The 115,343-nt window shown below is 64.5% G+C and carries 98 protein-coding genes (1 of these 98 running past the window's edge); 44 read left to right on the forward strand and 54 right to left on the reverse strand.

The window, feature by feature from the left end; genetic code table 11:
• The 14 genes from AC5P66_RS08385 to AC5P66_RS08450 all read right to left on the reverse strand — a co-directional run.
• A partial coding sequence (locus tag AC5P66_RS08385) for a flagellin N-terminal helical domain-containing protein (protein ID WP_495202977.1) occupies nt 1-354 on the reverse strand: 354 nt, incomplete at its 3' end.
• Between the two features lie 72 nt (nt 355-426).
• Complete coding sequence (locus AC5P66_RS08390) at nt 427-1,644, reverse strand: flagellin (protein ID WP_005416451.1); 1,218 nt, start codon at nt 1,642-1,644, stop codon at nt 427-429.
• A 419-nt stretch (nt 1,645-2,063) separates the two neighbouring features.
• Nucleotides 2,064-3,266: a flagellar hook-associated protein FlgL gene (flgL, locus tag AC5P66_RS08395; RefSeq protein WP_495216189.1), complete on the reverse strand. Its 1,203-nt coding sequence runs from the start codon at nt 3,264-3,266 to the stop codon at nt 2,064-2,066.
• Nucleotides 3,263-5,143, reverse strand: a complete 1,881-nt coding sequence (gene flgK, locus AC5P66_RS08400) for a flagellar hook-associated protein FlgK (protein ID WP_049412411.1) — start codon at nt 5,141-5,143, stop codon at nt 3,263-3,265. Before flgK ends, flgL begins: the two co-directional genes overlap by 4 nt.
• A gap of 8 nt (nt 5,144-5,151) precedes the next feature.
• Nucleotides 5,152-6,351, reverse strand: coding sequence for a flagellar assembly peptidoglycan hydrolase FlgJ (gene flgJ / locus AC5P66_RS08405; protein ID WP_100478063.1), 1,200 nt, complete (start codon nt 6,349-6,351; stop codon nt 5,152-5,154).
• A 1-nt stretch (nt 6,352) separates the two neighbouring features.
• A complete protein-coding gene (locus AC5P66_RS08410; RefSeq protein ID WP_049439677.1) occupies nt 6,353-7,483 on the reverse strand; it encodes a flagellar basal body P-ring protein FlgI in 1,131 nt (376 codons plus the stop codon).
• 8 nt (nt 7,484-7,491) lie between these two features.
• Entirely contained in the window at nt 7,492-8,184 is a 693-nt protein-coding gene (flgH, locus tag AC5P66_RS08415) for a flagellar basal body L-ring protein FlgH (protein WP_005416456.1), read from the reverse strand.
• Between the two features lie 22 nt (nt 8,185-8,206).
• On the reverse strand, nt 8,207-8,992 hold the full coding sequence (gene flgG, locus AC5P66_RS08420) for a flagellar basal-body rod protein FlgG (RefSeq protein ID WP_005416457.1): 786 nt from the start codon (nt 8,990-8,992) through the stop codon (nt 8,207-8,209).
• Between the two features lie 103 nt (nt 8,993-9,095).
• Nucleotides 9,096-9,845, reverse strand: coding sequence for a flagellar basal body rod protein FlgF (locus AC5P66_RS08425; RefSeq protein ID WP_049412405.1), 750 nt, complete (start codon nt 9,843-9,845; stop codon nt 9,096-9,098).
• 32 nt (nt 9,846-9,877) lie between these two features.
• Nucleotides 9,878-11,101, reverse strand: a complete 1,224-nt coding sequence (flgE, locus tag AC5P66_RS08430; protein WP_005416459.1) for a flagellar hook protein FlgE — start codon at nt 11,099-11,101, stop codon at nt 9,878-9,880.
• 32 nt (nt 11,102-11,133) lie between these two features.
• The gene (locus AC5P66_RS08435; RefSeq protein ID WP_005416460.1) at nt 11,134-11,817 is read right to left on the reverse strand and encodes a flagellar hook assembly protein FlgD; all 684 of its coding nucleotides are present in this window, start codon (nt 11,815-11,817) and stop codon (nt 11,134-11,136) included.
• Nucleotides 11,818-11,840: 23 nt separating this feature from the next.
• Nucleotides 11,841-12,248 carry a flagellar basal body rod protein FlgC gene (flgC, locus tag AC5P66_RS08440; RefSeq protein ID WP_005416461.1) on the reverse strand — a complete coding sequence of 136 codons (408 nt, stop codon included), beginning with the start codon at nt 12,246-12,248 and terminating at the stop codon, nt 11,841-11,843.
• Nucleotides 12,249-12,251: 3 nt separating this feature from the next.
• Nucleotides 12,252-12,647, reverse strand: a complete 396-nt coding sequence (gene flgB / locus AC5P66_RS08445) for a flagellar basal body rod protein FlgB (protein ID WP_005409576.1) — start codon at nt 12,645-12,647, stop codon at nt 12,252-12,254.
• 138 nt (nt 12,648-12,785) lie between these two features.
• The gene (locus tag AC5P66_RS08450) at nt 12,786-13,730 is read right to left on the reverse strand and encodes a chemotaxis protein (protein ID WP_019659622.1); all 945 of its coding nucleotides are present in this window, start codon (nt 13,728-13,730) and stop codon (nt 12,786-12,788) included.
• Between the two features lie 262 nt (nt 13,731-13,992).
• Between AC5P66_RS08450 and flgA the strand changes: the two genes are divergently transcribed.
• The 4 genes from flgA to AC5P66_RS08470 all read left to right on the forward strand — a co-directional run bounded on the left by flgA (nt 13,993) and on the right by AC5P66_RS08470 (nt 16,677).
• Complete coding sequence (gene flgA, locus AC5P66_RS08455) at nt 13,993-14,649, forward strand: flagellar basal body P-ring formation chaperone FlgA (RefSeq protein ID WP_049412400.1); 657 nt, start codon at nt 13,993-13,995, stop codon at nt 14,647-14,649.
• 75 nt (nt 14,650-14,724) lie between these two features.
• On the forward strand, nt 14,725-15,030 hold the full coding sequence (gene flgM / locus AC5P66_RS08460; RefSeq protein ID WP_005409579.1) for a flagellar biosynthesis anti-sigma factor FlgM: 306 nt from the start codon (nt 14,725-14,727) through the stop codon (nt 15,028-15,030).
• Nucleotides 15,027-15,365: a FlgN family protein gene (locus AC5P66_RS08465; protein WP_014037132.1), complete on the forward strand. Its 339-nt coding sequence runs from the start codon at nt 15,027-15,029 to the stop codon at nt 15,363-15,365. The genes flgM and AC5P66_RS08465 overlap by 4 nt, the downstream gene beginning before the upstream one ends.
• Before the next feature lie 91 nt (nt 15,366-15,456).
• Nucleotides 15,457-16,677: an ATP-binding protein gene (locus tag AC5P66_RS08470; protein WP_049412396.1), complete on the forward strand. Its 1,221-nt coding sequence runs from the start codon at nt 15,457-15,459 to the stop codon at nt 16,675-16,677.
• Nucleotides 16,678-16,839: 162 nt separating this feature from the next.
• Here the strand turns inward: AC5P66_RS08470 and AC5P66_RS08475 are convergent, their stop codons facing one another.
• Together AC5P66_RS08475 and AC5P66_RS08480 are read right to left on the reverse strand one after the other, a co-directional pair.
• Complete coding sequence (locus AC5P66_RS08475) at nt 16,840-18,612, reverse strand: EAL domain-containing protein (RefSeq protein ID WP_099495666.1); 1,773 nt, start codon at nt 18,610-18,612, stop codon at nt 16,840-16,842.
• 3 nt (nt 18,613-18,615) lie between these two features.
• Nucleotides 18,616-20,718 carry a sensor histidine kinase gene (locus tag AC5P66_RS08480; RefSeq protein WP_049412391.1) on the reverse strand — a complete coding sequence of 701 codons (2,103 nt, stop codon included), beginning with the start codon at nt 20,716-20,718 and terminating at the stop codon, nt 18,616-18,618.
• A 130-nt stretch (nt 20,719-20,848) separates the two neighbouring features.
• Here AC5P66_RS08480 and AC5P66_RS08485 point away from each other — a divergent pair, with 130 nt between their 5' ends.
• Nucleotides 20,849-23,608 (forward strand): bifunctional diguanylate cyclase/phosphodiesterase, encoded by a 2,760-nt coding sequence (locus tag AC5P66_RS08485; RefSeq protein ID WP_099495665.1) that lies wholly within the window; start codon nt 20,849-20,851, stop codon nt 23,606-23,608.
• 144 nt (nt 23,609-23,752) lie between these two features.
• Here AC5P66_RS08485 and AC5P66_RS08490 read toward each other — a convergent pair whose 3' ends face one another.
• The 7 genes from AC5P66_RS08490 to AC5P66_RS08520 all read right to left on the reverse strand — a co-directional run bounded on the left by AC5P66_RS08490 (nt 23,753) and on the right by AC5P66_RS08520 (nt 28,737).
• Nucleotides 23,753-24,259: a hypothetical protein gene (locus AC5P66_RS08490; protein ID WP_263467648.1), complete on the reverse strand. Its 507-nt coding sequence runs from the start codon at nt 24,257-24,259 to the stop codon at nt 23,753-23,755.
• Between the two features lie 67 nt (nt 24,260-24,326).
• Nucleotides 24,327-24,542, reverse strand: coding sequence for a hypothetical protein (locus tag AC5P66_RS08495; RefSeq protein WP_049412380.1), 216 nt, complete (start codon nt 24,540-24,542; stop codon nt 24,327-24,329).
• A 98-nt stretch (nt 24,543-24,640) separates the two neighbouring features.
• A complete protein-coding gene (locus AC5P66_RS08500; protein ID WP_014647075.1) occupies nt 24,641-25,831 on the reverse strand; it encodes a methyl-accepting chemotaxis protein in 1,191 nt (396 codons plus the stop codon).
• Nucleotides 25,832-26,050: 219 nt separating this feature from the next.
• A complete protein-coding gene (gene hflD, locus AC5P66_RS08505) occupies nt 26,051-26,665 on the reverse strand; it encodes a high frequency lysogenization protein HflD (RefSeq protein ID WP_099495663.1) in 615 nt (204 codons plus the stop codon).
• On the reverse strand, nt 26,662-27,804 hold the full coding sequence (mnmA, locus tag AC5P66_RS08510) for a tRNA 2-thiouridine(34) synthase MnmA (RefSeq protein WP_049412374.1): 1,143 nt from the start codon (nt 27,802-27,804) through the stop codon (nt 26,662-26,664). The genes hflD and mnmA overlap by 4 nt, the downstream gene beginning before the upstream one ends.
• Nucleotides 27,801-28,262, reverse strand: coding sequence for an NUDIX hydrolase (locus AC5P66_RS08515; RefSeq protein WP_099495662.1), 462 nt, complete (start codon nt 28,260-28,262; stop codon nt 27,801-27,803). The genes mnmA and AC5P66_RS08515 overlap by 4 nt, the downstream gene beginning before the upstream one ends.
• Nucleotide 28,263: 1 nt before the next feature.
• On the reverse strand, nt 28,264-28,737 hold the full coding sequence (locus AC5P66_RS08520; RefSeq protein WP_005416476.1) for a hypothetical protein: 474 nt from the start codon (nt 28,735-28,737) through the stop codon (nt 28,264-28,266).
• A 112-nt stretch (nt 28,738-28,849) separates the two neighbouring features.
• Here AC5P66_RS08520 and clpS point away from each other — a divergent pair, with 112 nt between their 5' ends.
• A complete protein-coding gene (gene clpS / locus AC5P66_RS08525; RefSeq protein ID WP_005416477.1) occupies nt 28,850-29,176 on the forward strand; it encodes an ATP-dependent Clp protease adapter ClpS in 327 nt (108 codons plus the stop codon).
• A 100-nt stretch (nt 29,177-29,276) separates the two neighbouring features.
• Here the strand turns inward: clpS and AC5P66_RS08530 are convergent, their stop codons facing one another.
• Nucleotides 29,277-30,089, reverse strand: coding sequence for an APH(6) family putative aminoglycoside O-phosphotransferase (locus AC5P66_RS08530; protein ID WP_099495661.1), 813 nt, complete (start codon nt 30,087-30,089; stop codon nt 29,277-29,279).
• A gap of 138 nt (nt 30,090-30,227) precedes the next feature.
• Here AC5P66_RS08530 and clpA point away from each other — a divergent pair, with 138 nt between their 5' ends.
• From clpA to AC5P66_RS08545, 3 genes are all read left to right on the forward strand, one after another.
• On the forward strand, nt 30,228-32,513 hold the full coding sequence (gene clpA, locus AC5P66_RS08535) for an ATP-dependent Clp protease ATP-binding subunit ClpA (protein WP_049439660.1): 2,286 nt from the start codon (nt 30,228-30,230) through the stop codon (nt 32,511-32,513).
• Between the two features lie 176 nt (nt 32,514-32,689).
• Nucleotides 32,690-32,968, forward strand: coding sequence for a type II toxin-antitoxin system RelE/ParE family toxin (locus tag AC5P66_RS08540; protein ID WP_099485393.1), 279 nt, complete (start codon nt 32,690-32,692; stop codon nt 32,966-32,968).
• 8 nt (nt 32,969-32,976) lie between these two features.
• Nucleotides 32,977-33,264 carry a HigA family addiction module antitoxin gene (locus AC5P66_RS08545; protein ID WP_049412360.1) on the forward strand — a complete coding sequence of 96 codons (288 nt, stop codon included), beginning with the start codon at nt 32,977-32,979 and terminating at the stop codon, nt 33,262-33,264.
• A 48-nt stretch (nt 33,265-33,312) separates the two neighbouring features.
• On the opposite strand, the gene AC5P66_RS08550 is transcribed toward AC5P66_RS08545, so the two are convergent.
• The 3 genes from AC5P66_RS08550 to aat form a co-directional block, all read right to left on the reverse strand.
• Entirely contained in the window at nt 33,313-33,699 is a 387-nt protein-coding gene (locus AC5P66_RS08550) for a hypothetical protein (RefSeq protein WP_099485394.1), read from the reverse strand.
• A gap of 202 nt (nt 33,700-33,901) precedes the next feature.
• Complete coding sequence (gene infA, locus AC5P66_RS08555) at nt 33,902-34,120, reverse strand: translation initiation factor IF-1 (protein ID WP_005409596.1); 219 nt, start codon at nt 34,118-34,120, stop codon at nt 33,902-33,904.
• An 86-nt stretch (nt 34,121-34,206) separates the two neighbouring features.
• Nucleotides 34,207-34,947: a leucyl/phenylalanyl-tRNA--protein transferase gene (aat, locus tag AC5P66_RS08560; RefSeq protein ID WP_049439656.1), complete on the reverse strand. Its 741-nt coding sequence runs from the start codon at nt 34,945-34,947 to the stop codon at nt 34,207-34,209.
• A 180-nt stretch (nt 34,948-35,127) separates the two neighbouring features.
• Between aat and AC5P66_RS08565 the strand changes: the two genes are divergently transcribed.
• The gene (locus AC5P66_RS08565; protein ID WP_241896242.1) at nt 35,128-36,405 is read left to right on the forward strand and encodes a hypothetical protein; all 1,278 of its coding nucleotides are present in this window, start codon (nt 35,128-35,130) and stop codon (nt 36,403-36,405) included.
• A gap of 21 nt (nt 36,406-36,426) precedes the next feature.
• On the opposite strand, the gene AC5P66_RS08570 is transcribed toward AC5P66_RS08565, so the two are convergent.
• Nucleotides 36,427-37,551 (reverse strand): GNAT family N-acetyltransferase, encoded by a 1,125-nt coding sequence (locus tag AC5P66_RS08570; protein WP_099495657.1) that lies wholly within the window; start codon nt 37,549-37,551, stop codon nt 36,427-36,429.
• A gap of 193 nt (nt 37,552-37,744) precedes the next feature.
• On the opposite strand from AC5P66_RS08570, the gene AC5P66_RS08575 reads away from it, so the two are divergent.
• Entirely contained in the window at nt 37,745-39,277 is a 1,533-nt protein-coding gene (locus tag AC5P66_RS08575) for an N-acetylmuramoyl-L-alanine amidase family protein (protein WP_080354746.1), read from the forward strand.
• 78 nt (nt 39,278-39,355) lie between these two features.
• Here AC5P66_RS08575 and trxB read toward each other — a convergent pair whose 3' ends face one another.
• Nucleotides 39,356-40,327 (reverse strand): thioredoxin-disulfide reductase, encoded by a 972-nt coding sequence (gene trxB / locus AC5P66_RS08580; protein ID WP_005416486.1) that lies wholly within the window; start codon nt 40,325-40,327, stop codon nt 39,356-39,358.
• Between the two features lie 233 nt (nt 40,328-40,560).
• Between trxB and AC5P66_RS08585 the strand changes: the two genes are divergently transcribed.
• The 3 genes from AC5P66_RS08585 to lolA all read left to right on the forward strand — a co-directional run bounded on the left by AC5P66_RS08585 (nt 40,561) and on the right by lolA (nt 45,654).
• Complete coding sequence (locus tag AC5P66_RS08585; protein ID WP_049412804.1) at nt 40,561-42,921, forward strand: DNA translocase FtsK; 2,361 nt, start codon at nt 40,561-40,563, stop codon at nt 42,919-42,921.
• A 39-nt stretch (nt 42,922-42,960) separates the two neighbouring features.
• Nucleotides 42,961-44,904, forward strand: a complete 1,944-nt coding sequence (locus tag AC5P66_RS08590) for a DUF3857 domain-containing protein (RefSeq protein ID WP_099495656.1) — start codon at nt 42,961-42,963, stop codon at nt 44,902-44,904.
• A gap of 111 nt (nt 44,905-45,015) precedes the next feature.
• Nucleotides 45,016-45,654 (forward strand): outer membrane lipoprotein periplasmic chaperone LolA, encoded by a 639-nt coding sequence (gene lolA, locus AC5P66_RS08595; protein WP_099495655.1) that lies wholly within the window; start codon nt 45,016-45,018, stop codon nt 45,652-45,654.
• Nucleotides 45,655-45,752: 98 nt separating this feature from the next.
• Here the strand turns inward: lolA and AC5P66_RS08600 are convergent, their stop codons facing one another.
• Entirely contained in the window at nt 45,753-46,922 is a 1,170-nt protein-coding gene (locus tag AC5P66_RS08600; RefSeq protein ID WP_099495654.1) for a hypothetical protein, read from the reverse strand.
• Nucleotides 46,923-47,240: 318 nt separating this feature from the next.
• Here AC5P66_RS08600 and AC5P66_RS08605 point away from each other — a divergent pair, with 318 nt between their 5' ends.
• Nucleotides 47,241-48,518, forward strand: a complete 1,278-nt coding sequence (locus tag AC5P66_RS08605; RefSeq protein ID WP_495216191.1) for a replication-associated recombination protein A — start codon at nt 47,241-47,243, stop codon at nt 48,516-48,518.
• Nucleotides 48,519-48,633: 115 nt separating this feature from the next.
• Nucleotides 48,634-49,005, forward strand: a complete 372-nt coding sequence (locus tag AC5P66_RS08610; RefSeq protein ID WP_099495653.1) for a DUF805 domain-containing protein — start codon at nt 48,634-48,636, stop codon at nt 49,003-49,005.
• Between the two features lie 73 nt (nt 49,006-49,078).
• Here AC5P66_RS08610 and AC5P66_RS08615 read toward each other — a convergent pair whose 3' ends face one another.
• Nucleotides 49,079-49,453 carry a hypothetical protein gene (locus AC5P66_RS08615; RefSeq protein ID WP_099495673.1) on the reverse strand — a complete coding sequence of 125 codons (375 nt, stop codon included), beginning with the start codon at nt 49,451-49,453 and terminating at the stop codon, nt 49,079-49,081.
• Nucleotides 49,454-49,774: 321 nt separating this feature from the next.
• Here AC5P66_RS08615 and AC5P66_RS08620 point away from each other — a divergent pair, with 321 nt between their 5' ends.
• The 9 genes from AC5P66_RS08620 to AC5P66_RS08660 all read left to right on the forward strand — a co-directional run bounded on the left by AC5P66_RS08620 (nt 49,775) and on the right by AC5P66_RS08660 (nt 59,807).
• The gene (locus AC5P66_RS08620; RefSeq protein ID WP_099495652.1) at nt 49,775-50,803 is read left to right on the forward strand and encodes an alpha/beta hydrolase; all 1,029 of its coding nucleotides are present in this window, start codon (nt 49,775-49,777) and stop codon (nt 50,801-50,803) included.
• A gap of 122 nt (nt 50,804-50,925) precedes the next feature.
• Nucleotides 50,926-52,302: a YncE family protein gene (locus AC5P66_RS08625; RefSeq protein WP_099495651.1), complete on the forward strand. Its 1,377-nt coding sequence runs from the start codon at nt 50,926-50,928 to the stop codon at nt 52,300-52,302.
• Nucleotides 52,303-52,353: 51 nt separating this feature from the next.
• On the forward strand, nt 52,354-53,400 hold the full coding sequence (locus tag AC5P66_RS08630) for a heme/hemin ABC transporter substrate-binding protein (protein ID WP_495216192.1): 1,047 nt from the start codon (nt 52,354-52,356) through the stop codon (nt 53,398-53,400).
• Nucleotides 53,397-54,440 carry a FecCD family ABC transporter permease gene (locus AC5P66_RS08635; protein ID WP_495216193.1) on the forward strand — a complete coding sequence of 348 codons (1,044 nt, stop codon included), beginning with the start codon at nt 53,397-53,399 and terminating at the stop codon, nt 54,438-54,440. Before AC5P66_RS08630 ends, AC5P66_RS08635 begins: the two co-directional genes overlap by 4 nt.
• Entirely contained in the window at nt 54,437-55,198 is a 762-nt protein-coding gene (locus AC5P66_RS08640; RefSeq protein ID WP_495216194.1) for a heme ABC transporter ATP-binding protein, read from the forward strand. Before AC5P66_RS08635 ends, AC5P66_RS08640 begins: the two co-directional genes overlap by 4 nt.
• Before the next feature lie 64 nt (nt 55,199-55,262).
• Entirely contained in the window at nt 55,263-56,012 is a 750-nt protein-coding gene (locus AC5P66_RS08645) for a hypothetical protein (protein ID WP_134709135.1), read from the forward strand.
• Nucleotides 56,013-56,428: 416 nt separating this feature from the next.
• Nucleotides 56,429-58,465, forward strand: coding sequence for an elongation factor G (gene fusA, locus AC5P66_RS08650; protein WP_495216195.1), 2,037 nt, complete (start codon nt 56,429-56,431; stop codon nt 58,463-58,465).
• Between the two features lie 203 nt (nt 58,466-58,668).
• Nucleotides 58,669-58,941, forward strand: a complete 273-nt coding sequence (locus AC5P66_RS08655; RefSeq protein WP_005409616.1) for a hypothetical protein — start codon at nt 58,669-58,671, stop codon at nt 58,939-58,941.
• Nucleotides 58,942-59,051: 110 nt separating this feature from the next.
• A complete protein-coding gene (locus tag AC5P66_RS08660; RefSeq protein ID WP_099495647.1) occupies nt 59,052-59,807 on the forward strand; it encodes a SapC family protein in 756 nt (251 codons plus the stop codon).
• Here AC5P66_RS08660 and AC5P66_RS08665 read toward each other — a convergent pair.
• From AC5P66_RS08665 to AC5P66_RS08715, 11 genes are all read right to left on the reverse strand, one after another.
• Nucleotides 59,764-61,968 carry an ATP-binding protein gene (locus AC5P66_RS08665; RefSeq protein ID WP_241896241.1) on the reverse strand — a complete coding sequence of 735 codons (2,205 nt, stop codon included), beginning with the start codon at nt 61,966-61,968 and terminating at the stop codon, nt 59,764-59,766. The genes AC5P66_RS08660 and AC5P66_RS08665 overlap by 44 nt on opposite strands.
• 161 nt (nt 61,969-62,129) lie before the next feature.
• The gene (locus tag AC5P66_RS08670; RefSeq protein ID WP_049439633.1) at nt 62,130-62,756 is read right to left on the reverse strand and encodes a response regulator transcription factor; all 627 of its coding nucleotides are present in this window, start codon (nt 62,754-62,756) and stop codon (nt 62,130-62,132) included.
• Between the two features lie 313 nt (nt 62,757-63,069).
• Nucleotides 63,070-63,603 (reverse strand): lipocalin family protein, encoded by a 534-nt coding sequence (locus AC5P66_RS08675; protein WP_049439632.1) that lies wholly within the window; start codon nt 63,601-63,603, stop codon nt 63,070-63,072.
• A gap of 8 nt (nt 63,604-63,611) precedes the next feature.
• Entirely contained in the window at nt 63,612-64,685 is a 1,074-nt protein-coding gene (locus AC5P66_RS08680) for an SAM-dependent methyltransferase (RefSeq protein WP_099485403.1), read from the reverse strand.
• Entirely contained in the window at nt 64,682-65,467 is a 786-nt protein-coding gene (locus tag AC5P66_RS08685; protein ID WP_049439628.1) for a DUF1295 domain-containing protein, read from the reverse strand. The genes AC5P66_RS08680 and AC5P66_RS08685 overlap by 4 nt, the downstream gene beginning before the upstream one ends.
• Nucleotides 65,464-66,009: a DUF2878 domain-containing protein gene (locus AC5P66_RS08690; RefSeq protein WP_049435456.1), complete on the reverse strand. Its 546-nt coding sequence runs from the start codon at nt 66,007-66,009 to the stop codon at nt 65,464-65,466. Before AC5P66_RS08690 ends, AC5P66_RS08685 begins: the two co-directional genes overlap by 4 nt.
• 1 nt (nt 66,010) lies before the next feature.
• Complete coding sequence (locus AC5P66_RS08695) at nt 66,011-67,270, reverse strand: SAM-dependent methyltransferase (protein ID WP_049439626.1); 1,260 nt, start codon at nt 67,268-67,270, stop codon at nt 66,011-66,013.
• The gene (locus AC5P66_RS08700; RefSeq protein ID WP_495216196.1) at nt 67,267-68,034 is read right to left on the reverse strand and encodes a DUF1365 domain-containing protein; all 768 of its coding nucleotides are present in this window, start codon (nt 68,032-68,034) and stop codon (nt 67,267-67,269) included. Before AC5P66_RS08700 ends, AC5P66_RS08695 begins: the two co-directional genes overlap by 4 nt.
• The gene (locus AC5P66_RS08705; RefSeq protein WP_495216197.1) at nt 68,031-69,308 is read right to left on the reverse strand and encodes an NAD(P)/FAD-dependent oxidoreductase; all 1,278 of its coding nucleotides are present in this window, start codon (nt 69,306-69,308) and stop codon (nt 68,031-68,033) included. The genes AC5P66_RS08700 and AC5P66_RS08705 overlap by 4 nt, the downstream gene beginning before the upstream one ends.
• Nucleotide 69,309: 1 nt before the next feature.
• The gene (locus AC5P66_RS08710) at nt 69,310-70,260 is read right to left on the reverse strand and encodes an acyl-CoA desaturase (protein WP_495216198.1); all 951 of its coding nucleotides are present in this window, start codon (nt 70,258-70,260) and stop codon (nt 69,310-69,312) included.
• 81 nt (nt 70,261-70,341) lie between these two features.
• Nucleotides 70,342-71,109, reverse strand: coding sequence for a hypothetical protein (locus AC5P66_RS08715; protein WP_069138702.1), 768 nt, complete (start codon nt 71,107-71,109; stop codon nt 70,342-70,344).
• A 131-nt stretch (nt 71,110-71,240) separates the two neighbouring features.
• On the opposite strand from AC5P66_RS08715, the gene AC5P66_RS08720 reads away from it, so the two are divergent.
• Genes AC5P66_RS08720 through AC5P66_RS08730 form a run of 3 tightly spaced genes read left to right on the forward strand, consistent with a single transcriptional unit; the run spans nt 71,241 to nt 73,241 of the window.
• Complete coding sequence (locus AC5P66_RS08720; protein WP_069138570.1) at nt 71,241-71,864, forward strand: sigma-70 family RNA polymerase sigma factor; 624 nt, start codon at nt 71,241-71,243, stop codon at nt 71,862-71,864.
• A complete protein-coding gene (locus AC5P66_RS08725) occupies nt 71,861-72,535 on the forward strand; it encodes a ChrR family anti-sigma-E factor (protein ID WP_005416514.1) in 675 nt (224 codons plus the stop codon). The genes AC5P66_RS08720 and AC5P66_RS08725 overlap by 4 nt, the downstream gene beginning before the upstream one ends.
• A gap of 13 nt (nt 72,536-72,548) precedes the next feature.
• A complete protein-coding gene (locus tag AC5P66_RS08730; RefSeq protein WP_069138701.1) occupies nt 72,549-73,241 on the forward strand; it encodes an NAD-dependent epimerase/dehydratase family protein in 693 nt (230 codons plus the stop codon).
• 2 nt (nt 73,242-73,243) lie between these two features.
• On the opposite strand, the gene AC5P66_RS08735 is transcribed toward AC5P66_RS08730, so the two are convergent.
• From AC5P66_RS08735 to AC5P66_RS08750, 4 genes are all read right to left on the reverse strand, one after another.
• Nucleotides 73,244-75,643 carry a hybrid sensor histidine kinase/response regulator gene (locus tag AC5P66_RS08735; RefSeq protein WP_005416516.1) on the reverse strand — a complete coding sequence of 800 codons (2,400 nt, stop codon included), beginning with the start codon at nt 75,641-75,643 and terminating at the stop codon, nt 73,244-73,246.
• On the reverse strand, nt 75,636-76,103 hold the full coding sequence (locus AC5P66_RS08740) for a response regulator (RefSeq protein WP_005416517.1): 468 nt from the start codon (nt 76,101-76,103) through the stop codon (nt 75,636-75,638). The genes AC5P66_RS08735 and AC5P66_RS08740 overlap by 8 nt, the downstream gene beginning before the upstream one ends.
• Nucleotides 76,100-78,337, reverse strand: a complete 2,238-nt coding sequence (locus tag AC5P66_RS08745) for an ATP-binding protein (RefSeq protein ID WP_495216199.1) — start codon at nt 78,335-78,337, stop codon at nt 76,100-76,102. Before AC5P66_RS08745 ends, AC5P66_RS08740 begins: the two co-directional genes overlap by 4 nt.
• A 118-nt stretch (nt 78,338-78,455) precedes the next feature.
• Nucleotides 78,456-79,043, reverse strand: coding sequence for a biliverdin-producing heme oxygenase (locus tag AC5P66_RS08750; protein WP_495216200.1), 588 nt, complete (start codon nt 79,041-79,043; stop codon nt 78,456-78,458).
• Nucleotides 79,044-79,170: 127 nt separating this feature from the next.
• Between AC5P66_RS08750 and AC5P66_RS08755 the strand changes: the two genes are divergently transcribed.
• Entirely contained in the window at nt 79,171-79,464 is a 294-nt protein-coding gene (locus AC5P66_RS08755; protein ID WP_053496649.1) for a hypothetical protein, read from the forward strand.
• A gap of 16 nt (nt 79,465-79,480) precedes the next feature.
• Here AC5P66_RS08755 and AC5P66_RS08760 read toward each other — a convergent pair whose 3' ends face one another.
• Both AC5P66_RS08760 and AC5P66_RS08765 read right to left on the reverse strand, forming a co-directional pair.
• A complete protein-coding gene (locus AC5P66_RS08760) occupies nt 79,481-79,966 on the reverse strand; it encodes a TspO/MBR family protein (RefSeq protein ID WP_005416521.1) in 486 nt (161 codons plus the stop codon).
• Between the two features lie 73 nt (nt 79,967-80,039).
• Nucleotides 80,040-82,235, reverse strand: a complete 2,196-nt coding sequence (locus tag AC5P66_RS08765) for an AsmA family protein (RefSeq protein WP_495216201.1) — start codon at nt 82,233-82,235, stop codon at nt 80,040-80,042.
• A 133-nt stretch (nt 82,236-82,368) separates the two neighbouring features.
• Between AC5P66_RS08765 and AC5P66_RS08770 the strand changes: the two genes are divergently transcribed.
• The 5 genes from AC5P66_RS08770 (at nt 82,369) to AC5P66_RS08790 (ending at nt 88,739) form a co-directional block, all read left to right on the forward strand.
• Nucleotides 82,369-82,848 (forward strand): GNAT family N-acetyltransferase, encoded by a 480-nt coding sequence (locus AC5P66_RS08770; protein WP_495216202.1) that lies wholly within the window; start codon nt 82,369-82,371, stop codon nt 82,846-82,848.
• Between the two features lie 71 nt (nt 82,849-82,919).
• Nucleotides 82,920-83,240 (forward strand): hypothetical protein, encoded by a 321-nt coding sequence (locus AC5P66_RS08775; protein ID WP_495216203.1) that lies wholly within the window; start codon nt 82,920-82,922, stop codon nt 83,238-83,240.
• 1,114 nt (nt 83,241-84,354) lie between these two features.
• Nucleotides 84,355-85,842: a TnsB C-terminal domain-containing protein gene (locus AC5P66_RS08780; protein ID WP_495216204.1), complete on the forward strand. Its 1,488-nt coding sequence runs from the start codon at nt 84,355-84,357 to the stop codon at nt 85,840-85,842.
• On the forward strand, nt 85,839-86,705 hold the full coding sequence (locus AC5P66_RS08785; protein WP_495216205.1) for a TniB family NTP-binding protein: 867 nt from the start codon (nt 85,839-85,841) through the stop codon (nt 86,703-86,705). Before AC5P66_RS08780 ends, AC5P66_RS08785 begins: the two co-directional genes overlap by 4 nt.
• Before the next feature lie 1,767 nt (nt 86,706-88,472).
• A complete protein-coding gene (locus AC5P66_RS08790; protein WP_197601257.1) occupies nt 88,473-88,739 on the forward strand; it encodes a helix-turn-helix domain-containing protein in 267 nt (88 codons plus the stop codon).
• Between the two features lie 143 nt (nt 88,740-88,882).
• Here AC5P66_RS08790 and AC5P66_RS08795 read toward each other — a convergent pair whose 3' ends face one another.
• A complete protein-coding gene (locus tag AC5P66_RS08795) occupies nt 88,883-89,092 on the reverse strand; it encodes an antitoxin PaaA2 family protein (protein WP_495216206.1) in 210 nt (69 codons plus the stop codon).
• 320 nt (nt 89,093-89,412) lie between these two features.
• On the opposite strand from AC5P66_RS08795, the gene AC5P66_RS08800 reads away from it, so the two are divergent.
• The 8 genes from AC5P66_RS08800 to AC5P66_RS08835 all read left to right on the forward strand — a co-directional run bounded on the left by AC5P66_RS08800 (nt 89,413) and on the right by AC5P66_RS08835 (nt 100,833).
• On the forward strand, nt 89,413-89,604 hold the full coding sequence (locus AC5P66_RS08800; protein ID WP_495216207.1) for a hypothetical protein: 192 nt from the start codon (nt 89,413-89,415) through the stop codon (nt 89,602-89,604).
• Between the two features lie 380 nt (nt 89,605-89,984).
• A complete protein-coding gene (locus AC5P66_RS08805; RefSeq protein WP_495216208.1) occupies nt 89,985-90,599 on the forward strand; it encodes a hypothetical protein in 615 nt (204 codons plus the stop codon).
• Nucleotides 90,600-91,067: 468 nt separating this feature from the next.
• The gene (locus tag AC5P66_RS08810; RefSeq protein WP_495216209.1) at nt 91,068-92,258 is read left to right on the forward strand and encodes a DUF6361 family protein; all 1,191 of its coding nucleotides are present in this window, start codon (nt 91,068-91,070) and stop codon (nt 92,256-92,258) included.
• Nucleotides 92,255-94,099, forward strand: a complete 1,845-nt coding sequence (locus AC5P66_RS08815) for a phospholipase D family protein (protein WP_495216210.1) — start codon at nt 92,255-92,257, stop codon at nt 94,097-94,099. The genes AC5P66_RS08810 and AC5P66_RS08815 overlap by 4 nt, the downstream gene beginning before the upstream one ends.
• 14 nt (nt 94,100-94,113) lie before the next feature.
• Entirely contained in the window at nt 94,114-97,305 is a 3,192-nt protein-coding gene (locus AC5P66_RS08820; protein ID WP_495216212.1) for a helicase-related protein, read from the forward strand.
• 422 nt (nt 97,306-97,727) lie between these two features.
• Nucleotides 97,728-98,015, forward strand: coding sequence for a hypothetical protein (locus AC5P66_RS08825; protein WP_138984343.1), 288 nt, complete (start codon nt 97,728-97,730; stop codon nt 98,013-98,015).
• Nucleotides 98,012-99,499, forward strand: a complete 1,488-nt coding sequence (locus AC5P66_RS08830; protein WP_495216213.1) for a hypothetical protein — start codon at nt 98,012-98,014, stop codon at nt 99,497-99,499. The genes AC5P66_RS08825 and AC5P66_RS08830 overlap by 4 nt, the downstream gene beginning before the upstream one ends.
• Nucleotides 99,500-99,831: 332 nt before the next feature.
• Entirely contained in the window at nt 99,832-100,833 is a 1,002-nt protein-coding gene (locus AC5P66_RS08835; protein ID WP_495216214.1) for a hypothetical protein, read from the forward strand.
• Between the two features lie 215 nt (nt 100,834-101,048).
• Here AC5P66_RS08835 and AC5P66_RS08840 read toward each other — a convergent pair whose 3' ends face one another.
• From AC5P66_RS08840 to AC5P66_RS08855, 4 genes are all read right to left on the reverse strand, one after another.
• Entirely contained in the window at nt 101,049-103,691 is a 2,643-nt protein-coding gene (locus AC5P66_RS08840) for an AAA family ATPase (protein WP_495216215.1), read from the reverse strand.
• Nucleotides 103,688-104,815 carry a metallophosphoesterase family protein gene (locus tag AC5P66_RS08845; protein ID WP_019337486.1) on the reverse strand — a complete coding sequence of 376 codons (1,128 nt, stop codon included), beginning with the start codon at nt 104,813-104,815 and terminating at the stop codon, nt 103,688-103,690. The genes AC5P66_RS08840 and AC5P66_RS08845 overlap by 4 nt, the downstream gene beginning before the upstream one ends.
• Nucleotides 104,816-104,942: 127 nt before the next feature.
• Nucleotides 104,943-109,811: a PDDEXK-like endonuclease domain-containing protein gene (locus AC5P66_RS08850; protein WP_495216216.1), complete on the reverse strand. Its 4,869-nt coding sequence runs from the start codon at nt 109,809-109,811 to the stop codon at nt 104,943-104,945.
• A 135-nt stretch (nt 109,812-109,946) separates the two neighbouring features.
• Nucleotides 109,947-111,026, reverse strand: coding sequence for a site-specific integrase (locus AC5P66_RS08855; protein WP_050815681.1), 1,080 nt, complete (start codon nt 111,024-111,026; stop codon nt 109,947-109,949).
• Between the two features lie 103 nt (nt 111,027-111,129).
• Between AC5P66_RS08855 and AC5P66_RS08860 the strand changes: the two genes are divergently transcribed.
• Nucleotides 111,130-112,047 (forward strand): DNA-binding protein, encoded by a 918-nt coding sequence (locus tag AC5P66_RS08860; RefSeq protein WP_495216217.1) that lies wholly within the window; start codon nt 111,130-111,132, stop codon nt 112,045-112,047.
• A gap of 750 nt (nt 112,048-112,797) precedes the next feature.
• Here AC5P66_RS08860 and AC5P66_RS08865 read toward each other — a convergent pair.
• Complete coding sequence (locus tag AC5P66_RS08865) at nt 112,798-113,391, reverse strand: hypothetical protein (protein WP_495216218.1); 594 nt, start codon at nt 113,389-113,391, stop codon at nt 112,798-112,800.
• 911 nt (nt 113,392-114,302) lie between these two features.
• Here AC5P66_RS08865 and AC5P66_RS08870 point away from each other — a divergent pair.
• A protein-coding gene (locus AC5P66_RS08870) for an ATP-dependent nuclease (protein WP_495216219.1) crosses the window boundary here: on the forward strand, nt 114,303-115,343 show its 5' portion. It continues 708 nt past the right edge of the window; the window shows 1,041 of its 1,749 coding nt (coding positions 1-1,041); the start codon lies at nt 114,303-114,305; the stop codon falls past the right edge of the window.

The raw sequence follows: 115,343 nt of genomic DNA on the forward strand, positions 1-115,343 counted from the left end.
CTGGGTCACTTCGGCCTGCAGGGCCTTGCGGTCGCTGGCCGAGTTGGTGGCGTTGGAGGCCTGCACCGACAGCTCGCGGACGCGCTGCAGGTTGTTGCCGATTTCGGTCAGCGAACCTTCGGCGACCTGGGCCAGCGAGATGCCGTCGTTGGCGTTGCGGATGGCGACGTCGGTACCGCGGATCTGCGTGCCGAAGCGCTCGGAGATCGCCAGGCCGGCGGCGTCGTCCTTGGCGCTGTTGATGCGCGAACCGGAGGACAGGCGCTGGATGGTGGTGGCCAGCGAGCTGCCGCTGGTGCTCAGGTTACGCTGAGCATTCAACGACATCGTATTGGTGTTGATGACTTGTGCCATGAGGAGAGGTCCTTGAGCGGTTGCACGTGAGTTGGGTCAGACGCCCCCGACGTGCCCCGGGGGCGGCTCATGTCAGCGCTGCAACAGGCTGAGCACGTTCTGCGGTACCTGGTTGGCCTGGGCCAGCATGGCCGTACCGGCCTGCTGCAGGATCTGGGTGCGGGTCAGTTCGGCGGTTTCCTTGGCGAAGTCGGTATCGCGGATGCGGCTGCGCGATGCGGACAGGTTCTCCGAGGAGGTCTGCAGGTTGGCGACCACCGAGGTGAAGCGGTTCTGGATCGCGCCGAGGTCGGCGCGGACGCTGTTGACCGATTCCAGGGCCTTGTCGACGATCGACATCGCCTTCTGTGCGCCTTCGGCGGTGGTGACGTTGAGGTCCTTGACGAAGCTGGCCGCCGCACCGGTCAGGGTGCCGCCGTTGGTGCTGGTCTCGGTCAGGCCCAGGCCGGCAATGGTCGCGGCGGTGACGCCGGCCGGCGGGGTTGCCGCGCTGACGCCCAGGGCGAAGGTCTGGCCATCCTTGACCGAAGCCAGGCTGATGACGCCGGCATTGACCGAGGCCACCACGCCGGTTTCACCCAGCTTGTTGTTGATCGCCGCAGCGGTGGCCGAGGTGATCGACTCGCCGGCCTTCACGGTGAAGTCGCTGATGGTGACCGTGGTGGCGGTGCCGCCCGGCGGGGTGACCGAGACCTGCAGGCCGGAGTAGGTGGTGTCGGCCGTGGCCTTGTCCACCGCCAGCGCAGTGCCGGTGTAGCCGTTGGCAAAGGTGGCCGCCCCCAGCGAATCGGCCTTGGCGTTGACCACGCTGTTGATGGCGATGGCCTGGCCGGCGTTGGCACCGACCTGGAACAGCTGGCTGGTGAAGCTGCCGTCCAGCAGCTTGGTGCCGTTGAAGTCGGCCTGCTTGGCCACACGATCGATTTCCGAGACCAGCTGGGTCACTTCGGCCTGCAGGGCCTTGCGGTCGCTGGCCGAGTTGGTGGCATTGGAGGCCTGCACGCCCAGTTCACGGATGCGCTGCAGATTGTTGCCGACTTCATTCAGCGAACCCTCGGCGACCTGGGCCAGCGAGATGCCGTCGTTGGCGTTGCGGATGGCCACGTCCAGACCACGGATCTGGGTGGTGAAGCGCTCGCTGATGGCCAGGCCGGCCGCGTCGTCCTTCGCGCTGTTGATGCGCAGGCCGGACGAGAGGCGCTGGATGGTGGTGGCGAGCGAGCTGCCGCTGGTGCTCAGGTTGCGCTGAGCGTTGAGCGACATCGTATTGGTGTTGATTACCTGTGCCATGGGGTCGTCTCCTCTTATATGGAACCCGTTGGTGAATGAAACGAAGCGCCGCCTGTTTTTTTGTGTGGCTGTGTGCTTCGCCGTTGCCAAATGAATAACGGCGCTTTGTCAACAACCTTTAGCCGTGAATTCCGCTGAAGCCAGAATTCGTTGCCTGAAGCTGTTTTCCCGGGGTTTTCAGCCCTGTTGCCAGGGTGGAAGCGACCCCGGGAGGGGCGGTCGGGCAGGGCCTGACCAGCGCTGATGAAGGTATCGGCGGGGCGGGGTCGGGCTTGATGGAAAATCACGGAAAATTGGCTGGAACCTGCGCCAGGCAGCACCAGGCCATGTCCGTCGAGGGCAACAACACGGGAGCGCGCAAAAGAAAAAGGCCGCGATGCAGGGCATCGCGGCCTTTCAGGGGTGACGCAGGAGAGGCGTCAGCGCAGCTTGTTGAACAGCGACATCGACTGCATCTGCGAGAAGATTGTCTGCGCCGCCTGCAGTGCGGTGCTCTGCAGCTGGTACTGGCTCAGTGCATCGGCGTAATCCAGGTCGCGCATCTGCGACAGCGTGGTCTTCAGGGTCACGCCATTGGCCTCGCGCATCTCCGCCGCGTTGTCCAGCGCCTTCAACTGCGCACCACCGGCAGCGCGCGAATCGATCATCCGCTCCGAGGCGCGCGCCACGTCGCGCAGTGCGCTCTGCAGATGATTCTGCTGCGCAGTCATCTGCGCGGTGGTACCGGTGTCGGCACCCAGCGCGGCGACCAGGTTGTCCATGGTGGAGAAGATGTCGCGGCTGCTGGCGGCCTGTACGCTGAAGCTGTCGCCCGCTGCCGGTGCGCCGGTGATGCGCAGGCGCACACCGTTCACTTCCAGGTCGTCGCCAGCCTTGTAGGTGCCGGTGCCGGTCACGTTGCCCGCACCATCCACCACCTCGTACTGGGTGCCGGTGGTGAAGCGCACGCTGAAGCCCTGGCCGTTCCAGCTGTCGCTGCCGTCGCGGGTGATGTTGGTCAGCACGCCGTTGCCGGTGTTGCCGGCCGCGGCGCTGCCGTCAACGAAGCCATCGCCGGTGGGGATGCGCATGAAGATCTCGCTGCCGGGCAGGGCGTCGCGCACATAGGTATCGGGGCCGACTTCAACCTGGCGCTGGGTCTGGTCGCCGCGATAGACCACCTTGCCGTTGATCTTGGCAAACGGCGGGTCACCGTCGTTGGTGCCACCGAACACGTAGCGGCCGGTACCATCGTCGGCGTTGGCCAGCGACAGCAGGCCATCGCGGATCTGGTTGACCTCGGTGATCAGCGTCTTCTTGTCCGCCGCGCTCAGCGCCGGATTGCTGGCCTGGATGGTCAGATCGTTGACGCGCGCCATCAGGTCGTTGACCTGCGCCAGGGTGTTTTCCTGCACACCCAGGCGGTTCTGCACATTGCCGGCGTTGAGCTTCATGCGGTCCAGTGCGGCCAGGCTGCGATCAAGGCCGACTGCAGTGCCGGCGGCAACCGGATCGTCCTTGGCGCTGACGATCTTGCTGCCGGTGGCAATCTGCTGCTCCAGGTGGCTGAGCTTGGCCTGCTTGGCCATCATCAGCGACACCGACTGGTTGAACATCATGCTGGTGGAGATGCGGCTGCTCATCGGCGGACGGCTCCCAGGATGGTCTGGAACATGCTGTCGGCGGTGGAGATCAGCTGCGAGGCGGCCTGGTAGGCCTGCTGCAGGCGCAGCATGTCGGCGGCCTCTTCGTCCAGGTTCACCCCGGAGACCTCGTCGCGGGCTTCCTGTGCCTTGTCATTGATCACCAGCTGCGCATCGAGCGAGTACTCGGCTGAGCGGGCGGCTGCGCCGACCTGGGTGGTCAGGCCACCCAGTGCACCGTTCAGTGTCACCGTTCCGGCGTTGAAGGCCTTCGTGCTTTCCACCTTGGCCAGCCTGGAGGCGTTGCTGTTGTCCGACGAACCGGCCGGGGTCGGGGTGATATTGAAGGTATCGCCCACCTTGGGCGCGCCATCGAGCACGAAACTCCAGCCGTTGGCACTGATGGTCTGGCCAGGCGTATAGGTCTGCGGCGGGCCACCGTCGATGGTGTAGGTGGTCGCCGACGTGAACACGATCGCCGACGGGTTGCGCAGGTTCGCGTTGGCCGAATCGGTGACGGTGACGCCGCTCAGCTTGCCGGTACCGGTGTTGGCGGTGGCGGCTGCGCCCTTGACTGCGGCGGCCGCGGCAATGCGCGACGGATCGGTGATGGCCATCTCCAGGCTGCCGGCCACGCCGGCGGTGGGCTGCAGCAGGAAGCGGTCATTGGCCGCCGGGGTGCCGCCGACGACCAGGTTCACGCCGTTGATCACCAGCGGATCGGCGGCGGTGCCGGTGCCGGTCAGGGGAATGCTGGCGCCGGTGTCGGCGCGGCTGGCCTTCCAGGTGGTGCCATCGAACTGCAGCACCACGTTCTGTGCGTCCAGTTTGCCCAGGTCGCCATAGGTGGCGCTGAGGCTGGCGGTTCCGGTATTGCTGTTGTTGCCGGTCACGCGCGGGCTGCCGACGTTGAAGAAGTCCCCGCCCATCTGGCCATACAGATCCACACCCTGGTGGTGGACCTGGTTGAAGCTCTCGGCCAGGCCCACCGCCAGCTTGCCCAGTTCGGCCTGCGCAGGGGTCAGCACGGTGTCGCGGAATTCCAGCAGGCCACCGATCTGGCCACCGACCGCTTTCGGGTCGAGGCGGATGGTGTTGCCCTGGGTCTCCAGTGCCAGCTGCAGGCGCTCGGGCTGGTACGGATCGGCCACGGTGGTGACCTTGGTCGCCGTGGTGCCCACCACCAGCGCGTTGCCGCCGGCAGTGTAGACATTCATGATGCCGCCGTCCTGGATCACCGCGGTGCCACCGGTGTAGCCGATCAGCTGGGTGATCAGCTGGTCGCGGCGGTCGAGCAGGTCCGGTGCTGCCGAGGCAATGTTGGTGCCGATGGCACCGTTGATCTGCGCGATCTCCTGCGCAAGGCGGTTGACCTCGGTCGCACCGGCCAGCAGGCCGTTGTTGACCTCGCTGTTGAGATTGTTCAGGTGCGTGTTGAGCTGCACGAAGCGGTTGGCCAGCGCCTTGCCACCGTCGAGCATGTTCTGGCGGTCGGCGGTGCCGGCCGCGTTGGACGACAGGCCACTGACCGAGTCGAAGAAGTTCGACCAGACGCCGGCCACGTTGGTGGCGGCATCGGAGAACAGGGCGTTGACCCGGTCGGCCATGCCCGAAAGCTGCTTCAGGCGCGCCAGCTCACCGCTGCTGTCGAGCAGGCGCGAAATCGCCAGCTGGTCGGCCGTGCGACGGATGTCGGTGATGCGGGTGCCGTTGCCGACCGTGCCATAGCCATAGTTCTGTGGATCGGCGGTGGCGAAGTTCACCTTCTGCCGGCTGTAGCCGGGTGTATTGAGGTTGGCCACGTTGTGGCTGGTGGTCGCCAACGCACGCTGGAAGGCGAGCAGGGCACCGGTACCGGTGGAAAGTACGCTGGACATGGTGTTCCTCAACGACGAGTGATACCCAGCGCCGCGGTCGCGGTGCTGGCGAAGGTCTGGCCAAGGCGCGAGCCGGCGTCGGCCACGGCGGCTACGGCGCGCTCGATGGTCGGGCCGCCGGCGATCGCAGCGATCTTGGCGGCGTAGCGCGGATCGGTGGCGTAACCGGCGCGCTGGAGGCCACGGGCGAAGCCCTGCACGTCGGTGCCGGCCTGCAGGGCCTGCTGGTAGCGCGGGCTGGTCTTCAGCAGGCGCACGTAGTCGGCAAAGCTCTCGGCCGGTGAACTGTAGGCGCGGAAGCTGGCGGTTTCGTTGCGGCGCACGCCATCGACATATTCATGGGTGCCTGCCGTGGCGCGCTGGCCGTTCCAGCCAGTGGCCTTGATGCCGAACAGGTTGTGCGAGGTGCTGCCGTCGGCGTGCTTGATGTGGCGCTTGCCCCAGCCGGTCTCCAGCGCGGCCTGGGCGACCAGGGCGCGGGCATCCACGCCCAGTTCCCTGGCCGCGCTCTGTGCGTGCTGCCAGATACTGGCGACGAACCCCTCCGGGGTGTGCTCGCCGAGCTGGGCGACGGCGGTGCGCGTGGCCAGGGCATCGGCCGGGCTCACGGCCGTGCCGCGATTGCTGGCCGTCGCCGTCCACTGGTCGCTGTTGGCGGCCCAGTCCTCGCCCTGCAGGCTGCCGATGTACGGATCCTCGGTGCCCAGCGAGCGGTGCAGGCCGCTGCTCTCACGGCCGGCGATCAGGTCCAGTGCCTGCTCCATCGGTGCCAGCGCCGCCTGCGCACCGTGCTGTGCGCCTGCGGCCATCTGCTGCAGCATGCGCACGGCCTGGCTGCCATCTTCCAGGGGCAGCGACGGTGCCGGCCTGGCCGGCGCGTTGAGCTGGTAAGCGCGGCTGGCCTTGGCCGGATCCACGCGGGTATCCAGTGCCGGGCCTTCGGCGGCCTGGCCGGACAGCTGGCGGGTGATCATGCCGGACAGGCCCAGGCCCTTGCCGCGGGTCATCGCCTCGGCAATCTTCTGGTCGTACATGTCGCGGAACATCTTGTTCTCGCCGGGAAACAGCGAGTCGCCGAAGCTGGCATCGCGCATGCTCTTGACCAGCATCTGTGCGAACTGGCCTTCCAGCTGGCGTGCGACCTTGTCGATCTTCGCCGGATCGTTCTGCTGCGCCGGGTGCAGGTCGAATGCGGGATTGATGCGCATGTCAGATCACCTCGAGCTCGGCACTCAGTGCGCCGGCCTGCTTCAGGGCTTCCAGGATCGCGATCAGGTCGCCCGGTGCCGCACCCACGGCGTTCACCGCATGCACGATCTCGTCCAGGGTGGTGCCGCCGCTGAACTTGAACATGCGGCTGCCGTCGTTGGTGGCGGTGATGGTGGATTGAGGGCTGGCCACGGTACGGCCGCCCGACAGCGCATTGGGCTGGCTGACGTTGGTGTTCTCCTGGATCGTCACCGTCAGCGAACCATGCGAAATCGCCGCAGGGCCGACCCGCACCTGCTGGCCGATGACCACGGTGCCGGTGCGCGAATTGACCACCACCTTGGCCGGGGCGCTGCCCGGGGTCAGTTCCAGGTTCTCGATGCGCGCCAGCAGGCCGATGCGTGCGCCCGGATCGGTCGGTGCGGTGACGGCGACGGTCACGCCATCGATCGCGCGTGCCGCACCTTCGCCGAACGCGTTGTTGAGCGCGGCGACCATGCGCGAGACCGTGGTGAAATCATTGTTGTGCAGGTTCAGGGTGATGTCGCCGCCGTTGGCCAGCGGATCGGGCAGGGCACGCTCCACGGTGGCGCCGTTGGGAATACGGCCGACGCTGGGCACGTTCACCGAGACACGGGAACCGTCCTTGCCCTGCGCGCCAAAGCCACCCACGATCAGATTGCCCTGGGCGATGGCATAGATCTGGCCATCGGCGCCGCGCAGCGGGGCCATCAGCAGCGAGCCGCCGCGCAGCGACACCGCGTTGCCGATCGAAGACACCGTGATGTCGATCGGCTGGCCTGGCTTGGCGAACGGCGGCAGTTCGGCGTGGATCGCCACGGCGGCCACGTTCTTCAGCTGCGGGTTGACGTTCGGCGGCACGTTCACGCCCAGCTCGCCGAGCAGGTTCTTCAGGCTCTGCACGGTAAAGGGCGCCTGGCTGGTACGGTCGCCGCTGCCATCCAGGCCGACCACCAGGCCATAGCCCACCAGCGCATTGCCGCGCACGCCGCCGACCTGGGCGAGGTCCTTGATGCGCTCGGCGCTGGCCGGGGCGGCCACGATCAGCAGCATCAGCGACGCAATCAACGCCACGCGTCGCTGCCAGGAAGTAGAGAAGGAGAAGTTCATGGCCATACTCAGAACGGCGTCAGGCCGGAATTGAAGAAGCGGCTCAGCCAGCCCATTGCGTTGGACTGCGCGACCGGGCCGCGGCCGCCGTAGACGATGCGGGCCTCAGCCACGCGGCTGGAAGGAATGGTGTTGTCCTGGCTGATGTCGCCCGGGCGCACGATGCCCTGCACCTGCACCAGTTCATCGCCCTGGTTCAGCCGCAGGTTCTTCTGCCCCTGTACCACCAGGTTGCCGTTGGGCAGGCGCTGGATCACCGTGACCGTGACGCTGCCCTGCAGGCGGTTGCTCTGCGCGCTGTTGCCCTTGCCGGTGAAGTCACGCGCGCCCTTGGCGGTGGCACTGAGGATGTCCTTGCCGCCCAGGGTGACCGGCGCACCGAGGATGGACGGCGTGCCCAGGCTCAGGTTGGATTCCTTGTTGGTGGCCGTGTTGGCGCTGGTCTGCGCGGTGGTGTTTTCCAGCAGGGTGATCGTCAGCAGGTCGCCGACATCGCGCGCGCGGCGGTCCGAATACAGCTGCAGGGTAGGGCCAGCGGCGTAGATCGCACCGGCGGTGGGCGCGGCCTGCGGCGGCATGATCGGCTGGATCGGTGCCATCGCCGGATAGGGGCGCACGTCGCCCGCGATCACACAGCCACCGAGCAGGGCGACCACGGTGCAGGCGAGGGCAGTACGGGCGAGGTTGGAAATGGGCGACATGGCGGTTTCCCGGTTGGGCCGGTCAGATCTTGTTGTTGAGATAGCCGAGCATCGAGTCGGTGGTGGAGATCGCCTTGGCATTCATTTCGTAGGCGCGCTGGGTTTCGATCATCGACACCAGCTCTTCCACCACATTGACGTTGCTGCCTTCGAGCGCACCCTGCACCACGGTGCCGAGACCGTTCAGGCCGGGATTGCCGTTCTGGGCCGGGCCCGAGGCCGTGGTTTCCAGGAACAGGTTCTCGCCGCGCGCCTGCAGGCCGGCCGGATTGACGAAGTCGGTCAGGGTCAGCGCACCGACTTCCACCGACGCGGCGTTGTCGGCCATCTTTACGCTGATGGTGCCGTCGCTGCCGATGGTGACCGACTGCGCGCCCTCGGGAATCTGGATGCCCGGCTGCACCGGGTAGCCGCTGTTGGTGACCAGCTCGCTGTCCTGGTTTATCTTGAACGAGCCATCGCGGGTGTAGGCCGAGCTGCCGTCGGGCATCTGCACTTCGAAGAAGCCGCGGCCGTTGACCATCACGTCCAATGCGCGGCCGGTCTGCTGCTGGCCACCCTGCTCGAAGTTCTTGGCGGTGGCGACCACGCGCACGCCGGTACCCAGCTGCAGGCCGGTCGGCAGCTGCGTCTGCGCCGACGAAGAGCCGCCCGGCTGCCGCACCTGCTGGTACAGCAGGTCCTCGAAGCTGGCGCGGTCCTGCTTGAAGCCGGTGGTGTTGGTGTTGGCGAGGTTGTTGGAAACCACCGACATGCGCATCTGCTGCGCATCCAGTCCGGTTTTCGCGATCCACAATGCCTGGTTCATCTTCGGAGTCCTGTCTGGGTGAAGCCGGCCGCGCAATGCGGCCCTTGGTAGCGGGTGTGCAAGCGGTGTGCCAGCGCCGCGCCCGGGCGGCGCCGGAAATCCGTCAGCTGCCCAGGCGGAGCAGGCTGTTGGCGCTGCGCGCGTTGTCGTCGCCGTGCTTGATCACCTGCACCTGCATTTCGTACTGGCGCTGCAGCTGGATCATCTGCACCAGCGCACCGGCAGCATCGACGTTGCTGCCCTCCAGTTGCCCGCTGTGCACGGCGGTGCCCTGTGCCGGTGCGAACGGCTGGCGCGGGTCGGTGTTGCGGAACAGGCCATCCAGCCCGCGCTCGAGGCGCTCGTCCGGCGCCTGCACCACCTTGATCCGGCCGATCTGCGCCATCGTCTGCGGGCCTTCGCCCTGCGGGATGATCGAGATCGTGCCGTCGGCGCCGATCTCCATCGCCTGGTAGGGCGGAATGGCGATCGGGTTGTTGTTGTCATCCAGCACCGTGCGCCCGCCAGAGGTCACCAGCTGGCCGTTCGGCGTCACCGACAGGGCTGCGCCACGCGTATACGCTTCGCTGCCATCGCTCGCCTGCACCGCCAGCCACGTGCCGCTCTGCAGTGCAAGGTCCAGCGGTTTGCCGGTGATGTGCTGCGCGCCGGGCCGGCGGTTGAAGCCGGCGTCGACGTGCAGCGCATCCACCCGCGAGGCAAAGCCCGGACCCTTGATCGGGAAGGCTTCGGTGTTGGCCAGCGCTTCCTTGAAGCCAGGAGTGTCCGAGTTGGCGAGGTTGTGGCTGAGCGTTCCCTGCGCCTGCAGGGAGGCGCGGGCACCGGTCATCGCCACGTAAAGGGCTTTATCCATGCGGGGAGTTCCGTGACAGGGTCAGCAGCTCATCAACGGATGTTGATGACGGTCTGGGTGATCTGGTCCTGCGTGGTGATCATCTGCGCGTTGGCCTGGAAGTTGCGCTGCGCGGTGATCATGTTGACCAGCTGCTCGGTGAGGTCGACGGTGGACGCTTCCAGCGAACCGGCCTGGATCTTGCCGAGGTTGGAGGTGTCCGGCATGCCGGTGCGCGGCGTGCCCGACTCGAAGGTCTCCACCCACAGGTTGTTGCCCTTCGATTCCAGTCCCTGGGTGTTGTTGAATGTGGTCAGCGCGACCTGGCCCAGCGGCTTGTCGTCGCCGTTGGAGTAGCGCGCATACACCACGCCCGACTCGGACACAGTGATTTCGTTGAGCTTGCCGGCCGCGTAGCCGTCCTGCTGGGTGTTGCGCAGGGCGAACTTCTCGCCGTACTGGGTCGAACCGCTGATGTCCAGCGTCATGTTCAGCTGGCCAGCGCCCGTGGTCGGGGTGAAGGTGCCGAGGCCAACCTTGCCGTTGGCCGGGGCGGTCAGCTTGCCGCTGTTGTCGAAGGTGACCGCGGTCGGGGTGCCAGCGGGCTGGCCATCGACATAGTTGTGCACGGTCCATTCGTTGGGGTTGGCGCCCTTCACGAAGTACGAGACCTGGATATGGCTCACGCCCAGCGAGTCGTACACGGTGATGCCGCCGCTGGAGTGGTTGTAGCTGTTGGAGTCGGTCGGGTCGAACGTGGCCACGGTGGGCTGCTTGGCGTTGGCCGGCAGGGTGAAGCCCACCTTCACTTCGCTGGTCTGCTTCGGCGGGCTGTCGGTGGTCAACAGCTGCAGGTCGACCAGGCGGCCGGCATCGAAGTTGGTGCCATCGGCATTCGGCGCGAACACCTGCAGGCGCGCGCCCTGCGGATTGACCACGTAGCCGGCCGAATCGGTCTGGAAGTTGCCGGCACGCGAGTACACGCGCGAACCGTTCATGTTCATGGTGAAGAAGCCCTCACCGGAAATGGCCATGTCCAGGCTGCGCCCGGTCTGCTCGTTGTGGCCCTGGATGAACTGCTGGGCGACGTTGGAGACGCGCACGCCCGAGCCGGTCTGGTTCTTCGACAGGCCATAGCTGGTGGAGGCGAACAGATCGGCGAACTCGGCGCGCGACTGCTTGAAGCCGGTGGTGTTGACGTTGGCGACGTTGTTGGCGGTGACGCTCAGGTCGGTGTTGGCGGCATTGATGCCGGACAGCGAGACATTGAAGCCCATGGGATGCTCCTGGTTGATGCGGGATGTGCGGCTCAGCTGACGCGGAGCACGTAGTCGATCGGGGCCGTGCCCAGGCCCTTCAGGTTCAGGTACAGGCCGTCGGACCCGACGGTCACGCTTTCCACCGGCGCCTGCACATAGGTGGACAGCTTGGTGCTTTTGCCGGCGGTATCGACATGGTTGGCAACGATGGAATACTTGCCAGGTTCCATGCGCTTGCCGTTGGCGTCCTTGCCGTCCCACTGGAAGGCGGTTTCGCCTGCCGCCTTGGCTTCCACGCTCAGCGAGGTGACCTTGGCGCCGGTGGCATCGGTGATATCCACGGTGATGATGCCGGCCGACGGCGCGGCCACCGTGCCCTCGACGCTGCCTTCCTTCTCCAGCACCAGCTTTTCCGACGGCACCAGCACCTGGTGGCCGACCAGCGCCGCGCCACGCAGCACCTGGTCGCTGGCCATCGACTCCTGGAAGCCCTTCACCGTCTTGTTCAGATCGGTGATGCCCTGCACGGTGGACATCTGCGCCATCTGCGCGACCATCTGCGTGTTGTCCATCGGCTTCAGCGGATCCTGGTGCTGCAGCTGCTCGGTCATCAGGCGCAGGAAGTCGGCCTGATCGAGCGTGTTCTTCTTTTTCGTGGCGTTGCTGTTGGGGGCGTTCAGGCCCAGCGCGGAATAGACGTCCTGGCTGGTCTGGTTGTTGACGGCGGTGGTCATGGCGGTATCCGGTGCTGCGGGCCTCAGCGGCCCATGGTCAAGGTGGCCAGGGCCAGTTCCTTGGCGGTGGTCAACATCTCCACGCCGGCCTGGTAATTGCGCGAGGTCGAGATCAGGTTGACCATCTGCGCCACCGGATCGACGTCGGGCTGGTAGATGTAGCCATCGGCGTCTGCCAGCGGGTGGCCCGGCTCGTAGCGCTTGATCGGCGCCGCCTCGCTCTGGGTGATCTCCTTCACCTTCACCGAGGTGATGTTGGGATCGTTCTTGCTGGTGACGGCCTGGAAGATCGGCTCCAGCGGCTTGTACACGGCGTCGGCAGACCCGGCCACGGTGTCGGCGTTGGAGAGATTGGAGGCGATGGTGCTCATGCGCACCGACTGCGCCTGCAGCGCGGAGCCGGCGATATCGAAGATCGGCAGGTTGCTCATGGCTTATTGCCCCGTGATCGCGGTCAGCATGGAACGCACCTTGCTCTCGACGAAGCTGAGCGAGGCGCGGTACTCGAGCGCGGCACGGCCATAGGCGGCACGCTCGGCATCGGGATCGACGGTGTTGCCGTCCAGGCTGGGCTGCACGCCCTCGCGCGCGATCTGGAACGGGTTCAGGCCACTACTGATTTCGTAGTGCTGCTCATGGGTGGTGGCCATCAGGCCGTTGGCATCCTGCCCCTGGGCATGGCGCAGGGCGGCATCGAAGTCCAGGTCCTGGGCCTTGTAGCCGGGGGTGTCGGCATTGCCGAGGTTGCTGGCGATCAGCTTCATCCGCTGTTCGCGCAACGGCATGGCCTGGGCGTGGACGCCCAGGTAGTCGGTAATCAGGTTGCGCACGGTGCACTCCCACGGGAACGTTGCCCGGGAAGCTGCAAGGGGTGTGCCAAATTCGAGAGGGTAGTGCCGGCCGCTGGCCGGCTCCCCGATGGATCTGCGGTTGCCGGCCAGCGGCCGGCACTACCGGATCAGTGGCCGTCAGGCCGCCATCGCCACCTTGCGCAGGCGGTCCAGCACGAAATCGGCCAGCTCGTGCGGCGAGTACTTGGCGACGAACGCGTTGGCGCCGACGCGCTCGACCATGGCGTTGTTGAAGACGCCCGACAGCGAGGTGTGCAGCAGCACGTAGAGGCCGGCCAGGCCCGGGTGGCGCCGGATTTCCGTCGTCAGCGTGTACCCATCCATGGCCGGCATCTCGATGTCGGAGATGACCATGGCATAGCGTTCGGCCGGGTTTTCGCCCGAGGCGTGGATCTGCAACAGGTGGTCGAGAGCCTGCTTGCCGTCGGAAAGCAGGGTGGCACCCACGCCCAGCTGATCCAGCACGCTGCGGATCTGCTGGCGGGCCACGCGCGAGTCGTCCACCACCAGCACCTGCAGCTGGGGGCCATCGGCGGGCATTGCCATCGCCGGATCGAGTACGGCGTCACCGCGGACCTGGGCGATATCGGCCAGCACGCTTTCAACGTCGATCACCTGGATCAGCTCACCCTGGAAGCGGGTTACCGCGGTCAGGTAGCTCGACTCGGCGCCAAGCTCCGGCGGCGGGTGGATGTCTTCCACCGCGATGTTGACGATGCGTTCGACGCCGCTGACCAGGAACCCCTGGATCGAGCGGTTGAATTCGGTGACGACCAGGTAACCCGGCGAGGTATCGGCATCGGGCTCACGTTCGGGGTGGCCGATCGCCAGGCCCAGGTCCAGCACCGGCACCGAGCGGCCGCGCACGTCGGCCACGCCGGCGAACTGGCTGGGCAGGCCGGGTACCTGGAACAGCTCCGGGCGCCGCAGGACTTCCTGCACCTTGAAGACATTGACGCCAAAAAGCTGACGTCCGCCGAGACGGAACAGCAGCAGCGCCAGGCGGTTGTGGCCGGCCAGACGGGTCCGCTGGTCGATCCGGTTGAGCAGGTCATGGGACATGGCTGCTGTATCGGCGTGTTGGGCGCCAAACTTGAGGGCGCTCTGCCACCTGTGCCCTCCACACTGCGTTTGTAGAGTCGACTGTCAGTCGACTGATCTTCGATCCGATCACGGGAAACCCCGCGCTTCGCGCAAAAGTCGACTGGCAGTCGACTCTACCCATCCGGTCGCATCCCCATCCCGGATCCGATCAACGGGCCCGGCGCTCTGGCACACCCCTTGCACGCACCTGGGCCAGGTCTTGCCGATTGAAGGAGGCGCCATGCGCCGGGTCACATCTCTATTCGCCATCGCGCTGGCCCTGGCCTCGCCGTGGGCGGCTGCCGCCGACTGGCAGCCGGTGGCGAGCATCCGCGCGGCGGCCTTGTCGACGCTGCCGGCGGGCAGCGAGGGCGAAGCCCAGGTGGCCGATGCGCTGCGCCTGCCGAAGTGCGGAGGGGCGTTGCAGGTGCAGCCCACCGCCAACACCACGGTGGAAGTCAGCTGTCCAGATGCGGGCGGCTGGCGCCTGTTCGTGCCGGTGAAGGTGCGCCGCAACCAGACCGTACTGGTGCTCAACCGTGGAATCGGCACTGGAGAAACCCTCACCGCCGCCGATATCACCACTGCCCAGCGTGATGCCGCCCGGATCGCCGGCGCGGTGCTGGCCGATCCCAATGCGGCGATCGGCCGCATCGCCCGTCGTCCGTTGCAGGCCGGGGCCCTGCTGTCGAGCAACGATCTGGTGGTGCAGCGTCTCATCAAGCGAGGAGACAATGTGGCCCTGGTGTCGCGTCGCGGCTCGGTCGAGGTCCGCATTGCCGGCCGTGCGATGGGTGATGCCGGTGAGAACGAACGGGTCTCGGTCGAGAACCTGTCCTCGCGGCGGATCGTGCAAGGCACGGTCGATGCCGCAGGTGACGTAATCGTGGCGCGTTGAATTACCGCAAAATATCCCTAAAGATCACGGCCCTGTGGCCGTTATCCCTTGTGAACGGCAACTCCAGGACACCCCATGAGCCAGAAAATCGACGGCAACCTGCAGGTCCCCCAGGCACTGCGCAGCGTGACGACCCCGGCCAACAAGCCCGGTGTCAGCACCGATGCGGCGGCGCGCCCGGTCGAGGCGGCCGACAGCCTGCGCCTGACCGGCGAGGCCACCAACCTGCAGGCGATCGAGCGCGAGCTGACCACCGCCCCGGCGATCGACGCCCAGCGCGTGGCCGCCGTGCGCGAGTCGCTGCAGAACGGCACCTACAAGATCAATCCGGACGCGATTGCATCGCGCATGCTCGATCTGGACCAGCAGCTGCACGGATGACTGCGGCGATGAGCGAGCCGCTGCAGCGTCTCGCCCAGGCCCTGGACGTTGAACGCCAGGCCCTGGTCGAGCACGACGTGCACGCCCTGATCCGGGCTACCGGCGCCAAGCTGGAAGCGTTGCGTGCGCTCGAAGGCGCGCCGCCGGTGGGCGAGGGCGAACAGCTGCAGGAACTGGCCGAGCGCAACCGGGCCAATGGCGTGCTGCTGTCGCGCCGCCGCCGCGAGGTGAACTGGGCGCTGCGCCAGCTCGGCCGCACCGAAGACGCCTCGGCCTACGATGCCAAGGGCCAGTCGCACACGGTCAGCATCGGCCGGCCCCTCGCCGTCGCCTGAGGCGACGGCGGTCGCATAACCCCTCCCGGCGGGCTGAAGCCTGCTGCATGACCGCGTATATTGGGCGCCTGTTCGAACGTCCCGAGTCGCCGTGTCCGCTGCCAACGCCCTGGTTACCGCCCCCCTTCCGCCACAGCCGGTGCTGCAGGCCCTGCTTGAGCGCTTGCGCGAAGGCCTGCTGCTGTTCACCGATGACGGGCAGGTGGCCCTGGCCAATCCGGCCGCACAGAACCTGCTGGCCAGTGGCGAGGACGGCGGGTTGCCGCCGCCGCAGCGCCTGCGCGAACTGCTGCCGCCCGATGCGCTGGAACAGGCTCGCCAGCATGGTCACTGGAATGGCAGCCTGCCGCTGGGCGAGGGCGTGGTCATCGCCCATCTGTACCACCATGGTCCGGTCGGCCAAGGGCATTTCCTCGCCCTGTTCCGCCACATCGAAGGGCAGGAAGACTACGAACGCGAACTGCAGCAGCGCCATGCCGAATTGCGCCAGGCCTACCTGCGCCTCAATGGCACCCAGGAAAAGCTGCTCCAGTCGGAGAAGATGGCGTCGATCGGCCAGCTGGCCGCCGGCGTCGCGCACGAGATCAACAACCCGATCGGTTACGTGCACTCCAACCTGGGCAGCCTGCAGGAATACCTGCGCAGCCTGTTCACCGTGATCGAAGCCTACGAGCGCGCCCTGCGCGCGCCGGACCCGAAAGCGCTGATCCCGGAAATCGATGATATCCGTGACCGCCTGGATATCGATTTCATCAGCCGCGACCTGCCGCAGCTGATGGCGGAATCGCGCGAAGGCATCGAGCGGGTCACCCGCATCGTGCGCGACCTGAAGGATTTCTCGTATTCCGGCCGCGACGAGTCGTGGAAGCTGGTCGACCTGCACGCGGGCCTGGAATCGACCATCAACATCATCTGGAACGAACTCAAGTACAAGGTCACCCTGGTGCGCGAGTTCGGCCAGTTGCCCCTGGTGGAGTGCCTGCCATCGGAGTTGAACCAGGTCTACATGAACCTGCTGCTCAACGCCGGCCATGCCATCGCCGAGCGCGGCACGATCACGGTGCGTACCGGCGTTGATGGCGATCACGTCTGGGTTGAGTTCGAAGACACCGGCGGTGGCATCTCGCCGGAACTGCGCCAGCGCATCTTCGATCCGTTCTTCACCACCAAGCCGGTGGGCAGTGGCACCGGCCTGGGCCTATCGATCTCCTACAGCATCATCAACAAGCACCACGGCCGCATCGACCTGGACAGCACACCCGGCGTGGGCTCGCGCTTCCGCGTGGTGCTGCCGGTCAAGCAGCCGCGCTGACCGCTTCCGGATTGGAACCGGACACCCAGAGCAGCCGGCCAGCGGCCGGCTCTACCGGGGTCAATCGGTAGTGCCGGCCGCTGGCCGGCAACCTCGTTGAACCGGACACCCGGAGCAGCCGGCCAGCAGCCGGCCAGCGGCCGGCTCTACCCGGCGGAATTGTCATCGCAACGGCCGATCCTCGCCGCCATCTCCGCTCTCCACCGGCGCCGGGCCGGCATTGCTGCGACGCTGTTCCTCGTACGTGCGGAACGCCTGGTGGATGTGCTTGCGCAGCTCGTCGTCGTTCCACGGCTTGGTCAGGAAGCGGTAGATCGCGCCGCGGTTGATCGCATCGGTCACCGTGTTCAGATCGGTGTAGCCCGACAGCACTAGGCGGATCGTATCCGGGTACAGCATCTTCACCCGGCCCAGGAACTCGGTGCCGCTCATGTCGCTCATGCGCTGGTCAGACAGGATCACCTGCACGTCATTGATCGCCAGCAGGTCGAACGCATCACGCACGTTGCCGGCAGCCAGGATGCGGTAGCCGTCGCGGCGGAACAGGCGCACCAGCGAGCGCAGCACGTTCTCCTCGTCATCCAGCAGCAGCAGCGTCCGGTCCGGGCGCGTCTCGGCGAAGGCTTCCGGACGCAGGTAGCGGCGGCGCAGGGTCATGCCGGCGGCATCGGCCGACATCGGTTCGCCGAACAGGTAGCCCTGGAACACGTCGCAGTCGTTGCGGCGCAGGAAGCCCAGCTGGGCCTGCGATTCCACGCCGTTGGCGATCACGGTCATGCCCAGCTGGTGGCCCATGGCGATGATCGCGCGGGCGATGGCCGCTTCACGATTGCCGGCCGGCGCGCTCTTGATGAAACTGCGGTCGATCTTCAGCTTGTCCACCGGGTAGCGCACCAGCGCGCTGAGGCTGGAGTCGCCGGTACCGAAGTTGTCCAGGCTCAGGCTGATGCCTTCGTTGCGCAGGTTGGCCAGCGTTTCGTGGACGAAATTGACGTTGTTGGTCAGCGCACTCTCGTTGATCTCCAGCGTCAGCATGTGCGCCGGTACGCCCGCCGCCTGCAGCAGTGACATCACTTCGGCGAAGAAGTTCGGCCGCAGCAGCTGCAGGGTGGACACGTTCACTGCGATGGTGAAGTCATCGAAGCCCTGGTCGCGCCACAGCCGCGCCTGCTTCAAGGCGCCTTCCAGCACCCAGGTGCCGATCTGCACGATGATGCCCAGGCGTTCGGCGGTGCGCATGAAGCGCTCCGGCACCAGCATGCCCAGGGTCGGCGACTGCCAACGCAGCAGCGCTTCCATGCCCACCACGTGGCCGTCGCGTGCGCTTACCAGCGGCTGGTAGCGCAGCTTCAGCTCGCCATTGGGAATGGCATCGACGATCTGGCGCGCGATGATGCTCTCGCTGTGCGCACTCGGCGGGGTGTCCACCGCATGGATGCGCACGGCATTGCCGCCTTCGCGGGCGGCCTGGTACAGCGCATCCTCGGCATGGTCGAGCAGGCGCGAGGTGCTGCTGGCATGTTCCGGGCACAGGCTCACGCCCAGCTTGCCGGTCATGAACAACGTGTACGGCAGCACCGACAGCGGCAGCTCCATCTGCTGGCGGATCTCCTCGGCGAAATCCTCCGGCAACGGCAGATCGGCGGTGCGCGGCACCGCGATCAGGAACTCGTCGCTGCCATGTCGCCACAGCTTGCCGCGCCCGCGCAGGTAAGACTGCAGGCGCTGTGCCACCAGCACCAGCGCCTGGTCGCCCACTTCGGCACTCATGTTTTCGTTGACCGATGCGAAATGGTCGATGTCCACGTGCATCAGCATCAGCGCGATGCCGCCTGAGGCTGCCTCGGCAACCATTGCCTGCAGTTCGGGGTTGCTGGCGCCAAGGCGGTCGGGAGCGTCATCAATGCTGACCGGGGGCAGGTTGGGATTCCACATGGCTCAGTATTCCGGTGAATCGACGGCAGCCCTGCTGGCCGCCTGGTAGGGGAGGTGGACATCGACCAGGGTGCCTTCGCCATGCGCGGATTCAATCCGCACGTGGCCACCGACGCTCTGTGCGCGCTCGCGCATCACGATCAGGCCCAGGCCGCGCGGGCCGTCCGGATCGAAGCCCTCGCCGTCATCGCGGATCTGCAGGTGCAGGCCGCGCTGGCCGACATCGCGCAGCTGCAGCAGGACCTGGCTGGCGCGCGCATGGCGCAGCGCATTGGTCAGGCTTTCCTGCGCGATGCGGAAGCAGGCCTGCTCGATACTGTTGTCGGGGCGATGGGGCAACGGCTCGATCTCGGCCAGCAGCTCCACCGGCGAGGAGCGGAACAGAACCCGCGCCTGCCAGCTGAGCGCTGCCTCCAGGCCCAGTGCATCCAGCTGCGGCGGGCGCAGCAGGGTAGAGATGTCGCGCAGTTTGGCCACGGTGGTGTCGGCCAGGCTGACGATCTGCGCCAGATCCTGCCCACGCCGCTGCGGATCGTCCTCTTCCAGCGCGGCGTGCGCCGACAGCTTGATCGCGGTGATGGCCTGGCCGATGTCATCGTGCAGGTCGCGCGAAATCGCACGACGCTCGTCCTCCTGCAGCGAGAACAGCCGCCCGGCCATCGCCTGCAGTTCGCGGTTGCTGGTTTCCAGCGCGCTGCGGATGCGTTCGGAATCACTGAGGTCGCGCACGATCAGCAGCTTGCAGTCGCGGCCACCGTAGCGCACGTCGCCCACCGCCAGGCCGGCATGGAAGCTGCGGCCGTCGCCGCGCTGCATGGCCACCACGCTGCTGTGGCCCGGTCCCAGGTGTGGCTGGCCGGCACGCAGCTGGCTGCGCACCCGCGGCAGGTCTGCGGCAGCGACCAGCGCCGACAAGGGCTCGCCCAGCAGGGTATGGCTGCCGTAGCCGAACAGGCCGGCGGCCCAGGCGTTGGCGTACAGCACATGTTCGTCGGAGAGGATCACCACGCCGTCGGGCAGTACCCGCACAAGCTCGCGGAACTGCTCCTCGCGCTCGCGCAGCAGGCGCCGCGACTGCTCGCGTTCGGTCACGTCCTGCAGCGTGCCCAGCACGCGGTTGCGGCCAGCTTCATCAAGACCACTGGCGGCGCGCAGGTGCACCATCAGCGCGCGCCCGTCCATCGACAGCAGCGGCAGCAGCACGTCCACCTGCACCGGCTCGCCGGAACACAGCTCGGCCAGCAGCTGCTCGGTCTGGGTGGCGGTGGCCGGGTCGGCCGGCACCAGCAGCTCGTCGAAGCGGTGCCAGCGGCGGGCTTCGGGCGGGCGGCGGCCGAGCAGGCGATAGACCTGGTTGGAATAGCGGCCCAGCCCGGTGGACGGGTCCAGCTCCCAGGCACCGATGCGGGCCAGTTCGTGGGCCTCTTCCACCCGTGCCAGCGCCTGGTCACGACGCAGCTGGGCCAGGTCCTCGGCAGTGCGATCGATGGCGATCAGCAGGCGCGCGTTGTGACCGTCGTAGCTGATCGCGTTGGAGCGCAGTTCCATCTGCCGCAGCGCGCCATCGCGCAGCTGCAGCTGTGCGCGCAGGATGCACAGCTCTTCGGGCGCCTCGCGGATCGCCTCCAGCTTGGTCTGCAGCGCCTGGCCCTGGCCGGGTGGCCACAAGGCGTCGATGGTCTGTTCCAGCAGCTCATCGCGCTCCCAGCCGAAAGCGGTGCAGGCGGCCGGGTTGGCATCGAGGATCGCCAATGTGTCCAGGTCATAGACGAGGATCGGGCCGGGATTGCCCTCGAACATCTGCCGCAGGCGCAGCTCAGAGGCCTGCTGGCGGGCGTGGGTATGCAGCACGTGCTCGGCCAGTGGACGCAGCAGCAGGTACAGCAGGCCCGCGCTGGCCAGGGCGAAGAACGAGCCCTTCAGGCCCTGCCACAGGGCCGCCTGCTGCGGATCGGGCACCAGCGCCTGCACCACGCTGTCGGTGGAGATCATCCAGGCCAGCGCCATCACCAGGTAGCTCAACACCACCCGCCGCCGGTCACGGCTCAGCGCCTGCGCCATCCGTGGGTCGGGAACTGGGGCGTTGCCGGTCGGTTCTGCGGGCATGGACGGGGCGGGTGAAAGGGGCGCCGGTCATCTTACCCCGCAGCGTGCCGTCACCACTCAATTATCCGCCGCAGGCGCCGTTAACCACTGCGTGCCCCGCTGACGGGCGTGTCATCCGGAGCAAGATCGCGTGGACCAAGGGATCATCGCCAGCCTGCTGCAGCACCCGCTTGCGTCGGCGCTGGTCATCGTCGACCGTACCGGGCGCCCGCTGGCGGCCAATCCGGCCGCGCGTGAGCATGGCCTGCCGGCCACCGTGGCGGCCTATGCGCCGATGCTGGAAGATCTGCGCCTGATGGCCGCCGATGGCGGCATCGTGCCCTGCACGCTGCCGGGCGGCCCGCGCGGCCACTACGACGGTCACCTGCGCGCCGTGCATGACGGTGCCGGCAACCTGCTGGCGTTCACCCTGAGCATTCCCGAGCCGGTGCCGGTCGACGGGGGCGGGCGCTGGGAACTGGCACTGGACAGCGCCGGCCATAGCCTGTGGGACTGGGACATCCCCAGTGACCGGGTGGCGCGCACGCCGGCGCTGGTCGACGAGACGGCCACTGAAATGCTGTCGCGCGTCCACAGCGAGGACATCGACCAGGTGCGCGCCGCGCTCGACGAGCACCTGCGCGGGCGCAGCGAGCAGTACAGTGCACAGTTCCGCTTCCGCCAGGCCGATGGCCAGTGGCGTTGGGTGCTGGATCGCGGCCGCGTGGTCGCGCGCACCGCCGATGGCCAGCCGCTGCGCATGGTCGGCACGCATACCGATATCGAACAGCAGAAGCAGCTCGAATCGCTGCTGCAGGAGCAGCAGCTGCACCTGAGCGAAGCCCAACGCATCGCCAGCATGGGCAGCTGGTCGTTCGACCCCAACAGCGGGCACTTCTGGTGGTCGCCGGAACTGCGCTCGCTGCTGGCACTGGAGCACGGCGCCGTGCCCGGCCAGCGGCGCTGGCTGAAGCAGCTGCACCCGCGCTCGCGTGGCGCGCTGCGTGCGGCATGGCGGCGGCTGTGGCGCGATGGTCGCGCCGCCAATCTCGAGCTGGAGCTGACCCGCGGCCATGAGCCATCACAGCACCTGCGGCTGTGGATGCAGCCGCTGCTGGACTTGGACGGGCAGCCCAAGCGCCTGCTCGGCCAGGTGCAGAACATCACCGAACAGCATCAGACCGACGCATTGATTCGTTGGCGCACCGAACTGCTGAACCGGGTTTCCGCGCTGGGCCGCATCGGCGGCTGCGAGATCGAGGTGCAGACACGGAGCATGCAATGGACCGAGGAGTGCTATCGCATCCACGGCCTGCGCAAGGAACCGATCACCCTCGACCAGGCGATGGCGCTGTACACCGAAGACTCGCGCGATGCGTTCGAGGCGGCGCTGGCCCGCATCGCCAACGGCGGCCTGCCCGAGCAGCTGGACCTGTGCTTCTACCGCCAGTCCGGCCTGCGTGTCTGGGTGCAGGTGCTGATCGAGCTGGATCGTCGTGACGGACTGCCGCCGCGCTTCGTGGTGCTGTTCCGTGACATCACCCGCGAGCGCGAGGCCAACGAGCGCATTGAACTGCTGGCCCACTACGATCTGCTGACCGGCCTGCCCAATCGCGTGCTGCTCGGCGAGCAGACCGCCGAGGCCATCGAAGAAGCACGCGATCGCGGTACCTCGCTGGCGATGCTGTTCATCGACCTGGACGGCTTCAAGACCATCAACGACAGCTTCGGCCACGCCACCGGCGACGCGCTGCTGAAGGCTGCCGCCACCCGCCTGCACCAGAACCTGCGCAACAACGATCTGTTCGGCCGCTTCAGTGGCGACGAGTTCATTGTGGTGCTGCGCGACCTGGCCGAGCCGGAAGACGCCGGCCACGTGGCGCGCAAGCTGATCGCCTCGCTGGCTGAGCCGCTGCGCCGTGGCGAGACCACGTTGAAGGTCGGCGCCAGCGTCGGCATCGCGATGCTGGGCGATGCGCAGACCGACTTCGATTCACTGCTGCGCGCTGCCGACGCCGCCATGTACGCGGCCAAGGAAGCCGGACGCAACACCTACCAGTACTACAGCCAGGATGCCCTGGCCCGGATCCAGCGCAGGCTGGAGCTTGAGCACGCGCTGCACGGTGCGATCGAGCGCGAGGAGTTCAGCCTGGCCTATCAGCCGCTGCTGCATGCCCACCAGGGCGAGCCGCCGGCCATCGAAGCACTGCTGCGCTGGCATCGACCCGGCATCGGCTATTGCAGCCCGGCCGAGTTCATTCCCATCGCCGAGAAGTGCGGCGAGATCGTGCGCATCGGCGACTGGGTACTGAACGAAGCCTGCCGCCAGGCAGCCGCCTGGGACCGGGCTGGACTGCATTTCGACCGCATCGCGGTCAACGTGTCGGCGGTGCAGCTGCGTGATCGTGGCTTCGCCGAGCGCGTGATCGACATCTGCCATGCCCACGGCTGGCCGCCGCAGCGGCTGGAGCTGGAGCTGACCGAATCGGCGCTGATCCGTGACACCGACATCCTGCGCCACTGCTTCGACGTGCTCGAACGGCACGGCGTGCCGCTGGCGGTGGACGACTTCGGTACCGGCTTCTCCAACCTCAACTACCTCAACCGCTTCCCGGTGGGGCGCCTGAAGATCGACCGCAGTTTCGTGCAGGGCATGCTGCACGACTCCGGCACGGCCGAAGTGACCCAGGCCATCGTGCACCTGGGCCATGCGCTGGGCATGAAGGTCGTGGCGGAGGGCGTGGAAACGCACCAGGAAGAAGACATGCTGCGCCGCCAGGGCTGCGACGAGATCCAGGGTTACCTGTACTCGCGCCCGCTCAGCCCGCGCGACCTGGCGCAGTGGCTGCGCCAGCAGCGCCCGTTGCCGATGCGCACCGACGCCAGCAGCGAAGCGGTGCTGGTGCGCTGACAGTCTGCGCTGGCAGGCACGTGCTCTGGTAGGTGCCGACCTTGGTCGGCACGAATGCTTGCGCTCGGCGTAACCCCGCCCTGATGGGTGCCGACCTTGATCGGCACCAATGCCTGCATGCGACCCTCCACGCGTGGCGTGGATCTACCTGGGAAACTCCGCCTTCAACTGCGTGCGCAGCGCCTCGACGATGGCCGCATAGCGGCGCTTCTGGACCAGATAGCTGGCCAGGAACAGCGGCAGTATCAGCAGCATCGGCGCCACCATCGGGCGCATCGCCACCAGTGGCAACAGCAGCACCGACAGGATCGCCACGAACCAGCTGCACAGGCCGATCACCCGCACCTCGTGCCGCCGTGCGTTGAGCACGATGCGTCCACGCATCACCGGGAAGTAGCGCAGGCCGAAGCTCGGCGCGAAGCTCTCGCGGAACGCCATGCTGCCATCGGGCAGCGCATGGAAGGCCAGTCGCAGCCACTTGTCCTGCGGCAGGTCACGCTCCAGGCTACCCAGCGAGAGCCGGGCCTGCATGGCCGGTGACGCCGCCATGCGTTCGTTGAACAGGGTGATGCCCCAACTGAAATAGCCAGCCACCCAGGCCATCAGGAGGACGGTCTCCAACAGCAGAAGTGCGATCAGGGCGATGGCCATCGGTCTTCCATGAAAGGGACCGGGGCATCATGCCATGCGGGATGCCTCACCCACGCAGGGCGTGGATCTACTTCAGGGCTTCGCCATCCAACCCCAGGTCCCACGCCAGTCCCAGCAGCGCCTCGTCCGTCGGCGACGGGGCAGGGCGCGCATCGGCCAGCTGCTGCAGCTCGCGGATTTCCTCGCGGGCGACCTCTTCCAGCTGTTGCAGCTGCTCACGCACGCTCGCGTTGCGCGGGCGCTCGGTGTGGAGGAGGGAGGGCAGGGCGCGGATCAGGGTCATGGTGCGCGTACAGGATGCATCCAGCGGTGGGTCACAGGCAAAGGCCCCGGACGAGCCGGGGCCTTGCGGGCTGCCGGCGAGGGCAGCGGACATCAGGATCAGAACAGCTCGACGGTGCCGGCGCCCATGCTCTGCTGGGCGACGGGCTTGTGCGGCGGGCGTTCCCATTCGCTGCGCAGCTCGCGCAGGCGATTGCCGGTGCGCTGCAGGGCGCTGGCGATCTCTTCGTCGAACACGCCGCCATTGCGGTGCAGCAGCTCCTGCAGGGCCACCGCTTCGCGGTTGATGGCGGTCAGGCGGTCCAGATGGGTGTGCACGCCGCCCAAGGCCTGGGTGGCGATGTCTTCGAACTGCAGGGCGCGCACGGCTTCGGCCACGCTGCCATCGATCGCACGGGCGCACTCGGACACTTCGCGCATGCCGTCGCCCAGCGAGGCATTGATCTGCGCGACGTTGTCGAGCATTGCCGCCGCTTCCTGGCGCGCTTCGCGGGAGCGGTCCATGTCACGCGAGGCCATGTGCGAGACCGTCTCGCGCACCTTGGCAATGGCGTCCTTGGAGCTGTGCGCCAGCTTGCGGATCTGCTCGTTGAAGGTGGTCGAGCGCTCGGACAGGTTGCGGACCTCGTCGGCGACCACGGCGAAGCCACGACCGGCTTCACCGGCACGCGCCGCTTCGATGGCGGCATTCAGCGCCAGCAGGTTGGTCTGGTCGGCGATCGACTTGACGTCTTCCAGCAGCGCGAAGATGCCATCCAGGTGCTGCGCCATCTGGTCGATGTGCTGCACGGTGGTGCTGCTCTGGCCGCTCACCTGTTCCAGCGCTTCCACCAGCTGTTCCATGCGGTGGCTGGCGTGCTGGGCGAAACGGGCAACGTCGAGGCCGGCATTGCCTTCATCGCCGGCGCGGTCGACGATGCGCGACAGCGCCTGGCTCTGCTGGCGCGACTTGCGGTTCATCGCATCGAAGCTGCCACCGAGGCTGGAGACCGCCTGGCGGATCAGGTCGCGGGCGCGTTCCACTTCACCACGCGAACCGTCGATTTCGTTGCCGACGAAGTTGCGCAGTTCGGTCAGCAGCTGGTCCTGCTCACGCAGGACACGGGCATGTTCCGGGGAACGATGCGCCTGGGCGCGGGTGGTCCACCACGCGAAGCCGAGCCAGCTCAGCGTCATCGTGGTCAGGATCGCCCAGCGCAGGGCGGCCGGCCATTCGAAACCGATGGCGAAGGGGAGCAGCAGGGTCAGAGCCAGGGGGGCGGCCAGACGGATGAAAATGCGTGAGTACATGGACGTTCTCGGGAGGTGCACGGAGGATGTATCGGCCGTACCCCCTTTCTCTTTAACGTCGATGTGCCTCGAAGTGCATTCTGAATGCGCCGGTTTTCCGGCGCCCTGGCGGCCTCGGGGTCAGAGCCCTTTCCGTGCCGGAAAGGGATCCGACCCCTTGGGCAGGCAGCAACGGGGTCGGATCCCTTTTCCATGGAAAAGGGCTCTGACCCCACACCCTCAGGCCAGCAGGCGGTCCACGGCCTCGATCATGGCCTTTCGCCCGAACAGGAAGTCCCAGTAGCTGCCGCCCAGCTGCCGCCATAGCACCGCCGCGCGCACCGCGGCCAGCAGCAGGGCTCGGATCTCCGCCACCACGCCGGCCTGGCCCAGGTAGTGCGGGTTGCCCTGCACCATCACCCGCGGCTTGAGGTGGCTGATGGTGTCCGCATACAGGCTGCCCAGGCTGGCCAGCACATCCGGGTGGCCGCTGTCGCCCAGTTCGGTGGCCTGGCGCCGGGCACGCTCGATGCCCGAAGCAACCTTGTTCACGGTGGCGCCATCCTGAACGAAGCGGCGCTCCAGCTGCAGCACCGACAGCGCCAGCTTCGGCAGGATCGGATCCTGGCCCTGGTTGCGGAAGTAGTTGTGCAACAGGCGCAGCCCGGCCTTCAGTGCATGGCGGTCACCGAACACCGCCTGCGGCGAGGACGCATCGACGCGGAACACGCTGTCCACGGCGGTGCGCACGGCGGCGGCGTCGGAATGGCCGGTATCGGCGATGCGGCGTACCTGCTGCAGGGCCTGGGCAATGCCGGCCAAGGCCAGGACGCGGTCGTCGACAGTGAAACTCATGCAGCGATTACCTCAAAAGGGGAGGGGGTGGTGCGCAGGCGCTGTTCCAGCGGCGCATCGGTGGCGGCGATCACCGCGCCACCCAGGCACACATCACCGTCATACAGCACCAGCGATTGACCGGGGGTAACGGCACGCTGCGGGCGCGCGAAGGTGACCAGCACGCTGCCATCGTCCAGCACGTCGACCGTACACGGCTCATCGGGCTGGCGGTAGCGGGTCTGGGCGGTGCATTCGAAGCGCCGCGCGGGTGGCGAGCCCGCGATCCAATGCGCCGCCTCCGATCGCAGGCGCTCGGACAGCATCCATGGGCTGTCGCGGTCCTGGTCGACGTACAGCACGTTGCTGGCCACATCCTTGCCGACCACGTACCACGGGGCGGCCGGGCGGCCGCGTACGCCGCCGATGTTCAGGCCCTCGCGCTGGCCCAGGGTGAAATAGAACACGCCCGGATGTTCGGCGATCACACTGCCGTCGGACGGGTCGAGGATCTGGCCGGGCCTGGCCGGCAGGTAGCGGCCGAGGAACTCGCGGAAGTCGCGCTCGCCGATGAAGCAGATGCCGGTGGAGTCCTTCTTGGCGTGGGTCGGCAGTCCGACGTCGCGCGCAATCCGTCGCAGGTCGGTCTTCTCGAGGTCGCCGATCGGGAACAGGGTGGCCCCCAGTTGCTCCTGGCCCAGCTGGTGCAGGAAGTAGCTCTGGTCCTTGGAGCGGTCGGCGCCGCGCAGCAGCAGCCACTGGTGGCCACGCTGGGTCACCCGCGCGTAGTGGCCGGTGGCGATGCGCTCGGCGCCCAGCTCGCGGGCGGCATCCAGGAAATGCTTGAACTTCACCTCGCGGTTGCACAGCACGTCCGGGTTCGGCGTGCGGCCAGCGGCGTATTCGGCCAGGAAGTGCTCGAACACGCCCTGCCAGTACTCGCTGGAAAAGTCCCGGAAGTGGAACGGGATACCGAGCAGGCCGCATACGGCGACCGCATCGCGGCGGTCATCCTCGGCGCGGCAGTCACCGCTGCCGTCGTCGGCCCAATTCTGCATGAACAGGCCGGCCACGGCCTCGCCCTGCTGGACCAGGCGCCACGCGGCGACCGAAGAGTCGACACCACCAGAGACGCCCACCATCACGCGCGGCGTGCTCATGTGACCTCCCGGACCAGCGAAAGCGGATGGCGCTGGCCACCCAGGTAATCCGCCACCACCTGCCAGACCAGCGGGCTGCGCTGGCGCTCGCCGGCGGCCTGCAGCTCGGCAGGGGTCAGCCACAACGCGCGGTCGATGCCGGCATCCAGCGGTTGGGCCGGGTCGTGCGAGAGCGGGCGCGCTGCGTAGCAGAAGCGCAGGAAGGCGGTGCCGTCGCCGGCAGTCCACTGGTAGCAGCCGATGAAATGGGTCAGCTGCACGGTCCAGCCGGTTTCCTCCCGGGTCTCGCGCAGGGCTGCCTCGGCCAGGCTTTCGCCTTGCTCGAGGTGGCCGGCCGGCTGGTTCAGCACCTGGCGGCCTTCAATGGTCTCTTCGACCAGCAGCACGCGGCCGCCATCGACCACCACCGTGGCGACGGTGGCGTGCGGTGCCCAGCGCGGGTCCGGCGTGGCGTTCAACTCAGAACTCGTCCTTCTTGGTCAGCTCCAGCTCCATCGCGTCGGCGGTGCGGATGGCCGCATCGATGGCGTCGCTGAGCTGGTCCGGGGTGGCATCGGCGTCGATCTTGACCACGAACATGGCGGTGGTGTCCTGCTTTACCCAGCCCCCCATCTTGGCGTCCTGCGAATCCTCCAGCAGCCGGTTGGCCACGGCCACCGGGAACTGCTTGGTCTTGGCGTTGTAGGCCGGCGACCAGATCTCGCGGATGTTGTGGCTGCCGAAATCCTCCACCGCCGAGCGCACGTAGACCATCTGGGTGCGGTCACCCTCGACGTCGAAGACCATGCGGTAGTCGCCATCCTCGTCGACCTCGTAGGTATAGCCCAGCTTGTCCAGGTGGCGGGCCACGGACTTGTCGGCGCTGGTTGCGGCAGTGGCAGAGCCGGCAGCGGCAAGCGCGATCAGCAGGGCGGGAAGAAGGGTCCTTTTCATGAAGATCCTGTGAAACAGTGTTGGGAGAGGGTGCAATTGTGACGGCGGGCGTGCGTGCCGTCCAATCTGCGGCGGGCCGACGCAGGCCTGCCCTAGCCCTTATAATGGATGGATGCCCCATGAGTCCTCCCCCGATTCCCAGCACGAGCACGGCGTTGCCGTGGAGCCCGCGCGCCCGGAAGTGGCGCCGCCGCCGTTCTACCAGGTGATGCTGCTCAACGACGACTACACCCCGATGGATTTCGTGGTGGATGTGCTGCAGCAGTTCTTCAGCATGGACCTGGACAAGGCCACCCAGGTGATGCTGCACGTTCATACCCGCGGCCGCGGCGTCTGCGGTGTCTTCACCCGCGAAGTGGCCGAGACCAAGGTTGCCCAGGTCAACGAGTACTCGCGGATGAACCAGCACCCGCTGCTGTGCACGATGGAAAAGGCCTGACCGGCCTTTTGTAGAGCCGAGCCCATGCTCGGCTGCTGTTCGCGCGGGTATCCAGATCGCTGGCAGAGCAGCCGAGCGCAGGCTCGGCTCTACAGCCGGATCACGCTTCCGCCAGCGCCTGCAACGCCATCCTCGCGACCGATTCGTCCACATCCGCTGGGTCGCCATCATCGCGGAACCACACCGCCGACAGCCCTGCGCTGGCAGCGACCCAACGCAGCAGGCGGGTGCGCTCGAGGCCGGCCAGCGCGGTCACCTGTTCTACGCGCGCGGCAAACCGCTCGGGCCGGGTGGCCACATGGATGCCGGGACCGCACAGGTCCGGATTGCTGAACATCGTCGTGTAATCGAACGCACGGTCGCCCAGCAGCCGCTTCGGATCGATCGCCAGCCAGCCGCGCGCACCAAAATCCAGCACGTTGTCATGGTGCAGGTCGCCGTGCAGCGGCCGGATCTCCTGTTCTTCCTGCAACACCCCTTCTGCCAGTGATCTGCACTGTTCCAGCAGTGGCGGCAGCGCGGCCCTTGGCTGCAGCAGGTCGGCGAACCATCTACGCAGGCAGACCAGGTCTGCTGGCGGCGCGCTCCGTGGCCGGTGCAGCCGCTGCAGGACCTGGCACAGGATCGTGGTGCAGGCGTCATCGGCGCCATCGATCGAGCGTTGCCGCAGCGACTGACCGCTGGCGCGCTCGATCAGGATCGCCGGCCCCTCGTGGGCCAGCAGCCGGGCAGCGCCATCGCCGTCCCACCAGCGCAGCAGGCGATGGCTGTTCTGCTCCTCGGTTTCGTCGGCGATCTTCAGCATCGCCGGGGCGCCGGTGGCGGTCAGCACCGGCCAGAGCCGGGCGTGAGGTGTTTCGATGGCCGGGCCATCACGCCGCAATCGCCAGCGGCTCAGGTAGGGTTCGCTCATGCTGGGCGGGCTGTCCTGGAGTGAATCAAGATCAAGCGATCTGCACTGCTAACGCCATCTGAACGCAGCAATCCGCTAGGGTGATGGAAATCGCGTAGTCAGGCCGCATATTGTCCCCATCTGCCGCCGGAGTAATCCATGTTCAGCAAAGACCTCGAACACACCATCGGCCAGTGCTACAAGCGCGCCCGTGAGGCCCGGCATGAGTTCATGACGGTCGAACACCTGCTGTTGGCACTGCTCGACAACCCGTCCGCCCAGGCCGTACTGAAGGCCTGTGGTGCCGACGCCGAACGCCTGCGCCAGGAGCTGGAGCAGGCCATCGAGGCCTCGGTGTCCCGCCTGGCCGAAGACGACGGCCGTGACACCCAGCCGACCCTGGGCTTCCAGCGGGTGCTGCAGCGGGCCGTGTACCACGTGCAGTCCTCGGGCAAGAAGGAGGTCACCGGCGCCAACGTGCTGGTCGCCATCTTCGGCGAAAAGGACTCCCACGCCGTCTACTACCTCAACCAGCAGGATGTCACCCGGCTGGATGTGGTCAATTACCTGTCCCACGGCATCGCCAAGCTGGGCGAGGAAGGCGAGCAGCCGTCCTCTTCCTCCGAGGGTGAGGGCCGCATGGAAGGCGGGGAGGGCGAGCCGAAGGGCGATGCCCTGACCGAATTCGCCAGCAACCTCAACGAACAGGCCCGGTCCGGCCGCATCGATCCGCTGGTCGGTCGTGGCGATGAGATCGAGCGCACCATCCAGGTCCTGTGCCGCCGCCGCAAGAACAACCCGCTGTACGTGGGCGAGGCTGGCGTGGGCAAGACCGCCATCGCCGAGGGCCTGGCCCGCCGCATCGTCGAGGGCTCGGTACCCGACGTGCTGGCCGACGCGGTGATCTACTCGCTCGACCTGGGCGCGCTGGTGGCCGGCACCAAGTACCGCGGCGACTTCGAGAAGCGGCTGAAGGGTGTGTTGACCGCGCTGAAGAAGGTGCCCAACGCAGTGCTGTTCATCGACGAGATCCACACCATCATCGGCGCCGGCTCGGCGTCGGGTGGCACCATGGATGCGTCCAACCTGATCAAGCCGGCGCTGGCCTCCGGCGAGCTGCGCTGCATCGGCTCGACCACCTTCCAGGAATACCGCGGCATCTTCGAGAAGGACCGGGCGCTGGCCCGCCGCTTCCAGAAGATCGATATCGTCGAGCCCACCGTGGGCGAGACCTACGAGATCCTGCAGGGCCTGAAGTCCAAGTACGAGCTGCACCACAGCGTGACCTATTCGGATGAAGCGCTGCAGGCGGCGGTGGACCTGTCGGTGAAGCACATCGGCGACCGCCTGCTGCCGGACAAGGCCATCGACGTGATCGACGAGGCCGGTGCCCGCCAGCGCCTGCTGCCGGAAGGGCAGCGCAAGGAGCTGATCGACGTCGAGGAAGTGGAGGCGATCGTGGCCAAGATGGCGCGCATCCCGACCAAGCAGGTCAGTGCCACCGACAAGGATGTGCTGCAGCACCTGGAGCGCAACCTGAAGATGGTGATCTTCGGGCAGGATCCGGCCATCGAGACGCTGTCCTCGGCAATCAAGCTGGCCCGCTCGGGCCTGGGCAACCCGGAGAAGCCGATCGGCAACTTCCTGTTCGCCGGCCCGACCGGTGTCGGCAAGACCGAGGTGACCAAGCAGCTGGCGCTGCAGCTGGGCATCGAGCTGGTCCGCTTCGACATGTCCGAGTACATGGAGCCGCATTCGATCAGCCGCCTGATCGGTGCGCCTCCGGGCTATGTGGGCTTCGACCAGGGCGGCCTGCTGACCGAGAAGATCGTCAAGACGCCGCACTGCGTGCTGCTGCTGGACGAGATCGAGAAGGCGCACCCGGACATCTTCAACATCCTGTTGCAGGTGATGGACCGCGGCGTGCTGACCGATACCAACGGTCGTGAAGCCAACTTCAAGAACGTGGTGCTGGTGATGACCACCAATGCCGGCGCGGCGCAGGCCTCGCGGCGTTCGATCGGTTTCACCAAGCAGGACCATGCCACCGACGCGATGGAGACCATCCGCCGCAGCTTCACCCCGGAATTCCGCAACCGCCTCGACGCGGTGGTGCAGTTCCAGGCGCTGGGCTTCGAGCACATCCTGCGCGTGGTCGACAAGTTCCTGATCGAGCTGGAGATGCTGCTGCAGGACAAGCATGTCAGCCTGTCGGCCACGCCGACCGCGCGCGACTGGCTGGCCCACCACGGCTTCGACCCGCTGATGGGTGCGCGCCCGATGGCCCGCGTGATCCAGGACAGGATCAAGCGTCCGCTGGCCGACGAGCTGCTGTTCGGCAAGCTGGTCAACGGCGGCAAGGTGAGCATCGATGTGCGTGACGACGAACTGGTGGTCGAGACCCAGGCCGAACCGGAGCGCTTGCTGCCGGTCACGGTGGAATGAGCTGACCTCCGTCCGGTTTCGGCGGACCTGACATGACAAGGGCGGCTTCGGCCGCCCTTGTTGTGCTGGGCCTGTCGCCTGCGGCCTTGCTGGAAGGGTGCGAACGCATCAATGCTGTTTCGTGAGCGCGATGGGGATTACTTCATTTGTATCGCGCAACGATACGGGATACAGTGATGATCATCGGCTTTCGCCACAAAGGCCTCGAGCGGCTCTACCGCTCCGGTAGCAGCAGCGGGATCCGACACAGTCACACCAGCAGGGTATTGATGATCCTGTCGATCCTGGATGTGGCATCGGGTCCCGAGGATCTCGCCATGCCTGGATTGCGCCCACACAAGCTGCGGGGCGACCTGCGGGGGCATTGGTCTGTGTGGGTCAATGGCAACTGGCGGATCACCTTTCGTTTCACCGGTGGCGATGTGGAGCTGCTGGACTACCTGGACTATCACTGAGGTTGCGCATGATTCATCACCACCCACATCCAGGGCAGACGATCAAGGCGATGGTCTTCGATCCGATGGATCTCTCGGTGACCGAAGCGGCCGAGCGCTTGGCTATGTCGCGGGTGGCATTGTCGCGGGTGTTGAACGGCAAGGCGGGCATCAGTCCTGATCTGGCCATCCGCCTGGAAATGGCCGGGGTCAGTACGGCGGCTTTCTGGATGGGGCTGCAATCCAATTACGACCTTTGGCTGGCGCGGCAGCACGAGCAGCCGCGGGTGCTGCCACTGGTTGCGCCTGTGCGGTGACACCCCTCCTGACAAGGGCGGCTTCGGCCGCCCTTGTCGTACGCGACGTCAGCGGCTGCGCTGGCGGGCCTTCTTCTTGAAGGTTGCCTCGTCGACTGGCTCGATCTGCGACACGATGCAGCGACTGGAATCGGTGAGCAGCTGGCTGCGGCCGGCAGCGCACAGCAGGCCCTGCTGGCCGTCCGTGGCGAAGCTCAGTTTCCGCGAGTAGCCTGCCGCCGAGCAGTCGTCCTGGAAATGCACGACGTAATGGTCCTGGCCATTGCGCAGCAGGATGTTGCGCGAGGCGCCGGCGCGCACCAGTTGCTGGTCGCCGCCCAGTTGGATGCAGTCAGCGGCGTTCGCCGCAGTGGAGGTATCGGCGGCGCGTGCAGGCAGCGCGCTGGCGGACGCGACGAGGGCGATGAGCAGGGCGGTCAGCGAGGGCATGTTCATGGCGGGGCAGGGGATGGCGATCCGGACTGGATCGGGTCCCACGATGCCGCCACGGATGCAGATGCGAATCTGCCGCAAGCAGGGCTGACCGACGTCACGGTGAGTTCGGTCACGATGACCTCCGGCAGGGCCGGATGGCAGGCATGACAAAAGGCCAGCAACCAGGGCTGGCCTTGTCGACGTGGCGCTGCGCGCCGACCGCTTACTTCATGCGGTAGGTGATACGACCCTTGGTCAGGTCGTACGGGGTCATTTCAACCTTGACCCGGTCACCGGTGAGGATGCGGATGTAGTTCTTGCGCATGCGGCCGGAGATGTGGGCGATGATTTCGTGCCCATTTTCCAGGCGAACGCGGAAAGTGGTGTTCGGCAGCGTCTCGCTGACGGTGCCCTCGAACTCGATGGAATCGTCTTTCGACATGTAGTCCTGTGCGGTTCAGAAAACGGCCACGCTGGGCCTAAGGCGCGGTATTTTACGCGTGACCGGCCCAGCTTGCAAAGTTTGCGTTAACCGCCGGCCAAACGCTGGGCTGGCAAGCGTCCGACGGCCTGTGTCCACGGGCCTTCACGGCTGTCACGGCGCACGGCCTGGCGCACGTGCTGCAGGAATTCCGCGCGCGCCAGGTGTCCGGCGCCCATCCGCAGCAGGTGCGGATTTTCCACCTGGGCGTCGATCAGCTCCCAGCCCCAGCCGTGAAGTGTGGACGCCAGTGCCGCCAGCGCGATCTTGGAACCACCGCTGGCGCCACTGAACATGCTCTCGCCGAAAAATACGGTACCGATCGCCACACCGTAGATGCCCCCGACCAGCGTCTGCCGGTCCCAGACCTCGAACGAGTGGGCAAAGCCGAGGTCGTGCAGCTGGCTGTAGGCCTCGATCATGGCCGGGCTGATCCAGGTGCCGTCCTGGCCGGGCCGAGGTGCCGCCGCGCAGGCGCGCATCACCCGGCTGAAGGCGGTGTCGGCGGTGACCTCCCACGTGCTGCCGCGCAACTGGCGGCGGAAGCGGCTGGACAGGTGCACGCCATCGGTGCGGAACACCATGCGCGGGTCAGGCGACCACCACAGGATCGGCTCGCCCTCGCTGAACCACGGAAAGATGCCGCCCGCATACGCGTTGAGCAGGCGCGCTGGGTGCAGGTCGCCACCCACCGCGAGCAGGCCGTCGGGCTGGCGCAGGGCGGTCTCGGCCGGGGGAAAGGGCGCGTCCGGCGCATCGGCCAGGCGCCAGGGCAGCTGGCGGGTCATGCCGGCATTGTATTCGCCGTGGTGACGGCTGATGTCTGCCGCCATGACTATCCACTGACGACCGGCCCCGCATGAGCGCGTGGCTCGCCTGTCGGCTTCGCTTCTTTTTGGGATTTGTTGCATTCCCCTGAACGGTAGTGCCAGTCACCCTGTGGGCTCATCTTTCAAGTGCGGACTACCGTGAGAACTACTGACACCGTGCAAGAACTGCTTGAGATGGCCGGAATGTCGACTGGCTCAGATAAAGCCATGGTTGCGATGCTGGATCTCTATGAGCGTGATCCTGCCGCCGTCTCGACACTGCTCATCTTGGCGATGAAGGCTCCTGTGGAGAGGAACGGGATGCTTAGGGCTGCGGCTGAGCTGCTGCCGGATGACAGTGCCGCAGAGGTTTGCCGGTTTGCCTGGACTGAGTTCAAGAACGGTAGCCGCCACTGGCTGGTGGCCGGGATTGCGGTGGAGGCGGCCTATCGTGTCCCCGGATTGCTTCATGATGACTGGGATGCCGTCCTTTGCCTGTCGGCCCATGAGCCAATAGAAGGTCCATTCTGGTGGGAACTGCCGATTGAGGTCGGCCGGAGATGGATTCAGGAGGCAAGAGGGGCGTCGACGTCTGCTGCTGGTTTGCCAGGATTACCGCTGGAGATGAGTGGGGTCGTGGAGTTCCAGGACGCCGCGCGTGACCTATCCGGTTCACGGGATGAGCCGTGGGCGGCAAATGAAAGGGAGGGGTTGTCTGGTCTCGAGCTGGGCACGGGACGCGCGCTGCATGGAGGACGTGGTCTCCACCTGCGTTTCAGTGCGAAGCATCAGCGCTTGCAGCTGGCAGAATCCACAAGGGTCGAGCGCCGCCTCCAGCGTCTACATCCCACCTGGAAGGATGGGAATGCGCAGGCAACTGGGCATATGGGCGGTCGCCTGGGGGGGCGATGTGGAATATGCAACTCCCCGTTGCAGCGCTTGCTGGAACTGGAGCTGGCGTTGATCGGTCCGTGCACCCTCTCGAAGGTGACGCTCGGCATATGTCTGGACTGCCCTGACAATGGAGAGTCTGGCTGGTGCCACGGAGATCCCGTGTATTTCCGCCACGATACACAGGGCCTTCCCAGCGCCCATGAATCGCAGGTATTCGATCCGCGGGCATGTCCTGAAACGTCAACCAACCTGATTGAGGCGGAGGTCGATCTGGTCGAGCTTCCGGGGCGGTTCTGGCAACCGCCGAGTTATGTGGGTGGCTTGCAGAATTACAGCCGAGTGGGCGGATTGCCATCCTGGATCCAGAGCGGATTTTATCTGTCCTGTCCCGATTGTTGCCGCACGATGTTCTTTGTCATGCAGCTTGATTCCCACATTCCATTGGACGATGGCTCCCTAATGCAGTGGATGAATGGAGGCATGCTCTACACGTTCTGGTGCGACCAGTGCAGGATCAGCGGGCACTACAGCCAGTACAGCTGAACCAGTCGAGCCAACTCGGCACTACGGCCCTGCGCGGAACGGCCCATGCTCCTGCAGCGCCTGCTGGTAGCGCCGCACATCCCGTCGCTCCTGCCGGCACCAGTCCTGCAGCGCTTCGGCGAAGTCCGCGTCCGCCACCCAGTGCCGGCTGCGTACCAGCGTCGGCAGGAAGCCACGCGCCAGCTTGTGCTCGCCCTGAGCGCCGGGCTCGAAACGGCTCAGGCCTTCGCGCAGGCAGTACTCGATGCCTTGGTAGTAACAGGCCTCGAAATGCAGGCCGGGCAGGGTAGCGCCACCCCAGTAGCGGCCGTACAGCGTGTCGCCACCGCGCAGGCACAGCGCGCCGGCAATCGGCTCGCCGTCCTGTTCGGCCAGGAACAGCACCAGTCCGCGCCCCAATGAAATGGCCAGATGGCGCAGGAAGGCCTCGGTCAGCGCCGGGGCATTGCCGTATTCGAGGAAGGTCTGTAGGTAGAAGCGGTACATCGCCTGCAGGTCGGCGCGGCTGGCGTCGTCGCCGTGCACCACGCGGAAGCTGATGCTCTGGCGGGCGACCTTGGCCCGTTCCTGGCGGATGTTCTTGCGGTGCTTGTGGTTCATCGCGCCGAGGAACTGGTCGAATGTCGCCCAGTCACCCGGGTTCTGCCACTGGAACTGCACGTCCTCGCGCAGCAGCCAGTCATCGCCGAACAGCGCTTCGTCCGCTGCGGTGTGGAAGTTGATATGGGCCGATGACACCTCCAGTGCCGGCAGTGCATCGCGCAACGCCGACAGCAGCGTAGTGCGCTCTGAATCGTGACGGGCCAGCAGGCGCGGCCCGGTGACCGGCGAGTACGGCACCGCGCCCAGCCACTTCGGGTAGTAGTCGCGGCCATGGCGGGCATAGGCATTGGCCCAGGCGTGATCGAACACGAATTCGCCGTGGGAGTTGGTCTTCAGGTAGCCCGGAATTGCGCCGATCAGGCGCTCGCCCTCCCACAGCGTGAAGTGCCGGGGTTGCCAGCCCCAGTCCTCGCGCAGGCAGCCGTGCTGTTCCAGGCCTGAAAGGAAGGCGTGGCTGATAAACGGATTCTGGCCGTCGTGCAGGGCATCCCAGTCGGTGGCGGGAATGGACTGAAGGGAGTGGAGGAAGCGGGTGGAGGGCATGGTTGGCAAGGATAGGACAGGTGGATCGCGAACGGTGCTGGCGGGGCTGGGTTGGTTTGTTTCGGTTGGAGGTGAGGAAAATCTGAATTCTCCATCCGTGTGCGCTGTGTTGCGGAATCGCCGTCGCGCGGCTGGGCAGGGTGGCGGGACGCCGCATGAGCGGCGTGTGTCCCACCACATGGAGGAATCAACAATGAAGGGATTGAAGCTTGCAACTGCCGCGGTCGCGTGCGGCCTGATCTTTGTGCCGCCCGTGTTGGCTTCTGGAGATCAGCCGGCGAAAGTGCTTGAGGATGCAGGTGCTTACGCGGAGGCGGTTGCGCTGTTGGAGCGTGAAGCTTCGAACCAGCTGACGCGTCATTTGCAGGAGAGGGGTGAACTGCGACAAATCAGCGTCAGCATCCGTCTGGATGTGAAGGCAAGATCGATGGTGATCAGCTTTGGGCCTGGATACCTTCCCGGCCCGGATCGCGGTTATGACGAGCTCTTCCTGATTCCGATGGCGTCTACGTTGAGGTACTACGCCGAGAAGTCGGGACTGGATGTGAATGATATTGACTTCCTGTTTGACGGAAAAACCCTTGAGGAATACTACCCCGAGGATCTGGCCGTTCCGCCGAAGACGAACGAGAAGTCGACGCATACATCAGCTTTGGTGTCAGCAAGCCATGGCTACATCAGCTTGCATCCCAGCAGAGAATGGAAGTTTCAGCGCCCAGCGCCTCTCGGCATTCAGGAAGACACGCTGAGTCCACTGTTTGGTGACGAACTGCAAGGATTGATCGAACAACGTAGCGGTTTGACTGTGCACCGGGCACGCAGCCGCTCCACGGAACTCCATCCGGAGTCCGGGAAGCCATGGGAGCACATGTCATCCCGCTACCACCTCAAGGCGCTTTTCCCCGAACGCACCGACATGTGGAATGAGTTTCCGAACAGCCCAGAGTCTGCTCGCGAAAAGGAAGAGGACATACGGGCTCGCCCCAACTACGCAAACCATCTGGGTGTGGATGTGATGCTGAGCCTGCACACCAATGGCAGCGATTCAGCCAGTCTGCGTGGAACCGAGGTCTACTATCATCAGGACAAACCGCAGGACAAGGCGCTGGCGGATAGCATTCTCTGTGGGATGCGTGAAATCATCCGAGCGCAACCGGGCTATCGGGATTTCCCGATTCGCGAGAGTTCGACCTCGGCCAGGCACGGCGAGAACCGCATCGGGAAGATGCCCTCGGTGATCATCGAAACCGCCTACCACTCCAATCCTGACGATGTGGCCGCCTTGCAGGACCCCGTCTTCCGCTCGGCGTCGATGAAAGGGGTGGAGAAGGGCTATCGCCTGTGGGCAACGGGAAAGTCGTGTGAGCCGCTGTCCGGGCAGCCGATCGCAGATGTCGACGTTCCATCCGGCGACTCGCGCGAGGTGGACGTGGCGTTTGCGGGCCATCCGCAATTCCCGATCAGCCTGATCACCCGCAATACGCTGTGCCCATCAGGGTGGAGCTGCAGCGGACGGACGGTGGTCATCGATTCGCCTGACCAGCCCAGCAGGATGCAACTCAGCTGCGGTCGCGACAGCGTGGGGACGCTCGGCTGGGAGACGCACGTGTTGGATGCGGACGGGGTCAAGTCGCAGCCCGTGCCTCACACCGTTCGTTGTGTTGCCGATGCGGGCGGCCCTGATCGAAATGGCTTGCCTGAGAATACGGCTGCCGCAGGGATGTAACGAGAAAGGCCGACGCTTTCGCGTCGGCCTTTTGCCTGAGTCGAGCATCGCTCGATTCTACAGAAGCAGGTTCGCTTCTCAGCTCGCCTTGCCCTGCGCGTCCAGGTAGCGCTCGGCGTCCAAGGCAGCCATGCAGCCGAAGCCGGCCGAGGTGATCGCTTGGCGGTAGTGCTGGTCGGCCACGTCGCCGGCGGCGAACACGCCTTCCACCGAGGTCTGGGTAGCGTTGCCGCCCAGGCCCGAACGGATTTCCAGATAGCCGTTGTTCATCGCCAGCTGGCCGTCGAACAGGGTGGTGTTCGGATGATGGCCGATGGCCACGAAGAAGCCGTGGGCGTCGATGTCGCGGGTGCTGCCGTCCAGGGTGGACTTCACGCGCACGCCGGTCACGCCGGCATCGTTGCCCAGCACTTCCTCCACCTGGTGGTGCCAGACGGTCTCGATCTTGCCTTCGGCGACCTTCCTGAACAGCTTGTCCTGCATGATCTTCTCCGCCTTCAGGGTGTCGCGGCGGTGGACCAGGTAGACCTTGCGGGCGATGTTGGACAGGTACAGCGCCTCTTCCACGGCGGTGTTGCCGCCACCGACCACGACCACGTCCTGGTCGCGGTAGAAGAAGCCGTCACAGGTGGCGCAGGCGGAGACGCCGCGGCCCTTGAAGGTCTCTTCGGTCGGGATGCCCAGGTATTTGGCGGTGGCGCCAGTGGCGATGATCAGCGCGTCGCAGGTGTACTCGTGACTGTCGCCGATCAGCTTGAACGGGCGCTGCGACAGGTCGGCGGTGTGGATATGGTCGAAGATGACCTCGGTCTCGAAGCGCTCGGCGTGGGCCTGCATGCGCGCCATCAGGTCCGGGCCCATCAGGCCGTGGGCGTCACCCGGCCAGTTGTCCACCTCGGTGGTGGTCATCAGCTGGCCACCCTGCTGCAGGCCGGTGATGACGACCGGCTTCAGGTTGGCACGGGCGGCGTAGACGGCGGCGGTCCAGCCGGCCGGTCCGGAACCGAGGATGACGAGGCGCTGGTGGCGGGAGGGCAGGCTGGTGCTCATGTAGACTCGCGAAAAGGTAGATGGGACAAGGCGCTGGCGATGTTTGCGCAGCATCCTCGGCAGGTCATAGAGTGGCGGCTGGGGCAGGGCGATTCAAGCCGATGAACAGAACGCCGTCATCCAGCGGTGGTTCCGGCCCTGTCCGGGCCCGGTCAGAAGTCGCATAACTGAAAACTGACGCCGTCTCATTTATTATCAATCACTAACAGCGCATTCCAAAGGTATGGTCTAAGGTGGCGAAGCAGGTCCCCGAACGCTCCAAGTCCGACGACAGCAAGGCGTCACGTCGCACGGCCGCGGCGGCGACGACCGACAATCCACGCCGCCAGCGCCTCTGGCGCGATCTGGGCCTGATCGCCATCGCGCCGGCCCTGCTCTATCTGGCGGCCAGTCTGTTCACCTATTCGGCAACCGATCCGGGCTGGTCGCACACCGGCAGCGTGGTCGCGCCGGTGCACAACCTGGGCGGCCGCGCCGGCGCCTGGATCGCCGACGTGCTGCTGCAGCTGTTTGGCTACATCGCCTTCCTGCTGCCGGTGGTGCTCGGCGCGCTGGCCTGGATCGCCATGTTCGGCCTCAAGCGCGAGAGCAAGGGCGAGAACGACCTGGATCCGGCACTGCGCCTGGTCGGTCTGGTCGGTTTCCTGATCGCCGGCACCGGCTTCCTGCACGTGCGCCTGTTCAGTGGCGACGTCGCCAGTGCCGGCGGCATCCTCGGCAAGCTGGTCGGCAACTCGCTCACGGTGGGCTTCGGCGCGCTGGGGGCGAACCTGTTCGTGCTGGTGCTGCTGCTTGCATCGATCACCCTGGCCACCGGGCTGTCCTGGTTCACGGTGATGGAGAAGATCGGTCGCGGCGTGATGTCGCTGGCGCCGTTGCTGGAACGCAAGAAGGAAGAAGTCACCGAGTGGAAGCAGACCCGGGTGATGCGCGAGGAACGCCAGGAAGTGCGCAAGGCCGACGCCGAGGTGCGCGCCAAGCGCGAGCCGGTGAAGATCGAGCCGCGCCCGGAGCCGGTGATCGAGAAGAGTGATCGGGCCAAGCGCGATACCCAGATTCCGATGTTCCGTGGCGTCAATGGCGATGGTTCCGACCTGCCGCCGCTGGCGCTGCTGGATGATCCCAAGCCGCAGCCGAAGGGCTACGACGAAGAGACGCTGGAGACCCTGTCGCGGCAGATCGAGTTCAAGCTGAAGGACTTCCGCATCGATGCGCAGGTGGTCGGCGCCAACCCTGGCCCGGTCATCACCCGCTTCGAGATCGAGCCGGCACCGGGCATCAAGGTCAGCCAGATCAGTTCGCTGGACAAGGACATCGCGCGTGGCCTGTCGGTGAAGTCGGTGCGCGTGGTCGACGTCATTCCGGGCAAGTCGGTGATCGGCCTGGAAATTCCCAACGTCACCCGCGAGATGATCTTCCTGTCCGAGCTGCTGCGCTCGAAGGAATATGACAAGTCGGCCAGCGTGCTGACCCTGGCGCTGGGCAAGGACATCGCCGGCCGCCCGACCGTGGCCGATCTGGCGCGCATGCCGCACCTGCTGGTGGCCGGTACGACCGGTTCGGGCAAGTCGGTGGCGGTCAACGCGATGGTGCTGAGCCTGCTGTTCAAGGCCTCGCCGAAAGACCTGCGGATGCTGATGATCGACCCGAAGATGCTCGAGCTGAGCGTCTATCAGGGCATTCCGCACCTGCTGGCGCCGGTGGTCACCGACATGAAGGAGGCGGCCAACGGCCTGCGCTGGTGCGTGGCCGAGATGGAGCGCCGCTACAAGCTGATGAGCGCGGTGGGCGTGCGCAACCTGGCTGGCTTCAACAAGAAGGTGAAGGAAGCCCAGGACGCCGGCCAGCCGCTGATGGACCCGCTGTTCAAGCCGAACCCCGAGCTGGGCGAGGCGCCGCGTCCGCTGGAAACGCTGCCGTTCATCGTCATCTTCATCGACGAATTCGCCGACATGATGATGATCGTCGGCAAGAAGGTGGAAGAGCTGATCGCGCGCCTGGCGCAGAAGGCGCGTGCGGCCGGCATCCACCTGATCCTGGCCACGCAGCGCCCGTCGGTGGACGTGATCACCGGCCTGATCAAGGCCAACATCCCGACCCGTATCGCCTTCCAGGTCAGCTCCAAGATCGACTCGCGCACCATCCTCGACCAGTCCGGCGCGGAAACCCTTCTCGGCCACGGCGACATGCTGTACCTGCCGCCGGGCACCGCGCTGCCCGAGCGTGTGCACGGTGCGTTCGTGTCCGACGATGAAGTGCATCGCGTGGTCGAGCACCTCAAGGCGATGGGCCCGGCCGACTATGTCGACGGCGTGCTGGACGAAGTGCAGACGATGGGCGACGGCGTGGTCGTCGGCGCCACCGGCCTGCCCGAGAACAGCGCTGCTGGCGACGAGTCCGACCCGTTGTATGACGAAGCGCTGCGGGTGGTCACCGAGACCCGTCGTGCATCGATTTCCGGCGTGCAGCGCCGGCTGAAGATCGGCTACAACCGTGCAGCGCGACTGATCGAGGCCATGGAAGCGGCCGGCGTGGTCAGTCCGCCCGAGCACAACGGCGACCGCACGGTGCTCGCACCGCCACCGCCGAAGTAAGACCCGACGTATCCCCCACGACGTCCAAGGAACCGACGCATGCTTCACCCCGTACCAAGCGCGCTGGCGCTGGCGCTGGCAGCCCTGATGGCTGCCGGCCCGGCACTGGCAGAAACCGCCACCTCCGCGCCCGCCACGGCGCCGCCATCCACCAGCGGCGATACCGAAGCCAGCAATAATTTCAGCATTGTCCGTTACCGCGCCGACTACCAGGTGCGGCCCGATGCGGGCAATGTGCAGACCGAAACCTATGAAGTCCTGCTCAAGACCAAGGCCTCCGTCGAGCAGTTCAGCCAGGTGCGGCTGAGCTACAGCGAGAAGATGGAAACGCTGGAAGTGCTCGGTGCCTACACCATCACTGCCGACGGCCAGCGCCGCGACGTGCCGGCCGACCGTATCTACACGCAAGAGAGCTACTCCAGTGCTTCGGCGGCGATGTATGCCGACCGCAAGGTGCGGGTGATCGTGTTCCCGAACCTGGCCCCGGGCACGCGCCTGTACTACCAGGTGCGCCGCACCCAGGCTACGCCGTACTTCCCGGGCTATTTCGGCCTGTGGGAGACCTTCAACGTCTTCACCGAGTACGAGGACGCCGAGGTCACCCTGAGTGCGCCGGCCAACCTGCCGATGTTCGTCGACAGCCGCGGCGTGCAGGGCAGTGACCGGCCGACAGTGAAGAATGGCCAGGCGCAATGGCGCTGGCGCTACCAGCGCCGCGAGGCGATGCCGGCGCAGAACTGGTCGGCGGCGGGCTGGGAGTTCGGCCCGAATATCATGGCCAGCACGTATCGTGACTGGTCGCAGATGGGGCGCGCCTACCAGCTCAAGGCGGGCCCGGCGGCGCAGGTCACGCCGGAACTGCAGGCGCTGGCAGACGAAATCACGACGGGCATCAGCGACCGTCGCGAGCAGGCTGATGCGCTGTACCGCTGGGTGGCGCAGAACATCCGCTATGTGGCGGTGTACCTGGGCAATGGTGGCCTGGAACCGAACAGCGCGCAGAGCATCCTCGACAACCACTACGGCGACTGCAAAGATCACGTGACGATCCTCGAGGCGCTGCTGGCGGCCAAGGGCATCGCCAGTTCGCCGGTGCTGATCGGTGCGGGCGGCGGCCCGACGCTGCCGAAGATTCCGGTGCTGGGCCGCTTCAACCACGCCATCACCTACATCCCCGAATTCGATCTGTACCTCGATTCGACCACCGCGTGGGCGCGCTTCGGCCAGCTGCCGGAGGGTGACCTGGGCGCGCCGGTGATGCGCACCCGCGACGCCACGCTGGCACGCACCCCGGCCAACACGCCGGAGCGCAACGCCACCTCGATGGAAGTGCGCTTCACCTTCGACGCCAACGGCAACCTGCGCGGCGAGACGATCCCGAAGCTGGGCGAGAACGCCGAGATCGGCATGCGCGCCCAGTTCTCCCAGCTCAATGCGCAGAACCGTGCGCGCGCTGAAGAGCAGATCATGGCCGCCTCCGGTTTCGACGGGCGAGGGCAGCTGCAGATCCAGGGTGTGCCGGTCGACCTGACCCGGCCGTTCGGCTACCGCATGGCGTTCCAGGCCGAGGATTACGCCGACTTCAGCGTGGCCGGCGGCATGGCCGTGCCGGACCCGCCGGGTGGCGAGTCGGTGCGTGGCTTGTACGCCACCGCCTCGGCGCCGGCCAACGAGACGCCGTTCTACTGCAATGCCAGCCTGCGCGAGGAGACCTACCGCCTGCAGTTCCCGGCCAACGCGCCGATCATCGCCATCCCGGCCAGCCAGCGATTCGCCAACGCCGCCGGCGAGTACCGCGTGGACTGGAGCCGCGAAGGGCAGGAGGTGATCGTGCACCACCGGTTGCAGCAGAATGCGGTGCGCGGCCCGGAGGCATTGTGCCAGCCGCGGGATTATCCGGCGTTCCGCGCGCTGTATCGCGAAGTGCGGCGCGGCTTCCGTGGCCAGGTGCTGTACGGCAAGCTGCCGGCATCCGGCGGCTGAATCGCCGATGGACGTTCAGGGCGGCATAATGTCGCCCTGATCGCCCATTCATCTTTCCCCGGGCACACTGGCAACCACCTTTCCTGGCGCCCGCGCCCACAGGATTTCCGCATGAACTTCCGCTTCCGCCGTTTTCTTGCCACCACCACCCTGGCCGTAGCCTGCGCCGCCGCCGGCAGCGCCTGGGCCGGTGCCCGCGACGACCTGAAGACCTTCACCAGCGGCCTGAAGGGCTTGGATGGCCAGTTCAGCCAGCAGGTGTTTGACAGCCGTGGCAAGGTGAAGGAATCGACCAGCGGCCGCGTGGCCCTGTCGGCGCCGCGCCTGTTCCGCTGGGAGTACGTGCGCCCGCACGAACAGCTGATCGTGGCCGACGGCAAGAAGGTCTGGATGTACGAGCCGGACCTGGAGCAGGCCACCGTGCGCGAGCAGGGCAAGGAAGAACAGAACAGCCCGCTGACCGCGCTGATCAACCCGGCGCTGCTGGAACAGCAGTACGACGTCAGCGAAGAGGCCGCGCAGCGCGACGGCCTGCAGTGGCTGTCGCTGTCGCCGAAGCGCGAGACCGAAGCCAGCTTCCAGTACGCCGCGCTGGGCTTCAATGCCCAGGGCCTGGCCAAGATGGAAATCACCGACGCTGTCGGCCAGCGGACCGTGATCAGCTTCAGCGGCTGGAAGCGCAACCCGGGCTTCGCCGCCGGCACCTTCAGCTTCAACCCGCCGAAGGGCACCGACGTCATCGGTAATTGATCGGGGATGGCGGGCATGGCCCGGCTACCTGCTCTGGTGGGTGTCAACCGGTACCGCCTTGGTGGGTGCCAACCTTGGTTGGCACGCGCTCGGCCAGCTCATCCGTTGTCCGGGTGAACGATGACCTGCCAGTTGAGGCCATCAAATCGCACCAGATCCCACTGCGTCAACACCCACAGCACCCCATCGGCGCAACTGATGTCGTTAATGGCGGCGTCCACCAGTTCTTCAGGAATGCCCGCATCCAAGCGTTCAACCACTCCAGAGGTGGGGCTGTAGAGATAGAGTCCATTCTCCGAGCCGATGTAGATGGACTGCCCGTACTGGCAGGAGCAGTAGAACGGTACGTCAGGGCTGATCTGATGCGGGATGGGCGTGAATCCCGTATTGATCTGACCCGTTACGATTGTTGCCTCTGTACCGACCAGGAACAGTTCGCCCCAATCCGTTTTGGATGCATGCAGCAGTTCAGCGAACGTGATCTGCTCTGGAATGGTCCAGGTTGCGCCATCCCAGTGCGCAATCAGGCCGTCAGAACCGATCGCATAGAGATCGGTAAAGCCGGTTCCGCAGAGGTCATTCACACTGGCCAAGTCAAAGTCAGCCAGCAGTTGGTCGAGCGCATGATCCTTCCCGATTCGAGCCAGATCAGCGCGTGATTCTTCGAATCTTCGCCGAAGCTCTGCGTCGCGCTCCGCCGGGTCAGCTGGTAGCGGTGGCACGCCGTCCAGTTCGAACAGGTGGCCAACGCAGTCAAGCCAGTTGTCGAAATCATCCAGATTAGGATCGTCTTCGCAGATCTGATGTTCGGCAGCAGGGAAGTGAGTAGGAAGCTGCTCCCAACCCGCTTCGCTGCGGTGGTAGATCATGCCATGCACTCCGCAGCAGAAAAGATCCTCACCCAGCTGCCGGATCCGGGTCAGCCCACCGGAAAAGTCTTCACCTTCATGTGAAATGTACTCGCATGTTGTGCCTGCTCGAGCGAGATCCTCAAGCTGGCCGTAGTAGTCAAGAGCCAATACTCGACGAGCGCGTCCGTTCTGTTGTTCAGGGACGAAGATGGTGGACTCGACCTGCCAGTCGGACAGGTCGTGATAGAACCATTTCTCATCCGTTTGATGTTGATAAAAGAACATCCGGGAGGGCGGGCCCGGATCCGGGTCGTAGCATTTGTGCCCCGGACCGATCCTTGCAGCCAAGTAGTAAATGTTCGCATCGACAGCGCAGCCGGCAACGAACTCAAGGACATTGGATTCGGGATCGCGCACGAGTGGGGCCTGGATGGTTGAGCTGCAAATTCTCGGCTACTGATGAGGATGCATGGCCCCCGGGAAAGGCCGTTCCATGTGAATCAGTGGCTTACCGGTGGATTGGCTGCGGCGGCTTCGGCTCATTTCCGACACATTGCGGGGCTGCCGGCCAGCGGCCGGCACTACCCGATCATGGCCTGGCGCTGGTGGGTGCCAACCTTGGTTGGCACGCGCTCGCGGTACAATGAGCGGGTGGCAAGACATCGTTCAACTTCCTTCCCCGGCCCCGATCTGCTGAGTGTTGATCGGGAACATCTGCGCCCGCTGGCCGAGCGCATGCGCCCGCGCACCCTCGACGAAATGGTCGGGCAGAAGCGCCTGCTGGCGCCGGACAGCGCGCTGCGCCGCGCGGTCGAATCCGGTCGCGTGCATTCGATGATCCTGTGGGGGCCGCCAGGCTGCGGCAAGACTACGCTGGCGCTGCTGCTGGCCGAGTACTCCGATGCCGAGTTCCGTGCCATCTCTGCCGTGCTGTCCGGGCTGCCGGAGGTGCGCCAGGTGCTGGCCGAAGCCGCGCAACGCTTCGCGGAGGGCCGGCGCACCGTGCTGTTCGTGGACGAAGTGCATCGTTTCAACAAGGCGCAGCAGGATGCGTTCCTGCCGCACATCGAGCGCGGCACGATCCTGTTCGTCGGTGCCACCACCGAGAATCCGTCGTTCGAGCTGAACTCGGCGCTGCTGTCGCGTTGCCGCGTGCATGTGCTGGAAGCGGTATCACCAACCGATATCGTCGAAGCGCTGGAACGTGCGCTGGGGGATCGCGAGCGCGGCCTGGGCGAGGAGGGTATCGAGGTCGCTCCCGAGCTGCTGCTGGAAATCGCCACCGCTGCCGATGGTGACGTGCGCCGTGCGCTGACCCTGTTGGAAATCGCCGCAGAACTGGCGGGCGGGGAGGGTGGTCGCATCACCCCGCAGACCCTGACCCAGGTGCTGGCCGACCGTACCCGTCGCTTCGACAAGGGCGGCGAGCAGTTCTACGACCAGATCTCGGCGCTGCACAAGTCGGTACGCAGCTCCAACCCCGATGCTGCGCTGTATTGGCTGACCCGCATGCTGGACGGCGGTTGCGATCCGTCCTATCTCGCGCGCCGGCTGACCCGCATGGCCATCGAGGACATCGGCCTGGCCGATCCGCGCGCACAAAGCATGGCTCTGGAAGCCTGGGACATCTACGAGCGGCTGGGCAGCCCGGAAGGCGAGCTGGCGTTCGCCCAGCTGGTGCTTTACCTGGCCAGCACCGCCAAGTCGAACGCCGGCTATGCCGCGTTCAACCAGGCCAAGGCCGACGTGCGCCAGAGCGGTACCGAAGAAGTGCCGCTGCACCTGCGCAACGCGCCGACCAAGCTGATGAAGGGGCTGGGCTACGGCGCCGAGTACCAGTACGACCACGACGCCGAGGGTGGCATCGCGCTGGACCAGACGGGTTTCCCCGATGCGATGGGCGAGCGGGTGTACTACAACCCGGTGCCGCGCGGGCTGGAAATCAAGTTGAAGGAAAAGCTGGATCGGCTGCGCGCCGAGCGTGAGGCGGCAAGGGCCGCTAAGGGTCGCTGAGCCGGCTTATGTAGCGTCGAGCGATACTCGATTCCGCTCTTGCACGGGCTTGCAGGTACCTCCTGGAACAGCAGCCGAGCATGGCTCGGCTTTACAGGGGTAATGGATTGATGCCGTGCAGGAAATGATTCTGGGGTTGAGGCGTTATGCCCCGTTCGAGGGTCGTGCCAACCGTCGCGAGTACTGGATGTTCCAGCTGTTGCTGTTGATCGTCTCGGCCGTCCTGATGGTGCCGCTCATCGCCGGGTTGGCGATGCAGTCCGACGCTCTGGGTATGGCCTCGATCGTCCTGTTCGTCGTGTTCTGGCTGGCCACGCTGCTGCCGGTCATGGCCGTCACCGTGCGCCGCCTGCATGACTGCAACCAGTCAGGGTGGTTCTACCTGCTGGCGCTGGTGCCGGGCGGTGGAATCGTGATCCTAGTCTTTGCGCTGCTGCCGGGTACGCCGCAGGAGAACGCGTACGGTCCGGTGCCTTCGGGGCCGTGACGTTGCGTGAGTCGAGCATGGCTCGACGCTACAGAGGCAAAGAAAAGAAGCCGGCATCTTGCCGGCTTCATCTTTACTTGATGGTGCAATCGCCGAAGGACAGGTAATCCGTTCCCGAGCTGAACTGCAGCGTGCAGCTGGCGGTGAAGGTTGCGCCTTCTTCTAGTGCGCCCAGCTTGGCCGCCTGCTGTTCGTCGCCGCTGGTCAGCCGGGCCAGGACATTACCCTGATCGTCGCCTGCCTCGATCAGCGGCTCGCCCGCCAGGTTGCTGGAGACGCCCAGGGCCACGGCGGTGAATGTCACCGTCTGGTTGAGTTCTTCCATGCCCAGTGACGAATTGCCGGCCTCTTCAAAGGCCTGGTAGAGCGTTGGCAGGTCCTGTGCGGCATGGGCGGCCAGGGGTGCAATCAGGCCGAGGGAAAGGGCGATCAGGGCGGTGCGCTTCAAGGTGTTCTCGCAGTCACGGGATTCATTCCCGTGGATGGTGGTCAGTAGATCCATGCCATGCATGGATGGGTTTGGTAAAGGACAGGGCGCGGCCGGCGGCTCGATTGCCCATCCATCCGCAGCCCTGCGAGGGAAGGGCGCTCCTGCGCCCCGCTGACCGGCAAAATAGTGGATTCGGTGTTTCCGGCGCAACCGGGAAAATGAACGCATCGCGCGCGTGATACACAGCGTGACGTTTGATCGATGTGATAATCATTCGCGTTTAAGGTAGACTGCGGTCCCCTGAGAACCGGCGGCCATCGGCCGCTCCTGCCGCCACTGATGAAGCATTTCGTCCTGCCTTCGCGCCGTGGTCCATTGGCCCGCGGCCTGGCTGCCTTGATGATGGGTCTGCTCCTGGCCACTCCGTACGCCAATGCGCAGCAGCGCAATCCGCTGCAGAAGATCGGCCACACCGTGCTGGACGAGCCGGCGGCCAGCTATCGCTTTGAACGTTTCGTGGTGGACAGCCCGGACCAGCAGCGCCGTTGGCGGGTGAACCTGGCGATTCCAGCCAGGGCCGGCAAGACCCCATCCCCGGTGCTGTACGCGCTGGATGGCAACGCCGTGGCCATGGTGCTGGACCAGCCGCTGCTGGCCGAGCTGGCCGCGCGCAAGGCGCCGCCGGTACTGGTGCTGATCGGCTATGACAACGACCTGCGCATCGATTCCAAGGCGCGTACCCGCGACTACACCGCGTGGATCGACCGTGCCGACGACGAGAGCGGCACGACCCAGGCAGTCGGCGGCGGCGCTGCGGCTTTCCTTGACGTGATCGAGCGCCGCATCAAGCCGGAAGTCGAGCGTCGCGCACGCATCGATACGCGGCAGCAGGCGCTGTGGGGCCATTCGCTGGGCGGGTTGTTCGTGCTCAATGCGCTGTACACGCGACCTGCCGCGTTCCAGTCCTATCTGGCCGCCAGCCCGTCGCTGTGGTGGAGCCAGGGCGCGGCGCTGGGTGATCCGGAGCAGCAGTTCGTGCAGAACGTGCACGGCCAGCCGGCAAAGCTCTGGCTGATGCTGGGCGGCGCCGAGCGCGTCGGTGATCGCGGCAAGCGCGATATGAGCAACCCGCGCGTGGTTGCGCATCTGCGCCGGATCAGTGGCGCCACCCCGGATGCGGCGATGCAGTTGTCCGAGCGGCTGGGCAAGGTGCCGGGCCTGAGCGTGCAGTACCGCGAGTTCGATGGCCTCGGCCACGGCCCGATGCTGCCGGCATCGTTCCACGCTGCGCTGCATGAACTGTATGGCGTGTCCGACCGCAGCGCCGGCGATGGTGCGCCCAGTGGCGGGGACAACGCCGGCGAATGAATGCCTTCGCACGCGATGCCGTGCGACCCCACTACCCAGGCGAGGCTGCCGGCGTGCAGCGGCCCAGGCAACCGATGACTCCCGCGCCACGTGGCGCGGCCTACGTGTGCAAGGAGCCTGCCATGTCGTTCCGTCCGTCTTTCCGCCTTACCTCTCTCGCCGCCGGCCTGCTGCTGGCGGTGACCGCCACCGCCCAGCCGGTGTTCGATCAGCCGGCCAACGCCACCTTCAAGGGTGAGGTTGTCTCGCGCGGTGAGAACGTGGTTCCCGGCAGCACTGCCGACGTGGTTGGTCGTGGCTTCGTGCCGGGGCAGAAGGTCAGCCTGCTGCGTGGCGACAGCGTGCTCAACACGCAGCCGCTGGTGGTCGATGCCGACGGCAACTTCAAGACCCAGCTGAGCATTCCGGCCGATGCGGTGCCGGGCACCCACCCGGTGGTGGTGCGCGCCAGCCAGCCGGCTGCAGCCACGGTGCTGAAGCTGCGCGTGTCGCCGCAGCTGCCGCTGTCCGGCCAGGCGCAGTTCGCCACCCAGTCCAACAAGCTCGTGCCGGGCCTGTACCAGTCCGCCTACAGTGCCGCCAGCAATGCAGTATTCGTGACCTCGGCGGTGGGTCGCCCGCCGGTGACCCAGTCGCAGCTGCTGAAGCTGGACCCGACGTCGCTGAAGGTGACCAGGGCGATCACCCCAGCGCAGGTGCCGGGCAGCACCAACGGCGCGGTGTACGCGGTCTACGGCGTCGGCGTGGATGACACCAACGGTAATGTCTGGGTCACCAATACCCGGCAGAACTCGATCGCGGTCTACCGCCAGAAGGACCTCTCGCTGGTCCACCAGTTCCCCGTCGACACCGTGCCACATGCGCGCGACGTGGTGGTCGACGGCGCCCGCGGCAAGGTGTTCGCGTCGGCCACTGGCGAGGACCACCTGTCGGTGTTTGACGCCCGGACCTTCAAGGAACTGCCGCCGGTGACGCTGGAGTCCGGCGTGGATGACGGCAAATTCACGCCGATGAGCCTGGTGCTGGACGAGAAGGGCGGCAAGCTGTTCACCGTCAGCATCGGCACGCCGGAAGCGGCGGTGATCGATGTGGCCAGCGGCAAGGTCGAGAAGGTCATCGACCTGGGCAACGCGATCAGTGCCTCGGGCGTGGCCTTCGACGCGGCGCGCAACCGCCTGTACGTGGCCTCGCAGGGCACCGACAACCTGCTGATCGTCGATGTGGCCGCCGGCAAGGTGCTGCACGACGTGCCGGTCGGCGCCGGTGCGCTGAACGTCGCCTTCGATGATGCCTCCGGCCTGGCCTACGTCAGCAACCGTGGCGCTGGCACGGTCACCGTGGTGAATGGTGACGGCAAGGTGGTCGCCAATCTTGATGGCGGCACGCTGCCGAACCACGTCCGCGCCGATGGCAAGGGCAACGTGTTCGCGGTGAACAAGTCGCGCGGCGCCGAGGATCCGAAGGGTGACCGCATCACCCGCATCACCCCGAAGCAGTAAGTCACACGGTGGGGCGGCGTGCGCGTCGCCCTGCCAGCAAGGAGAACGAGCATGAACATCGCGTCCCGTCTGCGCCTGTGTGCGCTTCCGTTGGCTGTTTTGCTGGCGCTGTCTGCCTGCAGTGGCTCGTCAACGCCGCCTGATGCCGGCAAGACTACCGAGCCGCCCGCCGCAACAGCCGCTGCCGAAACCGCGTTGCCGGCAGGCTGGCAGCGCGTGGCCGGTGCCGAGATGCCAGCCGTGCACGGCCAGAAGGCGGTGCTGCCGGCCAAGGTGCATTCCGACGATGGCGCTGACATTGAAGTGGCCGACACCAGCCGGATCATTGCCGGTGGTGACGATGTGATCGCGGTGATCGAGGCGCTGGGCATGGGCAAGCAGGTCTTTGCCGCGCCGACCAACACCACCACCCAGGCCGGCCGGGCCGCGCCGCACCAGTTCCTGTTCAACCGCACCACCGGCGTGGAGGGCGTACTGAGCCTGCAGGGCTCGCTGTTCCTCGGCAACAGCCTGCGTCGCCACACCGAGCTGGCAAAGAAGCTGCGCGAAGTCGGTGAGCCGGCGGTGGTCATCGATGACCTGCAGCCGGCGCCGGACAAGGTGCGCAAGGTCGCCGCCGCACTAGGGCTGGCCGAAGCGGGGCAAACACTGGCCACGCAGGTGCAGCGCCAGCTCGACGAGGCTGCAGCGATTGGCAAGGGCCTGGGCCATGCACCACGAGTGATCCACGTCTCGGCCACCGGTGCCGGTGGCTCTCCGACCGTCGCCGGTGCCGACAGTGCGTCGGCGCAGCTGATCGCACTGGCGGGCGGCATCAACATCGGCACCGAGGCGGGGGTGAAGAACTACTCGCAGCTGAGCAATGAAGGCGTGGTCGCCGCGGCACCGGAAGTGATCTTGGTGACCGAGCACGACCTGCAGCTGTTCGGCGGTGCCGAAGGCCTGTGGAAGGCGTACCCGACGCTGAAGCAGACCCCGGCCGGGCAGGCCAATCGGGTCTGGGTGATGCAGGATGTGCAGCTGAAGTACACCAGCGTGGGCTCCGGTGCGGGTGCACTGGCCCTTGCCGAGGCTTTCGCCGCGATGCCGAAGGCATGAGTCCAGCGGATCGGCGCCGCCGTCGTGGGCGGACGATGTTGATGGTGGCGTTGCTGGCCCTGCTGGGGGCCGTGCTGGCGTCGTTCGCCGTAGGTCCGTTGCGGTTGCCGCCGCTGGAGGTGATGCAGGCGCTGGCGGTGAAGCTGGGCCTGCTTGATCCGCAGGCGGTCAGCAACCGCGATCTGGCGGTGGTCTGGCAGCTGCGCATTCCGCGCGCCCTGTTGGGTGCGATGGTCGGTGCGTCGCTGGCGATGGCCGGTGCCAGTCTGCAGGGCCTGTTCGGCAATCCGCTGGCCGACCCCGGCATCGTCGGTGTGAGCCAGGGTGCTGCGCTGGGTGCAGTGGCTGCCATTGTTCTCGGCGCTGCACGTGCCGCCGGTTGGCTGGTGCCGGTTGCCGCCTTCGTCGGTGGCGCCCTGGCCATCGGCCTGACCTATGCGCTGGCGCGGCCGGGCAAGGGCAGTGGCAATGCGACGCTGCTGCTGGTCGGCATCGCGATGGCCGCGTTCTGCTCGGCGCTGATTGGTTTCCTCACTTACATTGCCAGCGAAAGCGAGCTGCAGTCGCTGGTGTTCTGGCAGATGGGCTCGCTGGCCCGTGCCAACTGGGCCGACGTGGCCGCCGTGGTACCGCTGTTTGCCATCGGTGTGCTGGCGCTGCAACGGTTGGCAACGCCGCTGGACATGCTGGCGCTGGGCGAGCGCCAGGCCCAGCATCTGGGACTGGATGTGACCCGCACGCGCCGTCGACTGGTGGCGTTCAGCGCGCTGCTGGTCGGGGCGGCGGTGGCGTTTGCGGGCTCGATCAGCTTCGTCGGCCTGGTGGTGCCGCACGTGGCGCGCCTGCTGGTGGGCCCCGGCCATCGCTGGTTGCTGCCGTTGTCCGGCCTGCTGGGTGCACTGCTGATCGTGGTGGCGGATACCGCCGCACGCACGCTGGATCCGCCCGCGGAGATTCCGCTGGGCCTGTTCTCGGCCGCGCTGGGTGCGCCGTTCTTCCTCTGGCTGGTGCTGCAGCAGCGCCGCAAGGCGGTGCCATGAGTGTGCTGTTGAAGCTGCACGATGTGGTGGTGCGCCGCCAGCAACGCGAGATCCTGCACGGCATTTCGCTGGCGTTCGAACCGGGTACGGTGACCGCACTGGTGGGCCCGAACGGTGCGGGCAAGTCCACGCTGTTGGCGGTCGCGGCCGGCGACCTGCGCGCCGATGCGGGCGAGGTGAGCCTGTTGGGCAGGCCGCTGGCCAGCTACAAGGCGGGGCCGCTGGCGCGCGAGCGCGCGGTGATGCCGCAGGAGCACGGCGTGCGTTTTGCCTTCAGCGTCGAAGAGGTGGTGGCGATGGGGCGATTGCCGCATCCGCCGGACCCGGTCACGGACGATGCCCGGGTGGAGGCGGCCATCGATGGCGCTGAACTGCAGGCGTTGCGCCTGCGCGAGGTGCAGCAGCTGTCCGGTGGTGAGTCCGCCCGGACCACGTTCGCGCGCGTGCTGGCGCAGGACACGCCGCTTCTGTTGCTTGATGAACCGACCGCGGCGCTGGATCTGCGCCACCAGGAGCGTACGTTGCGCAGTGTGCGTGCCTGTGCCGAAGCCGGTGCGTGCGTGATCGTGGTCCTGCACGACCTCAATCTGGCCGCCGGCTATGCCGACCGCATCGTGCTGCTGGAGCAGGGCAGGGTGGCGGCCGATGGCACGCCGCTGCAGGTGCTGACCGAAGACAACCTGCGGCGGGTCTACCAGCAGGATGTGGTGGTGCTGGAGCATCCGCGGCGCGGGGTTCCGCTGGTGGTGGTGACCTGAGCGAAGGTCCGCCAGGTTGCTCCGGGTATCATGGCGGCTTCGTTTTCTTCAATGGACTGATGCCATGTTCCGCACCGTTACCCGCAGCGTGCTGCTTGCCGCGATGATTGCTTCGGTGTGCGCTGCCAATGCAGCCTCGACCTCCCAGGTTTCGCTGACCAACGCGGCCGAGAATGCCTCGCTGATCGAAACCCGGCATTCCAGTGGCGAGGGGGCCGCTGTGGCCTCGATGAAAACGCAGTACTTCGCCAACGAGGAAATGTCGGTGAGTTGGGATGACCAGCAGGTGCTGGTGCTTTGCAAGGAGGCCGCATACCTGCAGATTCCTGCCGCCAAGCTCAAGGCCGGAGCGCTGGCCACCGAGCAGCGGCAGATGATCGTCTATCAGGCACTGATGTCCGGCTTGGGGGCTGTCGCGGGTGTTGTCGGGCCGGCAGGCGAGGTGGTGACCGTGGCGGATGACGGCAGCGAGACCCGCAGGGTTGGCGAGAACAGCTGGGCATACGGTATCGAGCGCTACGACGTGATCAGTCAGCGGCTGCCGGATGGTGCACTTCGGGTCCGGACCCGCAAGACGGAAACCGTGAACACCACGCCGCCGGCGGGTCCGGACGACACATTCAGTACCGAGGATGATCAGGCGGCGCGCCTGTCTGAGTTGGCGCCGGTGGGGAGCTGGATCGAGGTTGTGATCCATGGCGGCCCCCGACAGGCACAGGTGGATCCGGCGATGTCGTTGCAGGGGTGGATGTCGATGGGGGATGACCAGGCCGCAACGGTGGCCGAGGCGCGCAGGCTGCACGGCTGCAAGTAGAGGCTGAGAGGGGTCAGATCCCTTTGCCCAGGGGCAAAGGGATCTGACCCCGATCATTGTCGGCTTCATCGTTCCATTTATGTTTGCAATATTCACTTGCGCGCCAGATTGGCAGGTCTAGAATGCGCCCCATGAACCGGATGCCGCTCCTGAAGTTTTTCACCCTGACCCGCGCAAGCGCGGAACGGGCGTGTCTGCCTGGAGCCCCACGAGGCCGCTGAAGCGGCTATCGCTGGATGATCCACAGAGCGCCCTTCGGGGCGCTCTTTTCGTTTCTGCAGTTCCATTCCCCTGACCCGACGTACCGCAAGGAGAACGTGCCATGCACCAGATCGCCGAGACCGAACGCTAGCCGCGCACCCTGTCGCCAACCGGGGTGCGCGGCCCCCGAAGTTGGCTTTGCAGGAACCTTTCTCATGAACACCCAAGTCCTTTCCCGCCGTCGCAACCTTGGCATCATTGCCCACATCGACGCCGGCAAGACCACGCTGACCGAACGACTGCTGTGGAAAAGCGGCGAAATCCATCGCGTCGGCGAAGTGCACGATGGCAATGCGACGACCGACTTCTCGGCGATCGAGCGCGAACGTGGCATCACCATTGGCGCGGCTGCCGTGCAGGCGCAGTGGGCGCCGCGCGACCTGCCGCCGCATCGGCTGACCCTGATCGACACCCCCGGCCACATCGACTTCGCGATCGAAGTCGAGCGTTCACTGCGCGTGCTTGACGGTGCTGTGGCCGTGTTCTCGGCCGTGGATGGCGTGCAGCCGCAGTCCGAAACCGTGTGGCGCCAGGCGCGTCGCCACCGCGTGCCGTTGATCGCTTTCGTCAACAAGATGGACCGCGTCGGCGCTTCATTCGAGCGCGTGCTGGAGCAGCTGCAGGACAAGCTGCGCGCGCGGCCGTGGGCGCTGGGCGTGCCGTTGGGCAGCGAAAGTGGCTTCAATGGCTGGGTCGATCTGGTCGATGAGCGCGTGCTGCAGTGGCACGAGGGCGCCGCAACCACGGTGATCCCGTGGGACCAAGCGGCGCGGGCCCAGTGGCAAGCCCAGCGCGATGCGCTGGTCGAGGCCGTGGCCGATCACGATGAGCAACTGGCCGATGCCTGGCTGGAAGGTCGCGTGATTGGTGCCGAAATGCTGCGCGCGGCGATCCGCCGGGCGACGCTGGCGGGGGCGGGCGTGCCCGTGCTGGCCGGTGCGGCGTTCAAGGACAAGGGCATCGAGACGCTGCTGGACGCCGTGGTCGATTACCTGCCGTCGCCGCTGGATCGCCCGGCTGTCAGCGCCGAAAGCGATGAGGGCGAGGTGGTGCTGCCGCCGGATCCGGACGGTCCGCTGGCCGGCCTGCTGTTCAAGATCACCCACCAGCAGCACGGCGCGCTGAGCTTCGTGCGGCTGTACTCGGGCACCTTGAAAGTGGGCGACGCGGTGGCCAGTTCGCAGCATCCGCAGGGTCGGCGTGTCAGTCGGCTGGTGCGGGTGCAGGCCGACCAGACCCATGACATCGAGCAGGCCGTGGCCGGTGACATCGTCGCGGTACTGGGCTGGAAGGATGCGGTCAGTGGTGAAACGCTGAGCGGTCGTGAGCAGCCGCTGCGCCTGGAGAACATCCAGGCACAGGCACCAGTGCTGGCGTGGCGGTTGGAACCGGCGCGTGCGGCCGACCTGATCCGGATGGCACAGGGTTTGGCCAGCCTGGCCCAGGAGGATCCGTCGTTCCGCGTCGAGACCGATCGCGACACGGCGGAGACCCTGATTTGGGGCATGGGCGAGCTGCACCTGGAGGTGATGGTGGAGCGCCTGCGCAGCGAATGGAAGGTCGACGTGGCCGTAGGTGCGCCGCGCGTGGCCTACCAGGAGACGCCGATGCGTGCGATGACGGGCGTCGTCGGGCGGCTGGTCAAGCAAACCGGAGGCCAGGGCCAGTTCGCGCACGTGGTGCTGGATGTGGCGCCGCGCGACGACGACCTTGTCGTGTTCAACGACCGCATCGTCGGTGGCGTGGTGCCGCGCAGCTTCATCGCGGCGGTGGAAAAGGGTGTGCGTGCTGCACTGTCGGAAGGTCCGCAGGGTCATCCGGTGGTCGGCATCGAGGTCAGTCTTGTCGATGGCCAGACTCATGCCAAGGACTCTTCGGAGATGGCGTTCCATCGCGCAGGCGCCGAGGCGATCAAGGCGGCGCTGGCCGAGGGTGGCACGCAGCTGCTGGAGCCGGTGATGGCGGTGACGGTGCATTCGCCTTCGGCGTCGGTGGGTGATGTGGTCGGCGATCTCAACCGGCGCCATGGCCGCATCGCCCGCATCGAGGACCAGGACGGTCGTGCCGAGGTCAGTGGCTTCGCGCCACTGGCGCAGTTGGTGGGTTACACCACCTCGCTGCGTTCGCTCAGCCAAGGGCGGGCCAGCAGTGAGGCGCACCTGCACGGCTATGAGCCAGTACGCGCGGCATAGGCAATGTGAGGGGAGCCCGTTCGCGGGCTCCCTTTTTTCGCATTGCCGTGGGTCCCGTATCCACGCCATGCGTGGATGACACCGCGTTCGTGCGCGAACGTTTGCATTGCGCCGCAACAAATCTGTAGAAAAAGCTGGATTAAAGTGATGCCTCACGATAAATTGCGCACCCCCCGTTGCTCGCCGCCGCCCGCACCCCTCTCATGCGTGATGACAAAGACCCCGGAACCCTGGAGCTGACCCTGCCGCGCAAGCGCGGTCGTCCGCCCAAGTTCGGGTACGCGATGAGCGATGCGCAGCGGGCGGCGCGCTATCGTGCGCGCAGGGCGGGGCAGGCCAACCATGCCGACGTGCGTTCCTGCAGCGACATGGTGCTGCTGGACAAGATCCGTGCGGCGGTCAGTGCCCGCGATACCGAGCTGGCCGGTTTCCTGGTCCACGTACTCTGGCAGCGCTACCCCCTGCAGCTGAAATAGTTCGCCGGTGGGGTGGCCGTTGTCATCGAGCTTGTTGATAATGCGGGATTCAGGTTGTTCCCGCTGGCGTGCCCGGGATGGCAGGCGCGCATGATCGAACGGTTCCCAACATGACCACCACCAGCGACACCACCACCGAAGCGGCGCCGAGCGGCGCCCCCCTGTTCTACACCCGTCCGGTGCCGCTGCAGGCCGATGTGCACGCCGATCTGCGCATCCTGCCGGGCAGGCTCGAGTTTGCTGCTGGCAACAACGCCATTCCGCTGGTGCTGGGCGAGTTCTCGCTGGCGCTGCACCACTTCCCGATCCTGTTCGCTGGCCCGAGCGCGGTTCCGATGGCTGCCGTGGGCGTGTCCGACCAGAACCTGTTCATCAAGGATGGCCTGTGGGAAGACGAGGCCTACATTCCCGCCTACCTGCGCCGCCACCCCTTCATCTTCATCGACACCGGCGCGGAGAATGATTTCCTGCTGGGCATCGACGAAGAGAGCCCGCGCGTGGTCAAGGGGGGCGAGGAAGGCCAGCCGCTGTTCGTTGACGGCAAGGCGACCGAGATGGTGCAGCAGGCCCTGGAATTCTGCGGCCAGTACACCCGCGAACACGAACAGACCCAGGCCTTCTCCAAGGCCCTGGTCGACAACGGCCTGCTGGTGGAGCGCAATGCCACCGTGCGCACCCCGGATGGCCGCGAGTTCAATCTCAACGGCTTCCTGGTCGTGGACGTCGAGAAGTTCGTCGCGCTGCCGGAAGCAACCGTGGTCGAGTGGCACCGCAGTGGCTGGCTGGCACTGATCCACCAGCACCTGATGTCGCTGGGTCGCTTCAATGACCTGACCCGTCGCCAGGTCGAGCGTCTGGCCGCGTGATCAAGGGGTTGGGCAGGGTTCCCGCGGCGCGGGCGCCCTGTCCGGCCTGCAGTACGCCCAGCAGGCGACGTGCGTCGGTCCAGTCCGGCGTGGCGTCCTGCGCCAGATCGACCAGCTCGGCCGCGATGGCGGCATGCTCGCATTGACCCAGCATCTGTAGCGCGCCCTGCAGTCGGTGCGCGTGATGACCGAGCGCCGATGCGTCTGCATGATCGACGATCCGCTCGATCCTGCTGAGTTCATCGCAGATGTCGGCGCTGTAGGCCGCGTCCATTTCAGTCGCCTGCTCAAGCGCGTCCAGGCTCTGCGGCGCCGGAATGCCCAGCGCAGCGAGCAGTTCGGCGGCGCGCAGCGGCTTGGCCAGCACCGCGTCGAAACCCGAGCGGCGGCAACGCGCGTGGTGACGTCGCCCGGTGCGGGCAGACAAGGCGATCAGGCGGGCCGGATGCCCGCCACGGGCGCGCAGTTCGCGTGCCAATGCGTAGCCATCGATGCCACGCAGCCCAATATCGATCAGCGCGGCAGTGCGGGGGTGGCGTATCTGTTCGGCCAGCGCGCTGGCCGCGTCTTCCAGGGCACATACCTCGGCGCCCCAGCGCCGCAACTGTTCGGCAATGACGTGGCGACTGAGTGCGTGGTCCTCCACCAGTAGCAGTTGCAGCCCGGCCAGCGGCGTGCCCTCCACGGGCATGTCCCGGACACTCTCGGCAGAGTCAGCTGCGCACACCGGCAGGCGCAGGATGAAGCGGCTGCCGCGACCGAGGACGCTGTGCACGGTCAGATCGCCCCCCATCGCACGTGCCAGCTCGCGTGCGATGGAAAGCCCGAGGCCACTACCGCCACGCTGATGCCCACCGCTGCCTTGACGGAAAGGCTGGAACAGTTCGGCTACCTGTGCTGGCGCGATCCCGATCCCGCTGTCGATCACCTCCAGCAGCAGCTCTTGCGGCCGCGCTGCTGGAAGCAGCCGCAGGCGCAGCTCGATGCCGCCGATATCACTGAACTTCACCGCATTGGCCAGCAGATTGCTGGCAATCTGGCGTAGCGCATCAATGTCCACCAGAATGATCGGAGAAGGTTCGGTCGGGGCGTCAAGATGCAGCTGCAGGCCTTTCTGTTGCGCCTGTGGCCGAATGGCCTCCAGTGCCTGCCGGCAAAGCCGGGTCGCATCACAGGCTTGTGCATGCGGCCTGAAAGCGCCGCTGGCGAGGCGCGAAAAGTCCAGTGCACGATTCAACAGGCCGCGCAGGGATTGGCTGGCGCTGCTGGCAGCGGCGAGCAGATCGCGCTCGCCTTTCGGCAGTGTCGATTGTCCAAGCAGCTCGATCGAGGCCAGTACGGCCTGTGCCGAATTGCGCATCTCGTGACTGATCATCCCGATGGCCTGCGCGCTGCGACGGTCGCCCCGTACCCGCAGGTGACGGGTCATGGGCCACAGCAGCAGGGCGACCAGCAGAGGGGCCAGTAGCAGCCAGCCGCGCGGGGGCGAGGCCTGCATCCAGTCCAGTGCGTTTCCCGCCGCCGCCGGCAGGGTCTGGCCTGCCCACAGATGGAGCAGGCTCGCATGCTCCTCCAGCGTGATCTCCCGCAACGCCTGTCCGATGCGTTCAAGCAGCTGCTGGTCTTCCCGGCGGACGAGCAGGTAGAGGTCGGTGGAGAAGTCACTGTCGAATGGCTGCAGGCGCAGGCTGCCGTTGAAATGGCGTCGAACCAGCGGGCGCAGCGTGGATTCCAGGCCAATCGCCACGTCGGCCACGCCGGATTGGACTGCCGCCAATGCGGCGTACCGATCAGGCAGCTGCTGCAGCCGGATCTGAGGGTGATGCGCGCGCAGCCAGCCGGCGTAGGGCCCGCCTTCAACGACGGCCACGACCCGGCCGTCGAGCTCGCGTATCTCCCGTGGCAGCCATTCGCCGGCGCGCCCTGCCAGCAGGGTGGCGCCACCCCGGAAGCGGCTGGACGCGGCAAGGTCGGGGCAGGGCAGCTTCTGGTGTCTCGCGCCGCCAAACACCATGACCAGGTCGGCCTCGTGATGGCACACAGCGAGGATCGATGCGACGGTCGTCGGGTAGGGCTGTTCCAGGAAGCTGAGTTGGGCGTGACGCGCCACCAGGTTGGCGTAGCCATGGGCGAGCGTCGGCGGTGATGACGGATCGGCCATCGCCGCGGGCACGGGGCGTAGGGACGGGGCGGTGGAGACCCGCACGCTGCTGCCCGGCGGCCAGCGTGGTGACCGGATATCTTCCGCCGACGCGGCGGGAAGGAGAAGCAGTACCAGCAACCCCAGGAGCAGCAAGCACGGGCGCAATGGCGCGTGGCGCCTCACGGCGACTCCAGCCGTTCACGCAGCGCATAGATCTCCACATCGCTGCGCAATCCCAGCTTGCGCAGCACCGCGCCCTTCTGTGTGCTGACGGTCTTGATGCTGCGGTGCCGGCGCAGCGCGATCTCCGATACGGTCAGGCCTTCCAGCAGCAGCTCCAGCACCTCCCGCTCGTTGCGGCTGAGCTCGCCACGATCACCGGCCAGCCTGACGTCCGGCGGAACCCGGATCAGGCCCTGGAAGACGCGCACGATGGCGTCGGACAATGCCGCAAGGGGTTCGGCCTTATTGACGAATCCACTGAGTCCGGCATCGATCAGGCTGTTGAGATTCGTGGTGGGAGAGAGTGTCGCGAAGGCCAGCATTGGCGTGCGAGGGAATTCGCGGCAGAGCAGCGTAACCAGCTCAATACCGCCCAGGTCGCCACGGGCGAGCGTGAGATCGATGATGGCCACATCCACGGGTATGCGGTGCAGGCTGTCGATCAGCGCACCGCTGCAACCATGGCTGGCGACGATGTCGAACCGGAGATCGCCTGACAGGTGCAGGGCGGTGCCGCGACGGACGACTTCATGATCGTCCAGGAGCGCCAGGCGAAGCCGGCGCGGTGCAGGAAATCCATTCATGCGCGGGAGGTGATCAGCGCCCGTGGGCGTGGCCGCCATTCTGGCGCCGCTGTCGCGTCGAACATCGAATTTGTTGCGTTTTTACGACTATTCCTAAAGATCGATGGATGAGCTCCATCGATAAGAGCTGATCCATGGGCTGGACGTATTGTCGGGTTGAAAGCCGCCGGGACGCAGTGTCCTGGCGCGCACTCGCTGGGTACAGGTGGCCTGGGTTGCAGGGCTGCCGGCACCCTTCGAGAGGGGAGTAATGTAACGCGTCACGCCGAAGTGCCCGGTCACCCGCGAGCCGAGCAGCGGGCGGTTGCGCGATCTATCGCACCGACTGCGGCACGCGCCTCAGCTTTGCGGTGTCGTAGCCCATGGCCGCGATGCGCTGCACGGCGCCCTGGTAGTCGCTGTCGGATACGTGCGGGGTACGCGCCATGTACCAGACATAGTCGCGCTTGCTGCGTGCGACGATGGTCTGGCCATAGTCGTCGTCCAGCCAGGCAATCACATACTCGGCCTGGATCGGCCAGATGAACTGCATGCCCCAGATCGCGCCATTGCCGTTCTTCTCGACCCGTCCAACCGGGTGCATCGACTTCTGCGGGGCGTCGAAACTGCCCTTGCGATAGGTGAAGGTCGTCTGGATGCGCCCGTCCGGCCGCAGTGCATAGCTCTCCACCGCGTCGAAGGCCTCGCGCTCCGGCCATGAGGGTATGTGGGCGATCACATACCAGTCGCCCATGAAGCGCGGCACGTCCACCGAGGGCGGGCGGGGCAGGGGGCGGGTATCGCTGGAGCTGCAGCCGGAACCGAACAGGCTCAAGGCCAGCAGGGGAAGCAGGGAGCGCATGCGCATGTCACACCTCAACGGGGACGGAACAGATAGTGGGCAACCAGCCATTGCTGGCCGTCGTCGTAGCCGAACAGCTCGGCACAGGCCATCCAGAACATCCGCCAGCGCTGCCACCAGATCTTCGCCGCCGCCTGACCGTAGGTTGCGACCAATACCGGCATCACCGCCTCGCGGGCCGCATCCTGGTTGGCCAGCCAATGGTCGGCGGTGCGCTGGTAGTGGGTGCCGTCCAGCAGCCAGCGCTGATCGAGTCGCAGGTCGCGCTGGAAATGCAGCAGGGTGTCAGCTGCCGGCATCAGCCCGCCGGTGAAGAAGTGGCGCCCCATCCAGTTGTCGCCGCCCTCGGTCTCGAACGGGTACATCAACGTGCGATGGGCGAAGATGTGCACGAACAGCGCACCGTCGGGCTTCAGCCACTGCGCGATGTGTGCCAGCAGTCGCTGGTAGTTGCGCACATGTTCGAACATTTCCACCGAGACACAGCGATCGAAGCGTGCCGTGGGCAGCTCAAGCTGGTTGACGTCGCGGGTCAGCACCTCGACGTTGTGCAGGCCCCTGGCCTGGCATTGCGCCATGATGTGCTGGCGCTGGCTGTGCGAGTTGGACACCGCAGTGATGTTAGCCTGCGGATAGCGTTCGGCCATCCACAGCGTCAGCGAACCCCAGCCACAGCCCAGTTCAAGAATCTGCTGGCCGTCGGCAAGTCCGGCGCGCTGGCCATACAGTTCCAGCATCGCCTCCTCGGCCTGGTCCAGCGTTTCGCGCCCGGTGGGGTAGTAGCAGCTGCTGTACTTCAGCCGCTTGCCCAGGCAGGCCTGGAAGAATGCCGCGGGAACTTCGTAGTGCTGGCGGTTGGCCGCGTCGGTATGCAATGCGAGCGGACTGTCGGTCAGTTCTGCGATGCGACGGCTGAAGCGTGCGGACTGTGCCTCGATACCTCCCGCTGATTCCTCGTGCAGGCGTTGCGCGCACAGGCGCCGGATGCCGGCACGCAGCGCCGCATCGGGAACCAGCCCGCGCTCAGCCCAGGCGATCAGCCCGGTTTCCGCATCTTCGGCCATATTCAGTGACGGGATCGCGCTCATGCGGAATGCTCCTTGGAAGAACGGGGTAACCAGGGAAAGAACATCGGCGTGCTGCGCTGGTAGGCACGGTAGTCGTCGCCGCGGCTGCGCAACGCCTGCTTCTCGGTGAAGGGGATGCCGCTGAGATAGCGCAGGAACAGATACATAAGCAGCGGCCCGGCCCACGCCAGCCACCACAGGGGGGAACCGACGGCGAGCAGCACATAAGTGAACCAGTGCAGCCACTCGAAGAAGTAGTTGGGGTGGCGTGAATAACGCCAGAGTCCCTCGCGGCAAGTGCGGCCCTTGTTCGCCGGGTCGGCGCGGAAACGTGCGAGTTGGCGGTCGGCCAGGCTCTCGCCGCCGACGCTCAGCAGCCAGGCCAGTGCTGCGGCGACTGTCCACGGTGTCAGGCCAGCGTGGGAATTGGCTGCCACCGCAGCGAAGGGCAGGGCGAACAGCACGACCAGCAGCGCCTGCGCCATGAAGAAGCCGAAGATCTTGCCCTGGTGGCTCTGCCAGTGTTCGCGCAGGTAACGGTAGCGCCCGTCTTCGGGTTCGCTACGGACCCGGCGCCACAGGTGCAGCGCCAACCGGCTGCCCCACAGGCCGCCGAGCAGGCCCAGCGCAACCCGGGGCAACATCGCGCCATCGCCAAGCAGCGCCAGCAGCAGGGCCGAGGCACCCACGCCCTTGGCCCAGAGCACGTCGACAACGCCGATGTTCTGGTGGCGGCGCTGCCAGGCCCAGCCCCAGCTCATCACCAGCACGGCATACAGCAGTACCCACAGCAGATTGATCATGATGATGCTCCGGCCAGGGAGGGCGGGGCGGTGCGAGAGCCGCGACGCGCGGTGACGCACAGCAGCGAAAGCGCGATGCTCCAGCCCGCGCCCAGCACCAGCAGGCCCTGCCACGTGGGTGCGGCGAAACCGACCGCATCGAAACCGCGCGCTGCGGAGAGATAGGCCAGCGGTGCCAACAGCAGGCCGAACAGGGCCGGCAAGGCAGGGTGGCGCAGCAGGAAACGCATCGAGGTGGTCAGCGTCATCGCGAACGCGGCCCACAGCGCCATGATCCAGGGTGGCGGCACCCAGCCCAGCGGGGCGGCGGCGTAGCGCACGGTGCCGCTGGCGGCAGCACTGGCATCGACCAGCCATGCGCAGGCCAGTGCCAACACCATCAACCGAAGGTCCAGCCGTGGTTGCGGCGACGTCAGCAGCTGGCTGCCGATGTAGAGAGAGGCAGCCAGCAACGCCGGCCACTGCCAGCCGCGCCCGGCACCGGCCACGGCGCACAGCCAGACGAGCTGGTTGCCAAGCAGATTGGACCAGAACCTGCGCATCTCAGCTGCCTTGGCCCGATGAGGCGCGCGGGCGATGCCCCGGGCGCGCCATCAGCAGATGGGAGACCCCGATCGAGCGCTCCAGGAAGCCGCCCTCGCAGTAGGCCAGGTAGAACTCCCACAGGCGGCAGAAGCGCGTATCAAAGCCCTGCGCCTGCACGTCGGGCAACCGGGCGAGGAAGCGCTGGCGCCAGGCGCGCAGGGTCAGCGCGTAGGAGTGGCCGAAGTCCTGCTGGGCGATCAGCTGCAGGTCGCTGGACCGCGTCTTGGCGGCCATGATCGCGTTGATCGACGGAATGAAGCTGCCGGGGAACACATAGCGCTTGATGTAGTCGACGCTGCGCCGGGCCTGCTCGTAGCGATGGTCCTCGATGGTGATGGCCTGCAGCAGGGCAACGCCATCAGGCTTGAGCAGGCGCTGCAGCGTGGCCATGTAGGTGTCCAGGTATTCCGCGCCGATGGCTTCGATCATCTCGATCGACACCAGCTTGTCGAACCGGCCCTGCAGGTCGCGGTAGTCCTGCATCAGCAGCGTGACCTGGTCCTGCAGGCCGGCTGCCTGCACGCGCTGGGCAGCCAGCGCGTGCTGCTCGGCGGAGATGGTGGTGGTGGTGACGTGGCAGCCGTAGTGCTGCGCGGCGTGCAGCGCAAAACCACCCCAGCCGGTGCCGATCTCCACCACGCGATCGCCCGGCCTGAGCTGGAGCTGCTGGCAGATGCGGTCCAGCTTGCGCCGGGAGGCGGATTCCAGCGACTCGTCTTCTGTGTCGAACAGGGCTGAGGAATACATCAGGTCCGGCGACAGGAACAGGGCAAAGAAATCGTTGCCAAGGTCGTAGTGCGCGGCAATGTTGCGGCGACTGCCCTCGCGGCTGTTGCGGCGCAGGCGGTTCCAGCCCCTCAACAGCCAGCCGCCCACGCGGGCCGGGCCACGTTCCATGCCGTCGAGCAGGTCGCGATTGCGCACCAGCAGCCGGATCAGTGCCACCAGATCATCGCAGTGCCATTCGCCCTGTATGTAGCTTTCACCTGCGCCCACGCTGCCCTGCGCTGCAACCTTGCGGTAGAACGCCGGGTCATCGATGGTGACGGTCACATGCAGTTCGCCATGGGCTTCGCCCAGCCAGACCTCGCCGAGTGCATCACGCACGCACAGGCGGCCGTCGCGCATGGGGGCAAGCTGTTGCAGCAGGCGGCGGCGCAGGAAGGCATCCAAGGCGCCGGGACGCGGCAGGGCGACCAGGGGAGTCATCGAGTTCATCGCGGTTTCTCGGCAAGGGCAGGGTGGTCATGCACGGGGTTGCGTTTCAGCCACAGCCGCAGCGCGTGCCAGTGGATGGCGGCCATCACCTGCATGGTCATCAAGGGATAGCAGGCCAGGACCCGGGCCAGCCCGCGGCCATCCAGGGCGTGTCGCCGCATGGCCTGGGTGGCATCAAACTGGCGAACGCCTTGGCGCCAGACCTGCATGTGCACACGCAGATCATCATCTGGGCGGTTGAACCGCCAGTCGTAGTGGCAATCCATCGGCATGAACGGCGAGACATGGAAGCGCTTGTCGAACCGCCAGCGCAGCGAGGTGCCTTCGTGCGTGGCCGTGGCGACTGGCAGCACATAGGCGTGCCGTTCCTTCCAGGGCGTATTGGTGATCTCGGCGACGATGCACTCCAGGGTGCTGCCATCGGACTGGTAGCAGTAGTAGAAGCTGACCGGGTTGAATACGTGCCCGGCGAAGCGAAGATGGGTGAGCAGGCGTACCGGGCCGGAAGGCCGATAGCCCAGGGTAGCCGCGGCATGGTCGCGCACCGCATCGGCCAGCGGTTGTGCGGGATCGCCGAAGTAGTCGCTGCGGCGGAACTCGGCCAGGTTGCGGCGATTGACCGACCACAGCCAGCGCCCGGCGAACACGGTCTCCAGCTCGTCCAGGTCGAGCAGCAGTTGCGCGATCGGATAGCGGAATGCGTGGGGCTGCGGATGATGCCGTCGGTGCATCACCTGCCCGAAGTAGAGTGCGCTGGCACTCACGCTGCCACCTCGCCGGGTGCAACGCTGTCACGGTGCGCGGTGCACCCGCGCATCGCGTCCACCACGCGGCGGGCGCTGCGGATGCCGTCTTCGTGGAAGCCCCAGCCCCAGTATGCGCCCGCGAACCAGGTGTGGCGGCGGCCCTGCAGCTCCGCCCAGCGCTGCTGGGCGCGGATGGCGGCATGATCGTGCACCGGGTGGGTATAGTGCAGCCTGCGCAGCACCTTGGCCGGATCGATCACCTCGCTGCGGTTGAGGGTCACGACCAGCGGGGTGTCACCGGGCAGTCCCTGCAGGAGGTTCATGCAATAGCTGACCGTACAGGGCGCGCCTGGATCCCTGGGCACGTGTGCATTCCATGCAGCCCATGCCTTGCGCCTGCGCGGCAGCAACGATGCATCGGTATGCAGTACTGCTTCGTTGGGCTGGTAGCGGATGGCGCCGAGCACTTCGCGTTCGACCGGATCGGCGTCACGCAGCAGGGCCAGTGCCTGGTCGCTGTGGCACGCCAGGATGACCTCGTCGAAACCCTCCACGCCGGCCGCGCTGTGCACGCGCGCGCCCCACGGCATGCGTTCGACCGAGTGAACAGGGCATTCCAGCCGCTCACGCACCCGCCAGCGGGCGCGAAGGGCATCGATGTAGCGTGCCGAGCCACCGCTGACTACCCGCCAGGGTGCGCGCCCGGTCATCTGCAGCATCTGGTGGTTGGCCATGAACTGTGCGAGGTAGCGGGCCGGGAACTGCATGACCGTGGCGGTCGGCGACGACCATAGTGCCGAAGCCATCGGCAGCAGGTGCTCTTCGATGAAAGCGGTGCCGTAGCGCTGGCGGCGCAGGTACTGGCCCAGTGTCGGGCCTTCGTCTTCCGCCAGCAGCAGCGGCGCATCCCGGTAGAACCGGCGCAGGTCGGCCAGCATTCCCCAGAAGCGAGGCGAAACCAGGTTGCGACGTTGGCAGAACAGGCCATCCAGCGAAGTGGCGTTGTACTCGACGCCACTGCGCTCGCTGTGCATGGAGAAGCTCATGGTGGTCGGCTGCGAGGCCACACCCAGTTCTTCGAACAGTGCCGTCAGCAGCGGGTAGTGCAGGGGATTGAAGACGATGAAACCGGTATCCACCGCCATGCGCATGCCGCCCACCTGCACGTCATGGGTGTGGGTATGTCCGCCCAGGTAATCGTTGGCCTCGAACAGCGTCACTTCGTGTTCGCCGTCCAGCCACCAGGCGCTGGCCAGGCCGGCAATGCCGGAGCCGATGATCGCGATGCGCATGTCAGTACCTCGCTTTGGCCAGGACCCACTCGGGGATGGGCTTTAGCCCTCTCACCAGGCCCATGGCCGCCATTGCGCGCAGGCCGTACCAGGTCAGGTCGATCTCCCACCAGCGGAACCCCTGGCGGACGGTGCCAGGGAAGAAATGGTGGTTGTTGTGCCAACCCTCGCCGAAGGTGAGCAGCGCCAGCCAGAGGTTGTTGCGGCTGTCGTCACGGGTCTCGAAGCGCCGCCGGCCAAAACGATGGGCCAGCGAGTTGATGGTGACGGTGGCGTGGAACAGCACCACGGTGGAAATGAAGAAGCCCCACACCAGCAACTGCGGGCCAGAGGTGTGCAGTCCGGGCGCCCAGCGCTCCAGGCCGGCGCCGAGAGCGTACAGTGCGGCAGCCAGCAGCACCGGCACCGCCGTATCAAAGCGGTCCAGCCAGCGCAGCTCCGGGAAGCGCGCCAGGTCAGGCACGCGCGATAGATCCGTGGCGAATGCCTCGCGGGTGAGGAACCAGCCCATGTGGCTGCGCCAGAAGCCGCCCTCGCGCGGCGAGTGCGGGTCCAGCGGTTGGTCGGCATGCCGATGGTGATGGCGATGGTGGGCGGCCCACCACAGCGGCCCACGTTGCACGCTGGACGCGCCGATCACCGCGAACACGAACTGCACCGTTCGCGATGCCTGGAACGTCCGGTGCGAGAAGTAGCGGTGGTAAAAGGCGGTGATCGCAAACATGCGCACTGCGTAGAGGGCTGTGGCGACGATCACTGCCGTCCACGAGATGCCTACCCAGATCACCGCGATGCAGGCCAGGTGCATCAACGCGAACGGTACGGCGCGCAGCCAGTCGATGCGTCCGGGCTCGCCAGCGGCGTGGTCCGCAGCGCTGCCGGTGTCGACCCAGCGCTTCAGGGTGCGCAGCAGGTGCCAGCGTCGGCGGGGGAGGGGCGCTACAGAGGCCATGGCGGATCTCGGCGGGTGTCGTGTCTTCCTCTACGCAGCAGTGCGCGCAATGGATGCGGCCGGCTGTGGAGAATTTCGGCTTCACTTGGGCATCACGCTGCAGCGCCCGACCAGGGGCTGCGTCCAGGCCTGTTGCCATTCGTTGGCGGACCGCTCGGCCACCGGCGAGCTGAAGCGCACCGTGACCTGTGGGTAGGTGCCGCGGGTATCGCGCAGGTTGCTGGTTCCGCGGAATTCCAGCAGGCGGCGGTCGGCGCTGGCATAGACCAGCGACAGGCGCGGCGCGATGCCGCCGTACCAGGTGTCCAGACTGACCTCGATGGCCTGGGCGTCGATGCCCTGCCAGCGAACAGGGCCGGTACGCCGCACCTGCACCGGGAAGAAGCGCTGCCGCCCCGGCACCAGGAAGGGCAGGCTGATGCGTTCACCCCGCAGCAGCGCTGGCCAATGCTGGCGCACCGCGGCGTCGAAGCCCGTGTCGATCACCGCATCCGGTGCCAGCTCAAGCCGACGCTGACGCAGCTCGCTGGCGGCATCTTCTTTCCAGGCGATCGACACCGACTCGCCACTGGCGTCGACTTCAGCGGTTTGCCCGCTACGGCTGTCCTGCAGCGAATAACCCCGGGCCTGCGGGCGGGCGCTGGCCGGCAGATGCTTGCGGGCGAAGGGGCGGCCATCCGGGCACTGATAGAGCACCCAGCGCTCGGCACCCTCCGATGGGCCGCGCCGCCAGTGCACTTCACGATAGAGCAGATCGCCCTGCGCCGAGGTGGCCACGCCCTCGTTGCGCAGCCAGGGCGCCGCCAGCGCGGCATGGGGCAGGCACAGCAGCAGCCAGGCAGTGCGCATGGTGTTCATCCGGTAGGGAGGCTCATGTCATACGGCGGGCGCGGCTGCTTGGATGCACAGTGCCTGCTGCATCCAATGGCCGCCCCTGCGCGTAGAGAGGACAGACCTTCACCTGCCCGCCGCTCACGCAGATGTACCCTGACGCTGCCAGCACCCTCCTCAACTTCGATACCGCACGCACCGTGTCCAGTTCCCAGCAGCCCAGCAGCGAGCCGACGAACTGGGCCGATGACATGGACAGTGTGGCGCGGCTGCGCGACCGCGACTGTTTCATGCGGATCTATGACTACTTCATGCCGCGGCTGTGCGTGTATCTGCGTGGCCTGGGGGCACCCGACGCCGTGGCCGAGGAAATGGCGCAGGAGTGCCTGCTGCGCCTGTGGTTGCGGGCGGCCGAGTATGATGCAGCCCAAGGCGCGCTGAGTACCTGGCTGTACCGGATCGCGCGAAACCTGCATATCGACCGCATCCGTCGCGAGCGCAGCTGGATGCGGGTGCAGGCAGCGGTGGAAGACGCCGCGGCCGTGGACATGATCGAGCGCAGCAGCGCCGAGCAGTTCGCCGACCAGGCGCGCCTTCGCCAGCGCATCAACGAGCTTCCCGCCGTGCAGGCGAGGCTGGTGCGGATGTCCTATTTCGAGGCGAAGAGCCACAGCGAGATTGCCCAGGCGCTGGGCATGCCGCTTGGAACGGTAAAGTCACACCTGCGACGTGCGTTCCTGCAACTGCAGGCCAAAGTGGGAGGTGCGCTGTGAATCCGCATCACCACCTGCACGAATCCACGCTGATGAGCTATGCCGCCGGCGCGCTGCCGGCGCCGTTGAGCATCGTGGCCGGTGCCCACCTTGAGCAGTGCCCCCACTGCCGCCAGCGCCTGCGCGATGCCGAGGCGATCGGCTCGGTGCTGCTGGAGCAGACCCAACCGCCCGCAGCCGATGCGCGTCGCGAGCAGTTGCGCGAGGCCATGCTGATGCAGTTGGCCTCGGAAGTGCCGAGCGCCATCGCCGGAACCAGGCGCCCTGTGCCGAGGGAGCGGCCCGAGGCCGATCCGGACCATCTGCCCGCCTCGTTGCATCCTTACTTCGGCGCTTCGCTCAGTGCCCTGCGCTGGCGCTGGATGGCGCCCGGCGTGCACTGCATCAGGGCTGAGCAGATGCCCTCGCTGATCATGCTGAAGATTGCCCCGGGCAAGTGCCTGCCGATGCACAGCCATGGCCGCAGCGAACTGACCCAGATCCTGCGGGGCTCGTACAACGACGCGCTGGGGCTGTTCGCGCCGGGCGACGTGGCGGACCTGGACGAGGAGGTGGAGCATCAACCGGTAACTGCACCCGGTGTTCCCTGCATCTGCGTGTCAGCGCTGGACGCGCCGTTGGTGTTCAGTGGCTGGTTGGCGCGGAAGATCCAGCGTTTCGTGAAACTCTAGCGTGGCTGCGACCATGACCGGGAAAAGTGCGTTGAGGATTCTGTTGACCGGTGCTGCGGGCCTGGTGGGGCAGGGTGTTGCGCTGGCCTGCCAGCGCTCGCCGCAGGTGGCCCACCTGACTGCCCTGGTCCGCAGGCCGGGCAGCCTGAACGGGCCTGGCAGCGAACTGATCGTCCCCGATTTTCTGCATATGCAAGGCCGGCATGAGCAACTGGCCGGCTTCGACGCATGCTTCTACTGTGCCGGTGCGCCACCGGTCGGCACGGCAGAGGCCGAGTATCGACGCGTGACCCTGGACATCACGCTGGCGGTTGCACGCGCCTGGGCGGCGGCGAATCCCGAGGGGCGCTTTCTATATGTATCCGGTGCGGGTGCGGATCCGCAGAGCCGGGTAATGCCGCTGAGGGTCAAGGGCGAGACCGAAGTGGCATTGCAGGCCCTGCCGGTGCGCACGGTGATGCTGCGCCCCGGAGGCGTTCGTCCGGTCCCGGGTACCGGCACCCGTCATGCACTGCTGAAGCCGCTGTACTGGGGCGGTGCGCCATTGATGAAACTGGCCGGCGCCGTTGCGCCGTCGTTGATGACCAGCAATCTGGCGCTGGGCCAGGCGATGATCGCACTGGCCGGGCGGGAGCATCCGCCGGGCACGGTGGAATGCGCGGACATCAACCGGATCGCTGCTGGCGCGCGCGATCCGGCGTCCTGATCTCAGAGTGGCACCGTCTCCAGCGCGGTGCGCACCGCGGTCGCCAGGTCACTGCGGGTAAACGGCTTCGGCAGCAGTGCAACGGCCCGTCCCTGGCTGCCCACCTGGTCGTGGTCGCGCGGATAGCCCGACGTGAACAGGACGGCGACTTCCGGCCAGCGTTCACGGACTTCACGCACCAGCTCCCAGCCCGACATGCCGGGCATCACCACGTCAGAGAACAGCAGGTCCACTTTGGTATCAGGGCGTTCCAGCAGCCGCAGTGCGGAGGGGCCGTCGTGGGCTTCCAATACCCGGTAGCCCAGCAGCCGCAGTGCATCCACCGTGTGGGCGCGGACATCGTCGTTGTCCTCGGTCACCAGGATGGTTTCCTCGCGCGGCGAGTAGCCCGCCAGGCCGGTCTGCGGGGTGCGCGCTTCGGAGGGCAGGGCCAGCGGTGAGCGCGGGAACATCATGGTGATACTGGTGCCGCCGCCTTCCACCGAATCGATCAGTACGTGGCCGCCTGACTGCTTGACGAACCCGTGCACCATCGACAGGCCCAGGCCGGTGCCACGGCCAACCTGCTTGGTAGTGAAGAAGGGTTCGAAGACCCGGGCAAGCGTCGCCGCATCCATGCCGTGGCCGTTGTCACGCACCCGCAGCATCACGTACTCGCCCGGCGTCGCATCCGGGAACAGCGCAGCGTAGTCGTGGTCGAGGTGGCTGTTGTCGACCTCGATCACCAGCCGGCCGCCGTGCGGCATCGCATCGCGGGCATTCACCGCCAGGTTCAGTACGGAGGCCTCCAGCTGGCTGACGTCGATCTCGACACACCAGATGTCCTCGGCGCTGCGGATCTCCAACTGCACCAGCTCACCCAGCGCACGCTGCAGCATGTCGTGCATGTCCAGCAGGCGCTCGTTGAGGTTGGCGGCCTGGCTGCGCAGCGGCTGGCGGCGGGCAAATGCCAGCAGACGCTGGGTCAGGCTCGCGGCACGGCCGACACCCTTCAGTGCATTGTCCAGCGCACGGCTCACCATCGCTCCGGGTTCGCCCGCGCGCTCGCTGAGCAGCATGGCGTGTTCGACGTTGCCGGATATGACCGTCAGGATGTTGTTGAAATCATGTGCGATGCCGCCGGTGAGCTGGCCGACCGCCTCGATTTTCTGTGACTGGCGCAGCGCATGCTCAGCCTGCACGCGCGCGGTGGTTTCCACGGCCTCGGAGACCACCGCGGTGACCACGCCCTCCGTATCGAGTAGTGGACGGAACGAGAAATCGAAGCTGCGCCGCCCGGTCGGCAGTTCCAGTTCCAGCGCATGCAGTGAACTGCGGCCCTGTACCGCTGCGGCCACGGCCCGATCGATCAGCGCGCTGATGCCCTCGGTGGTGCCGAACCAGACCGATTCGGCGAAGCGTTGGCCAACGACGTCCTTCTTGTCTGCCAGCACCGCGGCCAGTGACGCGTCATTGGCATCGACCACGCGTCCGGACAGATCCAGCAGCACCTGGTGCTGGAAACTGGATTCGAAGATCGCCTGCAGTCGCCGCTTGCTGGCGCGCAACTCGGCCGTGCGTGCCTGTACCTGCTGCTCGAGCAACTGGTTGTCTTCGCGCAGGGCCAGCTCGGCCTGCTTCAGCAGCGAGACGTCGCTGCCCAGGCAGATATACCCGGCCACGCTGCCATCGGCGGCATGCTCAGGCACGCAGTCCATCTGCACGAATCGTGATTCGCCGCTGCGATGGATCAGTTCGACCTGGAAGCGGGTGCGCTCGCCCTGCAGTACCCGTTCCAGGCTGGGCATGGCGTGCTCGAAGGCGGAAATGCCGCTGACATCCCGAGCCGGCCGACCCAGCAGTTCTGCAAGGCTGAATCCATGCCAGTCCAGGAACGCCTTGTTGGCAAACCGGTAGCGATGGTCCTTGTCCAACTGGGCGATCAGCGCCGGGACGGCATCGGTGACCTGCTGCAGCTGGGCCTGGCTTTCGTTCAGCGCGGCCTGCGCATTGGCCAGCTGGGTGCGCTCGTGCGCCTCTTGGCGAGCGCGGCGGATGGCGTCGGGCAAGCGTTGCAGGCGTTGCTTCACCACGTAGTCGCGGGCGCCGCGCGTGAGTGCCTGTACCGCCAGTTCCTCGGTCAGGGTGCCGGAAACAAAGATGAAAGGCGTCTGCGGCACGCGCTCGCGCGCCAGGGCAAGTGCTGCGTCACCATCGAAGCCTGGCAGGACATGATCGGCGAGGATCACGTCGAACGGGCGGTTTTCGATGGCCTCGATGAACGCGTTGCGGGTCCACAGGCGCTCGGCCTCGAAATCGAGGCCGGCACGCTGCAGCTGGGCGCTGATCAGCTCCGCATCAAGCGCGCTGTCCTCCAGCATGAGGATGCGCAGGCGCTCGCTGCGGCGCGATCCATCACGCATTGCGCTGCCCCGAACCGTTGGGCCGATGCGGTGGCGGCTGGTTGGTGATGCCCCAGAACATGCCCAGGCCCTGGATGGCGTCGAAGAATTCCTTGAAGTCGACCGGCTTGACCACGAATGCGTTGACGCCCAGTTCGTAACTGCGCACCAGGTCCTGCTCTTCGCGCGAGGAGGTCAGCATCACCACCGGCGTGCTGCTCAGGTACGGGTCGCCACGGACCTGCTCCAGTACCTCCAAGCCATTGACTTTGGGCAGCTTCAGGTCCAGCAGCACGACCACCGGGCCGCCGTGCATGGCACCGGCGAACTTGCCTTCGCAGCGCAGGTAATCCAGCGCTTCGGCGCCGTCGCGTACATGGATGACATCGTTCAACAGCTGGCAGCGCTCAAGCGCGGCCATCGTCAGCTCTGCATCCTTGGGGCTGTCCTCTACCAGGAGGATCGGCCGCAGGTCCCTCATGGGTGTTCTCCTGTGGAGCGGGGTAGGGTGAAGTGAATGGTCGCGCCCTTGCCGGGCTCGCCCTCGGCCCAGGTACGGCCGCCATGGCGGCCGATGATGCGGCGTACGTTGGCCAGGCCGATGCCGGTGCCTTCGAATTCTTCCACATGGTGCAGGCGCTGGAACACACCGAACAGCTTGTCGACGTAACGCATGTCGAAGCCGCAGCCGTTGTCGCGCACGAAGAAGTGATCTTCGTCGTCGCTGCGGTCGTGCCCAATCTCGATCATCGCGTGCTCACGCTCGCGGGTGAACTTGATCGCGTTGGCCAGCAGGTTCTGCCATACCAGGCGAAGCATCGTCGGGTCGGCTTCCACTTCCGGCAGCGGCGCGAGCGTCCACTGCACGTCGCGGCCGGCGTAATCCAGCGCCAGGCTCCGGCGCACGTCCTCGGCCAGCGCAGCCATGTCCAGCCGCACCCGCCCCAGCGTGGAGCGTCCCATCTGCGAGAAGCTGAGCAGGTCATCCACCAGTGTGCCGGCGGACTTTGCCGAATCGACGATCGTATCCAGGAAGCGGCGCTCGGTCTCGTTGAGGCGGTCGCCCGCCGAGCTGCCAAGCAGCTCCGAATAGCCCACGATGTGGCGGAAGGGGGCGCGCAGGTCGTGGCTGACCGAATAGGAAAAGGCTTCCAGTTCCTTGTTGCTGCGCAGGAGCTGCTCGTTCAGTTCCGCCATCTCCTCGGCCTTGCGCAGCACGATATCGACGATGGCCGTGCGCATCTCGTGTGCCGCATCGCAGTCGGCGTCGGTCCACGGCAGGCTGCGCTGCCGCACGGTCTCTTTCCAGGCGTCGAAGGAGCTCCGCGGGGAGAGTGCGACGCCGGGCGCTGCGGTCTTGCGGGGGTCTCCCCCCCAGCGCACGGTTCGCACCACCTCCGGCCGGAACCACATCAGGTAGCTGTCATGCAGCTGCGAAATGGACACTGCCAGCAGGCCGCTGGCTACATCGGCCAGGTGCGCGGCAGGCGACCAGTCGGCGGCAAGGTGGTCGGTGCAGTAGGTTTCCTGGCCGGCCTGCCGGGTAGCCAGCCAATCGGCCAAGGCCAGCACGTCGCTGGCGGGGGGGCACTCACCCACGCGCATACAGTCGCCCTTGTGCACGATAGCAGCCCCGGCCGCGCCGGTCAGCGACAGCAGGCTGCCTTCATCCTGGCGCAGGGCCGCCATGAATTCTTCGTCGCCGGCCATGCGGCCCAGCAGCTTGACCAGTATCGAGCGACGCGCGACGCGTTCTTCAATCGCGAGCGCGCGCTCCTTCAGTGCAATCTGCAGCGACAGGATCTGGCCCATGAACTCGCAGGCGGTACGCACGTGATAGGGCAGGCGGCGGGGCTGCACGGTGTGGCAGGACACCAGGCCCCATAACCGCCCCTCATGTACCAGTGACACCGACATCGACGCCCCGGTCCCCATGTTGCGCATGTACTGAAGATGCACGGGGGACACGCTGCGCAGCACGGCCAGGCTCAGGTCGGTCGGTGGCGCCTCGCGGTGGTCTTCGGCCCGCATCAGCGGGGTAGGGGTATAGTTGTTGTCCGCGATCAGGCGCACCCGGTTCCGGCGGTACAGTTCGCGGGCCTGTGCGGGAATGTCCGACTCGGGGAAGCGCAGGTCAAGGTAGGATGGCAACAGGCCATTGCCATCTTCGGCCACCACGATGCCATTCCAGCCGGCATCGAATTGATAGACCAGGGTGCGGTCAAAGCCGGTGAGCCGCCGCATGTGCGCGGCCGCAAGCCTGCACAGGTCTTCCACCGTCGCTGCCGATTCAATGCCGGTCATCAGCTCGCGGATGGCTGGATACAGTTCTTCCAGCGAGCCGGGCTGCCCGGGAACCGGTGCCTCCAGCTCAACCAGAAGGTCCGTGGCGGAGCGGTGCACCAGCAGCTGATGGCGGCCGTGCCCATCCAGGTGCACGGCACCGACATGCGCGCTGCTGCCCACCGTCGCCTGTTGCAACACGCCCTGGAACGGCGCCAGCACGCCGCCCAGCACCTCACTGACGTGCTGCATCAACGGTTCGCCAAACTGCTTCAGCAGCCCTGGATGGCTGATGGCGCGCTCGCGTACCTGCAGCGACTGCGGTTCAACGACCAGAAGCACACCGTAGGGTTGGATCGCGCCGGGGGTGTGGATCGGTTCGCGCGCGCAACTGGACAGGGCAGCGCCGGGCGCGGATTCGGCAGAAGGCATCAAGGGCGGGACTCATGATTCGTGGATGGCTGGAAAGGCCCGGCACTGCATCCGGTGTGCATGAATGGTGAAGCAAAAGCGTGCCGCCGCATACCACCATGTGAATGTGAAGAACCTTTCATTCAAACCTGAATTCTTCATCTACGCAGCGACGGATGAACTGGAAGGCGTCTGTCGCGCCCATGCATGCCTGTGCGCGCTCCTCGGCACTTAGAACGAGGACATCCAGCTCCTCCCGCTCGCGTCTCCAGTATTCGGCCACACCGAGCTCGGAAGGACGCAGGTGGCGCGCCCCGTACCCGGCATGAAGCTGCAACGCAGCGGCCATCTTCAACAGCACGGACGCTCCCAGCGTCGAGCCCTCCGCCACGTAGCGCCAGCCCAGAACGGTCGCTTTCGAGAATGCTTGAGGCTGCGGTTGCCAGGCATGGGGTACCGGCATGGAAGCGCCGAGGTCGCGAAGATCCTCCTCGATCAGCGGCAAGCGGGTCGCGCCCGGATCCTGCATCCGGTACAGCGGCGCAACGGCGCTATGGAAGTGCCATTGCACGCGCAGGAAGCAGAGGTAACGCTGGCGCGACGCGAAGATGTGTTGCTGCAACAGGTGCTGGTCGAGGCGATCGTGGGCCGCTCGGGTGTGCGCTTTCAGGGCGGCGCTGAGGGCAATGGGGTGATCGGGTTGTGCTGGCAATGTGGATGTAGGCATCGGCGCGCACCCTAGCAGATTTCGATGCAGAGACCGGTGCAGGTTTCGCGGCCAGCACATCTGCGCTGCACGCCAGCTAGACAGCGGCTGCCCTACGGTGACTGCAATTCCAACAGATGCCACGCCCGTGAACCTGCAGACCGCACCCGCGCCCCAGTACCGTATGCTCCCTGACAGCTGCCAATTTGAATTGCTGGATGTGGATGCACTGCAGGATCCAGCCAGTGGCCGGCTGCTGCACCTGTACTCGCTGGTAGCGCGTTGCCTTTCCTGCGAGACGATCTTCAAGGCAGAAGAAGGGCAGGGCCTGGTCAGCCATACCGCGGCGCGGGTAGTGCGGTGCCCCACCGGTTGCGGGCAGCAGGCGTTCAAGCCGGCCCTGCTGCGGACCTGGCGCCCGCAGGCCGTGGCCCAGGCGTGAACGCTGGATCCGCGTGTCACAGCAGCCCTGGATTGGCCCGCCAGACGGCGAAGTTGAGCGCCGAGGCGAACGAAATCCAGGCAAGGTAAGGAAGCAGCAGCACCGCCGCAAGCCGGCGGATGCGCGCGAACGTGACGATCGTCGCGCACACCAACACGATCAATACAAGAATGTCGGCGAAGGCAAGCGCGCCCAGCTTCCAGCCGAAGAACAGCCAGCTCCATAGCGCGTTGACGGCCAGCTGCACCAGATAGAGCAGCAGCGCGGGCCGTGCGCCGCGCCAACCGCGTTCGCGCCAGACCAGCCACGCGGCAACCGCCATCATGGCGTAGAGCAGTGTCCACACCGGGCCAAAGACGCTGGCCGGTGGTGCCCATGCGGGGAGGGCAAGGCTGGCGTAGAAGCTTGCTGCGGACGTGGACGCCCACGCCCCCAGGGTTGCCGCGACGAAGGTGATCGCCACCCATCCCAGAAGTCCGGAAACCTGTGAACTCCGCTTCATACCGTGCAGCTCCTTGATACGTATGCGGCCTGTCTACGCACAGGGGCAGCGAATGGATGCAGGCTGTCGGCCTTCAATCTGAAGAGCCGACGGCACCGGCTCCCTGGCTCGCTGGCAGCAGGGAAGGTCGCTGGTCAAACCACTCCCTTGCCTTCGCCAGGTGCCATTGGCGCTGGTCACCGTCCAGCTCGATGCTCGCACCCAGCAGCCCCCAGCGCAGGTAGAGATCACCGCGCTTGCGCTGGTCGAGCAGATCCAGCCGCGCGCGTACCGAAAGCCGATCGTTCTCGGCCTGCAGTCCATCGATGATCAGATGGCCCGGGCGCCAGCGCAGCGTCGCCCGTGCCTGCACCTGGCCGGAATCCAACAGCGACAGGGTCCAGCGCGGGTAGTCGGTACGCTCTGCGAACAGTGCAAGCAACGGCCGGGCATCGCTGAGATCCAGATCCGTGGTGGCATCGACCTGGAAGGGCGACTGCGCGTCGATGCGGCCACGCTTGAAGGCCACGCGGCCTTTCCATGCGCTTGCCCGCTCTGCGCCCGCCACCTGCACATTGCGAAGTTCGACGGTGGTGCCGGACAGATCGAAATGACGCTGATTGAAGTCACCGCGGCGCAGTGTTGCCTTCACGTCGATGTCGCCGCCCATATCCAGTCCTGCCACCTTGGCACTGGCATTGCGCCCCAGCAGCCGGGCAGTGCCATGGCCGACGCGTCCATCGGTGTCGAGCGTGGCATCGCCGCTCAGGCTGCCGGTGCCACGGAGCAGTCGCACCTGCGGCGAGTCCAGGTAGCGGTTGTAGGCGGCCAGGTCGGGAATCGTTGCTTGGCTGAAGCGCAGGTGCGCGCGGACACCCTTGCGCAGCTCCTGCAGGCGACCATCACCGGTCAGGTCCAGGGCCAGATCACGGCCGTCGAACAGGCGCACATCCTTGGCATCGGTTGGCCGTGCAGTGAATCGTGGCAGCCGGACAGCCAGCTGTGCCTGGCTGGGGCTGCCGGCCTTCAATTCGCCATGGGCGCTGGCCGTGCCCGCCAGTCGTACGCCGGCGACTTCGGCCACGGCTTCGGCGGCCGGAATGTCCACGGTGCTGCCTTCGATCAGTTCGCCGTTGCGCACGCGCAGATCCGCTTTCAGCGTGCCACCGCCGTCCAGCTGCAGCCACGGCTTGCGAACGAACAGGGCAGGGATCCAGTTGAGCGAAGTGAACGTCCATTCGCCGCGCACGGTACCAGAGCTGCGTTCCAGCAGCTGGGCGGGCTGCTGGAAGGGGATTTCCCGGCCACGGACGCGCAGATCCGCATCCACTTCACTGCCTGAGCCGGGCTTGGGCGGCAGGCGGGCCTGCAGGCGCAGGTCGTTGGACACATTGAGCTGCAGGGCCAGGACGCCGCGATTGGGGGCACCATCACCCAGGTAGAGCGGCACCTGCCAGATTGCGCGGTCCCCGGGCTGCAGCTGGCCGTCGATCAGGTGCAGCGCCAGCTGCAGGCGTCCGGGTACGGGCGCGCTGGAGATCTTCGGCGTTGTGGCATCCGTGTCCATGCGCAGGCCCTGGCTGCGGGCGTCGACCTCAAGCTGGGCATGCAGCAGCTTCAACTTGGCCAGACCGGGCGCCTGGTCCCGATAGTGGCGCGGATAGCTGAAGCGCGCTGTGAGATCCATGTCGCCCAACAGCTGCACGCCGTCAAAACTGGTGTCCGCATCGCTGAACGCCACCTCGGATTCGAAGAGCTCCGACGGCCCGCCGCGCAGCTGCTTGAGGAAGCCCACCGTACCCCGGCCCTTGCCAATGATCAGCAACTTGCCAAAGCGTGCGCTGCGGATGCTGTCGCTGTGGATGGCGTCGAAACGGAGCGTCCAGCCGCGGTCGCTGCGCGGCGGTGGCGGGATGGCTTCTTCGACGCGGCTGATCTCGGCGGAAACCCCCGTCGCCTGCAAGCGCGGAACCCGCACCTCGCGCTGGAACAGGGGCAGCACCGCCAACCGGGCGCTGGCGCGCTCGGCATGCAGCACGTAGACCGTGTGGTTCACGTGGCCGCGCATGTGCACGTTCCAGGCGATGACATGGCCGGGCAGCAGCGTGATGGCCGGGCCGGTGGTCATCACGAACTTGTGCGGCTTGCGGTTGGTGACCTGATCGAACAGTGGCGTATTGAGGAAGATGTTGCCGGCCAGCAGGTACAGCAGGTAGATGCCCAGCAGGACGTAGGCGGGAACGCGCCACCGTCGAAGCCGCTGCGGGATGTGCACGGAAACAGGAGACATCTACTGCTCTGAGGGCCGGAATTTCCACAACTATTGCGGAGCCGATGGCGGTGGCGCGTGAAGCAGCTGCGGGGCGGGCGCTGGATTCTGGTAGTGTCCGGCCTGGTCACGACCACAAATCTGCAGGAGACGCATGGAGATCCGGCCCGCCCGTGCAGGCGATTTCGACGCGATGTGGGGCATGTTCAAGACGGCCATTGCGGCGCAGGATGCGCTGCCCTTTGCCGGCTCTTTTGAAGTCGAAACGTTTCGCGCGCATTGGCTCCTGCCGCAGACACCTTATGTGGCCGTTCTGCAGGGGCGGGTGGTGGGCATGTACAAGATGGGCCCGAACTTCCCTGACCTCGGGGCGCATGTGGCCAGCGCCACGTATGTGGTGGATGCGTCGGCACAAGGGCAAGGTGTGGGCCGGGCCCTGGTGGAACACAGCCTGGAGCGGGCGAGGGCGGAAGGATTCCTGGCCATGCAGTTCAATTACGTGGTCAGTACCAATGCCCCGGCCGTGGCGCTGTACCGGAAGCTGGGGTTCGATGTGGTGGGAACGCTACCGAAGGCGTTCCGGCATGGGACGCTGGGTCTGGTGGATGTCTTTGTGATGCACACGTTCCTGTGATGCGATGCGTTGGTCGCACGTGGTCGGCGATATCCAGCCGAGGCTGGCTGCACAATTCCTGAGGATGTCCCTTGAATCCATTGGTACAGTTTTTGCTGAGCCTGCTGGCGGGTGCGTTCCTCTTTCTGTTGGCTGTGGGGCACGACTACTGGAAGCGCCTGCGTTGGCTCTTCGGATGGGATCCCAATCTGGGCCATGAATCTGCAGACAAGCTCATTTCCATCGCCAACAGGACGGTGCTGGTGACGGCCGCCTTGCTGTTGGTTTGGGCGGTGACAGGCCCATCCCCGTACCGGAGGAACTGGGAGATGGAGGTTTGGGGTTTGGCGGCCGGCACGTTGATTGCGTATGTGGCGCTCATCCTCAGCGCATCGACGCGGTCCCGCACCTAGATGGCATGGAGCTCGCCGGCATGGAACGGCCCAATAGCGTGACGCGTCACGACCATTGAGTGGCTACGGCTGGGGTGCCAGAACGCGCTCCTGAGGCCTCGGTTGTTGGTGCCGAATCGGCGAAAGCGCTCTTGCCAGGCTGGCGTGCAGCCACGGCAAGATCAGCGGCAAAACTACGCCCGCAAAGCCGTCTTTACCCGCCACTGTCAGATCCGCAAGATCCTTTGCCATTCGTGCAGAGGTTGAGGGAAGCCCAAAGGGCGGTTGGCAGTGATCGAATCACTGACAATCAGGCCGGCGCCTGGAGTGGATCAGGGGCGTGTGTCAGCGTTCCTAGATCCTGTCCCAAAATGCGAGCCTGTACGATCAATGGCTTACGAGGAACTCCTCCTCTCAAGCATTCCTTGCAGCAAGGGTCGGGCGTCACAGTGACACGATGTTAGGTCAGATCTCGCGCTAGTGACACAAACTTCGCCCATTGTAAAAGTGAACAGTTTTTCAGCAAAACTTAGTATAAAAACTATATTATTCAACAGCTTGCATTGCCCGAACGATCAGTCCGTGCTATCACCTCTGAACCTTTGACGTCGGGGTTCATAGCATGGCGTGATTCGGCAGCCGTCTTGGCTGAAACGCAGAATGGCCCGGGTGGCAGCCCGAGCCATTCCAAAAAATAGGTTTGTGGTTCCTATGCCGCTCAGCCTCCCACTTTGCTCTCCCGTCGTCAAGAGGGCTGGACAGCTGCTGTCTTCTGCCAGAGGACAGTTCAATGAAAACGCCAAGAAGAACGAAAAGTGTTGCCCCGGATCTGAAGATCAGAAAGGGCCTAGTGGTTGTATGTGAGGGGCGAGCAGTCACGGTGGTGAGCATTCACGGGGAAGGCCGAATTCACCTAAAGGTGAACGGCACCTCCGAGTTTTTGTGGGCGGACGCCAGCATGATCTCTCCCTTTGTCGCAGATTCCCAACAACGCTCTGTGCGAGCTTCGGTTGATGCTGATCCTGACGCGGAAATTCAATCACAGCGGTGGTGCGACGCGCTTGCGTGCCTATTAGTTAAGCATCCGGGGAGAGTCCCTAGTGCAGGGTACGCGGAACTTGCACATGAGATGGGGGTGAGTGCGCGTACCGTAAGGCGGAAGCTCAAGGCCTACCTTCAAAATCCGATTCCCGCATCACAGTTGAACTGCATGCCTGGCCCGCTCCCCGGCAGTCGCCGGCTTGCCCCCGTTGTTGAAAGCTTGATTGATAGAGCAATTGAGGAGGTCTATCTATCGCGAGAGAAACGCCCGGTGGCTGCTGTGGTACGTCGTCTGGGCAGACTGGCTGCAGAGGCTGGAGTCGTCGCGCCTGGAAGAAGAGCAGTCCTCGCGCGCATCGCTCAACGTGATCCACTGGCCGTGGCCAAGAAGCGGTTAGGTAGTCACGAGGGAATGGCGCGCCAAGCGCCTTCAGTGAATGGACTGAGGGTGTCCAGGGCTCTAGAGGCGGTACAGATCGATCACGCTCTCGTCGACCTAATCGTGGTCTCCAGCGTAACTAGAAAGCCAATTGGTCGACCATGGCTCACGGTTGCAATTGATGTCTACACGAGGTGCATCCTGGGCTACTACCTTAGCTTCGATACACCGAATCAGACGTCAGTGGCCCATACGCTCGAACATGCCTTTTTTCCGAAAGGTGCATGGATGAAGAAGTTGGGCGTCGACGTCTCTTATCCCATGTTTGGGAAAGCCGAGTGCATTCATTGGGATAACGCGAAGACGTTTCAGGCGAAGGGTGTAAAGGCACAGTGCGAGCGATATGGAATTCGCATCCAGGAGAGGCCAGTGCGTAGTCCGCACTATGGAGCCTATGTGGAACGCGTGATAGGGACCATGATGGGGGCGGTTCATTTGTTGCCAGGGACGACGTTCTCGAACGTGAAAGCGCGTGGCGACTACTCGTCCGAGAAGCGTGCAGCAATGTCTTTCAACGATCTTGAGAGGTGGCTTGCGGAAGAAATCGCCGGGCACTATCACAATAGGCCCCACCGGGGTCTGGGAGGGGGGACTCCCGCGGCGGCGTGGGAGGATGCTTGGAAGGGAAGCAGTGGGGAGAATTTGATCCCTCCAATCATCGGGGACCAAAGAGGTTTCTTGCTAGCTTTCTTCCCTTCTGTAACGAGGCGGGTTGGACGAGACGGCGTAGTGGTCAATGGCCTTCGCTATTGGGATCCGTGCCTAGCGCCCCTCATCAATGATCGACAGGACCATCAAATCCACTTCAGCCAACGCGACCTGAGCAAGGTGTACCTGATGCAGGGGGATAGTTTTATCGATGTTCCTCTGCTCGACAGATCACAAGGCGCGTTTTCTCTATGGGAAGTGCGAGAGGCCCGATCTGAGCTGAGGGCCAGAGGAAGGGCGGCATTTGAAGAGGCTGAAGTTTTTGAGGCGATCGAACGCCAGCGATCAATCGTTGTAGAGGCAGAGAGATCATCTAAGGCAGCAAGAAAGAAGATTGCGAGAATGCCACTGGTGACCCAAAGCGCTGAAAAGCCTAAAGTCGATTACACACGCGGTGTGTCTCCTTTCAGCTGGGATGACGGGGTGGTCGAATGAACGGCCCCAAGGTCAATCAGCCAACGACGAATCAGGATTCTAGTCGGAGAGGGTTGGGGCTAGTTCACTCGTTTCGTTTTATACCGCACCCGGCTGCGGTCACCTATCTGAAGCTTGCCAGTCATCTCCGTAGGCATGAGGCCGGTAGGGATCGACCCAAGTGTGTCCACCTGGCCGCCGGGCCGGGTGCAGGAAAGACGCGGCTTCAGGTGCACTATTTGGAGCAGGTCGCGCCGCTTGCACATGATTCCCCCGCAAGGCAGAGGGAGGTGATTTATGTAGAGGCGCCCTATGACGGTCACCACAGCAAGTTGGCACGGTCGATCATCGATGCGTGCTTACCGGGGGGGTATGTCGTGCGTAGGCCATCCCTGCTGTGTGAAACTGCCCTGACATTGTTGTCTGGGTGCGGAGTCCGTCAGATTCTTATAGACGAGGCAGGAAACCTTCTCAATGCTGGTAGATCAACACAGCAGCAAGCTTTGGCTTTTATCAAAGCGATCTCAAATAGAGGGGTGACCATCTCGATTGCCTCAACCATGAACCTAGTCAACGTGCTGGCGGCAGACGAGCAACTGCAATCGCGCTTCACACGCGTGGAGATCCCACTCTGGACTGAGTCCCAGTCGTTTCGCTCGTTTCTTGCCAGTGTTGAAGCAGAGCTGGGTCTGCCTCAGCCCTCCGGGCTGGATGATCAGGCGACCGTGCGCTGGATGGTCTCGCGCGGCTGCTGCTCAACTTCAAAAGTGCTTGAGGTGATATCTGCAGCCAGGAGACTGGCGGAGGCAGAGCGACTGCCCCGTATAGACGTGGCCCTCCTAGAGCGAGCATTTGGACACGGATTTGTGGGGGAGGGGGCATAGAATGGACATCACGGATCTTCCAGTCTTTCCCGGCGTCTACCCCGGTGAAAGTGTTCGCTCCTGGCTGGATGCGACCCGACGCTGTCTAGGATTGAGCGAGGATGACTGGTGGGACTGGTGCGCCTGCGATCCTCATGAGCCGGAGAGACCTCTAGGTCGGAGAGCGTGGCGTGGACTTCCGCCTGGGCTGGGGTCGGTTGAGGTTGTACCTGTCGATTTTCGAATCGGCCCCAGATTGCGTGTACTACGGTGCACTTCTTGCAGGGTAAAGGAGCCTTGGGGAGAGCGGTTTCCCGTGGCAGCCGCGTGGCTTGATGTGAGAACTATCTGTTGCGAGGATCATGGCTTGCTGCTAGGTGACAGCTTGCCTTGGGCGCAAGTGAGCATCCATGAGCATGATGAATTACTGCGTTGGCATCTGTGGCTCAAAGAGTGGCGGGTTGACGAATACATCGGCCAGCTTGAGAGGCACTTCAGGCGCGATCTCCTGCTTGCCGGGGCTCGCAACTGGGGACCTGATCGCGGTCCTATTGCTAGTACGGAAGCTGACTGGGAACTGCGGGAGAGGGGATGGTTGAAGGGTCCACCTGGTCGCCGCCATGAGCCAGGTGAGCCTTGCAGGGTGGGTTCGCTTGAAAGGGCGGATCGTCTCTCCGCGCTCTTTGGTGCCTGGAGGGCGTGGCTTGCAATTCGGGGGGAGCTCGCCGTAGCGCTTCCACGCTGGCCGCTTAATGCCTGGGTATGGCTTGAGCGCCGTTGGCGAAATCGAGGGTACTGCGAGTACGGAAAGCAGCTATCCGGAGTGGTCGACACATTGTCCCGTCGCCGGGACGCATGGCGGAGTCATCTTTCATCTTCATATGTTCGAAGGTGATGCGATGACGCACGACCTCGTCGATGACTGGAGATGATCGAGGGATCCGGGGATGCGGCTCCAGTACGCGCTCCCGATCGGCGCCAAGTCACTAAGAAATAGCTGAACCATCAAGGTCGTGCCGCCATGTCGCGGTGGCGCGAAGCAGAAGTTTGCAGAGTTGTCGGCATGAGGGCTATCGCAATGCTGTAGCCATCGACTTCGGCGTCTAAGTTCGTCCCGTAGCGCTTGTCCTGCTGAAGCTTGATTCAAGCCGCTGCGCAGAAGCGCGGCAGACGCGCCTCTTACGGCGTACCAGGCGAGATAGCGGCGACGTCCGAGCGAATGCTCTGCCCATAGCTCCGCGAGCGCACTATCACTTGCTAGCTCGATCGGCAGATCAAGGCGGTGCTGGCCTAGGAGGTGCAGCAAGTACTCGAACGATTCAGCATCTACCAAAGAGCGCCATATTGTTGAGCACTCCAGTTGCCAGCTGTCGCGTGACTGGTAGGCAGATATCGCACGTTGAAGAGCTGCGCAAAGCTGGTCGCTGGTAAAGCCGGCTGAATGGTACTGCCAGCACCATGGTCCTAGCAGGGATCTTCTTGCCATCCGGCTGCCTTCGTTGATGGCCGAGAAGACTATCGCCTCTTCCAGCTCACGAAATAGCCGCGAGCTTAGGCGATCAGAGGGTGAAACACGGAGTGCCCGCGAGGTAGAGAGCTCAAATGCCCACCAGGCCAACAGGCGCGCCAGGCTTAGGCTTGCTGGGATTTGCGGCAAACTCGCAGAGTCCGGGTTCGCATTCCGTCGTGGCATGAAGGCACTCGACTTGGCGTCTGATGTCAGGCTACACGATTTTCGTGTATTCGGTACCGGGTCATAGATTCCTTGGTCGCTTCTGGAAGGCGGCCATGGGCTCGAAGACGATCTACACGCAGGCTTACCGAGAGCTGGTGCACCAATTGCGCTCGCGCCGGGAGGCGATGGGCCTGACCCAGACGGAGGTGGCCAGTCTGCTGGGCTGGCCCCAGCAACGCCTTTCGGCGGTGGAAGCGGGTGCGCGGCGGTTGGACGTCGTCGAATTCATCGAGCTCACCACTCAGCTGGGACTGGCTGCGAGCTCCCTAGTTGAAGACCTTGGTCGAGCTCTAGGTGTCTCTAAATCCAAACAGGATTGACACACGATCCTGTAATTGCATCCGGATCCTGGGGCAGGCTCGCTGAAATCTGAATAAGTTCAGATCTGGGTGGACGGCCCTAAATTCTGCGCTGCTTACGTTTGACGTTAGAGATTGCCCGCAACTGGGCGATTTTCTGTGCGTCAGACACTGTCTGGATCTGGACTGCCGGCTTTGGAAGCTTTCAGTCTTTGGATGCGCTGCTGCATCCTGCGTTCCATTTCTGAATGCGTAATGCTAGGGCGAGTGTCGCTCACACTCGCCGCCACCTTGTTTCGCAGCCAAGCCTCATAGGCCGCTTTCGCTTTAGCGGCCTCACATTCTTCTGCATTCGGGCTGGCACGGTCGGTCATGCGCGAAGTGTAGCGCTGGTTCCGGAGTGGTGGAAATGGGAGAGCAGGCCTCCGAGATATGGCGGCGCTGATTAGCGTGCGTTATCGGGGGTAGGGCGACTATCGGCTCTTGCCCGGAAGCAGACGTGCGCAGGCGTGCTCCCCGATCGAGGCACCGCTTGCCGCTTGCGGCTTAGGTGATCGCTTGCATTTCTGGGCTTGGCGTTTGCTCTGGACTGGAAGCGGGGGCATAGTTCCTCCATCAGAATGGAGGAACTAGACCCGCCATGACAACACCATCGGAGCGGAATCGGCTGGTGTCTGCGGCAACGCAATCGGCGATGGAAGCCAAACTGGGCCGGAAGCTGACCTCGTCGGAGAGCGACAAGATCTGGAACACGGGATCATTTCAGGGGCTTGAGATGATCGATATGGCGATTCACTACGCGCAATCCGTTGATGCTCTTGAAGCGTATCTCGCCGGGTTGCCGGAGCGGGACCCATTGCCTGAGCGTTATACAAAGCGCTTTTGATTGGCCTATTTACACTCAGGCTTTCACTCAAGCGTGCCTGATTGGCCTCGTTGGAGCGCCGCGCCAATCTGCTCGGTGAGAACTTTCAGGGATTGCTGAAATGCGGCTGCAAATTCCTGGCCGCCGTTTCTCTCGTGACTTTGAGTGATCGAAGGTAGCAATCTGGTCCACGGTGTCGAGCAGAACTCCTGGATCTTAGTGTGTTAGAAACGAAACCCGAAGCGCATACTCCATTGCCTTGAGGTAGCCGCGGTGCATCTCAAGTGCGGCCTGGCATGCTTGGAGGCGATCAAGGATTTCTGTGATCTCGGAGGTCATGGCAGTCTGGACAGGAAGGGGAGTGGACGGCGATAGTCTGCGAACATCTAGGCGAGCCCGCTATGAGCATTCTCAACCTTCTGCTCACTCGTGACCACCTTGTCGTCGCAGTGGATACACTTGCAGAGGATGCTCTCACAGGGGCACATTCCGCAGGGGCGAAGCTGCTGCTGATCCCTCAGCACAACCTGATGCTTGCTACGCGAGGCTCTACGCAGTTCTTCCTCCGAATTCATGAGCTAGTACTCCAAGCCAGCTTCCGCGCAGACTTCACAATGGAACAGCTATCCGCTGAGTTGGGGCTGGTGGTGGACCAGTTGTGGCCGAACTACGAGAAGGCGGCAGCCGAGGCAGGACTGCCGATCGAGCAGCTCGGAACCGAGTTGGTGCTTGGCGGATGGTCGCCGAAGAACGGCCGGATGATGGCCACGGCATATGCCAAGAGTGACAGCGGGCGCCTTTGCGTGGTCCAGCAGATCGGGGGGCAGCTGGCGTCGCCGGGCGAGCCGCTCCAGTCCGTGACGCCTAGCATGGCCCAGACGGATATTCTGTCCCATGCGCGTCTGCAGGCGAGCTACCTCAATAAGCAAATGGGACGAAATGTGGCGGGAGGTCGACTGCTGGTTGGGTTCCTGCAGAAGGGGCAGGCCGTGCTCAAGGATCTAGGGGAGATTTAGGTCTTGAATGTCAGCTGTGCCAGGGGCTGAATTCTCAGTTCAATCATGGCCCTAAGGGCAAAAGACCGCAGAAGGTCACGGTCAGCCGCGGATTAGGGATGTTCATCGGGGGTGGGCCGGGGGATGCTGAACTTACTTTTGAAACTCCAGGAAGAAGCGCTGGATCGCTTCGTTCTTGCCATTCCAACGTCGATTCCAATATCAACTTGTGAGACTTCTGCTGCGATAATCGAGAGTGGAGTCGGAAGTAAAATTGGCATCTACACGATCGTTGTACGTTAATGCAGAAGAATGCCACTCTTTGGAGCAACGCGTAACCATAGAGCCGTGACCGAGCGCCTTCAAGGAGGTTGAAGGCGCAGCATCAGATAAAGGAAGAGGGGAACACCATGCATCATCCATTCCGACGCACACACCGCGTGCTGCGAAACGCGCCTGCGTGCGCGCCGCCGTGCTGGAGGGCCTGAGATGGCATCCAGCTTGAAGTGGCTTGATCATGACGCCACCGCCTACGATCGCAGCACTCGGCTGCTGGCATTGTTCAAAGAGCCCGATACCCGCGATGAGCTGGGAATCGGGCGTATCCGCGATGCGCTTTCAGACCAGTTGTTCCCGGGAACCTCGGTCATCCAGACCCGGCTGCGATACATGCTGCTGTTGCCCCGCATGTTCATCGATCTGGAGCACTCGAACGTTGCGGCTAAGGACTTCGCCGACCGCGCGCGGACCCGGGAACTGGTCCTTAACGAGCGTTTAGAAGCGGAGGATGGGGCGTTCGGAAAGTCATCAAAGCGAACGCTCAAGCGGCTGGCCAGCTCGGTGTACTGGGCCGGCCTGCGCTCGTGGGGCATCCTGGTGCGCGCCGGTTCACAACGGGATTACTACGCGGCCATCGACCAGATCCGCGACGAACGCCGCCAGAAGCTCCGCTATGAGGATGGGCTGGAGGATCTGGATTCACTGGCCCCAACCTGGCACGCTGACATCCCGACCCTGGTCGCATCCACTGCGCTGGATGAGGGTTCGTTCGCGCTGACTCGGGAAGAGGCCACCTTCATCCGTGAACAGTGGAAGCGCCATCATCCCACTAGCTTGTTGACTTGGCTGGCGCAGGATGAAGTCAGGTTGCGGGATTGCAAGGACGCAGGCCTGCCGTGGCTTCACCCGCAGCTGCGGCGTGCGCCGGCGCTGTTGCAGGCATTGGTGGCGCATGCGCACCGCTTTTCGGACCTCGCCCTTGGTGCTGCGCTGCTCTACAACCTGGCGCTGGCCGAGGCGTCGGGCAACACCGAGCGCAAGACGGAGTACGACGCAGCGCTCGAGCGCTGGATCGACAACGTGCCTGCGTTGAAGCTTGATACGTGGGACATGCCCGCGTTCTGGGAGCAGGTGCAGCAAGGTGGGAAGCCCGTCCACCCATCGCTGCGCCGCTTCGTGGACGAGTGGCTGGCACTGGTCCACGCCGGCAAGGCCGACGGCGCGAGTGCGCGCGAACTGATCAAGCGCCGCGAGGGCGACATGAAGGGCACCCTTTCCCGTTTCCGCGCCGAGAACCTGCCGCGCTGGAACGGTGCGTCGGGTGTGGGGCGGCTCAACTATCGCTGGTCGATCACCCAAACCCACCTTGCCGACCTGTTGCATGGCCTGGAGGCCGCATGATCGAACCCAATGATCGCAGCACGCTCACCGAGGCTCTTCAGCCACCGCCAGGCTACCGCTTCGATGCCGGCGTGGCGACGACCTACAGCCTGTCCTTGGGGGCCTTGCTGGGGCTGCCGGCGCACATGGCAGTGCTCCCAGGGCAGGAAGGCACCGCCGAGGATGACCCTGTGCGGGCACTGGAAGGCCTGCGCCGCGCCAGCCAGAAACTGGCCGTCTTCTGCGAACGCGGGCGGGTCGGGGCCCCGGCTCGCGGCAATGCGCTGGCCGTGATGGCCGAAGGCATGGTCCATGAGGTGCGAGCAAAGCATGGTGGCAGCTTCCACCCAAAGCTATGGGCGTTGCGCTTCATTGCCGAGAACAAGGGCACGACGCCGAAACACCGCGTGCGCCTGCTGGTACTGACGCGCAACCTGACATGGGACCGCTGCTGGGACCTCACCCTGTGCCTGGAGGGTGAGCCAATGCCGGCAAAGCCGGAAGACAACCGGAACAAGGCCGTGGCAGACTTGCTGCGCTGGCTGCCGCTGAACGTGGTGGGCAAGGCGCCCGACGCGGCCCGCCAGGCCATGATCAGCTCCCTGGCCAAGGACATCGAACGGGCCAAGTGGGAACTGCCGGAAGGGTTTACCCAACTGCAGCTGCACGTGCTGGGCATGGGCACGCGTCCAGCACCGTGGGTTCCGTTTGCCGATGATGGAAATACCAGTGAAGCCTTGATCATCTCACCCTTCGTGGCCGGCCACGCGCTGCAGGTGATGGCCAGCCGCTGTAGCGGCGCCGTGCAGGTGATCAGCCGCAGCGATGAGCTGGACCAGGTATCGCCCAGCGTGCTGGATGGCCTAGGGGGCGTGCACGTGCTGAAGCCGGAGGCGGACCTCTCCGAGGGTGAAGAGGATGTCGATGGTGACATGCTGCATGGCCTGCACGCGAAGATGGCGGTGTTCCAGCGCGGGCAGCGGGTACACGTTGCGGTCGGTTCGGCCAACTACACCAACCGGATCTTGCAGGAAGGTACCAACGTGGAGGTGGTGGCGGAACTGAGCGGCATGCTGCGGAAGCTGCCATCCCCCAGCCAGTGGCTGGGCGAGAAGTACCTGGCGCCGATGCTCGACAGCTACACGCCCGCTGCGGAACCGGACCCCGAAGTGGCCGAGCGTCGTGAGATCGAGGACCGGCTCGACACGCTACGTGCCCAAGTGGCCAAGGTGGAGTGGGTGATGGCCTGCGCGCGGGCGCAGGATGCAGGCTGGAAGCTGTTGCTGTCCAGCAGCAATCTCCACATTGAGGGCTGCACGCTGCAGGCATGGCCGCTTGCCGTGCTGGCCGAGCGTGCCCAACCGGTGGTGGGGGGCAAGGCAGAGCTGGGAACCTTCGCCAGCCACGAGGTGAGTGCACTAGTTGGCTTCCGGCTGGCGCTAGAGGATGTGCGCGCGGCGGCACTCGGCGTTGGCTCGGTCTGCTTCGCGCTGGAAGCGAAGCTGAAGGATGCGCCAGGTGATCGCGGAGATGCCTTGATGGCCCATCTGCTGGGCAACCGCGCAGCGTTCCTTCGCTACTTGGGCCTGCTGCTGGACGATCCCACCCTGGCAGGGGGCGCGAGTGGAGGGGAGGCCAAGAGCCCCAAAGGCAAGGGCGCGGCGGGACTGGCCACGGACTCCCCGTTGTTCGAAAGACTGTTGCGCATCTACGCGCGCGAACCGGAGCGGCTGCAGACCATCGACCGCGTGGTCAAGCGGCTCAAAGGCAGGGAGGTGGCTGGGGAGTCCTGCCTTCCCGATGAGTTCGTAGCTCTGTGGAACGTGGTGGGCAAGGCAGTGGGCAAGGGGGGGGCACGATGAGCGCGGACCATGACATGACCGATCCGACGCCGGTGCTGGATCGGCTGAAGAAGTTCCAATTGAAGACGGTGAACTACGCGTTCCGCCGGATGTACGAAGATGCCGAGCCGGCATCGCGCTTCCTAGTGGCCGATGAGGTGGGGCTGGGCAAGACTCAGGTGGCCAAGGGCCTGATTGCACGCGTGGTGGCGCACAAGGCAGCAGAGAAGCGCCGCCTGGACATCATCTATATCTGTTCCAACGCATCCATCGCAGCGCAGAACCTGTCCCGCCTTCGTCTGAAATCGGCCAAAGCCGTGGTGCGCGCAACGCGGCTCACCCTGCTTCCGCTGGCGTTGAGGCAATCCGGTGAAAGTGGGCTTGAAGAGGCCGGCGTCAACTTCATCAGCTTCACGCCCGGCACATCGTTTGAAACCGCCCGCCGTGATGGAGTGAAGTGGGAAAGGATCCTCATCCATCGGATGTTGCAGAGCGTTACGGTGCTCGACAGCAAGGGTTTGGCCTGGGTGCTGCGCGGCGGGCTGAAGGAAAACTGGAGGAGCCAGTTCGTTCATTCGGACGCGGAAGATGAGCCGGACATTGGGATTACTCGCGCATTCATCCAGGCAATCCGCCAGGACAGGAAGCAGTTCCGGAAACTGGTAGCGGTCTGCCAGAAGCATTCCCGCCGCTTGAGGCGGTCGTTGGACGACGCAGAACGTGCCGAAGCGCTGGAACATACCGCGTGGCTGCGCCACACGTTGGCGCGCTGTTGCCTCAAGGCACTCAAGCCGGACCTGGTAGTACTGGACGAGTTCCAGCGTTTCCGCGAACTGCTGCATGCACCCGACCGGGAGGAAGAGGAAAATGCCGAACGAGCGGCATCGGCCGCCGAACTTGCGCAGGAGCTGTTCAACCACGAAAGCAAGCCGAAAATTCTGTTGCTTTCGGCCACGCCCTACAAGATGTACGTGTCGCAGCTGGAGCGGGAAAACCACTACGAGGATTTCCTGGCCACGGCAAAATTCCTGTTCAACGATGCGGACAGGGTGGCTGCGTTGACGGCTGACCTAGCCGCCTTCCGCACAGCGCTGGTAGGCATGGGCGCAGGGAACTGCGATGCAGGGGCGATCAAGCAACGCATCGAATCGCAGTTGAAGCGCGTCATGTGCCGCACAGAGAGGGTCGGAGCCACTCAGGGCCGTGATGCGATGGTGCGCGATGTGCCGCTGCCACTCCCGCTCACGGCCGAGGACCTAGCCGATTACGCCTGCGTGGATGCGCTGGCCCGTGAATGCGGGACCAACGATGCCATGGAGTTCTGGCGCTCCAGCCCCTATCTGCTCAACTTCATGCGCCAGGACGGCTACACCTTCAAGAAGCGCATGATGGAAGGTAAGAGCCAGCGGGCACTGGGGACAGTGCTTGCCCAGCACCCACGCTACCGGATCCTGACGCAGAGCGCCCTGCAATCCTACAAGCCCATGGTGGCCGCCAACCCGCGGCTGGATGTGCTCGCCAGGGAAATGAAGGACCAAGGGAGCTGGAGGCTGCTGTGGGTGCCGCCGTCCTTACCGTATTGGCAGGGCGAAGGAGCGTATGCGGAGGTGTCACGCTTCAGCAAGACGCTGGTGTTCTCCAGCTGGAACATGGTGCCCGATGCAGTGGCCGGCCTGCTGTCCTACCACGCAGAACAGCTGGCCATGGAGGGACTGACGCCTAGGCCCAAGGGAGCGCGCCTCCGTTTCAGCAGCGGCAATCACGGCCATGACGACATGAGCACCTTGGCGCTCATGTTCCCTTCGCACGCACTGGCCACGCTGGTGGATCCCCTTGCGCTCTCCGCTGCGGCAAAAGGCAGCTTGACCTTGGCCGACGCACGCGCGCAGACCGTTGAGCGCATTGAGCAACGCATCGCGAGCCTTGGGCTGCATGAACCTGACCAGGTTGGCCCACCGGACGTGCGCTGGTACTGGTTGACGCTGTTGATGCTGGAGCGCGCAGAGCGCCCGATGGAAGCCCGTGACGGCTGGGGAGCGCAGGCGTTGTTGGTCGACGAGGGAGGAGGGGAGGAAGACACCCCATCCGCGAAGAGGACTGGCGACGGCTTCGCACGCCACGTGGCGTACTGGGAAGCGGTCTGGAACGATGGCTTTGGTGCCAAGGGACTGCAGACCCTTGGTCCGCGGCCGGCAGACGTTGCCGAGGTACTTGCTGACTTGGCGCTGGGGGGGCCGGCCGTGTGTGCCTTCCGCGCCATGCTGCGTTTGCTGCCCGAGGCCAACGAGATCGACCTTCGCCTGGCGGCCGTCAAGGTGGCCGATGTGCTGCGGCGCCAGTTGAACATGCCCGAGGCGATCGCCATCATCAAGCACGAGGGCGAAGCGGTGTACTGGCGGCAGGCGCTGGCGTACTGCGCCGAGGGCAACCTGCAGGCGATGCTGGACGAGTACCTGCACCTGCTGCACGAGGAAACAGAGGCTGACGAGAAGCGATCGCACGCCCAAGCCATGGCCGAAGCCGTGGGCGCCGCCGGCCACGTGCGGGCCAGCCAGCTGCATCCTGAGGCGGTGAAGCTGGAAAACGGCAGGCTCAAGGAGGATGGCAACCTGTCGATGCGCTGCCGGTATGCCATGCGCTATGGCAACGCTACTGAGGACGACAAGGTTGTGGCACGCAAAGATGCGTTGCAGAAGGCATTCAATTCACCTTTTCGTCCCTTCGTATTGGCCTCCACGTCAGTGGGGCAGGAAGGCCTGGATTTCCATTCGTGGTGCCACTCCATCGTGCATTGGAACTTGCCGGGCAATCCGGTGGACCTGGAGCAGCGTGAGGGGCGCGTACACCGCTACAAGGGGCTGGCGGTGCGCCGAAACGTGGCGCGGCTTTCCGGCTTCGTGCCCGGCTCGGCGGCGGGGGACCCATGGCATGGTTTGTTCGAGCAAGCGGAAAAAGAGGCCGAGGGATGCCACATCAAGGGATTAGTGCCGTACTGGATCTGTGAGGCACCCGGGGGCGCGGCGGTGGAGAGGAAGGTGTTCCAGTTCCCGATGAGCCAGGACCAGCTGCGGTTTGACCGTCTCAAGAGCAGCCTGGCGCTGTACCGCATGGTGTTCGCACAGCCGCGCCAGCAGGACCTGTTGGGCCACCTGCAGGCGCGCAATGAGGCCGGCGAAGAAATCCAAACATTGCTGGACCAGTGGCGGATTGACTTACTTCCCGATTAGGGATGTTTATCGGGGGTAGGGCATGGCAGCTCCCGACCCGTAACAGCCATTCGAGATGAGACACGCTCAATGGGCTTCGCTTATGTTGCCCCGCTTGCATATTTGCCATGCACCCCCACGGATCATGGCTAGCTCATAGGTGCCAAATTAGAATTGAACGGGCCGAAGCATGCATCGGCCATTGAAAGCGGTATGGCGGCCTTCCGACTAGTATTTGATTCACGGCCCCCGCCAGGGGGCATCCTACGACCCAGGGGAACGCATTGGCTCTTCGACACAGCTACGTCTACCACGTCCTGAAATTCCTCAGGAACGGACAGGCCCGAACGGCTCGCGACCTACTCCGACTGCTCGCGGTGGAGCGCGAGAACATGCGGTCGAAGGAAGGGAAGGACTTAGCAGGCCCACAGAGACTTGAGCAAATGGAAGAAGTGCTCGCCGGCCTCGCGGAAATCGGCGTGCTGTCAATTGGGAGCGACGGTCGCATCTTGCCTGACAACGATTTGCCTTCGCCAAGCTTTGACGGTGGTGGTGATGAAGGTGGTACACCTGGAGGACCCACCGGACCCCAGTCCGGTGACGGCGGCGGGGCGGGATTGTCCGAGATCCTTGGGCACGGCGTACTGTTCTGCCTATCCGATGACGCACAGGATGCCTTACTTGACGCTGCATTCAGCGCCGGACTTCCGGAAGAAGGAGCTCACGGATGATCAGTGTCTCAGCCCTACCGCTGTTGGCCTACAAGGTCGGACCGAACCTCTTTGACCTGTCGAGCAATTTGCATCACGTCAGCATGCGCGATCAGATCCATCGCGCCGTGGCGCTTGCGGAAGCACTTGTGGCGGGCAACCAATTCCAGCCCGGCCAACAGGCGCTGATCGTCGGTGCCGGGGTCGCTGGCGTCGTGGCAGGCATGGTGCTTGCACGCCACCGTGTGGAAGTCCAAATCGTCGATGCTTCGGTAGATGCACCTTTTCGGTTGCAGCGCGGTGTCGCCACGCGATACGTGGGTCCGTACATGTACGAATGGCCACTCGCGGTACATGGCTGCCAAAAAATGCCTCCGCCAGTGAATAAGGCGCTGTTTCCTTGGGCTGCTGGCAAACCGACGGCGTTGCCATTCAGCACCAGCCTCCCGGCCAATCCAGATGATCTCGTCAAGGATTGGGAGCCGATCCTCAAGCAGGCCATCGCCAGTTCGGGCGGCCGACTTAGGCTACAGGTAGGGATCAACAGCCTCGCAACCAATCGAGACGTCAAGCATTGGCTCCATACCGAACGGGATATCGCGGAAAAGCGACATCCACGCAAGCCAACGCGTGCGGTCACCATTTATGGCGGCACTCCTTGGGGTGGAAGCCAGAAGCCATACTCCCCGCTGATACCACGTTTCGTGCTACTGGCTGCGGGCATGGGAGCGGAGAACAACATCGTCACTGACAGCAGCGGTAATGTCTTGCTACAGGGAAACGCCTTCTGGGCGAATGACGACATTCGCAAATCTTATTGCGGCCTGTCCTCACCGCCGCGAGTGGTAGTGATCGGCGGTGGCGATGGTGGCCTGCAAGATGCGCTTCGAGCGGCGACGATTGACGACCATCCTCTCGCCACTTGGGATCGGCTCTTGGCCAAGGACACGAACAAGGTATTGCCCGAGGCGCTGGCTGATATCCAAGCCATGGAGGCGCAGCATGGGCTCAACGCTATCTGGACGGCGACGGATCCCTTCCGTAACCAGGAGCTACCCACCCTCGACGCCGCCTATCAAAAACTGGCCACATCGCTCGCGGGAGATCAGTACGTCAAGCTGGCTGTGCTTTCCAGCTTGCGCAAGGACGTGAGCAGCGTGCACCTGTGCATCAAGGATGCGTGCTTTTCCAAGGCTTATGCGCTCAACCGCTTCCTGGTGCATCTGCTCGAGCAATGCACGAAGAAGGCAGTCGGTGCGGGCGCATCCCCTTTTCTGGAGGTAACCCGGAACGTGACGCTCACTTCCGCGATGAATAACGGTGCCATGCAGACGCTGACTTTTTCGAATGGCATGACATTGCATGCCGAGATCGTGATCGTGCGATTCGGGCCGGATCGTAGCGCTCTTCCGGCACAGTGGCTCGGGCTTACCACCAAGGACACGGTAAATCGGCAAGAGCTAGCCGCCGTGCCCCTGCCTCTGTACCTGCCACCAAGTTGTTGAAAGACCGCTTTTGGCCGGAAGGGGACATCGACGGGGCAGGGGATTAGGAAGATTTATCAGGGGTAGGGCAGATCGCTGCCTCCTGCCGCAGGGCGTCATGCGACCAAAAGCAGACACCCGTCTTCCCTCCGGTTAGAGCCTAGCGAGGCCTTCGGCCGTATCTATGGGTCCGCCTATGCGCGGACTTGTTGGCCGGAGAGTGCAGGCCTAAAATCGATGTATATCAAGGGGAAAGCGCAGCATGTGGTGCGCCGTGGGCAGGTCACATAGCTCCACCCAGAGAATCGGCTCGCCACACCGAACGGAAGTCTAACCAATCAAGGACTCATCCTATGCCAGACCTGTTGAACGACACGAACGAGGCCCTGCTCTGGGCGAAGGAAGCGATTGAACGCCAAGAGTCCGGGCTGTACGGGCAAATTGTTTCTGCAGTGGTTTGGACCGATGCGCGCGGTGAGGACGGTTCACCGTTGGTAGATGCTGATCCTCAATCGATACTTTCTGCCTTGAGACGGCAGCGATTGCCGCTCTTGCTCAACCATGATCCGGGCAGACCCATGGGACAGGTTCTTGAAGCAGAGTACTTTGAATCACCTAATGGCCAGGCGTTCGTGGCAGCCATCATGGGGTATTACTCCAGGGATCAGGTTCTAACGTTCGCCGACCTAGGGCTTGACAGCATCTCCGCGCCGCCGATTGGTGAGCTACCCGAGCCACTTGGGGACCTGTGGATTGAACTCGCTTGCGATCCCAGGGAAATATCGGACGAGTGGCTCGATGTTGTAGCTGCTGGTGCTCCAATGCCCATTGTCCGCACTCCGCTATCACATAATTCAAATGAGGCCGTACAAGAGCTGATCCGCGTTGGAATCGTTTTTGTTTTGCTAGTGGGGATGCCTGCAGCGAAGGCTTTCGGCACCGAGCTCGGCAAAGACATCTACGCTGGCGTGAGCAATTGGCTAAAGAATCTTATTGCAAGTACAAGCAAGCATCAGGCTCCACTAATTTGCATTGAAAGCCATCAACAAGACTGCCAAGTTAGCTTTCTTATTCGTGGGAATGACGTAGCAACGAACTATGCAGCCCACGATGGCATTTCTCAGGCAGCCGCCCAAGCCGCTAGGATAATTGCGCTGTTAGCGCAACGTGGCATGCCAGCGTCCAAATTGGTCTATGAATTCGATACTGATTCGATGAAATGGTATCCATCATATGCGGCTCTCGAGAATAGCCGCCTCATTACTAGCTCCCCAATGCTCATTGCAATGGCGGCAGACACACCTACCGGACTAAGTCTCGGGCTTGCGCACAAGGACATGGGCTCGAAGCAGTGAAGCCGCCGACCAACCTAATAATGTCAACCCGCCGAACTGCGACATTTTGAATTGGAAATGGCAGGGATGATGCGCCCAAGGATTGATAGGCTGGTCCGCTCGTCCAGGAGCAGCGCAGGGGATTGGGTGGATTTATCGTTGGTAGAGAACCTTGGCACTTGACCCAATCAATTGGCGGACGGGGTTTGTGCCTAGGCTAGGGTGCCTAAACGCGATCAAGTCGCAGGTTGCAGAGCTTCAGTTAGATCGCGGACGGGCGCCCCCAGATCGCGCCAGCGATCCGGATGGCACGTCATCATTATCAGTTGATGGCGTTGAGATGCGTCGTACAACACACGCTTGAGCCGGTCCAGGCGATCCTTATCGGTGTGCACCAGGGCGTCATCAAGCACGAGCAGAGTTGGGGCTCCGGATTCCTTCAGGAGGTCGGCATAAGCGAGACGGCAAACCAGCCCGAGCTGTTCACGCGTGCCGAAACTCTGCTCACCGTAGTCGCCGGCGTTTCGCCCATCTTGGGTGACCAACCCACCGGGCAGCAGGCCAGCGCCCATAACGAGCTGTTGATCTGGGAACAGGAGACGCAAGTAGTGGTCGATACGGGTTTGCAGCGGTGCGAGAAGACGCTGCTGCACGGCTGAACGCCGCCGTTCGAGGATGTCCAGCAGATGGGTCAGGACTTCGACTTGGCGCTTGTACTGATCGACCCGCTGGGTGAGGGAGGCCTGTTGTACATGCAACTGGTCGCGCTGCTCCTCAAGGCCATCGGCCCCCACATGCTGGATCTCGACGCGGAGATGGGTCATGCGATCGCGGGCCAACTCGAATCGTCTGCGCTCGGCATTTGCGCTGGCATGAAGGCGCTCGACATCCAGCCTGAGCTGGTCAGAATCAAGGGCTGCAGCCTGCGCCTCTAGCGCACGAAGCTGGTTGGTCGCGTCTCGAGCCTCCGCTTGGGCCTGGAGTAGCTTGGCATCGACGTCACGTATCTCTTCCTGCCGGGACGGGGAGTCCACGCGGGCCTGCATGTCAGTCACTGCCGTCGCAGCCCGGTCGCGCGCGAACTCGGATTCCCGGAGTTGCTGCTGATGCTGGGTGCGGTCATCTCTGACTTGCGCCACAGTGGCCTGTGCGTGGCGATGAGCCGCTTGAGCATCCGCCAAGGGCAGGGTGGCCTCGACTGGTGACGGCAGCGCCGCCAAGCGCGCGGTGATCGCACTACGGTCGGTGTCGATCTGGTCCAGCTCGACGGTGAGGGCGGGGATCCCTTCGGGCGCGACAGCCCGCAGTTCGCCGCGGGCAACGTCGGCGGCATGCAGCGCCGCCCGGTAGGCATCTGCCTTCGCCTCTGCTTCCTGCAGGCTAGTCACGCCTGCGGAGGTGAGGGCCGTAGCCATTGCGTCTTCGGCGCGGGTGCGGCGCGACACAAGCGCTTCCAGATCCTCGCCACCGGGCCGAATCTCCAGGCGACCCAGTCCCGGCAGCTCGATCTCCACGGGTTCGGTGACCAGCAGTTCGCCGTCACCGGCGAGCGTCACCTGGCCGGCGCGGAGCTGTACGCCTGCATCGATGGCATAGCCGACGCGAGTACCGACCACTTCCAGCCGTACCACGGCGTCGCGCAGATCCGCCGACCGTTCGCGGATGTCCTCGAGATCGGCAGCATCGAGCCGGGTCGCGGCCGCTTCCGCTTGCCGCACCTCGACCTGAGCCTTGGCCTCTAATGCCTGCGCGTGGCGCGTGATCAGCGCCGCGTGCTGGTACTCGATCCTCCTCTGCTGGTCGGTCAGGTCTGCACGGGTGGAGGCATCCTGAGCCTTCTGGAGCGCAAGCGTAGCGGACTCCATGGCGCTCTCGGCCGCGGCGTAGCGGCCGTGGACCTGCTCAGATCGTGCCTGCACTTGGGCGAGGGCATCGGAGGCGTCGTCCAACCGGGACTTGGCCGTGGCGAGTAAGGCCTCGGGTTCGCGCAGCTCTCCGAGCCGATTGGTGAAGAGCGTGGTGCGAGTACCAGCGTCGTCGCGCCGCTTCTCCTGGGCATCAATCGAGCCGCGCAGCCGCTCGGCTTCATCCAGGCTAGACTGGGCTTGGGCGCGGTGGGCTTCCAGCCGCTCCCAAGGCCGGTGGGTTTCGAGGTCGCTGATGGTCGCTTGCAGCCGTCCCAACTCGTCCACCTGGCCGCGGTATCGGTCGATGCGGCCGTCGAGATCGCGCAGCCGGTCGGTGCAGGCGGCAAGCTCCTGGCGGGCGGTGGCGTAGGGCCCGCGAGGATCGTTGCGCGCCCCAGTCACAAGGGCGTCCTTTTGGGCATTGAGCTTGTCGATGACGGCATCACCGCCGGTGCTGGCGACGCACCCGACGAGGGCCTGCAGCGCGCTCTGCAGGTGGGCGTCGGCATGCCCCACCTGGTCGTGCACGTCCTGCCCGGTGCCCTGTTGCACCCACAGCAGACCCGGTATACCCCAGTTGTCGCTGCGGCTCGCGCCTCGGCCGGCATAGCTGTAGCCGATCAGCGAGGCGAGGTGATTCTCCGCGTCCTCACCGTCGAGCGTCTCTCGAGCATAGGACAGGGAACATCGCTTGGTGACCAAGAAGCTCTTCTCGAGGCGGTACGGGGTGTCGGCGACCGTGAAGTCGAGCTGGATGGTCGGAGCGACGCCGGCGGCGTCACGCGGGCGGAGGTGGTCGACCGACCCGGACTTGTAGCGCTCAAGGAAGGCGGCACGAATGGCGTCGACTAGCGTTGACTTGCCGGTGCCGTTCGGGCCGGCGAACACGTTGAGACCTGGGTCCAGGTCATCGAGGACGACCGCGGCCCGAAACATGCGAATGTTCTGTAGTGCGATGCGTTGGAGCTTCATGCGGCGGCTCCGGAGGTGTTGAGGCTGCGCATGGTGGTCGCGAGCAGAATCAGGCTGTCCCGGGCGAGATCGTCGCCGGCGCCGTCGAGAGTTTGGGCGATCCGCAGCTCGTCGATGGCATCGGCCAGGTAGCCGTCAGCACGCAAGCTGGCAATGTCCTCGGAGGAGGGCAGCAGCTGGAGGCCTGCCAGATCCCAGCGCAGGGCCAAGACGCGTCCCTGCGCGCGGGAGACGGCACGCTGGATGCGCTCATGGCTGGCAAGGTCCACCGTGCCGGCGACGGTGAGCTCGATGACGTCCGTGGTAGACAGTGTTTCTAGGGTGGTCTCCAGCGCCTCGATGTCGCTGGCCACTTGCAGCCGGGCATTGAGTTGGCGCCATTGGTGGCGGCCCGTGCGAACCTGGCGGACACGCGGCTCTTGACCAGCCTCCACTTCGACGATCAGCACGTTGCCGGGCTCATTGCCGCGAAAACGATCCTGCTCATGCGTGCCGCTGTACCAGGTGCGGGCGTCGATCTGGGCGGCGCCGTGCCAGTCGCCGAGTGCCAGGTAATCCAGACGGGCGCTGGCGGCGCGGCCAGCGGCGATGGGGTTCGCGGAATCGATGCCGTCATGCAGGATGCCCTGCACGCTGCCGTGGGCCATACCGATACGGATGACACCCGATTCGGTCGCTGCGTCCTCGAACCATTCGGTGAGGTCGGTGAAGGTGTTGCGTTGGGTGAGCGGAGCAGGGAGGACCGCAACGTTGCCGTCCAGCAGCGAGAGCGGCGTGGCGGTAAGGCAGAGGACCGCGTTGGAAGGAACGGCGCCGAGGCGCTGCGCCCGGGTCCAGACCGATTCGATCAGGCCGGCATCATGGTTGCCGGGCATGAGAAGCCATGGGCCAGGATAGAGTTCCATGGCGCGGAACGCCTGCTGGATCGTCTTGTCAGCAACCGTCTGGGCGTCGAACACGTCGCCGGCGACGAGCACACCGTCAACCTGTTCGGCCGCGGCAAGCTCGGCGATCACGCGAATGCCGTCGATGCGCGCCTTGGCAAGGAGGGCAGCGTCGTCCGGCTCGAAACCACCGAAATGCTTTCCGATCTGCCAGTCGGCGGTGTGAAGGAATTTTGGCATTGGAAGTCTCGCGCGATATGTACTCGATTGGACGCTATAGAGCGAAGTTTGCCGCATGCAAAACTGACTGGCGATCCTCAAGAATCTGACATTTCCAAAGAGATCAGGCTTAGGTGCTCTAGCATGTTCATGACACACTGCTGACATCGCCTAAGGATCGGGGATCCTCACGGAAAGCTTCGTAGCTTCTGAACTGGCTGTGCAGACTCCGAGTTGAATCCTGTGAGCCAACGGGCTCAATGGCGTTTTGCTGGAGTGTGGCGACCAGATCGTCCAGAACTAGCTCGCGCGCAGTGACAAAGGTGGAAGCGAAGCACCGCCAGAACTTCCAGCCCGCACGCTCCAGGATACGCTGGCGGCGCATGTCATGCTGCCACTGATCTGGACCGTGGTACTGATCTCCATCGCATTCGACGGCCAATCGCGCGTCACCGGCACCTTCTACCACGAGGTCAATTCGGTAACTTCCCACCCTCACCTGTGGGCGCACTCGGTAGCCACGCTCCACAAGCGCGTCGTACATCCCGCACTCGAAAGGCGATTCACACAGCCTCCTCAGATCTGCGACCTCCTCCTCGTTCTGAAGGTATGGGGTACTGAAGTGCTGCATGAGGCCAGCCCGAAGCTTGTCGGCTTGGCTCAGCTCTTCCAGGGTAATACTACGGACCAAGTACATCCGATCACGAGCGCGGGAGGCAGCAACGTTGTAGCGCTGTCGGAACATCTCCTGAGATGAGGCTTGGGCACGCCCAGAGACCACCATAGAGAGAAACATGATGTCTCGCTCTTTGCCTTGGAACGTTCGGGCATCACCAAAGGCCATGTGATGCTTTTCGATCGTCGACTCGCCAAGTTCCGCGGCGACCTTGTCCCAAACCAGCTTTGCCTGCTCGCTACCCACCAGCGAAACCACACCAATGGTTCGCTTGGACATACTTGGGTCTTGAATGATCTTCCGGATCTCCTCCAGGATGAACCTGGCTTCGCCTTCGTTCGTCTTCCCGTTCCCACGCGCACCGTCAAGCACATGAACATCCACCAGGGGCGGATCCAGTCGCTCAGAGGAGCGGGGTAGGCGCAAAGGACGGAGTTCGTGATTGTAGAACTCGCGCTTTGAGTACTCGATGATCGGTCCGACACAGCGGAAATGCTCACGAAGCATGACCTGACCATGCGCAAAGACAACCTTAAACAGGTCGTAGATCGATTTGTCCGGCGACATTTGGGGGCGGTAAAGCCCCACCTGCCCTCCCAAGAACTGATTCATTAGGCTGCGAATCTTGTCTTCCTCCAGGCCCACCCCCTCCGGTGATACCTGCTGATCATCGCCAACAATCAAAATCTTCTTGGCGCGAAGAATGGCCGGGAGTGCGGTCAGATCCGACTGGGATGCCTCGTCGATGATGACAAGATCGAACTCCCCCAAGGCGACAGGCAAGGATTCGCTCACGCGATAGTGAGGCATGATCCAGCATGGGATTGCGGGGCTGGCCTGTTCAGCCGCATCGCGCGCATCCTTCCGAAAGCGAGGTGCCCTGACCCCAGTGCCCTTTCCAATACGCGTAATGGCGACGCGATAGGCCTCCAAGGCGGAGCGAACAGCAGGTGAAGCCTTCTCTGCCATCTGAAGCCAAGCGCGCTCAGTGACCGCAGTCTGGTAGAGCCGGGCAAGGTCTGTCTCCATTTCGGTTCGCTTTCGCGAAAGTTGCTTCAACGTTTCGCGCCCGTCGATGGATTCCACAAAGGTCAGCAGACGGCGCCTGCGCCACAGAGATCGCCAGTTGTCCGGTAATAGGACGTCGTGCGCTGAAGTCATGGCCTCAGTGCGCAACTGCTCGGCCCATCGCAGCGCGCCCGATTTCTTAATCTTGTCGGTCACACTGGCGATGATCTGAAGGTGTGGGGATTGGCTGTGCTGACGCCTAAGCTCCCCCATTAGTTCGGACCATTGGGTCTGAATCTCTGCATCTTGAATGCTTGAATCGCCCAGCCGTAGCTCAAAGAACTTGGAAATTTCTCGCGTGATGTCGCTCTGGCAGTCTGCGACCGCCCGAGAGAAGATATCTTTCGTCGCCCATGTGGACGCCAGTCGGTTGCGACTCAGATTGTGATCGATAATCTCAAGCGCCTTCTCCAGTTTAGCTGCGTCATAAGGGGTTTGACCCACATGGGCCCACGCGGGAAGGAGGGCGGGAAGTAGAGAGGAGAGAATCTTCTCTTCTCGCAGGAACTTCTGTAGCGAATCGAACGCGGACAGCAGGCGCGGGGCGTTGGAGATGACCTCTTCCGGATTCGAGAGATTCGGCAGATGCAGATCCGGCGCAACTGCGTTCCAGCGCGCCAACAAGGATGAGCACTCCTGGCGGAATCGGATAAACAGAAGTACGTGATTCCACTCCTCGTCGCCGGCCGGAGTTCTGCCGACCACTTGGACCTGGTCAAGAAGCTTCTTCTCCACTGACTTGCCGAAAATCCCGGCAAAGCCGAATGCTCTCTTCCCCTGGGACAGGTTATCAACAGCATTCGGCAGATCGGGGCCTGCCATGAAGCCTTCAGGCAGGAGTACCGGGCGAGACAAGAATTGGGTGCGGCTATCGGCCAAGCTGAGAATGTCGGACCTCAGTGTTCCAAATACCGCAAGCAGCCCGTCTTTGCTGCTGGCTCTCCGAAGGAAAGCCTCAAGGTCAGGCAGCCATGCACCTCCGTGTTCGTCAAGACTCTTGCGTGAATTCTGGAGTCCCACGATCTGGCTCCTTACCTCGATTGCCGCATCGATCGTTGCCCCTTCCATGTCTCGAAGGGGTGGCACTGTCGCTGATGCGACCATGGCATTCAAGGAGGTCAGCTGCTTCATGTCCTGGTGAAGCTGAAGCAGCCGCTCCGTCGTGGGGAATGCGTCCAGTGCCGGAAGGGTCTGGTCGAGTAGAGCCAGGTCCTTACCTAAGGCGCCGCGCGCACCCCGCAGTGCCACGATGTCGGCATCGCCGAACGCGGGTGCATGTATGGCTTCAATCGTAAGTGCATCAGGGATCCATGCTGCTTCGTTCGGATGAGCGGCTACCTCTTGTGCCATCTCAAGCGGCGTAAGCTTCTGGTCATCCAATTGGATGGGCTCAAGGTTCTTGCTGGCCCAGCGGGCGATCTCATGCTCGGTCTTGGCGATCTGAGCATGAAGCTGATCGATACGCTGCTCAAGCTGGGTGACTTCGCGACGCAGTTCTGGCCGATTGATTCTGGTTACCTCAGCCGCAATCTTCCGAATGGAGTTCTCGAACTGCTTCATTCCATCAGCTTCACTGCTGAGCAGGCTAATGGCCAAGGGGCGGATCTCTTCCGGAAGTTTTTCCTGCAATACGGCGAGTGCCGGATCCTTCATCGAGGTGACCAGGACACGCTTGCCAGACGCAAGATAGTGCGAAATTACGTTGGCGATCGTGTGGGTCTTGCCAGTGCCAGGTGGTCCTTGGACTACAACACCATCATGGTGATTCAGCATCTGGACTATCTGGACCTGCTCGTCGTTGTAGGGCATCGGGAAGTAGAGATCCCTAGCCTTCGCCCCGGTGCATGCGTTGGGGTCGATATTCGACAGTCCCCGGTAGATCACTGGAGCCGGGTCTTGGCTATCGACAGATGGGTTGGCCACGAGGGCCAAGGTGGCAGGGGAGAGCGTTCTCAGGCTTAGGCCGTCGTCAATCAGTTTTTCGAACTGTTCCAGGTCTTGAATGAACAGGCTTGATGTGCGCGCTCGCGCGAAGAGTGCCCATGTGTCAGTAACCTTCAGGTTCTCATCGGCCTTTGGAAGTTGGCGATCATCGGGGATATTTTGATCCGGCCAATAGACGCCGTTGGGGTCCAGGAGGCTCGCCGCACTTTTCAACAAGGGCTCGAACGTGCTGGAAGCAAATGGACTGAATTGATCCGCCATTCTGGAGAGGAACTGCTTTCCGGCACGTGCCACCTCGGACACGCCGAGGTTGTCCATGGACGTGTAGATATCCAGTTCCAGGCGCGGCTCGGGTGACCGCGGACGAACTTCGATGGCATGTGTCGATTCGTCGACGGACAGCTCCACTAGCTTGGTAATAACTGGGTAGCTGATTCTACCTCCGGGGCACTCCCAGACCGCATGGCCGATGCCCATCACCAGCTCTAGCGGCGAATCCACCAGATTTCCCTGTAGCATTTGATGGGCTGCGAACAAGGAGGCATATTTCGAGATCGTCTTTCGGACTTCTTTCTCAGCGTCTGCCCATGGCTGCCAGATCTGGGCGACATATGTCGCCAGCTCTGCATCGAGCTGTGCCATGATCGGCAGGGTGTCCACCGGGATAGGCTTCGCTGGGTCCGCTGACTCAGGCAAATCAATTCCAAGGTCCTCGACAGTCTTACAGTCAACAGTCGATACGATGGCCGGTTCACTGGCAGGGTTCTTGGACTGCAGGATCAGAGTCGCCAGGAGCTTGGTCTTTGGAATCGGAGGGGTGCTTTCATGCAAGCGCTCGACTCGTATCCAGACATCGTCCTCTGCAGAACCTTGGTCAAATTGGATGCCAGGAAGGCCTCTGAGTTCGTGCTCATGGGCCTTGAAGAACCCGTGCTGCTCCACAGTTCGTGGCGGCGTTCCCTTCAACTTGGCGGTCTGTACGACATAGGCCAGCAGGCCCTTCAGGCGATCGGTGATGTTCGGATCGGTCATAGTCTTGGCAACTTGAGTATCGATGACTTCTGACGGCGGCTCCGCCGCACGCAGGCCAGCACCCACTTCTGTCGGTGTCGGCAAGGCATCGTTCGGCATGACAGGAGCAGTCTCTGGGCCTTGGTCACGAAGGTGTTTCTGGACTTTGAGCGCTAGGTGTCTAGCCAGGTCGGTTTTTCGGTGCGAAAGCTCGTCCGCAAGAGCTTTTAACGCAGCCGTGTCGCAACGCGAGACAGAGTCCCTGAAAAGCTTCTCCAGATCGCGCGAGCTTGCATTGAAAAACGGCCGAATGCTCATGACTCCCCTGATTGGTGCCAGCTCGGGGGAGAGAGTGGTAGCAGCCTATCCTCCCTCCCTACAACCCTGCCTTGCTTAGTAGGCATTGCAATGCCTGATCCCCTTAGCGACTTTGAGCCATATAACGGCTAAGTTCTACTTCAAGAGACGACCAGCTGGATTATCTTCTGCCGCCCCCGTCTGAAAGTAACCAATCACACTTGCCACGGATCGGTGTTCCGTCATCGCCATCACTGCCGGCAGCGGCACTCCTTGCTTCCCCGCCTCGGTCACAAACCCCGACCTTAAGCTGTGGGCTCCAAAATCCCCCTCCAGTCCTGCCATTCTGGCACGCCGCTTCACGATCGACGCCACCGAACCTGGGAGGAGGGCAGGGCCTACCCGATCCTTCCATATCCGGCGAAAGATCGCCCCCTCTTGGATCCCCGCCGCCGCAAGCCAGGCGGCGAGCGCTTCTGCACTGCGACCCAAGATGGGCTTGTCCGGCGTCGAATCCACCGTCACCCCCGCCTGCTGGGTCTTCGAATACTCCAGCCGGTAGATGTAGCCGTCCTCGCCGACCTTGCGCAGATCCCGCATATCCGCAGCTGCGATCTCGCTGCGCCGGCGACCGCCACTGGCAAAGCCGAAGCAGAGCAGGGCGCGATCGCGGCGACCCTCCAGGCTGTCGTCACACGTGGCCAGCATGGCCTCCAGCTCGGCACGAGTAATGGCGGTCTTCTTGGTCGGGCGCTCGCCGCGTTTGACCGAAGCACGCCGCGCCCGACTGAGCAGCGTACGGACGCTGGGCAGTTCACAGGGGTTGGCCAAGCGCTTGAGCTTGTGTGCCGTCGAGAGCACTGCGACACGCTGGACCACGGTCGAAAGCTTCAGCGGCCCGGTCTTGGCCTTGAGCCCGGCAACCACCAGCGCCTGATCCAACGTCGGCGGCAGTTCGTTGATCAGGCCGGTCTTGCTCTTGCGCTGGATGTGATCGACCAGGAACTGGATCACCACGGCCTCGCTCACGGGCAACGTGAGCTCGACACCGAACCGCGCCTGATGCCAGCCGGCCCAGTAGCGCAAGGCGGTGGCATAGCTGCGCGTGGTATTGGCGGCGGCGGCTTCGGCCAGCAGTTCGCGGACCGCATTGGCCGCTTGTTGCGCCAGCTGTTCGGGCAAAGCCAGATGGCTGGCAGTCGCTGGGAAGGTCGGTAATCTGTTATTTCGCTTCATCATATGTAATGTATGCTACGCAATAGGGTGCATACTCGCGATAATCATCACTTATCGTGAGTACGTTATCAGCAGAGCAGGGCGCCAGTACAGGAGAGTTCACATGGCCCGCGGCATCACCGAATCTGACGTCCATACCGCCGCCGACGAGCTGGTGGCCAAGGGCGAGCGCCCCACTGTCGAGCGGATCCGGGCTCACTTGGGGACAGGCTCGCCGAACACGGTGACCCGCTGGCTGGAGACATGGTGGAACCGACTTGGCACGCGCCTGCAGCCAGCGCGTCCGGACCTGGAAGATGCGCCAGCGGTGTTGGCAGAACTCGCCGGGCAATGGTGGGAGCTGGCGCTGAAGCATGCTCAGGAGGTCGCCCGTCGAGAGCTTGCATCGTCCGAGCAGGCTCTGGCTGCCGAGCGTGAAGCGCTGGAGGCCAGTTCCCGACTTGCGACTGAAGAGCTGACGCAAATGCGTGCAGAGCGTGACGTTGCAATTACCGGCGAGAAAATTGCAACGACCCAAGCTTCAGAGCTACAGCACCTGGTCGACCAGCTTCAGCTACAGATCTCTGAACTTGCAGAGCAGCGCGATCTCGAGCGTCGAAGAGCCGACCGAACCGAGACAGCGAGACAGCAACTCGATGCACGGCTTCACGATGCCCTAGAGACCGCGAAATCTGAGCGGGAGGACTGGACCGAGTACGTCAGATCTGTCGAGAATCGAGCGCTCAGCGATGTTGATCGAGCCCGCCAGGAGGTGAAGGAACTCCAGGCGCAGCAAAGCAAGGCATCCGAACAACACAGGGCCCTTGAGAAGCAGCTGCGTCAGGAAATCCAGGCCGCCCAATCAGCGGCCGCCACGGCCAGTCAGTCTGCCGATATCCTGCGCGGCAGATGTGACGCGCTCGAGGGGCAACTTTCAGGGCTTCGAGATTTGCTAGCTCAGCTGGAAGTGGCGCTCAAGCGGTCCAAAGAAGTTCGCGTCGCTACGGATGCCAGGCCGAAACGTAAGCGGTCGAAGCAATGACAGCCTGGCTGCGATCCAGGCTAGTGACACGAATAAGGGCCAAATCTGGCTGTTTGGCCAGCCCGTTTGACACGAACTAGGGTCAAATTTGAAGCGAATTTGGCCCTAATTGTTGTCACTGGAGGGACTGGGGACCTCAAGAATCCCTTAGGAATCAATAAGGGGCGCGATCTAGGCACAAATGCCATCAATTAGGGATACCGACAGCGTGACTGGTGAAGCCTGGATCGGGCAATGGCGCAATGAACATAATATACATTATGCGAAATTCTGTATTGGCCTGATCCGGTTCGCCGGCACGATCCGGCAATGGCTGCGGCTTTTGGCTGGCTCTTGCCTGCCTGCTCGCTCCTCCGCCAAGGATGAGTTTGCAGCATGCGGATAGATCCAACCGGCTCCTGGGCCGGTTTGGGATTCCAAGGTGGGCACATGTTCACGCCCGAACGTCATCAGTTTGAGCCATGCGACATGGCCTGGTGGTCCGTGACCTGCAACATTGCGCGCGAATGGCGGCTGATGATGGCTGAGGCGGCTCCCCGGGCTGTAGCTGCCCGGGGGAAGCGTCAATTACGGCGAAATCTAGTGTCATCTACCTAGCCGAAGCCCTCAGAATTCGCCGAGAACGACGGTTTGGCGTGGGCGATCCCGGCTCCGACGCCGGGGCGTCCAATGTGGTCTACATGAGCCGTGGGCCGAGGCCTCGCCAGCGCGTGTGAGGCGCACCCGTAGGGGCGCTGCCCCTACAGCCCATCAGGCGACCGGTTTCGCAAGCGCCGCGATGAGCATCACGTCCAGCCTTCGGAAACTATCAACCGCACGCCTATGCGAAGCCCGAATTGAGTCTGTATACAACACCATGGCTTCGACGCGCTGCTGAACCTCTGCACGATTGGCCTCCGAGGGATTTCGCATAAATTCCAAGTGAGCCGCTTCATGCAGTCCGACCAACTCGTTGTTGAACCGATACGTGTCAATCAGCGATTTGGTAAGCGCGTAGCACTCTATGATCGCGGTGCGTAGCTCAACATCAGGTACGTGCCCAATATGGTCGGCGTTCTCCCGAAATACGGTGAAGTAGTCCTCGGCGATCGGATAGTGAATCTGGAGCGGTTGACCCTCGGGTAGTTGTTCAATGCGAACCGTCATAGTTAGCTCATAGAGCCTGTGCACGGTTCGGACTTCAACATGGACCGCCTGAAGCGTTGCCCTGACCAGCGACCTTGAATCATCGGCAGCTTGCATTCGCTGGGATCTAAGGGTCAACCAAGTTCCAAGCAGCGAAGCGCCACCACCAATGACGGCGCCAATAACCGCGCCAACGAAAGCTTCGTTCCAGATATCCATCCCTTCCCCCTGTTTCAGCCTATTTGCGTGAATGTGCACGTTGCCTATCGCTCACGGCAACGCAGCCAGCCACCCGAAGGCGACGAAACCTGTTCCCAGCCGTTCGGCAGTCTCCGCATCGCTTGGCCACCGATACAGGCCATCCCCGAGCGTTTGGCTGCGCCAGTACCCAGCGCAGGTAGCGTCACCACCTCAGTAGATGGACTTGGGCGCCCCGCCTGCCTGGATTCCTGCTGAAGCGCATTAGCCTCAAACCCGTCACAGAGTGACTTCATGCCTGGATGCGGATGATTTGGCCAGCGATACTGCTCGCAGTTGAACGGTGTCGTGGTCTTAGTCATTGAGTTGTACGCCGCCTTGGGCGCTGCTGGTATTGGCTTTGGCGCGGGGCCTCTCGCTGAATGAATTTGCTGCGCTGACACCGCGCCTGTAACGACCAGCAACATGCATATCGCCCCGAGTCGAATGTCCATATTCCCCCTCCAGATTGGGGGGATGGTACTCGAACCCTGTGATTTGCGTGATGCATCACGCCTCAAAAGCTGGGCGGGTATGGCTTCGATTCCGGGAATGTCCCCATAAGAGCCGTGCCGCCGGCATGCCCCACCCAAGGGCGCCAGGGCACCTGCCGCCGGCAAAGCACCGGCCTCCTGCTCTTCCTTCTTCGGAGCCTGTGCGCTGGAAGGTTTGATCAGGAACAGCCGTCCCAGCCACAGGATGCCTATCAAGGCGACCGCTACTGCTGGATCGCGCTATCTGTTGGCGTCTTCCATGCACTCCCCGCCCCTCCCCCCTCACGAATCCCCACCAGAGTCGAGAGTGATGGGATACTTCCAGGCAGGCGGGACCATGGCGAATCCCGCGGCTCATTTTGCGACGCCTCATCTAAGGCCAAATTTGCAAGGAATGCCATGCCCATCACTGGGGTCAAGATCAAAAGTCTGAGCTGCTTTACCACGGAGTTCTGCGGCTTCGACGAATTCAAGCTGATCAACGTCATCATCGGGCGCAACAACACCGGAAAATCGCAGTTGCTGAAATTGGTCCAGAGCCTTTGCTCTCCGGATCGCAACAAGTCGCGCCTTCCTGCTTCGTATCGGCTCACTGGCACCTTCGACGAAGTAGCGCTGCAAAGCGTTTTTGCCAATTCTCATCGTTCAAGCGCTTTAGGCGTTCCAAACACTGAAAGCAACTGGACTTTTCACGGACTGCGGTTCGTCGACACCCCAGTTAGTTGGATCGAGAGCGCGCACGAGGTCGTGAATGAGCTTTCCTATCAGGCGAAGGAAAGACCAGATGCATGGGGCAGAACTCTCCCTCATCCAGTTAACGAAGCGACAGAGGTGGAGCTTAGCAAGGCAGTGAGGCGACTTCGGGGCCCATTTGCCGACAAGGTTTTCCGCCACATGCTCGCTGATCGCGACATCCGAAATGAGCCTGCCGCCGCAAATCTTGCTCTTGGATCAGACGGGCAAGGCGCGACGAACATCATCCGTGACCACCTCATTCGGGCGGACAACATCATGGTGACGCGGCGCCTCGTCCAAAGCGAATTGCGAGGAGCGCTTAACCATGTATTCGGCCCGGATGGCTCATTCTCTGCAATCTCGGTGCATCAGCAGTCAACCGGGGAGTGGGAGATCTTCTTGGAAGAAGCCCTCAAGGGGCTTGTCCCGCTCAGTAGTTCCGGCAGCGGCCTGAAAACCGTCATCTTAGTGCTTCTGAATCTTCTGATCGTCCCGATGCTGGAGGGCAAAGTTGCGAGCGACTACGTGTTTGCGTTTGAAGAGCTGGAGAACAACCTTCATCCTTCCCTACTCCGGCGTCTCCTGAAATACATTGACGAGTTTGCCGTCGAGAACGGCTGCACCATCTTCTTCACCACTCACTCCAGTGCAACTCTAGACCAGTTCAGTCGTTCGGATCACGCTCAGTTCGTGCGAGTTTCGCAT

The organism is Stenotrophomonas sp. YJH_SMC_122, assembly GCF_059369535.1.

Coding starts and splice junctions, on each gene's coding strand:
- AC5P66_RS08710 (WP_495216198.1), bottom strand. CDS start 70,260: ATGGCCTCTGTAGCGCCCCTCCCCCGCCGACGCTGGCACCTGCTGCGC.
- AC5P66_RS08860 (WP_495216217.1), top strand. CDS start 111,130: ATGGCCCGCGGCATCACCGAATCTGACGTCCATACCGCCGCCGACGAG.
- AC5P66_RS08800 (WP_495216207.1), top strand. CDS start 89,413: ATGGAAGCCAAACTGGGCCGGAAGCTGACCTCGTCGGAGAGCGACAAG.
- flgG (WP_005416457.1), bottom strand. CDS start 8,992: ATGAACCAGGCATTGTGGATCGCGAAAACCGGACTGGATGCGCAGCAG.
- AC5P66_RS08655 (WP_005409616.1), top strand. CDS start 58,669: ATGCGTGATGACAAAGACCCCGGAACCCTGGAGCTGACCCTGCCGCGC.
- flgE (WP_005416459.1), bottom strand. CDS start 11,101: ATGGGCTTCAATGTCTCGCTGTCCGGCATCAATGCCGCCAACACCGAC.
- AC5P66_RS08640 (WP_495216194.1), top strand. CDS start 54,437: ATGAGTGTGCTGTTGAAGCTGCACGATGTGGTGGTGCGCCGCCAGCAA.
- AC5P66_RS08705 (WP_495216197.1), bottom strand. CDS start 69,308: ATGCGCATCGCGATCATCGGCTCCGGCATTGCCGGCCTGGCCAGCGCC.
- AC5P66_RS08790 (WP_197601257.1), top strand. CDS start 88,473: ATGGGCTCGAAGACGATCTACACGCAGGCTTACCGAGAGCTGGTGCAC.
- aat (WP_049439656.1), bottom strand. CDS start 34,947: ATGACCCGCCAGCTGCCCTGGCGCCTGGCCGATGCGCCGGACGCGCCC.
- AC5P66_RS08695 (WP_049439626.1), bottom strand. CDS start 67,270: ATGAACTCGATGACTCCCCTGGTCGCCCTGCCGCGTCCCGGCGCCTTG.
- AC5P66_RS08630 (WP_495216192.1), top strand. CDS start 52,354: ATGAACATCGCGTCCCGTCTGCGCCTGTGTGCGCTTCCGTTGGCTGTT.
- AC5P66_RS08635 (WP_495216193.1), top strand. CDS start 53,397: ATGAGTCCAGCGGATCGGCGCCGCCGTCGTGGGCGGACGATGTTGATG.
- AC5P66_RS08795 (WP_495216206.1), bottom strand. CDS start 89,092: ATGACCGACCGTGCCAGCCCGAATGCAGAAGAATGTGAGGCCGCTAAA.
- AC5P66_RS08675 (WP_049439632.1), bottom strand. CDS start 63,603: ATGCGCATGCGCTCCCTGCTTCCCCTGCTGGCCTTGAGCCTGTTCGGT.
- AC5P66_RS08815 (WP_495216210.1), top strand. CDS start 92,255: ATGATCGAACCCAATGATCGCAGCACGCTCACCGAGGCTCTTCAGCCA.
- lolA (WP_099495655.1), top strand. CDS start 45,016: ATGAACTTCCGCTTCCGCCGTTTTCTTGCCACCACCACCCTGGCCGTA.
- AC5P66_RS08750 (WP_495216200.1), bottom strand. CDS start 79,043: ATGCCTACATCCACATTGCCAGCACAACCCGATCACCCCATTGCCCTC.
- AC5P66_RS08865 (WP_495216218.1), bottom strand. CDS start 113,391: ATGGATATCTGGAACGAAGCTTTCGTTGGCGCGGTTATTGGCGCCGTC.
- AC5P66_RS08720 (WP_069138570.1), top strand. CDS start 71,241: ATGTACCCTGACGCTGCCAGCACCCTCCTCAACTTCGATACCGCACGC.
- clpS (WP_005416477.1), top strand. CDS start 28,850: ATGCCCCATGAGTCCTCCCCCGATTCCCAGCACGAGCACGGCGTTGCC.
- flgC (WP_005416461.1), bottom strand. CDS start 12,248: ATGAGCAACCTGCCGATCTTCGATATCGCCGGCTCCGCGCTGCAGGCG.
- AC5P66_RS08730 (WP_069138701.1), top strand. CDS start 72,549: ATGACCGGGAAAAGTGCGTTGAGGATTCTGTTGACCGGTGCTGCGGGC.
- AC5P66_RS08475 (WP_099495666.1), bottom strand. CDS start 18,612: ATGTGGAATCCCAACCTGCCCCCGGTCAGCATTGATGACGCTCCCGAC.
- AC5P66_RS08845 (WP_019337486.1), bottom strand. CDS start 104,815: ATGCCAAAATTCCTTCACACCGCCGACTGGCAGATCGGAAAGCATTTC.
- trxB (WP_005416486.1), bottom strand. CDS start 40,327: ATGAGCACCAGCCTGCCCTCCCGCCACCAGCGCCTCGTCATCCTCGGT.
- AC5P66_RS08855 (WP_050815681.1), bottom strand. CDS start 111,026: ATGAAGCGAAATAACAGATTACCGACCTTCCCAGCGACTGCCAGCCAT.
- mnmA (WP_049412374.1), bottom strand. CDS start 27,804: ATGAGCACGCCGCGCGTGATGGTGGGCGTCTCTGGTGGTGTCGACTCT.
- hflD (WP_099495663.1), bottom strand. CDS start 26,665: ATGAGTTTCACTGTCGACGACCGCGTCCTGGCCTTGGCCGGCATTGCC.
- AC5P66_RS08660 (WP_099495647.1), top strand. CDS start 59,052: ATGACCACCACCAGCGACACCACCACCGAAGCGGCGCCGAGCGGCGCC.
- AC5P66_RS08835 (WP_495216214.1), top strand. CDS start 99,832: ATGCCAGACCTGTTGAACGACACGAACGAGGCCCTGCTCTGGGCGAAG.
- AC5P66_RS08425 (WP_049412405.1), bottom strand. CDS start 9,845: ATGGATAAAGCCCTTTACGTGGCGATGACCGGTGCCCGCGCCTCCCTG.
- AC5P66_RS08590 (WP_099495656.1), top strand. CDS start 42,961: ATGCTTCACCCCGTACCAAGCGCGCTGGCGCTGGCGCTGGCAGCCCTG.
- AC5P66_RS08785 (WP_495216205.1), top strand. CDS start 85,839: ATGAACGGCCCCAAGGTCAATCAGCCAACGACGAATCAGGATTCTAGT.
- AC5P66_RS08685 (WP_049439628.1), bottom strand. CDS start 65,467: ATGATCAATCTGCTGTGGGTACTGCTGTATGCCGTGCTGGTGATGAGC.
- AC5P66_RS08490 (WP_263467648.1), bottom strand. CDS start 24,259: ATGGCCATCGCCCTGATCGCACTTCTGCTGTTGGAGACCGTCCTCCTG.
- AC5P66_RS08530 (WP_099495661.1), bottom strand. CDS start 30,089: ATGAGCGAACCCTACCTGAGCCGCTGGCGATTGCGGCGTGATGGCCCG.
- AC5P66_RS08760 (WP_005416521.1), bottom strand. CDS start 79,966: ATGAAGCGGAGTTCACAGGTTTCCGGACTTCTGGGATGGGTGGCGATC.
- AC5P66_RS08820 (WP_495216212.1), top strand. CDS start 94,114: ATGACCGATCCGACGCCGGTGCTGGATCGGCTGAAGAAGTTCCAATTG.
- clpA (WP_049439660.1), top strand. CDS start 30,228: ATGTTCAGCAAAGACCTCGAACACACCATCGGCCAGTGCTACAAGCGC.
- fusA (WP_495216195.1), top strand. CDS start 56,429: ATGAACACCCAAGTCCTTTCCCGCCGTCGCAACCTTGGCATCATTGCC.
- flgK (WP_049412411.1), bottom strand. CDS start 5,143: ATGTCCAGCGTACTTTCCACCGGTACCGGTGCCCTGCTCGCCTTCCAG.
- AC5P66_RS08480 (WP_049412391.1), bottom strand. CDS start 20,718: ATGCCCGCAGAACCGACCGGCAACGCCCCAGTTCCCGACCCACGGATG.
- AC5P66_RS08825 (WP_138984343.1), top strand. CDS start 97,728: ATGGAAGAAGTGCTCGCCGGCCTCGCGGAAATCGGCGTGCTGTCAATT.
- AC5P66_RS08450 (WP_019659622.1), bottom strand. CDS start 13,730: ATGTCCCATGACCTGCTCAACCGGATCGACCAGCGGACCCGTCTGGCC.
- flgH (WP_005416456.1), bottom strand. CDS start 8,184: ATGTCGCCCATTTCCAACCTCGCCCGTACTGCCCTCGCCTGCACCGTG.
- AC5P66_RS08410 (WP_049439677.1), bottom strand. CDS start 7,483: ATGAACTTCTCCTTCTCTACTTCCTGGCAGCGACGCGTGGCGTTGATT.
- flgA (WP_049412400.1), top strand. CDS start 13,993: ATGCGCCGGGTCACATCTCTATTCGCCATCGCGCTGGCCCTGGCCTCG.
- AC5P66_RS08715 (WP_069138702.1), bottom strand. CDS start 71,109: ATGCGCACTGCCTGGCTGCTGCTGTGCCTGCCCCATGCCGCGCTGGCG.
- AC5P66_RS08550 (WP_099485394.1), bottom strand. CDS start 33,699: ATGAACATGCCCTCGCTGACCGCCCTGCTCATCGCCCTCGTCGCGTCC.
- AC5P66_RS08605 (WP_495216191.1), top strand. CDS start 47,241: ATGCGCCCGCGCACCCTCGACGAAATGGTCGGGCAGAAGCGCCTGCTG.
- AC5P66_RS08545 (WP_049412360.1), top strand. CDS start 32,977: ATGATTCATCACCACCCACATCCAGGGCAGACGATCAAGGCGATGGTC.
- AC5P66_RS08575 (WP_080354746.1), top strand. CDS start 37,745: ATGAAGGGATTGAAGCTTGCAACTGCCGCGGTCGCGTGCGGCCTGATC.
- AC5P66_RS08745 (WP_495216199.1), bottom strand. CDS start 78,337: ATGCCTTCTGCCGAATCCGCGCCCGGCGCTGCCCTGTCCAGTTGCGCG.
- AC5P66_RS08740 (WP_005416517.1), bottom strand. CDS start 76,103: ATGAGGGACCTGCGGCCGATCCTCCTGGTAGAGGACAGCCCCAAGGAT.
- AC5P66_RS08680 (WP_099485403.1), bottom strand. CDS start 64,685: ATGAGCGCGATCCCGTCACTGAATATGGCCGAAGATGCGGAAACCGGG.
- flgL (WP_495216189.1), bottom strand. CDS start 3,266: ATGAGCAGCCGCATCTCCACCAGCATGATGTTCAACCAGTCGGTGTCG.
- AC5P66_RS08540 (WP_099485393.1), top strand. CDS start 32,690: ATGATCATCGGCTTTCGCCACAAAGGCCTCGAGCGGCTCTACCGCTCC.
- AC5P66_RS08520 (WP_005416476.1), bottom strand. CDS start 28,737: ATGAAAAGGACCCTTCTTCCCGCCCTGCTGATCGCGCTTGCCGCTGCC.
- AC5P66_RS08840 (WP_495216215.1), bottom strand. CDS start 103,691: ATGAAGCTCCAACGCATCGCACTACAGAACATTCGCATGTTTCGGGCC.
- AC5P66_RS08765 (WP_495216201.1), bottom strand. CDS start 82,235: ATGTCTCCTGTTTCCGTGCACATCCCGCAGCGGCTTCGACGGTGGCGC.
- AC5P66_RS08570 (WP_099495657.1), bottom strand. CDS start 37,551: ATGCCCTCCACCCGCTTCCTCCACTCCCTTCAGTCCATTCCCGCCACC.
- flgJ (WP_100478063.1), bottom strand. CDS start 6,351: ATGCGCATCAATCCCGCATTCGACCTGCACCCGGCGCAGCAGAACGAT.
- AC5P66_RS08500 (WP_014647075.1), bottom strand. CDS start 25,831: ATGTACTCACGCATTTTCATCCGTCTGGCCGCCCCCCTGGCTCTGACC.
- AC5P66_RS08850 (WP_495216216.1), bottom strand. CDS start 109,811: ATGAGCATTCGGCCGTTTTTCAATGCAAGCTCGCGCGATCTGGAGAAG.
- AC5P66_RS08435 (WP_005416460.1), bottom strand. CDS start 11,817: ATGACCACCGCCGTCAACAACCAGACCAGCCAGGACGTCTATTCCGCG.
- infA (WP_005409596.1), bottom strand. CDS start 34,120: ATGTCGAAAGACGATTCCATCGAGTTCGAGGGCACCGTCAGCGAGACG.
- AC5P66_RS08770 (WP_495216202.1), top strand. CDS start 82,369: ATGGAGATCCGGCCCGCCCGTGCAGGCGATTTCGACGCGATGTGGGGC.
- AC5P66_RS08830 (WP_495216213.1), top strand. CDS start 98,012: ATGATCAGTGTCTCAGCCCTACCGCTGTTGGCCTACAAGGTCGGACCG.
- AC5P66_RS08495 (WP_049412380.1), bottom strand. CDS start 24,542: ATGACCCTGATCCGCGCCCTGCCCTCCCTCCTCCACACCGAGCGCCCG.
- AC5P66_RS08735 (WP_005416516.1), bottom strand. CDS start 75,643: ATGCGTGATGGATCGCGCCGCAGCGAGCGCCTGCGCATCCTCATGCTG.
- AC5P66_RS08805 (WP_495216208.1), top strand. CDS start 89,985: ATGAGCATTCTCAACCTTCTGCTCACTCGTGACCACCTTGTCGTCGCA.
- AC5P66_RS08390 (WP_005416451.1), bottom strand. CDS start 1,644: ATGGCACAGGTAATCAACACCAATACGATGTCGCTCAACGCTCAGCGC.
- AC5P66_RS08645 (WP_134709135.1), top strand. CDS start 55,263: ATGTTCCGCACCGTTACCCGCAGCGTGCTGCTTGCCGCGATGATTGCT.
- AC5P66_RS08810 (WP_495216209.1), top strand. CDS start 91,068: ATGGCATCCAGCTTGAAGTGGCTTGATCATGACGCCACCGCCTACGAT.
- AC5P66_RS08620 (WP_099495652.1), top strand. CDS start 49,775: ATGAAGCATTTCGTCCTGCCTTCGCGCCGTGGTCCATTGGCCCGCGGC.
- flgM (WP_005409579.1), top strand. CDS start 14,725: ATGAGCCAGAAAATCGACGGCAACCTGCAGGTCCCCCAGGCACTGCGC.
- AC5P66_RS08670 (WP_049439633.1), bottom strand. CDS start 62,756: ATGAATGGATTTCCTGCACCGCGCCGGCTTCGCCTGGCGCTCCTGGAC.
- AC5P66_RS08465 (WP_014037132.1), top strand. CDS start 15,027: ATGACTGCGGCGATGAGCGAGCCGCTGCAGCGTCTCGCCCAGGCCCTG.
- AC5P66_RS08690 (WP_049435456.1), bottom strand. CDS start 66,009: ATGCGCAGGTTCTGGTCCAATCTGCTTGGCAACCAGCTCGTCTGGCTG.
- AC5P66_RS08665 (WP_241896241.1), bottom strand. CDS start 61,968: ATGGCCGATCCGTCATCACCGCCGACGCTCGCCCATGGCTACGCCAAC.
- AC5P66_RS08625 (WP_099495651.1), top strand. CDS start 50,926: ATGTCGTTCCGTCCGTCTTTCCGCCTTACCTCTCTCGCCGCCGGCCTG.